The organism is Paenibacillus sp. MT124, from assembly GCF_058792755.1.
Window position 1 is genome coordinate 3,282,648 of sequence record NZ_CM179500.1, and the last position, 115,343, is coordinate 3,397,990.

Consider the following 115,343-nt stretch of genomic DNA (forward strand, 5'->3'; position numbering starts at 1 on the left):
GAGATGGCGGGCTTGCGATGTTAATGGGGGACCTGCTGACGCTCAAACAGCATAATCTCCCGGTCAAAGTGGTCGTGTTCAACAACAGTGCGCTGAGCTTTGTGGAGTTGGAGATGAAAGCGGCAGGATTCCTAGAATCTGGCACCGAACTCGTGAATCCCAACTTCGCCATGGTTGCACAAGCGATGGGCATCGAAGGTATTCGGGTAGAAGACCCCGCAGAACTGGAGGGAGCGGTGGAACGTGCACTTCAACATGATGGACCTGTCCTGATCGATGCTGTCGTGAATCGTCAGGAGCTGTCCTTACCTCCGAAGATTAATATCAAACAGGCAGAAGGTTTCACGTTGTGGATGATGAAGGCGGTGCTCAACGGGCGTGGCGATGAATTGATCGAGCTTGCCAAAACCAACTTGCTCAGATGATGTGCGTGTAATGCGTAATCTACTTGCACAATAGTACATCTCACATGAATGGAGAGCGTAAATTCACCGAATAGTGAATCCTCTCCTTCCTGAGATGGCAAGGTTGTGATCCAAATCATAGTATGTACTCATATGATATGGTTTGTTTTTACGTCGTAAGTCCATTAAAATAGATAAAGTCAGGCAGGATTTATGTCAGATTTAACCTACATATGTCGCAAATTGTTGAATTACATTTTTATCGCAATGAGCCGATCCGATGACAAGATGACTAACACAACTGGAGGAGATCAGAATGAGTCACACAGGTAAAGTAGCCATTATTACCGGAGCAGGAAGTGGATTGGGTCAAGCAGCTGCACTGAAGCTGGCAGAAAAGGGCGCATCCATTGTGGTTGTTGATCTCGTCGAGGAGACTGGTCTAGCAACAGTGAAGCAGATTGAGAAGCTTGGTGCCAAAGCCATTTTCGTACAGGCCGATGTTAGCAAGGCGAGTGACGTTGAGAATTATGTCAAAAAAACCGTTGAAGAGTTCGGACGAATCGATATGTTCTTTAACAACGCAGGGATCGCAGGGCCTGGTATTAAGCTCATCGAACACACGATTGAGCAGTTCGACCAGATTATCGATATTAACCTTAGAAGCGTATTTTATGGACTGAAATATGTCATCACCGAAATGCTGAAAACGGGTGGCGGTGCCATTCTGAACACGGCTTCAACGGCAGGTATTGTCGGTGTTCCGGCAGTTGCTCCTTACGCGGCTACCAAACACGGTGTAGTTGGTCTGACTCGTACAGCCGCCATTGAGTACGGCAAAGACAATATTCGTGTCAATGCGATTGCACCAGGAACAATCGAGACGCCAATGGTCATTCAATTCGGCAAGGACAACCCGGAAGTATTCAAAGCAACCGTGGACAGCATTCCGTCCGGACGTCTTGGTAAGCCGGAAGAGATCGCTAATCTCGTTGCCTTCCTGCTTGGTGATGAAGCTCCTTATATTAATGGTGCTGTGTATCCAATTGACGGCGCAGTAACTGCACAATAATATTGCATAAAGTGAAAGAGGTCCTGTCGTAGACAGGGCCTCTTTTTTGTCTTTACTCTCCAATTTTATATTTGTCACCACGTTGCGGATGCTACGTTAGCAGCATCGGTTTCAAGAGTTAACAAGCAAGCAGATCAGGATGAAGCACGATCTAATGCGTCTACATAATCTTTGGCATCTTTAAGAGAAAGGTTTCTGGCTTCACGAAGCTTTTTAATGGCCTTGATCTTATTGCCTTGTTGAATCATTAGGGTCAATTCCTGATCCAGCTCTGACAACTCAGTTGGGTGTCCGGACGAAGATGACTGGGTGGATGATGAAACAGGATAATCCACTGAGGAACGCGGCGTTCGTTGCGTTATGCCAGCACCATTCTCAATGCGTTCCACATCCCGTTTAAGTTCATTCAGTTGGCTTTGCAGACTAATTACTCTGATAAGTAGTATTACAATTAGAAGTAATACAACAATTAAAAAAATGGTGTTGATCTCCATGATGTAGAATGCCTCTCTTTCATTACGTGTGAATCATTTTATCATTTGAGTTGAACCGGGAGTTCCTTCAGTCCCCGAACAATCATGCCGGGTCTCCACTCCAGTTCGGTAACATCCGTCTGTAGCTGTATCTTAGGATAACGGGCTAGCAATGTACTGATGGCAATTTCGCCTTCCAGACGTGCCAGAGGCGCTCCAAGACAGAGATGAATGCCTTTACCAAAAGCGAGATGCTGGCTTTTCTCCCTTGTTATGTCGAAGATATTGGCATCCTTGAATTTCTCCGTATCCCGATTGGCAGAATCAAGCGCCACAATCACAAGCTCACCTTTGGCAATGTTCTGTCCACGGAATTCAACATCCTCCAGCGCCCAGCGTGACGTACTGTATTCAACAGGGCCATTGTACCGCAGCATCTCTTCAACTGCATTATGGATAAGCTCCGGCTTCTGAATCAGCAGATCTCGCTGCTCAGGGTGTTCTAGAAGGGCCAATACACCATTGCCAATCAAATTAACCGTGGTTTCGTGGCCAGCAATAATAAGCAGGGAGACAACACCGAGTAATTCATTTTCAGTGAGTTGTTGTCCGGATTCCTCTGCGATCACAAGCTGGCTTATCAGGTCTTTACCTGGATTCTCGCGTACTTTGGCAAACCAGTCGGTCAGGTACTCGGTAAACTCCTTTGCATGCTGTTCAAACATCTCCGCGTGATCCGAACTTGATGCATCAATGATCGAATTGGACCATATGCGGAACTTGTCCTGATCCTCAACAGGTACACCCAGAATCTCACTAATGACAATAATCGGAAGCGGAAAGGCATACTCATCAATCAAATTTATTTTATCTCTGGAGCCTATTTTGTTCAGCAGATCATCGGCGATGTCCTGAATGTGGCCTCTCATATCCGCAACCAGTTTGGGGGTGAACGCTTTCTGTACAAGTCCTCTCAGGCGCCGGTGATCCGGCGGGTCGGAGAATAGCATGTTATTCACAAAAACCGTTTGATTTTCGGGTCCATATCGTTTGGCTACATCCTTACTGAAGCGTTGATCCTTGAGTACTTCGACCGCATCCTCATACCGGGTTATAATCCATCCGAACTCACCATGAGGAAACATGACCTTGAAAACAGGGTCTGTCTCTCTCAACTTTTCGTACACGGGGTAGGGGTTTTGAGTGAATTCCTTGGTAAAGAATGCCGTTTGTGACGTTTCATTCGTATTCAATTCAATTCTCTCCTCTCATCCAAGAGCTCAAATATGAAGTCCTTTGCTAAAAGGATCATATGTCTGCTTCTGCGGCTTGATACCTAATGCCTGCACCCTCTATATATTCAATATGAAGAGCGTAGAAACCTTGTTTTCGTTGAAATCGGTTTTCCTGAAGAAGAGTCGAGAAGAAGACATATCCATGGATAGGAAGATTTTATTGGAAGGAGAAGGAAAATTCAGACTGAAGAGAGAAGCAGTAGTGAATCAGTACTAGTGAAAATTTCTAAGTTAGGAGCAATCTATCATGAATGAATCACGGCTTCCTCTGAATCGTCACCAGATTCCAGCGAGTCCGCTTGTATTAGGCTGTATGCGATTTGGAGGCGAGTGGGACGGACTTCCGATCACCGATGATCTTGTACATGAAGGGCACCAAGCCGTTGAGGCTGCTCTTGAGATCGGCATTAATCATTATGACCTGGCTGATATCTATACACGTGGCAAAGCAGAGCATGTATTTGGACGAATCCTGTCCGAGAGAAAAGGATTGCGTGATCAAATCATCATTCAATCCAAATGCGGCATACGTCTTGCCCTGGAAGACGAGGGTCCGCAGCGTTACGATACATCTGGGGCGCATATTCAAGCGAGTGTTGACGGTATTTTATCCCGGCTCGGCGTGGAGTACCTGGACATTCTGTTACTTCATCGTCCTGACCCTCTCGCGCACCCTCAGGAGATTGGTGAAGCACTGGCGAAACTTCATCAATCCGGAAAAGTCAGACATTTTGGTGTATCCAACATGGGTTCGGAACAGATTCGTCTGCTGCAGCTCAATAGTTCGGTGCCACTTATCGTGAACCAGCTCGAGATGAGTTTGGACAAAATCGGATTCGTGGAAGCGGGGGTTACCGTGAACCGTCCACAAGCCAAGGACCAAGTCTTTCCTTATGGTACGATGGAGTATTGTCAGGCCGAGAATATCCAGCTGCAGGCTTGGGGGCCACTTGCGCAAGGGAGATTTACGGGCAGGGTAGTCGAAGATCAGAGACCCGAGATTGAACATACCGTCCAGGTCGTGAATAAGATTGCCAGGGAACGGGGCGTAACCGCTGAATCCATTGTACTCGCTTGGTTAATGAAACATCCAGCGGGCATTCAACCTGTGATTGGTTCAATTCGTCCGGAACGTATCCGAGCCTGCCGTGATGCTACCCGGATTGAACTAACACGACATGAATGGTATGAGCTATATTCAGCGTCCTGTGGAAGAAGAATGTAAGCAGGAAACATATGGATTTCCCATAAGCGGGAACATCTTCTTTTAAATGAGAACGAAACACAGGCCGGCGGTCTGTGTTTTTTATTTGTCTTTGTATTGATAGATTCAATACGGGTATTGTCGTCTAATGAATACATAAATGCGCTATATTCCATGTCCATAGACTTAGTTTAGAGTTCTGATAAGAGGGACGTTTCAACCATTTTTCCCGGTTTCTAAGGTGGTTCAAGAACCACTGTGATAAAATAAGAGGAATAAGAACATACGATCTGTTTTGTGGAAGGAGATTAAGGATAACGATGGAAATGCTTAAGCCGCCGGCTGAGACATTATATGAGACTGAATTACGCGCACTTCGGGAGGAAGACAAGGGAAAACGGCCCCCCAACTGGTTATTATCCCCCGCATATGTGCGAGATTTCATTATTGGCAGGGACAAACCCGCCATGTTGGATGGAGAAGAAATTCCGATTACTCGTAAATTTTATGGAAATGACGTCTTAATTGAACGTGCGGTAGTAACGCTGGCGGGCAATCGCGGCTTAATGCTGGTGGGAGAACCGGGAACTGCGAAGACGATGCTCAGCGAGCTGCTGACAGCTGCGATCTCGGGAACCAGTCTGAACACCATTCAGGGTACGGCAGGCACAACGGAGGACATGATCAAGTATTCTTGGAACTATGCGGTGCTGCTTGATAAAGGTCCATCGGAAGAGGCTCTTGTTCCAGCTCCGTTATACAGCGGCATGAAGAAAGGCATCATCACCCGTTTCGAAGAGATTACACGTTGTCCCGCTGAAGCACAGGATAGTCTGATCAGTATTCTAAGCGACAAAGTCATGAGTATTCCTGAGCTCGATGGTGGTGTGCTGTTTGCCAAGCCGGGTTTTAACGTAATTGCTACAGCAAATATTCGTGATAAGGGTGTTAACGAGATGAGTGGTGCGCTGAAACGCCGTTTCAACTTCGAAACGATCAAGCCGATCAGCAGTGTGAAGATGGAAGCGAAAATTATTGAATCCCAGGCACGAAGCCTTTTATTACATAGCGATATTGATATTGAAATTAATCCGGATGTGGTCGAGCTTCTTGCTACGACATTCATGGAGCTGCGCACCGGCATGAGCCGCGAGGGATACAAGCTAGACACGCCCCAAGCTTCCATGAGTACTGCAGAAGCCGTTTCCGTATACGTACAGAGTGCAATGACTTCATATTATTACGAGGATAAGGGAGTTGGATTGGATCGTCTGGTTCAGAACATGCTTGGAACCATTGCCAAGGAAAATGACAAGGATCTGTCCGTTCTGAAAGCCTACTTCTCCAAGGTTGTGAAGGAGCGCTCCAAAGAGGAGGGAATTTGGAAGGATTATTACGAGGAGAAAAAATGGATCGGGTAGCGCCACAAGTGGAGCCGGATGTTACCCAGTTACAATCCCTCTTTGAGTCTCAGGTGTATAACCTGAAGAATGGTACGGTTTATTTTCCAATAAGGCACCATAGCCCGGTTTGCTCTTATCATTTGTTGCAATTGATTGAGGAATACAAGCCGGACAGTATTCTGATCGAAGGACCCGAGAGCGGGAATCCATTTCTCTCCGTGTTGGCTGATGAAGCAACGATCCCTCCGGTCAGCTTGTATTATACCTATGAGAGCGAGGATGACCGCGCGGCGTGTTATTATCCGATGCTGCGTTATTCCCCAGAATATGTAGCGTTACGGGAGGCATCGAGGCTTGGCATTCCTGCACAGTTCATTGATCTCGATTACTATCATTTCTCCAACAAGGAGCAAGCGGAACAGCATGAAATATCTGTTCAGGATGAAACGCTGCTGGCCAGTTCGGACTTTATCAACCGTTTGTGTCAAAAAATGAACTGCCGCAGCTTCGACGAGCTATGGGAGAAAGTGTTTGAGATCGGCGGCTTGGAGAAATCCACACAGGAATTTGTACAGGATGTGTTCACTTATTGTACGTTATCTCGTATGTGTTACACAGCTGATCGGTTATACCGTTCCGGTGACCTTGCGAGAGAAGAACACATGCGAAGCTGCATACGTGAGGCTTCCCTGAAATATGATCGCGTGCTCGTCATTACAGGTGGATTCCATACGTACGGGCTACTGGGCTTGGAAACAGACTCGGCTTCGCAGAAGTCTTCAGACAAGCCTGGGAAGAAGAATATAAGCTCTGAATCCAGGAATTCGGTGCATCAGCAGATGTATCCCATGGTGTACACCTTTGCAGAAGCGGACCGTCTGAATGGTTACGCGAGTGGAATGCCATATGTGAATTACTACGACATGATATGGAGCGAGCTGCTCCGCAAGAAAAGTACCGCATACAACGTAACGGCAGTAAATCTGCTGTCCAAACTTACACGTGCACTCCGTAAGGGCCATGAGCACGTATCGACCAGTGACGCGATTGAGGCATACAGCATGGTTCAGGGGCTTGCAGCGCTACGGGATAAAAAAGAAGGCGGAGTCTATGAACTGATGGACGCGGCAACGTCTTCCTTTGTCAAAGGTGAGCTTACACTGGCTACAGAAAAACCGCTGCAAGAGCTCCAGCTTCTTCTGACCGGAGATGCCATAGGAAGTGTGGCCCCCAATTCCTTCAACATTCCGATTGTTGAAGATTTCAAAGCCCGCTGTGCGGTATCGAAGCTGCAGATTCGTACGACTGGTCAGCACAAGAAGGTCCTTGATCTATATGCCAAACCAGGACATCGGCAGCTTAGTCAATTGTTCCAATGCATTACCTATCTGGTTCCCGAATTCGCGAAACGCCAATCCGGACCAGACTGGATTGCCCAGCGAGATATGAATTTGGTCAGGGAAACCTGGGTCTATACCTATTCATCAAGGATAGAAGCAAGATTAATCGAAAATTCACTCTATGGTGGTACCATTAAGGAAGCGGCAACGCGAAAAATGGCAGAACACATGCAGGATATTCCGGATCATCATAGCGGTGAGCTTGCTAGATCCATGCTCCAGGCTCTGCTTATGGGTTTACAGGATACGGCAGCTCAATTGTATGATCAGGTCCGCTCTGCACTGAGGAAAGATGGAAATTTCCTTTCCCTATGCGGGAGTCTGCACATTCTGGACCGAATTCATCAGCACCGAAGATTACTTGGATTATCGGATGACAGCCATCTTCCCGAGTTGGTTGCCGAAGCCTACAATAACGCAGTGGATAAATTGCTTCAGCTCGCGAGAGCGAATCCTGATGAGCATCAGCCTGTTATACAGGGGCTGAAGCTGCTCGCGATGCTGGCGGAATCTTCCGAAGAACGTTACCGCGATGAAACCTTCAGAGCTCATCTGAATGAGCTGCTGGCAGATCACAACCTTCCGGCTCAACTCGAAGGTGTATGCCTGGCCATTTCCTCGGGACTTGGTGATCGGTCAAGGGAAGAGATCGTTGATCGTGCTCGGGGATACATTCGCGGAACACCGGATCAAATGCGGCAGACAGCGCTGTATTTACAGGGCGTGTTTTCCGTGGCACGAGACGCATTTTTATATGAAGATCAGCTGTTATCTGAGCTGAATTACATGATAGAGCAGCTGGATCATGATGAATTTATGTTGATGATCCCGGAACTAAGGCTTGCATTCACCTACTTTACACCTATGGAGACAACACTGATTGCGGATCGGGTTGCGAAGCTGCATCAGGTTCAACCTGAAGAGATGGCGATACCGGGGATCGACGAACACACACTGATTCAGGTGAAATCCTGGGATGAAGCCATCAGGAAGGAGTTTGAGACATGGAAGTTGATCTGAACAGAGGGGCGAGAACTCCTGATCCATTGAAGTCCCTTCCTGATTCCAATCAGGCTGAAACGCTGAACCGATGGCGATTGATCTTGGGAGATTCTGCTGAAGAAGGGTTATCGAATACGGATGCATATGACGCGGAGCATTTCAAGTATACCGAAATCGATGAAATTCTGGGTTACCTCTACAATCGGGAATATGGCGAAGGACAGGGATACCGAAAAGAAGGAGGACGCGGCTCCTCTAATCTTACGGTTCCAAACTGGTTGCATAAGGTCAGGGAATTATTCCCCAAGCCAACCGTGGAGCTGCTGGAGAAACAGGCACTGGATCGTTATGGTCTAACGGAGCTGTTAACTGACAAAAAACTGCTTGAGTCTCTCGAACCCAACATGAACCTGCTGAAAAACATCATGCAATTCAAAGGACGAATGAAAGGGGACGTCCTGCGGAGTGCGAAGGAGATCGTACGGACTGTAGTTGAGGACCTTCAGCGTAAACTGGAGTCCCAGACCAGAGCCAGCATCATGGGAAAACGCAGCCGTTACACACCAAGTTCCGTAAAGTCCCTGCGTAATCTTAATTTCAAACGAACCATTACCAAGAATCTGAAAAATGTTGATCGAACCAACCGCAGATTGGTGATTGATCGTCTTTATTTCGACGGTAATATCCAGCCGCATAATAAATGGAACGTCATCATTGCTGTTGACGAAAGCGGCAGCATGATGGACTCGGTCATTTATAGCTCAGTAATGGCTAGTATCTTCTATCGGCTGAATGTGCTGCGCACCCACTTGTTTATATTTGATACCCAGGTTGTCGATCTCAGTGACAGGTTGGATGATCCGGTTGACGTGCTCATGAGTGTACAGCTCGGCGGAGGAACTCATATTACCAAGGCTCTGCGTTATGGTGAGACGTTAATTGATAATCCTGGCAAAACGATCTACATCCTTGTAAGTGATCTGGAAGAGGGATATCCGATCCAACAAATGTATACAGCGTGTAAGGATATTATAGATGCCGGTTGCAAACTGCTTGTGCTCACTGCACTCGATTTTAATGGGGATACCGTCTATAACAAACATGCCGCACAAATTTTAACCAATATGGGAGCGCATGTCGCTGCAATTACCCCTAACGAGCTCGCAGACTGGATCGGCGAGATTATTACGTAATGACTTTATAACAAGGTTTTTCACTCAAAATTTAAGGAGGAATGTGTAATGCTTACTACGGATCGCGCTGTTGAGGCGTTAGTTGAGAAGTTTGCTGAGATGTGCTCGAAGGATTACTCCCTAAAAACAGATCGGAGTCAGGAAATCATTGATTATGTGCTGGGAAACACAGACAAATTCCCTGAAATGATAGGGAATTCCAGCCATTATGTCTACTACACAATTGATGCACTCATGAAGCTTGCCAAGAAAGATGATGGAGATATATTTTTCCGAGCGGGGGCTATTGTCATTCACTTGGAATCCCACTACTCCAGACGCAATTCGTGGGCTACGGATGGCTTCACCATATGTCTCGGCAATGACTCTGAAGCCTACGGCTTGAGTGGAAAGAGCAAAAGCCCAGATCGGATCGGTGGTCTGCTGTCCCGATTGGAGAAAATACGTCAGTTTGCCGGAGAAAAAGAAATTGTAGATGAACTCAAAAGCAGGCTAAGCCGTGTTCAGGTATTTGTTGAGTCCAAAAAAGGCAATGGATATGGTAACCATGAGCGGGAAATTATCGACGCCTTGCTTCTACTGAAACTGTATTCCAAGCTGAACGCTGTTCCCTCACAGGCAGCACAGTTGCAATTATTAAGCAATCACCTGCCTGAGTTACTGCAACTGGTCGTTGCTGATGATGCAGGGCAGCTCCGCCCGGCGTTACATAAGCTTATTGAGCCACTGGTTGTGTGCTCCATGCAGAGCCGATCTAATCGGTCTGTGCATGATCTGAAACCGGAATTTCTTCAGCAAAAACGAAACCGCCTGATGGAGGAGCTCTACCCGAACACTTCATTGAATAAAAAAGAACAATTGTCTCAGAATGTGTTCCATCAGACCATGATCTTGATAAGCAGCTCGTTGTTGTATCTGATCAATGTCCATGGCGGGAAGGACCGGTTCCTCGAAAACAAAGGCGAAACAGGTCAAGCTCTATTGGAGGCAATTACTCAGCTGCATGAAATCTATCCGTTTGAGACGCGCATGTATCTGATGAGCATGGATTCCAGAGTCAAAAATGCCGACGGGCTGCTTGCTGGTCTGCTTCCTCTGGATGAACCATACCAACTGATCGAGCTTATGAATAACGAATTGAATATGTATACGATATCATGGCAGTCGATTCAGTCGGCCATTATGAGTGATCCGGAACAATCCATACGAGCTTATCATATACTCAAAACCCCATACCTCAAGTTGGTTATCCAAAAGATTTTGGAAGATCACGGTAGAGAAATCCCTGATGCGGACGGTACGCTTGAACAAGCCGTTTATGCAGTACTCCGGGAGCCATTGGATGGTGGTCGCAGTGGTCTTGCCATCACACGGTATCTGGAAGGTCAGACATCATTTGAAGATTACTGGAAAGACTCAAACAGCCGCAGTCTGTTTAACAATCTGAATCGTGACAAAAAACGTATTCAGACTCTGATTGCCATCAGCTTCCTGCCAGTGGATTCAGAGGCAATGCGCCGGTTTGTAATTCTGGCTACCTATCCGGAGTGGACGCTGGATATCGTCTCAGATATGTATCGTTCCTACGCTTTCAGCGGAGAGAAGCTGCTGCAGCGTTATGGGCAAGATCCGGAGGTACAGCAGGATAAGCTGTTGACCAGTTTGATCTCGCTAAACGGTATGACGGATTACAGGTACAAAGCAATGCCTCAGGATGAGTACCGCCGGATTATTCAGCAAAACCTCGACTATGCTCTGGGACAGTATAAAAAGCTCCCAACGGACACACGTATTTTAATTTTGGAGATTACCTTCGAGCAACGAAGTGAACTCAAGACGGAGAAACTTGCCGAGGCGATTCGCGCGGGACTGCAGGATTCATCCAAAAAAGCCAACAGTCTCGCATTATCCGAATTCAATCGTGTACCTGATCCGGAACTGTTTACAACAATCTATCGTTCAGAGAAAAAAGCAAGCGTGAAAGAAATGGCGCTTAGCGCCATTCGCAGCCTGGATCATAATAAAGAGCTATATCGTGAGCTTCTGGAGGGTGAGAAGTCGGCGGAATGGAAGAACTTGATTCAAATTCTGCTGGATACCGCAGATCAAAGCCCGGAATATGCGCATGCTGCACTTGCTGATCAGGCGGATGCCAAAAAGCTGGCTAGATTTAGTTGGTTATCCCTGAAGGACTTGCCTTCTCTTATTCGTTCCGAAGACAATCAACCTTTGGATGAGCGAATCAAGCAATATATTCTGGTCCAATCGGTAGATCATACATCTGCACCGAACGAAAGGCTGAATGAACTGCGGGAGTATGTAGACGAAGAATCGTTATCTCGATTCGCGACTGAGCTGCTCCAGTTATGGATTCAGGACGGTGCACCTGCGAAGGAGAAATGGGTGATGTATATCTCGGCGCTCTTTGGCAGTGTGCAAATCGTTCACATTCTGACGCCTCAGATTAAGGAATGGACCGAAAACAGCCGTGGAGCTATTGCGGCAGATGCTGTGAAAGTACTCGCTTACCTGAAAGAGCCATCTGCTCTCATGGCCATTGATAAAATTAAACGCAGCGTCAAGAACCGTCAGGTGAAAGGCGCGGCAGAAGAAGCGCTGCAGCTTGCGGCCGACAACTTGGGACTTACACCGGAACAGTTAGAAGACCGGCTTGTAACTACGCTTGGTTTTGACGAGTCAGGAACGATGAGGCTGAGTTACGGTGAGCGTTCATTCCTCATTAAAGTGAATGGGGATTTGCAGGTCGTCGTTCTGAACGAAGAAACGGGTAAAACAGTGAAAAGCTTGCCCGCACCAGCACAGAAGGATGATGCAGAGCTCGCTGCGCAATCCAAAGCACGTTTTACGCAGCTGAAGAAAGATCTCAAAACCATGGTGGGCATTCAGGCACAGCGCCTGGAGGAATCATTGTCCAAGCAGCGTCTGTGGTCCGCTGAAGAGTGGAAAGCACTCTTTGTTGAAAATGTGATCATGCAAAAATTCGCTGTAGGTCTGATCTGGGGGACATATGAAGATGGTCAGCTGAATAGCACATTCCGCTATATGGAAGATGGCACCTTTAATACGGTGGATGAAGATGAATATGAACTGCCTCTGAATACACAGGTGGGACTCGTACACCCTCTTGAACTTGAAGCATCCACCCTGGACGGCTGGAAAACACAGCTTGAGGACTACGAAGTGAAGCAGCCTTTCGAGCAGCTTAACCGAGAAATTCACCTGCCTGAGGAAGAAGACACCAAGCTTGAGGAGTACTCCCGACTTCCGGAATCGGAATTTTCACCGACCGCTTTCCCGAAAGCACTGGAGAAATTCGGTTGGATCAAAGGGCCGGCCATGGACGGCGGCTGGTATCATGAATTTTACAAGGAGTACGATGAATACGTAGCTGAACTGCGTTTCAGTGGTACCAGTATTACGTATTATGAGGGGATGGACGATATTACGCTTGAATCTCTCCATTTCTTCAGACCGGAGAACAAGAGAAGTTATTACTACAGCAATAACAAAAGCATTGCTCTGGGTCAGATTCCGGGACGCGTCTTCAGTGAAACGCTCTACGATATCCTAAGAGCGTCGGGGCGTTGATTGCGTGAGTGAATTCGAACATAAATTCAGGGCATTTTCCAAATTGTGCACAGAAGACTACCTCATAAGGTATGCAAATAAGGGATTGTACAAGAGGTCTTTGAAAGACATAGATAACGGTGTAAGTGTGAAATACTCGTGGAATGAATCTTCAGTCAGCTGTCAGCTGAGTGATGGAACTCTCTGTACGCTGGAAAGTACGCTCGATCACTGGGATTGCTCCTGTCCGTCAGATCACATCTGCAAACATGTTCTAATCTCGATTCTGTATTATCAGCGTGAATATCAGACGGATGAAAATGCTGCGGGGCAAGATATTCAGGCCGAGACAGTTCCATTAACTGAAGCGACTGACAATAAATCAAATTCCAGTTCGATTGCTATCGATGCAGAGGAGTTAACACCGGGTAATGTCTCCCGTTTCCACTGGATAACTGAGTCTGACCTGTCAACGTTAATCCAATCGTATAGCTCCTCGATGATCGAAGAGGTTTGGTTCCGGCTGAAGTATCCCGAGCAGATCGAAATTCTGGAGGATTCTCTTCTTACCGTGCGGCTTGTAAGACAAAACATCGAGGTTTCATTCACTCAGGAACCCAGTCTCGCAAAGGCACTGTGTAAGGTTAAACAAACGGCTGGAAATATGGCGAAGCTGGAAGCCTTGCTCCGATATCGCAGACAACAACATGTGGACGATGAGAATGTCTTGAGTGGACGAATATATGATACCAAGTTCTCCATTCAAACCGTCCGTGAATGCCGGAGCATGCTTGCCGATCTGTTAAAAACGGGGCTTGCCAGGCTGCCACAGTCCTATATGGCCCAGCTGGAGACACTCGCTGTAGCTGCGCATAGTGGTAACCTCCCTGATGTTGAACGAAGTTTACGGGGAATTCAGGGTGAATTAGAGCTATTTTTCAATCGACATATTCGTTTCTCCATGCAAACCATGCTTGATCGGGTGACCAAGCTGTATCTCGCATTGCAGGTTTTGGAGCAAGAGCGTACTTCAGCTTATATGCAGAGCCAGCTTATTGGCAGTTTTCGCAGTAAGTATTACACAGTTCCGCAGCTACATCTGTATGGTTTAGGAGCAGATGCATGGGAAACCAGATCCGGTTACCGGGGCATTACGTATTATTTCTACTGTTTTGAAGACGAAGAAATATACACGTACAGTGATGTGCGAGCTGTTTACTATGACGACAATTCATTTTCCTACGCAGAGCATTATGGGGCGTTTACCCCTTGGCACACCAACGTGACCTTCCGTCAATTTGCCGGGGAAGAGCTGCAGTTCCAAACGGTAAAAGTGAACAACGACCGCAGGCTCTCTTCAGGGGAGGGTGCGAAGCTGGAACTTATGACGCGAACCAAAGTGGAAGATGTGAACCTGGGTAAGTACATGCAGGATGTTCCTTCTCTACTTCTTGAGGATTCAAGGACATTTGAGCTATTTACCAACCCGAAGGAGCATCTTGCCATCCTTCGGGTTGCCCGGATCGTAGATCACAGCTTTGACAAACGAACTCAACAACTTATACTTACCATTGAAACGGAAGAAGGGGAGCTTCTTCAGCTAACGCTTCCTTACTCCATGGACTGGCACATGATGATCCACCGTCTTGAGTCAGGATACGGAGCCGCCTCGCTCGAACACTTTTATGCTTTTGTTCGAGTTGAACAGAGCAAATTTTACCCGATCAGCTTTTTGAAGGGACAACGGGTAATCAGCCTGAAATTGGATATAGGCTATGGAAGGACGGGTAGACTTGGAAGACTATAATCAGTTCATGCAGCAGATCGGCGGCTGGGCAGAAGAATTGCTGCTGCGCGGAATATCCCAATTTACCATGAAGGATGTAGGCGTGTTAGAACAGTTTCTAGTGGAGATCAAACGGATTCAACTGACATTCCTTGAGGAAATTGTAAGGCTATTGATTGCGGAAGGACGCAGCCTGGCTCTTGGTAATGGCAACGAGGAGCTTCTGCTGAACCATTATTGCCGCTTAACCCAATACGTACAACTAAGCATTCAGGAAACATCCTGAAGCATTGCGAAAGATTTGCAGAAGCGAGTGCCTCTGCAAATCTTTTTTATGGAGAGAGCATTACTTGGTTACTTCACTGGATTTATACAACTCCGTATACCATACACCTTGTTGCTCACGATTCAGTAGTAATATTCGCTTAGATGTCATATCCCGGTTTATGATGCATACCATTAGGCGAATGCGGTCATAAGGGAGGAAACAGACATGTCGATGAGCGAGCCACTGTTAACTCAAATCGTAAAACAACAACTTCCGGCCGGCGCTAATGTCGTCACTATACTTAAACCTGTCGAACATCCAGCCATCTATGCGGCAGATCTCACCGGAGACGGGATGCCGGAGATCGCTGCGGTTTATAAACTGGATGGAGAATTAACCTTGTTGATTTTGAAATTTGTGCAAGGACAATGGACGAAGATGTCGGTCACCAAAGGATTGGGGTATAACGCAACCTTGCTGACGGCTGCACCCGTAACATCCACGGCAAGAAACAATCTTATTGTCGGATGGCAGCTCGGTTCCATCTGGTCCAAACTTGCTGTATATGAATGGACAGAAGCAGGGTTAACGGACGTAGCACCAGCTGATCTATATTTCAGTCATGCTGAGATTATTGATATGCCCGGTCAGCATGGAAGAGATGGGAAAGTGGAGATAGCCCTTTGGACACATGATACCGGGGAGGCTTATCAGGTTGATATTATCCGGTGGCAACATGGGAAATGGGTACCTGCCACAGACGTATACATGTATTACTTTCCCAAGGTTGTGCAGTACTACGAACAATTAACTCAGCATTATCCGGACTACACCTTTTACTGGTATTATCTTGCCGACGCGCAGTATCGCGCCGGGTTATTACCGGCTGCTCTGATTTCAGTTCAAAAAGCGCTAAGTTTCAACGAGCCTTACCCATCGCGGGAAGCGCTGCTTGAATTGGAGAAGCAGATTAAACAAAGTATGGGAGGTAGTCATGTACGTGAAATCACCTGGTTATTCCCCATTTCGGTAAGAACGATCCAGGGAACCCGGTGGGGCTATATGGATGCACAAGGTCGGATCCGGCTGGAACCCGTACTTGATGACGCTCGTGATTTTCAGCCGAATGGCCTGGCTGTAGTTGTGAAGGATGGCAAGGCTGGTGTGATTAATCTGAATGGCCAGTATGTTGTTCAGCCTGTATATGATTCCATTAATTCATTCGAAGAAGATCGGGCAATTGTGATTGACGCTCAAGGCTTTAAAATGATCGACGAACAAGGTCATGTGCTCACGAAACGGGCTTATCCCTTTATCGCAAATATGAAGGATGGGCGAGCGCTTTTCTATGATACTTCCGGAGGTCAGGCAGGTGGAGATGTCAGTCGTTACGGCTACCTGGACGCTGCTGGCAATGAGGTGATCCGAGCACAATTCGTCTCAGCCTATGATTTCAGCAACGGAAAAGCCGTTGTTCAGATCAAAGACAATGAGTTCGCACTCATAGATCGTAATGGAAACCGACTGGCGACTTACCCTTACGCGTATGTGGGACCGCTAGGAGACGGTTTACTTGCTTTCCAGAAGGAGACACCCGGAAAATACGGATATATCGATGAACGAGGTCAGGTCCGAATTGAACCTAAATTTACTACAGCACTTCCTTTCAGTGGTGGGCACGCGATTGTGAATACAGCAGAGGACTATAAATCCACTTATGGTGTCATTAACACGCAAGGAGCTTTTGTCATTCAACCGGCTTACAATGATATCCGAGATTTAGGGGAGCAGCGTTTTGCGTTGGGGCAGGCAATCGATCCGGAGCAGCCTTTCATTGGCTCATTGTATGCGATTGCAGATGCTAATGGCAGGAGACTTACAGAGTTTATTTACCGGGATGTAGGCGACTACAAAGGGGGGCTCGCTTCTGCATCGGATGGAAGACAGACGGTTCTGCTTGACCTGAGCGGACGCCCAGCACCAGGATATCCCCGTGTAGAAGGTTCCGGTACACTTGAAGTAGTAGCGCCCGATTTGATCAAAGCAAACGTTGATCAGCGTCTTTTGTATGTCAATCGAGCCGGACAGATCATCTGGCGGCAAAATACGATCGTTCCCCTTCAGCCACCTTACCGTGTTCGTGAAGAGAAGTATAAACCCAATATCGATTATCTGGTTTATTATCCGCAGGTGGAAGGTTTAACCGACCAGGCCGCACAACTGGCACTTAATTTGAAATTGAGGAACTTGTCTCAGGTCAAACCGATTCCTGCTGACCAAAAGCTGGATTACAGCTACACAGGGGATTTTGATATTACATTTTATCAGCAACAGCTGCTTCAGCTGCAGCTTACGGGATATAACTATCCATTTGGTGCTGCACACGGTATGCCTACGATGATCTATGCCATTATTAATCTAAGCAGCGGGCAACTGTATGAATTAAAGGACTTGTTTAAGCCGAATAGTGACTACGTGAAAGTATTAAGCCAGATCGTTGGAGATCAGATCAAAAATGATCCTCAGTATTCATATGTATTTCCGGATACCTATGAAGGAATTAGTCCGGATCAGCCATTTTTTGTGACGGCAGACGCGCTGCATCTGTATTTCAATCCTTATGAGATCGCTCCCTACGCAGCTGGATTTCCGACGTTTACAATTCCTTTTGTGCAGATTAGGGATATCATCAATACCGAGGGTTCGTTCTGGAAAGCGTTTCATATGTAATTTTAAATTCATAGCGTATATATGTGAGGCCATAATGCTAATTATGGCTTCTTTTTTATTTCATGATATGGAAAGTGTGCAAAATGGTTTTTTATACGTCTATGCAGTATGTATCTTGAAGTAGGTGGCTGTCTGTTAAGTGCAATCCCAACCCACTGATAATTAATGGACGCTTGTTTTGACAACATTACCTCAGACGAACACTACACTAGCCTTGATGATTTAATGGAGCGTTTATTTATACTATCTGAAGATTTACGCACATAGATTGAATTAATGTCCTGGTAAAGGAGTTTTTTCAATTTTAACTAGTTTGGAGGAAACATCTTGTATAAAGCTGGTTTTTGGATAAGGCTAGGTGCAAGTATTTTAGATGGTATTATTATTGCGCTGCCTTTGATGGTTATCGCAGGGCTCATTACAGGAAACTTTGACAGTGATGAACCTATAGCGCAAATATTAAGTGCATTATATTCCATTGTATTGCCGGTATTCTGGTATGGGAGAACCTTAGGAAAACGCATCTGCGGTATTCGAATTCAAAGATACGATACACATGAGCCCCCTGGAATTGGAACCATGGTGATGAGAGTAGTTGTTGCTGGACTTGTATATGGAATAACTTTTGGCATTGGTTTTATTGCAAGTGTCATCATGGTTGCTGTTCGTGAAGACAAACGTGCCTTACACGATTTTATCGCAGGTACCGAAGTCGTTTGGGACTGAAAACCAGAATTCGAGCTCTTGCGGAATATATTCGTTATAAGTCAACATGAGGTTCAGAGCATAAAGCGTATCAAAATTTTCATTTGAGGCTTAAATCCTTCTTAGTGAATGGTTAAACTGTAGGGGGATGCTGTTCACAGGTATGGTCATACGATACCATATGGTACAACCGAAACACCGATCCTCTCTGCAAAACCAATTAAAGGATTCGAAGGATTAGCCGAGTAAAGCAGTACCGGTCTGAAGAGTCGCAGGTAAAACGGCCAGCGCAGGCGGAAGCGGGGAGTACGGCAAGTGTAAATGAATGGAATCTGCCGATTCACATGATCGACCTGTTCCAGATGGTCTGCAGATGAAAAGAGGAAATCCTTGCAGTTGGAGCTTGAGAAACAGACCGAGTGGGGCAGGTAAGCATTTTTCAATGTCTATAATGGACATACTCGACTTATTTTGATTTGGAAATTAATTAATGTTAATGTTTACCAATAGATATAAATTAATTTGGTCAGTCATAAACAATACGCTAAATTCGAATTTACACCGGCTATGGTCAAGGAAACGATCAATTCCTGGAACAGCATTATTAAATGTTAGGCAGACGAAAATTAAAAACAGATCAAATATTAATCCATATAAAATTAAAAATTTCTCGGGGGTCATAAATTTAAAAAGGCACATTTATCCATGTGAATGAATGGTTGTATGCCTGAAAGATTTGAAAGCAATTTTTAAAAGCCAGTAAAAAAAACAGACAGATAAAAGAAAAGACAGATTAAGAACAATAGTGAATTAGAATAATTGGTCGTTCCAAAACTTTTAATACTACTGTTTCACAAAACTCGTATTTTGTACATATGTATAGGAACATGATTCCAATGCCAATGCCATTATCTGTCTGTTCTGTCTGAGGACAAAAACATTGTTCCTTAAAGGACAAGAACATTGTGTCTCCTCTTTCTTACAACAAAATAACCGTTAAATCATCATACCACAAGATTTAACGGTTTTAATAATTTAATTTCTTCACATATGCTTTAATTGATTTTTGGAGTATCTTTTTATCCTCATCAGGTGTTCTGCCTCTGAGCATTAGCGCAACTGCTTGCTTGGTATATAAGAACTCATTTTTTTATGTTGAGTCGAATATTTACATTTTGATATATGCATTCCTATTTGTTAAACAGTGTCGTCTCAATATTTTCAACATGATGGTACTCGACGTAAGTTCTTAACTCATCAGTACTACATTTGAGAGCAATTTTCGGAAACGCCCGATCTCTCATTTTAATGACTTCTTTCCAAGAAGGAACACTGATCTCTTCACATCCCTTCCCTGCTATATCAAATCATGCACCGAAGAAATTTTCACTGAATTGGGTGACTAATTTCTCAAGAACCCTTTTATTAATACTATTGTGCATCTTTATTTGATAATTTATAAGTTGTGTTGTAAAGTGCTCTAAATGCTCTTCAATTAATAAAGGTACTTTAGTAGAAATCAATTCATTATTGTAAGGATTAAATCCATAAAAACTCTCCTCCATCAATAATGATTTTCTCCTAAAAACATAGGCATATAGCGACTTCAATGGGACCATGTTCTTGTCCCTCGACACTTTACGTTAAATCTACTGAATGCCCGAAAATATTTGATTTACGTGCTTTCTTAAGACCTGGTTTTTTACGCTCATAAAGAAGCACAGGCCATTATCAGCCTGTGCTCTATATTACTTCTATTAAGATAATCGTTTATCTACACCATATTGATAGGGCACACCAAGATTTTCTCTTAATGTCTCTCCATCATAATCTTCATGGAATACACCACGTTCCTGTAAGATAGGGACCACTTCTTCTACAAAACGTTTTAAGTCGGTTTCATAAGCATCTGGTAGTATCCAAAAGCCATCTGCTGCGCCACTTTCAAACATTTCAGTTAGGTAATCCGCAGTTTCTTTTGCATCACCTAATGTTGCAGGATGGTAATCAATCACAGAATGATAAATGATATCGCGTAATGTCCAACCTTCACGCGCCACCTTTAAAACATTCTCAGCACGAGGATCAGAGTAACGGCCGATTTTTACCTTATCTAAAAGTTCTGGTGCGATTGGGCGTTCTAAATCTTCAGGAGTGAAGCTGATTCCTAATATCATTCCGATATGAAATGCACGTTGTTGTACTATATTTTCATCCATAAAACTTGCGTGACGATCTATTGCTTCACGTTTAGAATTAGCAACAACCGGCATGAGTCCTGCGATAAATTTAATCTCATCTGGATTTCGACCCGCGTCTATCGCAGCCTGGCGTAGTGCATTCCTTGTAGCAATACCTTGTTCTATCGTCCACACTTCACCAATCATTGCACTCGCATAGCGTCCTGCAAACGCAATACTATTTGGAGATCCACCAGAGTGAAAGATGACCGGTTGTCCTTGTGGTGAAGGTGGAATTGGCAAGGCTCCATTTGCCTGTATATGTTCACCAGATATATAAACAGGTTTTACTTGGCTATAATCCGCAAATACACCGGTTTCTTTATCAGCTTTTAGAGCATCTTCTCCCCATGTTGCCCATAAGTGCTGTACAGTTTCTACGAACTCATAATGACGTTCATAACGTGATCTACTATCCATTAGTTTTACACCAAAGTTTTCCGCTACCTTTGGACTTGATCCCGTAACAGCATTCCAAGCAATACGTCCACCACTCATTAAATCTATCCCTTTAAATTGACGTGCTAAAGTAAAAGGATTATTCCACTGAGTATGCACAGTTGACGCCACACCAATGTGTTTTGTTTGTTGTAATATTGCAGTGGCAGTAATGATAGGTTCAAGCGTCATCGATGGCACCTCCCTGTTATCATCGGGTATTGCTCCAGGGAAATCACCTACAAATATAAATTGAAATTTACCTTTTTCAGCAAGTTGAGCATAGCGAATATCTGCATTAATATCTGGATAAGTAATCGCATTGACACCCTCACTTTTCCAAGCTTTAGCATTTGCACCGTATGCCCCTGTAAATCCTAAACCAAGCAACATTTTTTTTTCAGACATAAATAAATCCTCCTAATTTGTTTTCATATCGTATCTCCTTGCTAATATGACTCAAAAATAAATAGACAATAACGAGTCAAACGTTCTATAACTATCTACAATCTTTAATCTTATATTTCCTAATCATTTAATCTGATCTGATTCATTTAAAATACGTGGGTCAACGCCTAGCTGATAATCTAGATTCATATTTTCTCGGAGTGTGTTACCCATGTAGTTTTCTGGACGCAAGCCACGTTCTTGTAAAACAGGAATAACTTGATTTACAAAGTCGGATAAAGCATCACTAAGTCGATCGGGAACTATAACAAAACTATCGGCTGCGCCTGCTTCAAACCATTCTTGTAAATAATCTGCTACATCTTCAGCAGTCCCCACCACACCAGGCGTATTATCTAGAACACCGTGAGCAATAATATCTAGCGGTGAATAACCCTTTTTAGCGAGTCGAATCGCTTGAGTTGATTTATTAACGTGGGGATTCTGTTGTAGCGCGCGGAGTTGATTAGACTTTAATGGTTCGTCTACAGCTGATTCAGAAAGTGGGACACCTAAGAGCATTGAGAGATGTCTCAATCGTTCTGGTAAATCTTCTGGATTTTCCATTGCACGTCTCCGGTCTAGTGCCTCCCGGCGCGTCTTTCCTAGTCCAAATGTGAAAAAGGTCATAAATTTAATTTCATCCGCATTTCTCCCCGCATCTTGCGCTGCTGAACGAAAAATTTCTCGTAAACGAACAGACTCTTCAATAGTATTTGGCATTCCAATGATTGCATCGGCATACATACCAGCTGGCTGAATTCCTGAATTACTAGCTGCTGGCATTACCAAAATCGGTTGCCCTTGTGGTGAAGGAGGTGCCTGCAAAGGACCACGAGCCCCTACATATTTCCCTTGTAAATTAATTGGCTGGATATACTCATGATTTAAGAACACGCCAGTCTCCTGATTAGGCTCACCTGCTTCTTTCTTCCAACTTCCCCATAATGCTTGTGTAATCTGAACCACCTCATGAAGACGTTGATATTTATCTCTACTATTAGGTACACTTTGGCCATAATTGGCAAATGCATCAGGTTCAAAACTAGGAATGACTTGCCATCCCACTCTCCCTTTGCTGATTAGATCTAATGCACGAAGCTGTCGAGCTATCGTGTAAGGTTCATTAAAGGAAGTAGATAATGTTGGAATCAATCCGATATGTTTTGTGTGAGCAGCAATTGCCGATAATTGGACAATAGGATCGATCGGAAAATTAACAATACCGGTAAAACCAAGATGTAAAAAAACTCTGTCCGGCATAAAAATATAGTCAAGTCCCCCATTTTCAGCAATTTTTGCATATTTAATTTGTTCATCAATATTAATGTAAGTTAATGGGTCTGTTTTCTCAGAACGCCATGCATTTGGATGATTTCCATAGAAATCTGACATAGCAACTCCGATAGTCATGTGTTTTGTTTTCATAATAATCTCCCTTCAAATATCGCAATCATATTAATTCTCTAACATATCGTTAAATATCGATATGTTAGAGAAGTGAAAAACAACATGTCTTCCTCCTGTAAAATCAATAAAATTATTTTATAGTTTCTTTAATAGTTAAAAATTCACCGTAAGATTCTTGGATAGATTTTAACATTACGACCATTGATTCCAACAAAAGCTGTACCTGCTCAAAAGTTTTTGGCTCAATTCGTTCAGGTATGTCTACTTTCAAAAAGCCTTCATAAAAGCATACCCGTACGAAGACCGCCGTGTTATATTAAGGATTGTGTGTCTAGAGCTATTATGCTTTCATCAATTCAGCGAATAATGTGTATCCTTTTAATCGCGTAAGCTGATCTGCATAAAAATCCGCGACCATAATCTCGTCGATGAGTGCTGTACGTTCAAGTTCTTGAATTTGTGTTTTAACTTGCTCGGGATTCCCAATAATAAAGCGCTCTTTATTTTGTTCACGGATGGCTAGTTCAAGCGGAGTAAATTCATAGTTAGCAGCTTCTTCCACCGATAATAATTGCAGTTCTTCTGTTTTTGAACCCTTATACATTCTCATCCAGCTAATTTCAGCGGGTAATGCCGCTAGCTTTGCCTCTTCCTCAGTGTCAGCCACGAAAATAAATTTCGATAAAATGCTATATGGCTTTTCTTCATGACCTTGCGCTTCAAAGTGATGTTTATATTGCTTTAATAATTGAACGTCTTGACGAGGGTTTAATTGACCTGCAAAAGCGAATTTCAAACCAAATTTTGCCGCTAAGCTTAAGCCACCATCGGATGAGCCTAGCATAAACATATTTGGCTTATACGGTGCACCAGGAATGTTTAGCTCTTGTAATGGATGACCTACTGGGAAGGATTTCGTTAAATGATAGATGATCTCTTGAATCTGATCAGCTGTATTTACCTCAATCATTTTCTCCCTCGTCATTTGGAGTGCAATTTTTGCTAAAAGGTCTGTACCAGATGCACGTCCCATGCCTAAATCCACACGATTTGGAAACGCTGCTTCTAATATTGCAAAGTTTTCCGCCACTTTATAAGGGCTATAATTAGGCAACATAATGCCTCCTGCCCCGATGTTCATATTTTTCGTTAATGTACCTGCGAGCATCATTAATAAATCTGGTGCCATACTAAAAATTGTCGTTGCGTTGTGATGCTCTGTAAACCAGTAGCGTTTATAGTCTAAAGAATCTGCTAATTCCAATGTTTCTTTTGTATTTTCTAGTGCTTGTTGCGGGGTTTCTCCCTTAAAAATATGCACGTAATCAAGTATTGAATAATTCATATTGTCATCTCCAGTTTAACGGCCTTTAGTTAATTTAATTGCTTGGCTAGTTTTCTTAATTTTTTTCTGCATAATGTTACGGTATAAAAGTTAAATCTAAATTTCCTCTTAACGTATCTGCCTGATAATCAATTTTAATTCGGATTGATTTAAATTATTTAGCCTGCTAAATAAATGAGTTTAGTTAGCATACTAAATATGATCATAGGAGAAAACTTAGACTAAGTTACTCTCCATTTGCTTCAAAAGCCGCCTTAATAATAAGCGATCTTCCGGTGAAATTGACTGCAGTAATTTTTCTTGCTGCTCTCTCCATTTGGATTCAACCGGTTTCTCTAATTCTCTGCCTTTGTCTGTTAGAAAAATCCGCATAACCCTTGCATCATGTTCATCACGTTTACGGTATATAAACCCATTTTGCTCTAGTGATTTAACCATATTGGTTACCGTAGGTGGTTCGCATTTTAAATGTTCACAGAGTTGCATTTGTGTTACCCCATCGCCTAACCACAAACGAGAAAGCAAATTATCTTGACCTACATAAAGGTTAAGTTCCCTCAATGATTCGCTATAATCTCGACGCATTTGGGAAGAAACTCTATCTAACGACTGACGAATATCACAGTCCACTGTATCTGTCATTAATACATCTCCTCAGCCAGTCAACCAGAAATAGTTAGCCCACTAAATATAACACGGTGATATTTTTGTGTCAACAGGGGGCAATTACCTTAATTCAACAAGGGATCTGATGCCATCATCGTGATATAATAATTATCTGTTGCATCGTAGGCAGATATTCACATGGCTACAACGTTCCCCCTTCTTTTTCACCACCCACGTTATCCTGCCCGTTAGCTTAATTAAACAAATAAAATATTCTAATCGATATTGATACCATGTTCCCAATTTTTTCAGCAATGGAACTGAGTTCTTGCCTTCAGAAAGCGAATTGTGCTTTTAGCTCGTCACATTAGTTCTGTCATGATAGCATTTAGATAACAATCTAATCCAAAATGACACAATGTTCTTGTCCTTTTCGGCAAAGGAACCAAGTTCTTGTCCTTAGCTTGGGACAAGAACTTGGTTCCTTAAATCAAAAAAGCCGCTATATAAGCGACTTTGAATGGAACATTGTTTTTGTCCCGCGACACCTTCCGTATACGCCTAATCGGCTATCGGTACAAGTTCTTGTCCTTGGCTCGGGACAAGAACTTGCTATTGTTTCCAGTTAATTTAGTGAATTATTACATAAGCCTGCCTCCACAAGCTTCTCGTCCAGTCTTGCCTTTTGGCACAAATGATGCCTGCTGTGCATGCCAATCATCTCAAACCAATCACACGCGTTAAACCAGCCAAACCAGCCATGACGCACCTTGCAAGCCTGATTCGTTCCGCGAACGTGTTCCTCCCAGTACCTCATTTTTATTAACACCTGCTCTAGACCGGTTATGATCTCTTCCTTACTATTGGGGTTACGGGTCCTGTTGACTGGTTCCTCAAGTTTCACACGGACATCGGGCCACACTTTTTCGATAAACGCCTTCGTTCCGAATTCAGTCTTGCCTCCATGTTTTTCTTGAGTCTCCATCGTACAAGTTTGAATATGATCGATATACTCTTCTGCCACATCGATCACGTGAATATACATTTGTCCAATCGACCAAACGTCTTCCTGGAATTTATACCGCAACTGGTCTATCGTATATCCAGCCAGATTTCGCTTATATTGCTCGATAATAGCCACGGAATCATTTTTTAACATAAGGTTTTCACCCCATCAAATCATAGTCGTTAAAGCACCTCCGCTATCTCCCAAATATGCCCGTCAGGATCGGCAAAACAAGCCGTTCGCCGCCCCCAAGGACGCGTTAATGGCCCATTTAACAATGTAACGCCCCGTATTTCCAACTCGTTGCATACCCGGTCAACGTCGGGCACTTGGATTGTAAACAGGAACCTTGCACCATCCTCGACACGACCAAACTGAGCCGGATTAATCAATTCTCGTGCATTTGATTGACTTAAGAGGTTTATGCATGTATTTCCGTAATCAAATACAGCACAGTTTTCGTCTTCGTATTGGATTAATAGTTGAAACGACTCTTGGTAAAACGACTTCGACCGCTGCAGATCTTCCACAAATAATGTGATTTCGGTAATTTTATTCACCCAGCCAGTTATCCCCACCTACATCCGCTCCTATCATTTATTAGTAAACTCTCGAATCAGTTCGTTCCTTCTACTCTACATCCAGAAACTCAATTTCGCTTGGTTGGAACTTTCTGTATGTAATAAGTGTTTCGACGTTCTTATTCAACTAACCTGCCCGTTAGTTGAACAAAAGCAGCTGATCACATTGACCAGCTGCTTTGTTTATTTTATAACGCAATCGTTTCCCTTTAGCTTAATGAATGTGTGCGAAAACCAATTAGATATATGACTAATCGGTAATCTGACTATGTTCTTCTTGTCTTTCCGCATTATACACGCTGTTTGTTGTTAACTACTTTTTATTTAAAACGATGGGCATCATCAATTTATCGACAATTCTTTCTATATACTGAGCATTATTAGACTGATTCCTGGAGTAAAGATTATTATACATGACTAACGCAGGTCCAATATCGGAGATTAGCTCTATATCGTCGTCAGTAAGTTGATATTCTTTTACATAAGGTTGGAGAATGGATGTGATCATATTTCTGTAACTCCAGTAAAAAGCATCACGCATTCCTTGATCTAATTGTTCATTTAGAGCGTTACAGATCGCATTCATCGCTTTTTGGTATTTTTTATTATCCTGCATGAATAGCAGAGAAAGCAGATCAATCAATTGTCCACGCAAGTCCTGATTTGTATTTAATTTATTTATGGACACCTCAAGGGGATTCGTCAACATGGCAGCGTCAATGACAAGTTCCATTTTAGAAGACCAACGTCTGTATATTGTCCCTTTACCGACTTTTGCTTTGATAGCAACTGCATCTATGGTTAATAAGTCATAGCCTTTTTCTGCTAACAATTCTAACGTTGTCTCAAGAATGACCTTATTACGTGACAAATCGAGAGGACGCCCTCTTTTTTCTTCTGTAGGGTATTTTTTTTCATTTTCATGTGACATAAACCTTTGCCACCTTTCCTATAGGTAAAGCTTTGTATTTTAAAAATTAAGTATACCATTTTCTTTCCATAATACGATACTATTGCGTTCTGTAAATAACTTTGCTATGATCCTTTTACGGAACTGATCAGTTCTATATATAAACAATTTGGAGGAATATGATATGACAACACCAAGAGTATTGCTTATCGGAGCATCTGGCAAAGTCGGTTCAAAAGTTGTTAAAGAATTTGATAAAAACGATAAAGGCGTCATCTTGCGTCTGGCGACAAGTCGCCAAGAAACTGTTGAAATGTGGCAAACTGAGGGTCGTGAAGCCGTAGTCCTTGACCTTAATGAGCCAACAACCTTCGCTGCAGCTCTAGCGAATGTCGATCGGGTATTTTTATTGACTGGTTACACATCGGATATGTTAATACAAAGTAAACATCTAGTCGACGCAGCGGTCGATGCAGGCGTCAGTCACATCGTTCATCTGGGAGTCTTCACCTCCCGTCGTGATCTTATTCCTCACTTTAACTGGCACGACCTTATAGAAACCTATATCGAAGCCAGTGGAATTGCTTGGACACATCTGCATCCGAATGTCATCACTGATAGTATCTTCACACTTCCTGCTTTACAGGAAACGGGTTCATTTTCAGTCTTATGGAAGGAAGCGCAACAAGGCTGGGTATTCGCAGAAGATATTGCCGCTGTGGCTGCTACGGTGTTGCGAGAGGGTCCGGAGAAACATGCCAGTGTTAATTACTATCTGAGCACGGAAGTATTAACCGGTCCAGAAGTTGCTAACATTCTAACTGAGACTTCAGGAAAAAAAATCAATTGTTATACACTCGATCCATCTGTGCTGGAAGCGGAGGTTTCTCAAGTATTTGATGTTGGCGAACGTGCCTACATGGAGAGTGCCGTGATTACAATGAAATTAGCTGTTGCTGGTCAAATGACTGCTCAGATTGTTGTCCGTGACGACGTCTTGTCAGTGCTAGGACGTCCTGGAATTACCATGGCGGAATGGGCGCGTCAGAACTTAAATTGACGATTTGCAAACGGAATATGAGATAGTTGATCTGGGCCAGCCTAGTGGGAATAGCCCAGTTACATCTCTCATAACGATGTAGCCCTGTATTTCGCAATGTTTGCATGATATATTTTTTTTAAAGCGTTCTATTAAGAGTTCTCTGTTCAGCCGGGCAGGTTGTCCTGTGACATTACAAAGATAAAACTTTAGCTGAGACCGTTTCCCGGTATTCAACCGGGGAACGGTTGTTTAAGCGTTTAGTTTTTTAGGGGGAACGAATTGAAACTGACCTGCCCGTTAGTTGAACAAAAGCAGCCGATCACAATGTTCGGCTGCTTTCTTGTTGTCATTATACGCTAACGTTTCTCGTTAGCTTCACCACCTGCGAGTTTCCTGAACAAACGGGGTGGGAAGATCATGCGATAAAGTAAGGACGGAAGCCGGGTTGTACGTGCAGCTTCCGTCCCGATCTTCCTGGCGTCTAACTCAAGTACCGATTTCGAATGATCCCCATGTGATGAAGTTCGTGTCCCGCGCAGACATACGCAAGGGCACGCGCCGTAATGCTTAAGTTGCTGGCTTTGCCCCTGCGGGACCACGCCTCCGCCGGCAGCCCGCGCAGCAGCGTGATCGACGATTGACGTACAGCCCGGTAGTCTTCGGTCAATTGCGCAATTGTCCAGCTTCCGAAAGGAGGCATGAATAACTCCTGGTCAAAGCTGGGCAGAGTTGTCTGGTCCCCTCTTGAGAATCTGAGCAGGCGGTAGGTCATGATGCGTTCTACGTCCGTGATGTGGCCCACGACTTCTTTCAACGTCCATTTTCCTTCCGCATACCGATACGCGCCCTGGCTTTCGGTCAACGATGCCAGCAACTCTGTCATTTGCTTTTCCTGAATTAGCAGAATATCGATAATGTTACCTTCCGGCACCAACCGGATATACTCGCCGAAGTCCCCGGAGTATTCTTCTTCAGATGGTCTTTGATTCATACGTGGTCCCCTCTCTATGTAGATATAAAAAATCATAGTACCCGTCTTAATTATATGATATCGTCCCTTTAATTTGGCCTCCTTTTAAATGTCTCTTCTGAGTAAGTAGTTAAACTAACCTGCCCGTTAGTTTAAGGATTAACGGGCAAAATAACGATTAGATCTACGCCTATTCGGCAATAGGAACATGTTCTTGTTCAACACGGTAATCGGTACAGGTTCTTGTCCTTGGCTTGGGACAAGAACTTGTACCGATAAAATAAAAAAAAGCCGCTTAAATAGCGACTTCAATGAGAGTATCTTCTTGTCCCATGTCCCATTTCGATCGTCGTCAGCGGCTTGCTCGTCGTATCGTAGAAGACGTAAACATTCGGTGAACTGGCAAACGTTAAACACGTCACATCGAAAGCTCCGAATGAAAACTCGCTATTCAACACAAAGCAGTGAGTGACTTTAGAGTGCCCAAAATCCAACTTATTTTTCTATATTATATGTCATTCCATTAAATGTCCTCTACCAATACACTAAATAACAAGCAATTTTAGCACCCCTTAGAATGTACAGCGAGCAAAAAGCCAACGATAATAACCATGAACGGTGGACTTGTGTCGCCTTCGGAGGTGTATCTCAATACTCCGTACTCCTCTTTGGCAGTGAGACTCTCAACCTCGTGTAACGTTGAACTTACAATTTGGTAAATGATAAGGCCCGTGGTTACTAGCCAGGCAGCAATATGTGTGATAATGTGTTTTGTAAATTTGACGCTTGTCACCTTTCTATATACATTTTGGAGAGATAAATTATATTACGAGAGTAGTCAATAACCTTGTTAATTATTCTATATTCTTTTCCGCACCTAGTATTATTGGAAGCTTCGGCGGTACAGACTACAAAGTCCCTTGTCCATTCCTTCTTTGTGACGTTCCTAAAGTTTTCCAGGGCGGATATAATGCGTGATTTCTTTCTTATGCTCAGTCAAAAGTCTATTACCCACAATCACAGTTAGAAAAAGCGGTTCAGGATCTGTTCGATCTCATTTGGCTCTGTGATCTCAGGACCGAAAGCAGCTTTAGGTTGTTTATTGTTATTCCAAGGCTCCAACGTAGAAGCATCATGAACATTTGCTATTTTCCAGGCCAGTGCATTGGCAAAGGTTGTACCTGTGTTCTGTCCATGAATATGATTAATCCATATTGGTTCGTTGATATGAATGAATTCCCTGGGAACCTTAAATGCATCGCGCCAGGTATAACGGGCCGCTTGTCCTCTCAAATACTCATCCACTTTGATAATAGTTACACCGTAGCTGGGAAGCCAGAAAAAAAATTTTCCCAACCGCTTTTGTACCGAGTCGTAGATGTAACCGTATTGCGGTATTAAGGCAACCGTATCTTTGTGAGGTTTATAGGCGTGCAGCTTTTTGATGAAATCTTGGTGATACATATCGTCACTGGACAGATACACGCGGTACAAATACTTGAACTTTTCAATATCTCGGATAATATGAGACTGGTAATCTTTAGGTGTTACAAAGCAGATATTGGACGGCAGGGAAGGATACTTTTTAAGTATCTCATTTATAAGCTTCTCTGACTTCGGGTCATACAGCACATAGCAGGTAAAATCCTGAGAAGATTGCAGGAGTAGGCTTTTGAGTGCATATTTCATGAATAAATCTATTCTGTATTCTATCCATCGCATAGTCAGTCGATCCGCTGTCGCTCCCCAGTTATTAAAGAGCATTTCAACAATGAGTTTTTTTTCCTTAGACACGCGCTTAGCCCTCCTTTGATGTTCAGGGTGATCTAGGATGTGGAGAGCGGATATTTCCGCTCTCTTAGAATTCAAATCAAGTACACCTTTGGTCAGACCATGAATTCCCGTAATACCTGTTCTATCTCGCCTCCATTCAACCGATCTTTAAGTGGAACCTTTTTTACCGAGGTATTGCTGGAATGAACGACATTGATATAATTGCGTGGAGCCAGCAACTCATGTGGCAGATCGATGACATTCCCATGAGTGCCTCTGCCCGGTAACTTGATGCGGTATCCTGAGGCATATTGCTCCGTTTTATACAGATACACATAGAACTGTGGTGAACGATGGAACGTCGGTGCCATCTCATTATTGACGCTGTCCCACAGATATCCGTTCTGATTAATTAGTGCTATCGTCTCTGGCTTTGGCTGCACGCTATAAAGCTGCTGGACAAACGTTCTGTGGTACAGGTCATCCGAATCCAGTCTGGCAATATAGATATCTTCATGTCCTTCAGCAAAGGAGAGTATGGTGCGAACACTCTCGATATGCGTACCGAAACGGATATTGGCCGGCAATGGTTCCTGCTCTGCCAAAATTTCCTGCATCAACTCTCCTGATTCCTTCGAGAGCTTTACTACGGTCAGGAAATCCTGATTCGTCTGTGCCTTGAGACAGTTCAACGTATATCTGCGAAAAATGTCCATTCTCCGCTCCAACCATTCCCTCGTCAGACGCTGCGGGTCAAAACCGTAGTTGTTGAAGTTAATCTCAATCACGACTTTTCTTGTCATATTTCCGCCTCCTCTTAAAATCTTGTAACCCTTCCTGTCTAAACGAACTTACTGTCTTCATCCAATCCTATCACTCTATAAGTTATGAAAAACTAAACAAGACGAAACGGACACTTGAACTGATCTTGATGAAGGTATGGGGTGAATACCCCACAAGTTTAGACCGAGTGTAGAAAATTGCATGAAAGCTTCCAATTTTACAGCACTAAAATCGAAATGGGTCACCATATGCACCTACTTTCCAATCGGCTCTCTCTTTCTGTACATGTTAGGAAGATTCTCCTATCCGATGTAACAACATGGTAATTAAATCACAGTACATGAAAAACTTTTGCATAAGCTCCTACTGTTTGGTGCAATGTAGTGATACAGAGATTATAAAGATCTTATTACAACCATGGAGGGATCGTTTTGGCTAAGAGCAAACAGCAACAAGAGGCGCATGGAATCGGACAGATCGAACAGCAGCTGAATCATCAGATGGAGGCGGCTGCAGAAATTCAAGGACAATCGAAACTCGACCAAGAAATTAAAAAAGCGACGCACCGTCATCTTGATCAATCGAACAAGCTTTCAGAATAAGGAGAACTCTCATGAACAGACAAAGAGCGATCGAAATTTCGGAATCGGCCATTATGAAAAATGTAACTTACCAGGATGCCCCTATCGTAATCCAGCATGTGAATGAGGATGAAACGGCTCGAATCTATCCGATCGGAAACTCGGAGCAGGAAATGACCGTTCCTTTGTCCAGTCTGACTGAGAATCCTTAGAATGCTACGGATTAGGAACGCTATCACCTTTTCAACACACCCTTAAAACTTATTGGTGTACAATAAAACCGGAGCGTTTAAGCTCCGGTTTACAAAACATCTGATAAATTTATTTCATCATTAAAATGAATGTGAAGGCATCGATTTTTAAATTGTGCTATTCATAGTCTATTTTAAGAAGAACATACTCTTTCTTTGCCAGCTTAAACTGATTGAACAGCATACAGCCGTGCTCGGCGCGAATTTCCCTTCTGCAACAAGCGCTTTTCCCCATCCCCTGTGTAGCCTAATTCGCTTTCTCAATCCATTACTGTTTCATCTCTTAAACGATCTGACGAAGTTGGACGTTATAACCGGACGTATAGCTCAAGCGATAGCTATTGCCCAACAAAACGATGAAACGGCTAATCATTATCCGATCATGTAAATGTTTTCGTTTCTGCACACAAATGTATCAATGGTAATCCACTATACAGTCGATTTTCATTACACAATTGTATAATCATTAATCGGAACCAAATTCTTGTCCTCGGCTAGGGACAAGAATTTGGTTCCAAAACAAAAAAGTCGCCAAAATGGCGACTTCTTCAGGATAACTGTTTCTCTGGGCGAATTCTGAAAAACCTATGCTAAGTAAAGCTTTGAACTTTAGTAAAAGTATCGATATCCCCCTTGATAAAATCCTAAATGAGCGATTAGTTAGACAATAGTTAATTTAACTCAATTTGTATTTTTATCGTTCTTTACTAAATCCATGGTCACTGCAATTTTGATTTGATATATTTTACTGAGTCCCTTATATAAGCAATAACGAATATAAGGGATTTTGTACACCAAAAAAGCTACTGCATCACGATTCGGATCCAGTAGCTCTACATTCTTGATTATCCGCAGCAGGAATTTGATCCTACCTTTTCGTTTTTGAAGGAGAGCAGCAATTTGTAGTGGCTTCTTTCACTTGAACCGGTTCACAGCAGCTGTCCGTGCTACTAGCGCCTTGACTGCAAACCCCCGTCTCCGGCAGTTCCAGTTCTACTTTTTGTGCTGACTCCATATCTCCCACTAGTGCTGCTACAATGGATCTGACTTGCTCATATCCCGTTGCCATTAAAAAAGTTGGCGCTCTTCCATAACTCTTGGCACCTGCGATATAAAAATCCTTTTCAGGTTGGCGCAGTTCTTTTTCGCCATGTGGTCGAACTGTACCGCAGCTGTGCACATTGGGATCAATTAATGGCGCAAGCTCATAAACACATTCTAAGCTTGGGTCCGTTAATACCCGCACTTCTCGCACCATCGATAAATCAGGGCGAGAACCTGTGTTACCTACAATTTCATCGATCTGATCAATAACCACTTGTTCATCTTTAATGGTTCCGGAAACCTGGATCTGTTCACCTTGTTTTTGAAGCTTTTCAATATGAAATGCTGTCAGGACCTTTACAGCACCGGATTCAACCAATTTTTGAATCCGAGTACCCAGTTCACCTCTTGCCTGTAGCCCATCTAATTCTCGCCCGCCATAAACATCCTCGATATTTGATTTGCGAATAGCCCAAATAATCTCAGTCCCCGACTCCTCATTTTGAAGCTCGGCAAGTTCAAGCAACGTGTTAATCGCAGAATGTCCGCTTCCTACAACAAGCACCTTCTTGCCGCTATATCGATTTCCCTCTTTTCCTAATACTGCAGGAATACCGTATGAAATGTGGCTATGAAGCGCTTTTTCCTCTTCTGTAAATATACCGTCTGATCGAAGCGGGTTAGGATTGGACCATGTCCCAGAGGCATCGATAACAGCCCGCGCTTCATAAATAAACGAAGATCCGTTTTGTTCAGCATGGATCACAAACGGCAGTTTCTCACGTCCACTTGTTTTCACTTTGCTTAACCCTTTGCGGCTGATCGCAGTAACTTTCGTATTCAAATGCACATTTGGACTTAATTCAGGCAGCGCAGCCAAAGGTTTTAGATAATGCTCAACAATGTCCTTACCCGTTGGGATCTTTTCGTTTTGTGGAGCAACCCAATTCACCGATAGCAGTAACTCTTTAGCAGCTTTATCGATGTTATACTCCCATGGCGAGAACAGTCGTACATGTTCCCATTTTCGAATGTTTGCCCCAACCTCATCTCCAGCTTCAAACAACATAAATGGCTCACCTTTTGAAATGAGTTGTGCTGCTGCCGCAAGACCAATCGGTCCAGCTCCAATGATCGCAACAGGTAAGTTGCCCTTCTCTTGTACTGGTGCTTCGCAGCAGTTCACATGGTTCACAGGAATATTTTTAATCATTTTTAGTTTCCTCCTCTTAATTATTTGCATTTTGCAAATAATATATTAAATAAAGGGGATAATTATTTATTATCCCAGTGGTGTACAGCATACGCTGGATTTTGCCATACTTTCGTTTAGCAGTTTGACGGCGTTGATGACCATATCCCGTTCAAATTCAGACATATGCGAAAAGACTTCTTTTAAATAATCATTCATCTGCTCATCAATGACCGTAGCAACAAACTTACCTTGTGTAGTCAAGGATAATATGTAAATCCGTCGATCTTCAGGTAAGGGTGTTTTTTGAACCAAACCCAACTTTACGAGACTTTGAACCTGGCGGCTAAACGTCGTGATGTCAATGGAAAGTGCATCTGCCACTTGCTGAATGGATGGATTATGTTTACGATCAATTTCATAAATGATATGACTCTGAACAAGTGAAATATCTAGCCCTCCTGCAGTGCAACAGTTTTTATCCAATAATCCAAAACGCCGTGTCATGATCTGAAACATCTCTCTTACGTTGCTTTCCAATTACCTCACCTCTTGTTATAGTTATACCTTCATTATTTGCAGATTGCAAATTTTTTTTTTATTATTAGTCTTCTTTCCATTTCAAGTTACATTGTGATATATAAAAATATACAAAAGTAAAACGAAGGAGTGATCAACATGGTAATTCTGCGGCAAGCTACCGAAGTGGATCTGGGAAGCATTCTGACTATTTATAACCAAGGTATTGAAGACCGCATTGCCACGCTAGAAACAGCAATCAAAGATGAAGCTTACATGTCTGAATGGTTTAACAAGCACCATGGGCGTTACTCGGTACTTATAGCCGAAGAGAATGATCAAGTGGTCGGATGGGCTTCTATCAATCCATATAATGCTAGAAGCGCGTATGATGGTGTCGGTGACCTCTCCATTTATATTCGTCGTGATCATCGCGGTAAAGGAGTCGGAAAACAGTTACTTCAGAAATTAGAGGAAATCGGTAAACAGAATAACTTTTATAAGTTTGTTCTTTTCACCTTTCCATTTAATACGCTTGGTCAGAGCCTATATCATAAAGCTGGATACCGGGAAGTAGGTGTATTTCAGAATCAAGGCTTTCTGGAAGGAAAATTTGTAGATGTGATGGCTATGGAAAAATTATTATAAGTAGCCGATGGTTCACGAATTACTCGAATACGATACATTAAACTAACTTGCACGTTAGTTTAATGAATTGAAGGGCAAGATGACGATTAGATACACGCCTAATCGGCATTCGGACTATATTTTTGTTCATTCCAGCTATAGTACAAGTTCTTATCCTTGACTTGGGACAAGAACTTGTACCGATAAAGTAAAAAAGCCGCTAAAATAGCGACTTCTGATGTTCTTATCCCTCGACATGATCAATTAATGGTATGATTATAATATCCTATTTTTGATTTTTTTTATTTTGCCGACCGGTCGATAATTTTCAGTGAGGTCCAGCTATGGAGCCTGTTATTCGAGAACTTAAAACCCGTTTTGAAAGTCTGAATCCCTTTGAAATAGAGCAATCTGAATACCTGTGGTCCAGCGGCGAATTGAATCTGGCAGCGATCCGCAACAAGCGGCCGAAGCCCTGGAAACAGAGTTCAGACGGTATGATTCTCAAGCCATGGCGAACGACGACTTCTTTTGGCCGATGCGTTTATACGAGCTTTCCGACGACCTGTTTCCGCTCAATAATTTGCGTATAAACTTTTACCAATCAATCCTTGACTAAACGAAATGAGTACGTACCAGTTCCGTAAATCGCTCTCCATGAATGTTGCTAAAATGTCGTATTTTTCGTTTTTGTTTATTGTAAATAATCTTCTCAAAAACGAAAGCAGCGGCCATTTATTACTTATTCCTTAATACCTAATAGTTCTTTACTTTTGGAGATGATTTCATCATTTTCTTTATTTTCTTTTTTTAACATGTTGTATTTATACATCAATTCTTCCCTTAGTGGACTATCTTGTCTAGTATGCAAAACATCTTCGTTTCGCCATATATCAAACCAAGGAATGGCCTCATTCTCTACAAATAACAATATTTGATTTGCACATCTAAGGATAGAATCCTCATCTTTATGATATCTAAAGTTATAATGTATTGAATATTCATTTTTATATCCATTTGCTTGAATTCCATTTAAAGCTACGTAGTCCAGATCATCTAATAGAAATCGTATCCCCGTATGTACTCTATAGAAAGGACCAGATGTCAATTTATGCAGATGTATAAACTCAATTCTATCCTCGTATAGTCTTGTATAAAAGCTAGGCTTCGTTCTAAAAAAGCCATGAGGCAGTAATAATTCTCTTAGTTTCATTTTTACGAGTTCCCCATGCTTTTTCTCAAGCGACTTATCTTTCATTGTGAATTTCCCCTTCTTAAGTGACTCGTCTTTTCTTATTTATGATTACCTTTAGAAAGAGTATCCTCCAGCATTTAAGTACTCCTGGTTCCATTCGTGTACAGGAACCGGAGCAATGCAATTCATGTAATACTCCTTATACTTATCCAACCCGAAATTAACAGAGTATGACCAGTAAAGCCTATGCATCAGATCTTTAGCTGTATGTAATGCGGTTAGTTCATAACGCTCTAAACGTTCAAGTGAATTCAAGGGATAGATATCCGTTTCCACGATGGGATTGCCCATCCCCGTATCGCCAATTTTGGGATCTATGGACACCAGATTGAATCGACGATTCCCAAAATCCTGGCTAATATAATGTTTGGGTAGTTCCACATCTGTTTTAGGGATCATTGCTGTATCCTTCAATTTTTGCTTTGCTACCAACTTAACAGCTGACTTCAATACACGAATAACCCGAATTTCTTGAATATCCTGTAATTCAACCTTATCCCATACTGAGATTGAATTCTCCAAAAAAATATTAAACATGACAATATAAGGCTTTTGGAGTAATTGAACAACTGTTGAAACTGATTCTGTCACAGGTACAAAATAAATATCATTTTCTTTCCAGCTGAATCGATTTAACATAATGTCTCACGCCCCCTTTGATCCATTTTTGTAATGTAGAAGAGATCCTTTTCTACTAGTACATCATCTTCGGAAAGTTGAAGACATGCCTAGTCTTGTGCACCACTTGTAGATTTTCGAAGTTTATTTTAGCCTATATGATTTTTTAAATGTAATAGCCACATGGACTTCATTCGCTTGTTTTCAGCAATATTCTCATAGAGGATATGCTCCTTTCCTGCTTGATTAAACCAGTTGCGTAATGCTGCAATCCTTCCTTTATTAAAATCAATAAACCGAAAATCCAATTGTTGTAAGTACTTCATTTCAACTAAAGCCTCTAAATCCTTGGCTTTAATACTTGTGGAAATTTGCCTTAGTTCTAACATTTCAAGAAGTTGTGCTGACCACAAATGATCTATATGTTTTAACGCTTTCATATTATCCAGTTCCAGCTGTCTAAGGTTATGCATTTTAGAGAAATCACATAAAGCTTCCACCTTAGACAAAGATAATCGTAAATAAGTAAGATTATGCATTGAAGCTATATCATCCAAATTCGTTAAGTTACGTATATTAGCTAAGCTAAGCATTTTAATAGTAGAATTCGCAAGTACTGCAAGGGAACCTTTCAAGGTACAATCATGTATAAATAGACACTCCAATTGGGTTAATCGAAGAACAAAATCAACTTCATGAATAGTAGTACTCAAAATGAGTGTATCAAGTTCAGTTGCATCGCCTATCGGCGTTAAGTCTGCAAATTTTCCATTTAACGAGAGATATTGAAGATTTCTAAAGTTTGAAATAAAGTTAATGTTTACCGGCATGGTACTTGTAATTGATAAAAACTGCAATCGCTCTAGTTTACCAAGCATACTCAGATCAATATGGTGAAGAAGATTTAATTGTAAAGCTGTTATATGCTTTAAATCAGCTATAATCTGTAATAATTCTTCTGTGTAACATCCTTTCATATCAATTTGACGAACAGATAATACTAAATCCGGACGTTTAGCAAATACATGCTTATCTAACTCTTCTAAATCTTCGAGCTTATCTATATCAATTGCAAATGAAATAAGCGCCCGATGTCCCAGTTGCTTAATCGCTTTATTCATTTTCCCTTTAGTCCAAGGTGCACCATGCATAGAACTTGTCCATACATCTCCCATATTGATTCCCCCAATCCTTTTTTGCTACCCATAGTCTATCTAAAAATGATTGTTAATCAAGCTATCAGAATCTCTATCTGGGATAGTTTTAATTTTACTGCATTTTACAGGGAATCAATATGGTGAGCAAGTTCATGATTTTATTAGTTCTTTAACATCCTACAAGGTTCATATTTAGATCGTAAGCACAGCTTTGCCTGTAAAACGGCGATGGATTAATTGACGTGCCACGGAATCAATCTGCTCCCAGGATTCTTGGACCGCGATACCCGTCTGCAATTTCCCTGCTCCAACCAACCGAGTGAGCATGGCAAGATCTTGCGAAGGCGCATGGTGGTTCATTTCTTCACCGAGAAAAAAGCTATACAACGTCCTTCCGCCTAAACCGACCATGTGCAAAGTAGAGGTATCTGAAGAAGAATGACCCAGGGATACGCAGACGCCTTGTGGGATCAACTGTGGGAAAAGAGCCGCGAGTGTATCTCCGCCAACGGAATCGATGATAAAATCATACGGGCCATTCGTTGCGATGGCTTTCGTCACGTCTTCCCCAACAAGGACTTCATTTGCGCCAAAAGCCATAGCTTGCTTGGCCTTGGACTCGGAACGTGCAACGCCGATTGTATAAGCTCCAGATAAGGCACTCAATTGATGAGCGAATGCACCGACCCCTCCGGTTGAACCTGTAATTAACACTCGCTTGCCTAGCAAGAGTCCTCCTTTACGCAAGGCGTACAGAGCAGAGAGGCCTGCAACTGGTAAGGCAGCAGCTTGTTCGAAGGTGATCTCATCTGGAATTTCAGCAAGAGTCAGGGCAGGTACCGCGATTTGCTCCGCCCAGGCTCCCGTTAGCAATAAACCGACTACACGGCTTCCTTTCTTCGGGCCGACCCCGTTTAAGGCCTCCTGGCGTACAACACCGGAGAAATCCCAGCCGGGCCTGCTCGTTTCCTGGCGCTGGATGGCATCGACGACTTCGCCGCGATTAAGCGAGAAGGCTTTAACTTCCACGATGGTCTCCCAAGGTTGTGCTTGCGGTGTTTCTACTTCCTGAATAGTGAATGGATTCTTGTTGTGCGGGTTGACAAAAATCGCACGTATCATCATAATTCCCCCTTTTTTCAACACATGGTGAATTGGTATACTTTGTAGTATATCCGCAGGAATTTCATTTCCCAAGTGCAGAACTACACCTGTTTTTTGAAAGGGGAGAACAACATGCCGACATCAAGTCAAGATAGTAGTGCTGCTGAATTAAAGCGTGTACTAGACATGATTGAACGGCTTCGGATACAGCGGCAACAGAACCCGGGTAAGATTGCCTCCCGGATCCAGAACATGAAGCGATATACCCAACAGGAATTGAATGATGAGGCTTGCGGCACATACAAAAACTTGCTGACAGGACGTTCACAGCGCTTGCCTGATCGTCAAACCCTTATGGACATCGCGAATTATTTGGATTGCACAGGCGAAGAACGGAATGATCTGCTTCTATCCGCAGGTTATGTACCGATTCCCCTTCCCTTATCTGGCCGACAATTGGACCGGGTTCTGGACCAAGCCAGATCCATGCTGCATCAGTTGCCTTATCCGGGGATGATCGTGACCGATGTGCTGGATATCGTCGGATTTAATGAGGCTTTCTGTAATTTGTTTGGTCTGTCCAATTTTGCATCCAATCCGCCTAATATGATTGATCTTCACTTTAATGAGGCTATGCCTATCCGAAAGGCTTCTTCCTTTGACGAGAAGTCACAGGCCCGCTGGGAATCCCATGGAATTGTTGGCATTCAAGCCTTTAAGAGCCACCACCCAGCTCTATTTATTGACCCTAAATATGCGCGTTTTCATAGGATGATGGATAAATACGCAGAGCTGCGCGAATTTTGGAATAGAGAGGCATGGACGATTGAGCAGGATTTAAATACGGCGAAACACTTCCTCGCAAGGCAGCCGTGCTCAGCAGAACGTAAACCTATTCAGTATAACCAATTACACCTTGCTGTGACCTATCAAGCTTACCCGCGAATCGAATTCTTTGTACCGGCGGATGAATCCGCACGGCAAGTGTTTGCTGCTTGGGGTTGTGCTACTGATTGCTCATTTAAAAGTTGGCGCTAAGTATGATATAAATGGCGATTTGAACATGTGAAACAGTTTGTAGCTTGGGAAGGCCAGGTATGAAAGAGGGAGAAGGAACGTACGCATTAGCTCAAGAAAAGAATAGATGCAATTCCTAATATATTGAAGGACACAAATAGCAAGCCGTGCAAGAAATGCCGACAGCTTGTTATCTTCTACCCCACACCCAATCAACTAACTTGGCAAACTTGAAAATCGATGATTAGAGTTATAAATGTTTACGAACAGTAGCTGGTGAGATAGAACAGAAAGGAGCCCTCGAATGATGGTTCCTTTCTGTTACAACACTTTTCAAAAAAAATTATATTGTGCTTTTGAAGACTAAATAAAACCTCCGCTCTTCACTTTACCACTAATTGTGATACGGTTCACCGCGAATGATCTTCTACTATCCTGCCGTTAGCTTAATGAATTAAAGGGCAAATTACGATGAGATATATATCTATTCCTGCGTTTCTCTCATTCCTAGTTTACAATTCCCTCTAATCACCATAAACTGGCTGCAAAAATCACAGTATCTTTACTTGTTTCATCTATCTTCTGCATTACGGCATAGCCATGGAGAGGTTGACGTAATGCATGATTTCAGACAAAGGTAATAATTTTTGCTACATATCCGCACCCTCTATTCAGTACGACTATAGCTATACTGAATAGTCAACCACAAGGAATTCACATTTGTCAGATAAAGCAATCTGATATGTTGAGAGAATAACTGAGTACCCACACTAATATGAACTTGCACTTATAAACCGATCGGTTTATACTAACACAAACAGTATAGAAAGCGAGGAAAATGTAATGAATAATTTAACTCCCCCATTCACTCGTGAAACAGCAATCCAAAAAACGCGTATGGCTGAAGACAGCTGGAATAGCCGAGACCCTCAGCGTGTCTCACTTGTGTATACTGAGGATTGTTATTGGAGAAATCGGAGCGAATTTATAACAGGCCGCCAAGAAATTGTCTCTTTACTAACTAGAAAATGGGCAAAAGAACTGGACTACCGCCTGATCAAGGAGCTTTGGTCATTTACGGATAACCGTATTGCCGTTCGATTCGCATATGAATGGCATGATGATAGCGGCAATTGGTTCAGATCGTATGGAAACGAGAATTGGGAATTCGCTGATGACGGCTTGATGAAGCGTAGATTTGCTTCGATAAATGACATGCCGATTAAGGAAGAGGAACGAAAATTTCATTGGCCTCTCGGCGCGCGCCCTGCTGGACACCCAAGCCTAAGTGAGTTAAACCTATGACTCGCACTGTTTTTGAAAAATCTGATGTCATCCCTCTCATTACTGAGGTATTTCGTGAATTAGGCTATGAGGGGGCATCTTTGAGTAAAATTACGGCCCGGACGCGTCTATCTAAAGGAAGCTTATATTATTTCTTTCCGGGTGGAAAAGATGAGATGGCTGCTGAAATTCTTGCTCATATTGATCAATGGTTTATCAAGAACATTTTTGAACCGCTCGAACAGAATGAACCCCGGGCAGCCATTGATCGTATGTGGCAAGAGGTCGATACTTATTATCAATCTGGTCAGCGTATATGCCTTATTGGTGCATTCGCTTTGGACGAAACAAGAGATCGATTCGCTGCTGTAATTCGGCAATATTTTATACGATGGATTCAAGCCTTAAGCGCGGCACTAGTTCAAACAGGTATCTCCAAAGAGACGGCTGAACAAATTTCAGAGGAAACAATTGCTAGTATCCAAGGGGCATTAATTCTAAGTAGAGCACTTCATGATGAATCCTATTTTGAACGTGCTTTGGCAAATTTATCACAACGAGTCTCAACTTCTATTTCTAAAAGCAACGCTGGTCACTGACGTAAAAGTGTTTTTAGTAAAACTGGTTGAATTTCTTCACCCAAAAAACAAGTGATTTTTTCTTAACGATTCCTTAGAGACTTTATAGGGGGGTAATACCATGAGCAATGTTATCGCAGATCAATTGGGATTTGTTCGCCGTCAGGCAGTTGAATATGTGAGGACTATAAATGACTCTGCCTCGGAAATCATTCCACCAGGTTTAAAAAACAATATAAAATGGAATCTAGGCCACATGTATGTTATACATGAGAAGTTCGCTTTCCAACTTGCAGGGGAAGAAACCAATTATCCTGCTAATTTTAGCAAGTGGTTTGATCCAGGAACGCAACCGTCTGACTGGAATATAGAGCCTCCATCGTTGTCTCAAATAATCGATTTGTTAACTGAACAAATTGAAAGGGTTGAATCGGTACTTTCAAGCAAATTGAAAGAAGAAATCAAACCTCATTACAAGTCTTCTACAGGACTTATCTTTTCAAACGTAGAAGAATTACTGGCTTTTCTGATTTACCATGAAGCAATGCACTTTGCAACAATTAAAAATATCAAGAGCATAATTGACAGTTTGGATTCGTAAAGAATCTGTTAAAAACGAATGTCTCACTATGAGATACTGAGTTATCTTATTACATTATTAATTAGTGTCATTGCATTAAACGAACAAACCGACCTTAAATTCGACTAAAAATCGGATTAAGGTCGGTTTTTATAACTTCACCTTTCTAATCAGAATGGGAACATGTTTTTCCATTCAGGCAATCTATTTACACGTTTTGCACTGCCAATTCATAATAACTTTAAGCCTTGCGAAGCATTTGTCTCTCGCTTAGCTGCGAAAGCATATCCTTCGTCATGGCCTTCAAGTCGTAGCGGGCATGAAATCCCCATTCTGTTTTCGCTGCCGTCGCATCAATGGAATGCGGCCAACTATCGGCAATTGCCTGTCTTTTCGGATCAACCTCATAATCGAGGACAAAGCCGGGTAACTCTTCTCGAATTGCTGCAGCGATTGCTTCCGGATCCACGCTCATTGCAGTAACATTAAATGAGTTTCGGTGCGTCAACCGGGATGAATCCGCTTCCATTAAATCGATGATCGCATTCAGGGCATCGGGCATATACATCATGTCCATGTTTGAGTCCTTGGCAATATAGGATGTATACCGGCCAGTCGTTACGGCTGCATAATAGATTTCCACCGCATAGTCTGTCGTTCCTCCGCCGGGAGGCGTCATATAAGATATCAAACCTGGGAAGCGCAGCCCTCTGGTATCCAGGCCGTATTTGTGAAAATAATAATCACAAAGCAGTTCACCGGACACCTTGTTTACGCCGTACATCGTATTGGGCCTCTGGATCGTATCTTGCGGGGTATTGTCTTTTGGAGTCGAAGGACCAAAAGATCCTATGGAGCTTGGAGTGAACAATTGGCAGCCGAGCTCTCTGGATATTTCAAGTGCATTCATCAATCCGCCCATATTCAAATTCCAGGCAAGCAGCGGTTTCTCCTCTGCGGTAGCCGACAGCAGCGCTGCCAGATGGATGACAGTATCCACTTCGTACCGCTTGGCGATTTCGAACATCGCCTTATCATTCGTCACGTCCAGCAGCTCGAATGGTCCGGATCGGGTAATTTCGTGGGCTGATGGCCTGAGGTCCGTAGCAACGACGTGGTCCGCACCATAAATCTCACGTAATTTCATAACTAACTCAGAACCAATTTGGCCTAGTGCTCCAGTCACCAAAATCTTCTCCATAAGGCATTCCTCCCGAAATAGATTTCCGCGAATGCATCTAAATCAGTTTCATTTCCTTGCCAACTTTCTCATAAACAGAGATCACCTGGTCAAGCATCTCCCTAGTATGGGCAGCCGTCGGCATGTTCCGTATTCTCCCGGTCCCTTTCGGGACTGTCGGAAATACGATTGCCTTGGCGTACACGCCTTCTTCATAGAGCCGTTTGCTGAACTGTTGAGTAGTTACTTCATCGCCAATGATACAAGGTGTGATCGGTGTTTCGCTTTGGCCTACATCATATCCAAGCCGTCTCAAGCCATTTTTCAGATCATGACTGTTCTCCCAAAGCTTCTCGATTAGCTCCTTGTCATTCATCAAAATATCAACAGAAGCGCTACAAGCAGCGATTGCAGCTGGAGGTAGCGCTGTCGAGAACAGAAACGGACGACTTCTCTGCTTCAACCATTCGATTAGTTTTTTCTTCCCCGCCACATAACCGCCAACAACGCCGATCGCCTTGGAAAGAGTACCAATTTGAAAGTCAATGCGGTCGGACAATCCAAAATGTTTCACGGTTCCTGCTCCTGCTCCCAGAACGCCCGAACCGTGTGCATCATCGACATAAGTAATCAGATCGAATTCTTCTGCTATTTCCACGATTTCGGGAAGCTTTGCTATATCACCATCCATGGAGAATACGCCGTCGGTAATGACCATAATTTTCTGGTACTGACCGGATGCCTTAGCAGCTTTCGCCTGCTCTCTTAAATCGTTCATATCTGAATGCTTAAATCGAATGACCCTGGCTTTCGACAGGCGGCAGCCATCAATAATCGAAGCGTGGTTCAGCTCATCGGATATAATCGCATCATGCTGGTCCATCACCGCGGATATAGCAGCCATATTGCAGTTAAATCCCGATTGATATACGATAACGGCTTCTGTTTTTTTGAAACTTGCCAGCTTCTCTTCAAGTTCATTATGCAAATTCATCGTGCCATTAATTGTTCTCACAGCCCCTGCGCCTGCGCCGAATGTCTGCGACGCTTTAACTGAAGCATCAATCAGGCGAGGGTCTGTTGCCAATCCCAAATAGTTATTGGAAGACAAATTGATTAGAGACTTTCCATCGATAATAATTACCGGACCATTTGCACCCTGGAGCGTATCAATGACGTTATATAGACCTTTATTCTTTAGATCTTCGATGTTCGAACTTAAAAATTGGTCCAATACTTGACTTGACATTCGATTCCCTCCTCGATATACGTTCGTCCTCATACAGGAGACATTTTATTCTTCGAAAACCTTGTTATAAAGGGGTTTAGACTGATTTCAATGTAGCATCTTTTTTATTCATTGTACACATATGGAGGACAAAAATCACAAAAATACGCAAATATACATAGTGATTATCCCCCCATCCCCAAAAGCAATCGCTATTAAAATTTTAAGCGCTTGCCGAGGTTAGGCTCCCTTGACCACTTAGATAGTTATCTAATCGGTAATCGGACTATGTTCTTGTCCATTCCGGCAATCGATACAAGTTCTTGTACTTGACTCGGGACACGAACTTGTACCGATAAAATAAAAAAGCCGCTAAAATAGCGGCATTAATGGGAACATGTTCTTGTCCCTCGACATATTAAAAAGCATATAAACAAACGTAAAACTTCTCAAGATCAACCCATTCTTCTGATATTACATGTGTAAACTTTAACTCTGGAACTTTCAAATGTCCATCTTCCTTTTCCATTTAATTCGTACTGCTTTAAAATAACCTGCACGTTAGTTGAACCAAAGCAGCTAATCATATTGATCAGCTGCTTCCTTGTTATTTATTGAGCTATCGTTAGCGTTTGTTTCAAACGCATTTACTGTGTAAAAAATCAGGCCCCCATCCACATCGGACGGATCCCAACTTCATTTTATAACTCCTTGGCAGGCCTTTAATCTTCTCAAAGTACGGGGTCAACTTAAAAACGCCGCATAAGTCTGTGAGTCAATAGCAGGGTTCCGTCCCAGCTTTTCTCTATAACTCAATCTATCTCCATTAGGCATCAAACCGTTTTAACTTCAATCGTCATCACGCCATATTCTTTCGTTAAAAATCCCCAAGTTTATTTATGAACTTTACGGATAAAATGACGCTTGCCACACCCAATACACTGAAAATGACATATAGAAAGTCCGGACTCAAAGTAATCCGCAGCAGCCCGAGAAAATTAGGAAACTGCATCAGGAAAACTGCACAAATGACTGTCGGGATGACCGCCCTCTTCCAAATTCCGAACAAAAATAACGGAATTAATGAGGCAAGCGCTGCGGCGATGGAGTGTATAATCATTCGGATCGCATAGTTCGCCAGGTCAGCTGCTGTTGGCGTTCCCGGAATAACATCCATAACCTGGTTGAGCGCAAAGGTCACAATACCGCTAACTCCAAAGGACACCAGGGTACCGATGAAAACCGCCAACACAATAAACAGCACCTTGGCCAAAACAAGTCTTTTTCGGCTGAGTGGATATCCGAATGAAAGAGCTATCGTCTTATTCTTGTATTCTTCAATAAAAACATGATTGATCAGGGACGCTCCGAACAAAATAATCCCCATCTGAATGGCTATCATCAGGTCCAAAGCCGCAGCATAACTCTCTCCAAAACGAACGTTTGGCATATCGGTAAAAACGACCTTGAGAAAAAATACCGGCAAGAACATGAGTATAAGCCAGTACGTTATCGCTTCACCAATCACTTTCTTACGCTCCAGCTTCCTCCATTCCAGCTCGATTAATTTCAGCATATCGGATTCATTCCTTTCCCTGAATTTGATGATAGAAATAGTCTTCCAATGTACTGTTAACTTTTTGGATCTCCTCGATTTCAATCTCATGCGCAATCAGCAGCTTTGTAATTTGACTGGTCGATACGTCCGTATCATACACTCGGATTCGCTGATCTTGGACGATTTTGATATTGGATATTCGAAGCTCATGTTCAAGTAAAAAGGCGGATTTCTGCACGTTCGAGGTTAAAAGTTCAACATAGCCGGTACGCTGCCTTCGAATATCGGATAATGTGACTTCGTCGACCAATTGACCGCGTTGAATAACGCCGATTCTATCGGCCACCTGCTCAATTTCCCCTAGGATATGGCTCGACAGGACAAACGTAATCCCATATTCCTGGTTCAGCGTTCGAATCAAATCCCTCATGTTTTTAATACCGATCGGGTCCAGCCCGTTCGTGGGTTCATCCAGCACGATCAATTCCGGTCTGGTGATTGTGGCCCTGGCAATGCCAAGACGCTGCTTCATGCCAAGCGAGAAATCCTTCACTTTTTTATCTTCAATCCCTTCCAATTTCACCAGATCCAAGGCTTTACGTATTGCTCTCTTATCGTAATAACCTAAGTATTCGCAATGAATTTGGAGATTCTCCATGGCCGTCATGTGCTCAAAAAATATTGGATATTCAATAATGCTCCCGACCCTCTTGAGGCCCTCTTTCGAGGTTTCTGAAAATTTCTTACCAAACAGCATAATCGCACCGGATGTCGGAAGAATGAGTCCCGTCAGCATTTTCATGATGGTTGTTTTACCTGCGCCGTTAGGACCCAACAAACCATAAATCTCGCCCTTTCTTACATTTAGATTGACACGTGATACAATGGATTTCCCTTTTACGGTTTTGCTCAAATCCGTAGTTTGAATAATGAAATTCATGAGGACCACCACCTGTGTTGACAATTTGATTTCTTTTGTTATTTATCTCCATCTTAGACCAGAGAATGGACTTATTCCTTTCCCATTCCTTACATGTTTCTTAAGAATGAAGTGAAAAGAGGGCGGCTGAAATAAAAAAGAGACGTTGAACAAAAGAACAACATCTCTTGGATGAATCGCTAGAAGGGTAATTGCTTGAATTTGCAAGTGAAAATGGTCTTTTGGTACGGCTCCGAGCTGCTTAGACTAATCCACCCGTTCATTTCTTCCGTTAGGCGCTTGGAAATACTGAGTCCCAGGCCGCTTCCTTGAAATTGCGGATTCCGTGCATCGTCCAAGGTATAGAGTCTTTCGAATACACGTTCCTGATGGATCTCTGCAATCCCTTTGCCCTGGTCCCACACGTCTACGACCACGTACTTCCCTTCTTCACGAACCGTTAACCCGAACACACCGCCGTCGCTTCCATACCGAATGGAATTTGATATTAGATTGCTTAGTATTCGATGCAGCGCATCCTTGTTACCATGAAAATAAAAGGGTAGCTCCGGTATGTCTATCTCAACCCGAAGATTTCTGGAAACCAGCAGATCGTAAAACTCAAGAACGCTGTTCCGGCAAACCTCGCTCAATGATATTTTGCTAAGCGGAATATCATAATCCTCCGACTCGATTTTGACAAGATCGAAAAATTGGTTAAGCAAGGTGATCAGACTGTTTACTTTTGTATTCAACCGTTGAATGACTTGCTCTTCTTCTTGTGCGGTTAATGCATTTTTATCATTCAGTTTTTCCGTGTACCCGAGAATCACCGTTAGCGGCGTCTTCAAATCATGAGACATGTTCGAGATCATTTTTTTTTGGCTGTCCTTCGTTCTTGCATAGTCCGCAAATACCTTTTGTTTGTTATCCAGCAGACGGTTAATTTGTGTGAGCAGCTGCCTAACGGCATGGTCGCCTGTGGGTACTAACACTTTCTCGGCCGTATTCTGGTCCAAAATATCGGATATTTTATTCGTAATCTCCAGGATGCTTAGATTTCGCTTTTTTTCTCTATAAAATAGCACTCCAATAATTCCAACCAATACGGCAATAATGACGGATAAAAGAAGGACCACGTACTAATCCCCCATTCTATATCCGATTCCCCAAATCGTCCGAATGTATTGCGGAGCTGATGGGTCCTCTTCGATTTTCTCCCGGAGTCTCCGGATATGTACATTAATTACGTTCTCATTCCCGTAATAATCTTCTTCCCAGATAAGTTGATAAATTTGCTCCTTGGTGAACACCCTGCTCTGATGGGTTAGGAACAGTTTTAAAATATGGAACTCCTTGGCAGTGAGCGGCATGCTTTTTCCTTTTACCTTTACGGAGAACGAATGCAAGTCCAGAATGAGATCCTTAAACGTAATAACGAGGGGCTCGCCAGGTTTGTTTTCCGTTTCCGCGTATAACGTTGCCCTCCGAATGGCCGCCTGAACCCTGGCTGTCAATTCGATCATGGAGAAAGGCTTGCTTATATAATCATCCGCGCCAAACCCAAGGCCCATGGCCTTGTCTAGGTCGCTGCCTTTCGCAGAAATAATCAAGACAGGAACTTTGCTGGTCTCTCGGATATGTTTGAGTAGTTCCATGCCGTTTACCTTGGGGAGCATCAAATCGAGCAAGATCAGATCGAATTTCTCTTTTTGAAAAAGCGCGAGTGCTTCCTCGCCATCGCGTGCCGATGCTACGCTATAATGATCCTGTTTTAGCTGTTCTTCAATCAACAGATGGATGTCGTTGTCATCTTCAACGAGCAGAATGCGTTTTTCCATATCCTAAGACCTCCTGATCATGCTCTGATCCATTTCACTTCACGGTTCAATTGCGGTCCCAAAACCAACAGCCTGCTTTCGATTTTAGCACAAATTGGCATATTCTAGTAATCAATGTGGATTAAGAAATTGCAAAAAAACTCCCTTATCATGCCGTGGCTTAATTGGTGAAACAAATAAATCCGCGGATTTTTAATACCATGTATTTTGACGAATTTGCTACTGTTTTTGTTATTTCCACCTTGCAGCAACGTGATCAGATTTCAGAGAATATTTCGAAGGAGGTATGTTTTCTTTAGAACCATAGTTAGTTGAGGTTTGGTAAAACATATAATATAAAATATTTATTTATTCAAAATTAACTCTTGTCCGTTTCTATTTTTCCATAGAATCATAGTATTTATTTCGTAGAGTATATATTTACAAAAGTGAGTGGTTCTCATGAATAAAAGGAAAAAAAATGATTTCAGCCTTATTTAATGGATCAGCCTTTAGAGCATTAGCTTAGTATCAATCAATCGATATTATCGTGGTCTAGAACTAAAATTCAATTTGCGAACGAACAATTTGATATAAATAATGAATAGACTCCAAGTTCAAGTATGTTTGTTCCAAAACAAACGCAGCTTCATGCTTGGATTAAATTGTTCTTGATTCACTTACATTTATACCTTTGTCCAAGCAGTTAGAATAACTTGGAATAAGATGAGGGTATGTAGAAAGTGAGGTGAACAGTTTGCCTATTCAATTTCTAGATTCACGTATGTCTCTTAATAATACCTTTAGTTTGGGAACTGCAATTTTAACGTCAATTCCTACATTACTGGGGGATATCGGTCTTCAAACTGTCGCTGCAATAGGGACCCCTAATGAGAGTGATGTGCGTATCTTACTATGGGGAACAGTTGGCGTTTCTAGATCTTCAATAAACTTAGTCAACATCTATGTTGAAAGAGGTGGTACTGGCATATTCGGTTCAGGCGAGTTGATCTTTAACTCAACAATTGATTTAACCTCGGGTCCCGGTACCAGGCTCTTTACTTTTACTGCTGGAGATTTTCCACCAGTAAGTAACGTTATAACAGGTCAGATTCGTTATACCATGTATGTTGCAAGTGCTGCTGAGACTCCTGTAACTATCGTTGGTCCTGTGTCCTTTAATGGTTCGGCTCAAGCAGGAACATCATAATCATTTTAGTAGTTAACTATAATTAGAAAATAACTTACAACTCACTATTTAGTGTTTATGACATTGTGTTTTTTCACGTTTAGGTTACCATCGGAAGAATTTTTATTAGATACCGTTCCATGAATATCTAGTCATTGCAAACGTCACATCATACGCAGATTCTCGCCAATCCCACCAACATCCACCTTGTACTTATGCTGCATTTTATCAAGGACCTGCTTTACTTGTTGTTTAGCAAGTTTCCCGAAATCGTTCTCCAATTTGTGAAGATATTCTTCGTTCCCAGTTACTTCGGGAACGGTCCAATCTTCCATGAACCACCCTTCTGATTCCACCTTAACAAGAAACGAAATATAGTAATCACGGACTGTAGGATTAATTTTGCCTTTGGAACGCTTAATCTCATAGATTACTTCCGGTTTGACTTTCATATGTTTTTATTACACCTCCCTTAGGTCTCTCCTGAATCCAAGATAGTCCTTCGGATCAGTTTGACTAAACGTTCCAACAAGACGTTTGCTTCGAGTGAAATATTCCTGCACTTGAAAATTGATGTTCTCCCTTATATCTAATGACATTTTAAAGGAGAAAGCTCTGGCCTGACTCCATGGTAGCATCCAGCTTGACTAACGATTCGGCAGGCATACTTCATACTTTGTTGGACAAATATGAATTGTCTACAAGACCTGTTAGGTAAATGCCGGGATTTCACTAGGGTCATTGGAGTGCAGTGCATCCTCCGAATTTATTAAATACAAGTGCTTTCAAATGAGCTGCCTCTTCTTATATATTTTTTCAAGAACACACTTATTTATGATATGATTCTCCGGGTTAGCTGAAGCGGCAAATTTTAAGGCAACTTACCACTACTTGTGTTACGGTTCAGCGTATTATCTGTACTGCGAAATTAAAGGCACCCATTAGGGTGCCTTCGATGTTCTTACTGTCTCTCTTTTTTGTGACACTCGTTCACTGTACAGAACGTGCAAGTGCTGCAACAGAGCCGCAGAAATCGGGTCTGCCGTCATCCGTCCACAAAAGCTCCGTCACAAATGTATGGCGATTCGGATCGTACAGCGGATCTCCTATAATATTCTTGTACGTCCTTGCGTGAAACACAAATAGCGTCTTTTCGTCGTCCTCTGACACCGTGAAGGAATTATGACCGGGACCATACATCGAGATGCTCTCATCTGTCGACAAAACCGCTGCTTGCGACTTGCGCCATGAAGCGGCATCGAGCAAATCAGCATCCGCATCGGCTTCAAGCAGGCCCATGCAATAATTGAAATCGGTGGCGCTAGCCGAGTAAGTGAGGAATACCCGATTACCCTTGCGAAGAAATGCCGCGCCTTCGTTCACTTTATAACCAATGATCTCCCAGTCATATTCCGGCATCGAAATCATCGTTTGCGGACCAGTCAGCGTCCACGGATTGCTCATTTTAGATATATACAGATTAGAGTTACCTTCGATATTCGGATCCTTTTGTGCCCATACGTAATAACGGCTGCCATTATGCTCAAAGGTAGTGGCATCGAGGGCGAAGCTTTCCCACGCGGTACGAACCTGTCCTCTTTCCGTCCAACTGCCTTCGAGCGGATTGGCATTGTCATTCTCTAGCACATACATCCGATGGTCGAACAAGCCTTCATTCGTATCCGTCGTGTGTGCGGCAGCGAAATACACGTACCATTTGTCATCAATAAAATGCAGTTCAGGCGCCCAAATGTTGGCACTAAGGATACCTGTCTCGCGTTTTCTCCAGATCACCACAGGAGTTGATGTAACAAGCCCCTCAAGGTTCTCAGCTCTACGGATTTCAATCCGATCATACTCCGGAACGGATGCTACGAAGTAATAATAACCGTCCGAATGTCGGTACATAAAAGGATCTGCTCTCTGCTCAATTAATGGTTGAATGTCGTGCAATGCTCTTTGTTGGATTTTCATCTTATCACCTACTTCATCATAATATTTGCTACCCTTTAACAGCACCTGCAGTCATACCGTCTATAAAATATTTCTGGAAAGCAATAAACAGTATGAAAATTGGAATGATGGAGAAGAAGGAGCCTACGATCAATAGGTCATAGTTATTGCCATAAGGAGTTAACAACGTTTTCAAACCGATTGGAAGTGTATATTTACTCTGATCTCCTAATACCATGAATGGCCACAACAGATTATTCCAGCTATTCATACCATTAAGAATGGCCATTGCTGCAAAGGATGGCTTCATAATCGGCATAATGAGCCTGAAATAAATTGCATACTCGTTTGCGCCATCAACCCGCCCAGATTGAATAATCTCTTTGGGTATGCTTCTTAGATATTGCCTGAAGAAAAATATGGTCGCGGCATTGGCCACACCTGGCAGAATAATTGCCGAATAGCTATTCACCATTCCCAAATCATTAATTAGGCTGTACAAAGGAACCAGCAGTATTTCGAAAGGCACCATCATAATGAGCAAAACACATATAAAGAGGAAGTTCTTCCCTTTAAAATCATATGCTGCGAAACCATATCCAACAAATGCGCTTACAAAAAGTGTTAAAACCACTTGAACGATGGTTAAAGTCATACTGTTCCAAAACCATACAAAATAATCATGTTCTCCAGTAAACAGATAGATGAAATTGTCAAAACTCATAATACTAAAATCCAAACTTAGGTTAAGACCATATCTAATTAAGGATTCACCTGGTTTAAAGGAAGATAGGGCCACTGCATAGAATGGAATCATAATTATCACGAATAGTATAATGAACAAACAAATAATAACTATTCTGGAAATAAAATTATTCCTCGTCTGACTTTTGCCCACTTTAATCCTCCTCCTTTTTGAACATTCCACTTAATTTCAACTGCGTTAAATTGATAACCATAGCAATGACTAACAGAATGATACCAACTGCAGCTGCGTAACCCAGCTTATTCTTCTCAATCCCTTGTCTATACAGAAATCCAACAATGGTTAAGCCAATATTTTTGGGTGAATTGTTACCGTTAAACATCATCAGGCTCTCGGTAAACATAGCTAAACCTGCATAAACACTAATTGTCGTAACATATACCGTGGTCGGCTTCAATAATGGCATTGTGATCGTTCTAAACTTCTGCCAAGCCGATGCCCCGTCAATTGAAGCAGCCTCATAATATTCATTGTCAATGCTTTTCAAACCGGATAGATAGTAAAGCATATTAACACCTGTCCATCTCCAACATGCGAGGATTAACAGTGCTGCCATACTCCATTCTCCGTCTTTCAGGAATTTAATAGGCTCTACACCAAAAAGACCTAGGAAACTGTTCATTAATGAACCTTCCATTTCACCAAATGTAAGGCGGAAAATGGTGCCCGCAACTGCGACAGATGTCAATGCAGGGAGAAAGAACGAAGATTTAAAAAACTCTCTTCCCAGCATTAACTTACTGTTGATCATAACGGCGAATAACATGGGAAAGGGAATTAACAGCACTAAGGTTCCTAACATGTACACAACGCTATTTTTAATAGCCGTCAAAAACACTTTATCTGTAAGTAATTTCGAATAATTCGCTTCACCAACCCATTTAGGATCCTGTCCCAACATCTTATCTTGAAAGCTCATTACGAATGAATTTACAAGCGGATAGAACCAGAATAACAAAAATATGAGTATAAATGGCAATACAAAAACATAAGGTGCAACCTTTTGAGAGTATACAAATTTCTTTATCATATTCTCAATCTCCCTTGACTATGGTTAAACCTGCCGACTACTATACCTGCCGACAGGTTTAATTAAATCATTTACTTATTGAATTTATTTCAATTCTTGTTCAATTGCTTCTTGTGCTTCATCCAGCGCTTCCTTCACTTCTTGGCCATCTTCAAAGATAGCATTCAACGTAACCGTATTGAATATATTGCCGATGGTCGGTGAAGCTTTAACGGACTTGATTGCTCTAATTTCGTCCTTGATTTCATTCAAAGTATCAAATGCATTTGTTTTGAAGTATTGGACGTATTCATTATCAGGGTTTTTCGTTACTGCATCATCTTGCCATACTTCCATGTTGATTGGGTCAAATCCAAGTGTATTCCAGATTTCAGTCGTAGCTTCTTTCGAAAGCTTGGCAAAGGCTACAAATTCTTTGGCCAACTGAACGTCTTTACCATTCTTAGTAACAACTGTGCCAGTACCGCCCAAGCCAACGGAACGAGGATTACCTTCTTCAAATACAGGCAATGGAGCAATTGCATACTTCCCTTTAAGGTCCTTCATTTCGTTTACAAAGCGGGACATGTACCATTCAGGCATCAATGCGCTTGCGTAGTTGCCTTTGTTGTATTCGCCTTTTGCTTCTTCTGTGTCGGGTTGTCCGCCAGGGATCGTATGAATAACATTGTTCTTCTGCAGATCGACTAACATTTCATACGCTTTAATCATTTCAGGCGAGTTCACTTTTGGATTACCATTTTCATCTGTAAAATCAGCGTTTTGCTGAGCTAGCAGCAGCGATGCTTGCCACGTAGCTGATGTATCAGCAGTACCTAAGTACTTGCCTGTCTTTTCATAAACCTGGATACCTGCTTGTTTGTAATCTTCCCACGTTTTGATTGTCTTGTAGTCAACGCCTGCTTGTTCTAAAATTTCAGTGTTGTAGAAAGCAAGCGTAGCACCTACGTGATAATCAAAGCCATAAACCTGGTCGGCTTTGGAGTAAATCTCGACACGTGAAGGAACAACAACGTCTTTGTATGGTGCAAATACATCATTCAAAGATTCCAGTGGAACGTTGTCACCTTCCAAGAATTTAGGGAATTGACCAAGCTCGATATCCGCGATATCAGGAGCACCTTTTCCGCTTGTAACTGCCAATAAGAGCTTGTTGTGCATATCATCGTAAGGCATAACCGTTACATTCAACTTAATCTGTTTGTCTGGGTTCTGTTGGTTCCATAACCCCAGCATTTTGTCCAAATGCTTGCCGTGCAAATCTACGAATGTCCAAAATGACAATTCTGTTGCATTCTCTCCGGCATTAGCGCCTAATTGCTGTGTTTCCGTTTTTGTTTCAGAAGGAGTACCACAAGCTGTAAAAACAAGTGACATAATAAGGACTGTAACGATGGAGATTATAGTACTGCGTTTTTTCATTTGTTCGTCATCCTCTCTTTTTTTGTTAATGCATTTGAAAAGTCGGCTGACTAGTTAGTTCTGTTAATTTAAGCGGGTTCAATCCACCTTGGCACCACCATCCTTAACATAAAATCTAACCGTTCAAAGAAAAGACCCCTTCGCAACAAATTCTCAGATTCCATATTGTAAGCGCTTTACATGCCGTATTATAATATACATGAAATATGCTTTTATATAACCAATTGATTATAAAATCATAAAGTTTATGGGGAGATGCAACTTTTTGAAAAAGCTGGCGCTCTACAAACAAATTCGAGAAGATATTCTTCAGAAAATTAAATCAGGACAGCTTCGGCCGACAGACCGTATTCCTTCTGAGCAAGAACTAATGGACGAATTCAGAGTAAGTAAAATAACCGTCAGGAATGCCCTAACCCTACTAGCTGACGAAGGATTAATTATCCGAGTACAAGGCAAAGGCTCATTCGTCTCTTCTAGTCTTGTTGTTTCTAGCATCAATTCTCTGCCATCCTCATGCAGCGCGTCCTCCATGCCGCTCATCGGCTTCATCATTCCAACGATGAGGACCCGTGTCATTCAGAAGCTCGTTGACTACACGGAACAGTTCCTTCAAGAAGCCGGCCTCAGCATGATACTAAGCATCACGCGCGAGTCCTCCTCTATCGAAACAAACGTCATTCGTACACTAACGGAGCTCGGTGTGAAGGGGCTGATCGTTTTTCCGACAGAAGATGAGAAGTATAACGAATCATTGCTGCGTCTGTCGCTCGATAAATTCCCGTGTGTGTTCATCGACCGCTATCTGCGCAACATTGAGACGTACACCATTACATCCGACAATTACGGCGGTGCGTACAAGGCTGTCTCCCATTTGCTATCCAAGAGTCATCAGCAGATTGCGCTCATCTCACCTGAAAATGCCAATACAGCCATCGAGGATCGCACGCTCGGCTTCGAGCAGGCGTACACAGATCAAGGCATCTCGATTGACAAGAGCTTGTGGTGTCACATCCCTCTCGACATTCTACGCGGCGATCAAGCATTGGACTATGTAAGCGACTTCTTGCAGGACCACAGTGGAATTTCGGCAGCCTTCTCCCTGACTGCAGAAACCGCACGCCTTACATCGGCCGCTATCAGTCGTCTGAACGATCACGCAAATATCGAATTGCTTTCTTTCGATAATCCACATCTCTCAGGCGTAGCTTATGTGCAGCAGGATGAACAGGATATGGCACGAACTGCCGTAAAGCTGTTACGTGAACAAATGGAATATATTTATTCTCCTAAGAAAGCCGTCATTCCCGTTCAACTCATCTTCCCTTGACACGACAAAAGTTATAGCCAGGCGATCGAAGAACTGGGGATATTGATTGGTTTTACCGGCGATGTTGATCATGATTGTCTGCCCAGTTATTTTAAAACACGACAAGATTTGGACGTACTTCACCTTGCAAAAGCACTTCCAACGGCGCTGGGAGACCAAGAATAGCGAAAAAGCGAAAGTGCCGCCAAAAGCACGTTCGCTGCCAGCATCGACACTCCTGACACTTTTCTTTCCCAGTCTCGGGGAGTCTCCTCCATTCACGAAGTCCTTTTCCCTCCGCGGGATGTGACGAGGATGCTCCACTCAAAAAGCGATAGCCCTAAGCACAAAGTACAGTTTGACCACAAAATATACAGTAGTGTATAGACAAAAACCACTCCCGATTTTTAAGGAGTGGTTTCTTTGCTTAGAACTTCTCTACTGTTGCGAGTTAGATACACGCTTAATCAGCAATAGGACTATGTTCTTGTCCAATATGGTAATCGGTACAAGTTCTTGTCCCTCGACAACTTTGCACCATTTGTTTTCTAGAAATGATTTGTACTGTGTTAGATGAAGATAATTGAATTCAATACTAGCGATCACATCATTGAACTCACCAATTATTATTCCTTTACTATCCTCTTTCAAGCTTATCTTTAGTCTGTTAATTATATCTTCTAAAAGATTGTTCATCTTAAGTAGTACTCCATATGTACCTCTTATTAACAGACAATGAATTTTTCTGAAATATATCCATTAAGCAACTTAAACATTTCAAGAGAGATCTTATTTTTTCAAACTAACCTGCCCGTTAGCCGTCCATGCCCCTCTCGGGGCACCACAGCGTAATAAAATTTTGATGCGGCGTTTTATACTATTCTTACGGCTGGTGAGGAAGGTTGTTAAGCACTCTTAAATGTTCTAATTTCTCATACATCCTGAGAAGCACCGTTTTTAAAAACCACTAAAGCTGGGCTTAGTTTCATGCTGCCATTTCTGGATTTCTGCTAAGAGTAATTTTAGGGATAAATTCACTTTTTTCGCAAAATTCTATGACGACAAGACGGCTGCCAAGTAAGGTTATCTCTCTATCGTTATGATTAACAGAGAAACGTTATTTTGTTTTTTTAGCAGCATGGCGGAAATATTTTATGACCCTTCTATACATTGTCTTGTCCTTTAATTGGTTGAAAATATAAGGGTCCGGTTTGACGTTCACCTCAATAATCCAGGGTTTCAAACTCCGGTCCAGTCCAATATCAACGCCGATTTGCTTAAGGTACGGGTATTTTTTCTTCATGTGGCGTGCAATACGTAATCCAAGCTCATTCATCTCCTGGATGAGTTCATTTCTGCGTTTCAGGGATGCATGAGATTCCAGCAGTCTGTGAACATCCATTGGTTTACCACCGCTGTGATAATTGGTCACGATTTTTTTCGGATGACCGAGCCGGCCGATGATTCCCGTAGCCTCCCACTGATTGTCGGGACTTAACTGTATCATGACTCTGATATCAAAACGCCTCTTGTTGTGCTTAAGCAGATCGATTCCTCTCTGAATGAGATAGCTTCTTTTGTGCACCAGACGTACAAGACTTGCATGGAACGAGTCAAAGTTATCAAACGACAGTCGTTTTTGTTCAATCTGATAGGCGAAATTCTGATGACTCAGCATCTCAGCCTTTATGACACCCATTCCATAAGTGCCAATCTCGGGTTTAATATAAACCATACCGTATCTGCTGATCATGGACCACAGGCTGGCTTTGTTAAATCGCTGCGTATCAGGTATAAATGGTTGGATAGAACCATTATTGAGGATCACTTTTGTTTTCAACCATTTGCTTCTTAACGGCTTCAATTTATCAACCCCCATATAACACTTCTCCCTTCAACAAATGAACCAAACCCTGATGTTTCATCAAGATCATGCATTATATGTAGTACCGATAAAACAACCCTAAACAAATGCCCTTGTTCGTAAAAATGGTATATTCGCACATGCCCTGACCAAACCAATTTTGCACACATATCATGAAAACAAGATGTAACCATTTGTCCAGGGAGTTGAGAAGATGCCAGTTCAGCATGGAAAACAGTTAAATCGTGGGCCTATGATCGATGTTCTTATACCTGCGATCGAAAAAGATTTGAGCACCCTTCCTCAGGTTATCGATAGTATTCGCCGTTATGTGCGGCACCCGATTGGACAGATTTATATTGTTTCCCCGACCAGCAACAAAATCAGAAACCTTTGTTCCCGCAAACACTGCATTTTTGTTAACGAGCGGTCAGTCCTGCCTATCACCAAAAACGATATACACTATCAATCATCCCGCTGGGACCGCTCAGGCTGGTTATATCAACAACTGCTTAAAATGAACGGGGATCACATTGTGAGAGCGAAACACTTTCTGGTGATGGATGCGGATACGGTGCTCATTAAACCTCATTCATTTATTGTTGAAAATAAGACGGTATTTTACTGTCGCGACTGGAGTCAGCCAGAATATTTCAACACCTATCGCAAGCTGTTAAACATGAAAGCGCCGCGCCCACGCTCTTTTGTCACCCATTACATGCTGTTCGAAAAATCGAAACTCTCTGCTTTGAAAAAGAAAATTGAAACGATCCATCAGCTGCCATGGTACAAAGCGATTATCTCGAATATCAATAAGAAGAAGCAGTTTGGGTTCTCTGAGTATGAAACCTATGCCAATTTTATGTATTCGAACAACCCGGCCAGCATGATCCTAAAGAGTTCCATGAATAAAAGTCTGAACATGAACGCTTCTTCGTTAAAAGAACAACAAATTCGCAAATTTGCGCTTAAATACCGATCTCTTTCCTTTCACAAACGTAAAATTTATAGCAAAACTCCCCGAGCTTAGGAGGAAGCCAATGCATATCGTACTGCTATGTGGCGGCGCAGGTAAAAGGCTTTGGCCGCTGTCCAATGAGCTTCGATCCAAGCTGTTTGTGGATATACTTCCGTCACCTGCAGGCGGAAGGGAATCCATGATCAGCAGAGTATGCCGCCAGCTTGACAGCTCAGGCCTACTGGACTCAACCCTCATCATTTCACATCAGAATCAGACCGACATTACAGCCCGTCATACCAAAGGCAAGATACCCGTCATTGGAGAACCTTTTAAGCGTGGAACTTTTACTGCAGCTGCCTTGGCGACCTTGTATCTGAAATCCTCCGGAGCGACTGAGCCTGACGATATGATTTGTATCGCGCCAGCGGATGTGTTCGCAGATGAGGACTTTTTCAGGAGCTTCAAATTACTTCCGGATATATTGAAACAGACTCAGGCCGATATCATTTTAATTGGGACAAGGCCCACATACGCTTCAGAACAATATGGTTACATCCTGCCAGGAAAAAAAGAACCTAATGGTTATGCACCGGTTACACAATTCATAGAGAAACCTGAATTGGATGTCGCTGAAACCCTGCTACAGCATGGCGCATTGTGGAACTGCGGGGTGTATGCCTTCTCTCTTGCGTTTATGTTGTCCCATATTGAAAAAAATGGACTTCCGGTTCATTACGATCAATTGTTAACCCTGTATGAACAGTTGCCTGAACGCAGTTTTGACAAACAAGTTGCTGAACAATCGCAACGGGCTGTTGTACTGCCATATGAGGGTGTATGGCAGGATATCGGGAGCTGGGATGCTCTGTGTGATCAGTTGGATTCCAATGTATTGGGACACGGCAGAATATCCGAATCCTCCCCGAATTCCTACATCGTTAACGAGCTCCCCTACCCGATCCACGTCATCGGAGTCCCAGGTATTATCACTGTCGCAAGTCCGGACGGAATTCTCATAGCCAACAAAAAAGATTCAAATGAAATTAAAGAGCAATTGGGCAGTATTCCACTGCAACCGATGTACGTCGAGGCAACTTGGGGCAGCTATCACGTCATGGAGAGATCGGTAGAAGACGAAAATACAACCGTAACCACATTGAATATGACGCTTTTGCCTGGCAAACATATCGGATTACGCCAGCATCGATTAGGGTGCCGGGCATGGACTGTCATTTCAGGCAGTGGGCAGGTGCTTATTAACGGCCAGATCAGGCAGGTGACCACAGGCAATCAGTTTGCGATTACCTTGAATAGCCTCTTTTCTATTCTGGCCGAAACCAGGATGGTAATTCTTGAGGTCCAGCTTGGCGTACCGGAGAATGAGGACAGCATGCCTTATGAAGCAGAGGATTGGAAGGTCATGATTGATCGTGCAGGTTCTTATAAATCACCGGATTAATACAAGATGAAGAAAAAAGCAGCCCATATTGCGACTCCTTAGCTTTCTAGACAAAGGTAAGCCTTACGGTAAACTAGAACCAGGCATATGAATCTTGAATGGACCTCGGCGAATCATAATAAACAATGAAATCATCCATTTAGACAAAGACATTCCCTCCATTTTTTTGGGTAATATCATCCCCTGTTAAATTCAACGATCCTGCCCGCTAGTTCAATGAATTGAAGGGCAAGATTAAGATTAGATATACGCCTAACCGGCAATCGGTACAAATTCTTGTCCTTGGCTCGGGACAAGAACTTGTACCGATAAAAATAAAAAAGCCGCTAAAATAGCGACTTCAATGGGACCATGTTATTGTCCCTCGACATTATGGCCTTCAGCTTGTTGTTTACGACATTATGTTCTACCTTTGGCTCCACCACAGTAAAAGGCAACTTTCTTGCCGGCTATATACGCTCCGACAACCTCATGAATGGCATGATCCATTTTACTTACCTTCTTTCAAAAACTGCTCGATTCGAGCTTTAATTGAATCACGAACCTCAGCGAAAGTAGCTGTGATTTCTTCCTCTGTACCTGTTGCCTTGGCTGGATCATCGAAACCCCAGTGCCATCTTTCCGCTTTGTCATTACGTACAACTGGACAATTATCGTTGGCATGACCACAAAGCGTGATGATGTAGTCTGCTTGTTTTAAAATCTCAGGATCAATCACATCTGATGTATGACTCGAAATATCGATTCCAGCTTCTTTCATCGTTTGTACAGCACGAGGATTTAAGCCATGGGCTTCTAATCCAGCACTTCTCACCTCATATTTATCACTACCAAGTGCTTTCAAAAATCCATCGGCAATTTGGCTTCTGCAAGAGTTTCCTGTACACAAAAAGTAAACAAGTGGTTTGTTGTTCATAATTATTGATCTCCTTCATCTTTGGTTTGTCTTACTTGTATTTTTGCTTCGCCCATTTTCGGATTAATCAACGCTTTGGTGATCGCAACAATAACAATTAATACCACGGTTATTACGGCAATCATTAACCAAACGTTTATGTTTGTTGAATGAATCAAGTGCAGCCACAAATACAGGCCTGTTAACGTGATAAAGAGCGTTGGGACGGTGAGCACAATCCCAATTTTGAAATAACTTCCCCAAGTGATTTTTACATCTTTTCGGGACAATACATGTAGCCACAAGAGTGTTGCGAGCGATCCAATTGGTGTAATCTTTGGACCCAAGTCACTACCGATAATATTGGCATAAATCAGCGATTCCCGAATGGCACCATGCGTATTGGTTCCATCAATAGCTAGCGCATCAATCATCACTGTTGGCATATTGTTCATAACCGAAGACAATATTGCAGCTAGAAAGCCCATACCAAGTGTGGAAATGTAGAGACCCTTGTCGGCAATAGCTTGAATGACCTTCCCAAGTTCATCCGTCAGTCCCACATTTCGTAGCCCATAAACGACGACGTACATACCAATGGAGAAAATCACGACTGCCCATGGGGCTCCTTTAATGAGCTTCCATGTTTGGATAGCCTGACTCCGTCTTGCAGCTAATATAAACAAAATGGCTATAACCCCAGCAATAACAGACACCGGAACTTGAATGAACTCGCTCATCAAGTATGCAACCAGTAACACGGCTAAGATTACCCAAGATATGTTGAACAGTTTCTTGTCCTTGATCGCTTCAGATGGCTTTTTGAGCTGACTGACTTCATAGTTCCCTGGAATGCTCTTTCTAAAGAACAAGAACAGGACCAGAAGACTCACTAATATGGAAAAGAAATTGGGAATAATCATACGACTTGCATACTCTACAAAGCCAATGCCAAAGTAATCCGCAGAAACGATATTGACGAGGTTGCTCACGACGAGCGGAAGAGAAGTTGTATCTGCAATAAAACCACTTGCAATGATAAAAGGTAAAATCATCTTTTGATCAAATTTGAGCGCTCGGACCATGGCAAGCACAATAGGCGTTAAGATCAGTGCGGCACCGTCATTTGCAAAGAATGCTGCAACCCCTGCCCCAAGCAGCACAACATAAACGAACATCAGCTTGCCATTACCTCTTGCGAGCCTTGCCATGTGTAGAGCAGCCCATTCAAAAAATCCAATTTCATCTAAAATCAGTGAAATTAAGATAATGGCTACGAAAGCAAGCGTGGCGTTCCATACGATTTCTGTGACCGTACCTACATTGGATAGACTGACGACCCCAAAGAGGAGAGCAAGGACAGCTCCAGCTGACGCTGACCATCCAATATTAAGCCCCTTAGGTTGCCAAATCACAAAAGTCAGTGTCAGCAAAAAGATTAAAATCGCAATGATGGTCATGCTTCCTCCTGAGGACCGCAGCAGTTCTTCAATCCTGCTATTTTACCTTTCATGGATGGCAGAAACGGATACACACACCGAACATATGCTTCTGCATCTGGATTAAGAGAGTAGTACACCCACTGCCCTTTTTTCTTTTCGTTAAGGAGACCGGCTGCCTTTAGTTTTCGAAGATGCTGACTGGCGTTTGGTTGTGACATGCCAATAATGTCAGTGATATCACATACACAAAGTTCTTGTTCCTGAAGTAGCGCAATAATCGTCAAACGTGTTTTATCAGCTAATAACTTATACGCCTCAGCCATCGCCTGAATGTTTTGTTCCATATGTACACCCCCTGTGATTAGTCTTGTCGGCTTCCTTTAATGATATAATCATATAATAAATCACTTATATAAGTAAAGACGAATATAAGGAGGTTTAGATCACCGAAAAAGTCAACAATAAATATTACCAACTTTACTCTCGAACTAAAAATTCACATTCTGACTTAATAAAATAATGATGGTCTTTCATCTTAACTATATCTTTCGTTTGATAATCAATGACTCCACCTTAGATCTAATAATTCATCATTGGTGTATATTGGTTTTATTCATTTCAAATATGATTACAGTTCCAGTGGAAATACTTCCTAGTGTTGAAGCTGGTCTCTTGATGAAATCCAAGCTGTGGTCTGTTAATGTCGCTCGAAAAAGACTCATTGCTACAGATAGATATCCATCTACTTGGAAATGGGACCATGTTCTTGTCCATCGTCATTTTTTTCATATTAATAATGTCAGAACCCCCATTAATTATTGTTTACAGAGGTTATATCCTCAACTCTTCATCTATAGGATATTCCCATAGTCCCAGTTTTCCCTTCACTGGAATATAGGGCTTCAGCAGACGGAAACCCGCTATTTCCCACGCAAAATAACCTGGACTGTAATCGCCTAACAGGATGTCCTCACCCGACACAACCTTCCCGCAATCCAGAATGGCTGACGTATGATTAGCGTCGATGACTTGATAACAATTTAAAAGCTCGCAAGTTGCAAGGATAACCCCCGTAGGGAGGTTTTGTTCCGTATAGCTATTCTTGGCGAGTAAAGAACGCACGGGTTCATATTTGCAGGCCTGCTTATCGACTTTCCGGCTTGCATGAATGGCCAACGGACCGCGATACCGGGTCTTCCAGGATCTTGTTTCATAGAGAGTCTCGCCTTGGACAAGCAGAGTCGCCCATGGTTGAATCATAGATAATACTTTCATTCCTCTACGCTCCATTTCTGTTCATAATGAATTACTATTCCCCAAACATTCTCGAGACTTTCCATTCCCGCATGATGCGACTCTAGATATAAACTGAGATCCTACCTGCTTAAATAACATCAATTCAAATTAACAACAAAAAAACCGTTGATCCTCATTATTCAGATCAACGGCTTGTTAATTGTGCAAACAGCGGTTTTATTTCTGTTCCTTATACACGCGTACATAATCCACTTGCATCGTCGCCGGGATATCAGAGGCGTTCGGAATACGGCCACCGTCAAAGTTTCCGCCGATTGCCAAGTTCATAATGAGGTAAAACGGCTCATCGAAAGGTGCATTCGGATTATTCGGTGCAGCTGCGGAATACCACTGCTCGTTAGTAACTTTATAGAAAAACTTGCCGTCTACATACCATTTAATGTTGTCCTCTTCCCAGACTACCGAGTATACATGATAATCATTTGAGGTTACGGTAGTTCCCGCTGCCTGAACCTTTGAAGCCGGCAGTATGCCAATACTGGCCAGCATCACAACCACCAGGAACATAGCAAGTACCTTTTTCGTAAACCGTTCTCCTTAAAGTGAGATGGATTCATAATTGCCCTCCTTTAATAGAATAATAGCTTCTCCCAATCCATGCGCATTAAGGAAATCGCTTACATGGGGGCTATCTTTATTCTATCGAATAGGTTAATTTGCTGAAAATAAAGCTTTTGTAGCTTTCATAGCCAACCATAGCAGCCACCTCAACAATTTTATGATCAGTTTCAGCGAGGAGCCGCCGCGCTTTATCCAGACGCACATCTCGTAGGTACTCAGCAAAACCTTTACCCGTATTCTTCTTAAACAGATTTGAAATATAAGCATAATTAAGCGATACATGATTGGATACCATCGCGAGGTCCAGCGGTTTGTGGAAATTCTCGTGGATAAAACGAATGGCTTCATTCAGATCCTGCGTATGGCGATAGCTGCACTTATAGTCATAATAGAACTGATTCAGCCGAAGCAGCTGCTGCTGCAGTGCTTGTATATAATCACGCATCCCTTGATAACCAAAGAGATTACGCAATGATTCAAGGTCCAGCTTTTCTTCCCCCATGTAAGGGAGGATAACTCGTTCGTATTCCTCCATCATCTGAACGGTGCCTAAGCGAACAATTGGAAATATAAAAAAAATACGTAAGGTATGCATCATTTCATAAAACTAACCTGCCCGTTAGTTGAACAAAAGCAGCCGATCATATTGATCAGCTGCTTTCTTTGTTTTATAACGATATCGTTTCCCGTTAGTTTAACGACGTTTAGTCCTTAACTACTCCTTAGCTCTTTTGTGCTTCTAATTCTTTTAAGGTAGGATAGTCCGTGTATCCTTTTCTTCCTGCCGCGAAGAAGGTTTTAGGATCTGCCTCATTTAATGGAGCCCCTATTTTAAGTCGCTCCACTAAATCCGGATTAGCTATGACCATGCACCAACTGGTACGATATCAGCTATGCCGTGATCAAGATCGTTACTCAGATCTTCCAGAGCACGTCCTGCCCGGTTGACTAATAGTGGATTGGTCCAAATGGAGCGAACGTCCTGCAGCAGCTTTTCATTTCCAAGATGCATCACATGAAGGTAAGCCAAATTCAGCTTCGCTAATTCTTGGACCAGGTAGAGATAAAGTTCAGGACCTTGTTCTCCATCCTCAATTCCTCCAAGAGGTGTCCCCGGTGAAATACGGAAGCCTGTTCTTGAAGCGCCAATTTCTTCTACAACGGCTTTGGTCACTTCAATTGCGAAGCGGGCCCGGTTTTCGATCGATCCTCCATATTCATCCGTCCGTGTATTCGAGTTTTCACCAATAAATTGATTAATGAGATACCCATTAGCTCCGTGAATTTCAACGCCGTCTGCTCCGGCTTCAATAGCCGCTGCTGCTGCTTTGCGGAAATCTGCAATGGTCGTCTGAATATCCTCTTTGGTTAACTCGCGTGGAACAGGGATGTCCTGCATGCCTGTAGCGGTAAACATCTGAACACCAGGAGCAATCGCTGATGGCGCAACGGGCTGACGGTGATGGGGTGTATTGTCGGGATGAGACATCCGGCCAGCATGCATTAACTGGATAAACATAAATCCGCCTGCTGCATGAACGGCATCTGTAACATTTTTCCATCCTTCAATATGTTGTTCCGTATAGATCCCCGGCGACCACAGGTAACCTTGACCATCATCGGATGGTTGTGCCCCTTCCGTTATGAGAAGCCCCATCGAAGCTCTTTGTGCATAATACAGGGAGGTTAATTCACCCGGCGTACCGTCTTCTTCTGCTCTGCTGCGTGTCATCGGTGCCATAGCTAAACGATGCGGCAATTTCAGATTACCGACTTTGGTTTCACTCCACAATTTGTTCATTTTGAACACTCCTCTTTAATTTTAGTCCAAACCGTAATAGTAATTAAGAAAGATGCGGGTATAGAGTAGCAACGCCACCGGCAAGTCCAGCTTGAATCATTCGACTGTTATCATCGGCAAGAATCTCAAAGCTGCCGCTTTCGATGCCATCAATAGCCATTCTCGCAACATCTGAAGGGTTTGATTTGGGAGCATCAAGACCGGCTGTCATGTCTGTTTCCATAAATCCTACATGTAAGCCTGCAACTCTAATCTGACGAGGGTACAAATTCAAACGCAGATCGTTCGTCAATGCCCAAGCTGCAGCCTTCGCAGCAGTATAAGCACCCGCAGTTCCGCCACTGAACCAAGATAATGCGGAGAGAATATTCAGAACCGTACCTCCACCGTTGTTTTCAATGACCGGGGCAAAAGCGCGAACCATGGATAACGTACCGAAGAAATGCGTATCCATTTCCAGCTGGATTTTTGCCAAATCCCCTTCCAGGAGAGAAGCACCTGTAGATGATCCTGCATTATTGATGAGAAGGGTAACGTCCTTAGCAAGGCTGGCAGCAGCTGCTACCTCTTGAGGATTGGTTACATCAAGTTTTACAGGTATAACCCCGGGGATATCGATGGTCTCTGGATTTCTTGCCCCTGCGTATACCTTAGCCCCTCTAGAAAGAAGTTCAAGTGTAAGCTGGCGGCCAAGCCCCCTGTTTGCTCCAGTAACCAATGCGACTTGTTTAGAAATGTTCATTGTATTAACTCCTTTTTTTTTTGTTTGTTTTGAATTGTAATTATTCATAATAAAATCAGGGTCCAAAGGCTGAATGTTTGAGAACGATCATTCTAATAATGCTTGAATAAAGCACCATTTAGTAAGATTATTTAAATGAAGGATAGATCATTAATTCAAGAACGAACATACTAGAAAGTGCATAGGGAATGATGCAACCATACTTTCTTAGTCGGATCTTCAATCATTATTTAGTTAGCAGTTGAATCGATGTATCGGCTGTAAGTCAAGAAACCTTCATCAAAATTGTCTGTGAGATTGGTTTCCGAAATGAGCAGGCACTGAACATATCAGAATGGTTCTACCTTTCAATTTCATGATCATCACCCCCTTCCCTTAAAATCGGATAATGACTTTTCCTTTAGGATGACCTGTTCCAACAAGGATTAGAGCTTCATTGATATCTTCAATGCGAAACTCTGTAGGATCCACCGCGGGAACAATTCCGTTCTTTTCAATAATCTTAGTCATTCTCCGCAATTGCTCTCCATCGCTGCGAACAAAAACGAAATGATATTCAATCTTCTTTTTCTTTGCCTTGTGATCATACTTGGCTCCGGCAATGCTAAATAGCTTTTGTTTCCACCACGGTAAGCCCATTGCTTTAGCAAAACGTTTATTAGGGCCTGTCCTTAGCGAAAGAAGATGACCACCTGGTTTAATGACGGAGAGTTCATGATCGAATTCACTGGGTCCCAAGGTATCGATCACATAATCAAGATCACTAAGTTGTTCCCAATAGTTCTCTGTCGTGTAGTCAATGTATTGATTCGCTCCAGCGGCCATTGTACGTTCGCGTGCTGTTGGACTTCCACTAACGATGACCTTCAGCCCCATGCTTTTAGCGATAGGAATAGCCATTTGGCCAAATGAACCAGAGCCGCCGGGAATGAACAAGCTTTCGCCAGCTTTTGCAGCTAGCTCTTCATGCAAACTTTGATAGGCTGTTAATCCTGTTAAAGGCGCAGCCGCACCGGTTACAAAGTCCAGATTACCCGGTAAGTGAGCGATGGCATCCGCATGAATCGCCGCGTATTCGGCAAACGCACCGATTTTTTGCAGCGGGAGCCGTGTATAAATCGCATCGCCAACTTTGAAACCAGTGACGTTCTTGCCAATCTTCTCGACAATACCAGTGAGCTCATTACCGAGTGTCAGCGGGAACGCATAGTCCTGGATTAACTTCACGCTTCCGGTTGCGATAAGCAGTTCCAGGTGGTTGACCGCCGCAGCTTTCACCTTCACCAAAACTTCGTGATCCGTTATTTCCGGGACTAGGATATCGCGTACTTCAACTTTAAACTGTTTTGAATATTGGGTAATCTGTGCTGCTTTCATAAAATTATCCTCCTGTATGCAGTTCACCAAGTAACATTTATTTAATTTTGTAACTTACACAGCAAGCATAATCTTATTGGTTACAAAAGTCAACGTTTGTTACTCCATATTTTATATGCTAAAATAAATGGAAGGTATGATTACGGGTGGTAAAGACTAATCAACGAAAGAAGGGTTGGGCGTAACGGTGTGAGACTGGGGTATAGCAGTAACTGGTCGCTTCAAAGAGCCCCATATTCACCTGCCATAACAAATGGCTAAAATCACGCAGCAGCTTATTATTGAAACTGCCGAGGCATTAATGGAGCGCACGGAGAAATCTGAAGTGACGCTCTCACAAATAGCGGATGAACTGAATATTACCCATGCAGCACTCTATAAGCATTTTAAAAATAAACAAGAACTCTGGGCAGCTGTAGCTAAAAACTGGTTCAATCGGATGATTTCAGAACAAATCAGTATAAACATGGCGCATTTGGCCTCTTCCCAGGAAATGCTCCACGACTGGCTTTGGGCATTTGTGAATGCCAAAAAACGCGCTTATAATGAGAATCCCAAAATGTTCGCATTGAATACACAGTATGTGGACAGTAATCCTTTGGTATTACGGGATGTTCTCTGGGATTCATATCAAATTATTGATGGGTTTATGGGTTATAACGATCCTCACTTTGAACGGGCTGAGGCAATACTATCTGCTTTTGCGGTGTTTAGTCTCCCCTCTTTTAAGGAATCCTGGAATTCACCTGACTACCAAGATCGGTTTGAACGCATCTGGAGTTTAATCAAACCGGGTGTTTGAAAGGATATCCTATATTACAAGGAGCGGTGTTGCCTGCCTAAGGTACCTGCTCCTGATTCATTGCTGCACTTAATTTCTTATCTAAGTGGGAACTTGTTCTTGCACATGAGAGCCTGGGACTGGGGAGTTCTTTTCCGTCTTTTCCCCAAAAGAATATTCGCCTTTGTTCTAGTTCAGAGCAATTAATATTCAACTAAACTGTCCTATAGTTGAACAAAAGCAGCCGATCCCATAGATCAGCTGCTTTCTTAGTATATTAAATTAGCGTTTCCCGTTAGCGTAATATTCTGTACTTCTACCTATGATACGGATCATTGTAATGCGCTCCTTGTAATTCACTTTAGTTGATGCTGGAATTAACTTTTGTAACGGTATTCATTTTATTTAGGATGACCAATGCAAATATTGCAATCGCAATCCCTGCAGCACCAATCCATGTAATCGACGTGAGAGAGATCGTTTCAATAGCTATCCCTCCCACACCCGCACCTGCTGCCATAGCAAGCTGCATCATGGACTGATTAAGACCAAGCATAACTCCTGATGCTTCAGGTTCAATTGTCGTTAAATGATATTGCTGCGTTGGACCGGATGACCATGCTGAGAAGGACCACAACAAAAGTACGATCATTACACCAAGTAATGTATGGGTCACAACGGACAACAGGATCAGCATTACAATGTGGAGTGCCAATCCAACGGATAATGTTCGATGAACGCCCCAACGGTCCGTACTGAAGCCACCGATTTTGGAGCCAATCATGCTGGCTATACCAAATATAAGCAATGCGCCGCTGAGATATTTATCACCTAGTCCCGATACTTCAAGCAAATAGGGAGAGAGGTACGTATAAGCGATGGAGTATCCTCCAAGCCAAAAGAAGGTAATCGATAATCCTAATGCAACTTTTGGCTTTTTCAATAAACTTAACTGCTGTCTTAACGGAATGGGCGCGTCCCCCTTAATACGCGGAATGGCGAAAGAAAGAATGATCATTGCGATAATCCCCAAAAGTGCAATCCCCCCAAACACTGATTTCCAACCAAGTGTGTCGGCTGTGATTCGTCCAAGAGGTACACCAACGATTAATGATGCCGTGAAACCCATGACCACTGTGGCAATAGCACTTGCTTGTTTACCTGCTGGTGCAATTTTAGCTGCAATATTTAAAGCAGTGACCACAACGATTCCTGCACCAATCGCCATAATGATACGAGCAACTACAAACAGTCCATATCCTGGTAGGGTAAATGCGAGGATATTAGAAATCACAAATATTGCCAGGCCAATAATGATTAATTTTCGTCTGTCCATACTTGCGGTTACCGCCATTAGAATTGGAGTGAATAAAGCATAGACCAGAGAAAAAATGGTAATTAACTGACCCGCTGCAGCCAGTGAGACATCAAAAGACCCGGCTACCTTATCTAAAATGCCAGATAAAATATACTCAGAAGTCCCAACCAAAAAACTAACGATAGCTAAAATATAGACTTTCAAACTCGATGACATATGTAATACAACTCCTTTAATAAAGTATAATAAATTACATATTGCGAAATGTAGATATGTATAATCACAAATAAACATATAACGAATTGTCGAAATGATCAGCGAAGAAAAAACTGAATTCTTGGTAAGAACTCAGTAATAACTTACATATCATTCATCATATAACGAGCCAATTGCTTTATGGCTTCCTCGTCTCTCTGATAATACGTAAATTTGCCTATCCGTTTTGTTGTAATCAACCCTGCCCGCTGCAATATCGTAAGATATTGAGAAGCCGTTGACTGTGTCATGTTAAGCTTGTCGGTTATTTGACTTACACAAACCCCTACTTCCTTCATATCCACTCCTTCATGGGGTTTGAAATACACGTATGGTTCTTTGAGCCATTGTAAGATCTGTAACCTGGATTCATTCGAAATGGCTTTAAATACTTCAATTGGATTCATAACCCTTATTATATCGATCATTTGCGATATGTCAATTTAAATTTCCTATAACATATAGATCATGGAAAGTACCGATAATATAACTGCGGTATTAAGTATTTTGAGCTAAAATTCAAATTTTTAGATAGGATAAACTTTGTTACAGACAGAAAAGAATCGTTACAGGACATGTAACGCTGCTACATTTCAACATAAACGATCGAAACCTATGAAAAGTAGGTTCCGATCGTTTTGTTTTTTTCAATCTTATTCAGATACCGGATAAACATGTCCGGAAAGATCAATAACAGAACGAGGCTGCTATACAAACCATATGTATAACTACTCGCATAGGCCAAGCCGAAGACTTCACTGAACATAAACGTGATTAAATGAACCAACATATTCGTAAAACAGAAAGCATAACTTCGGATCATGTAATTCCGGTGTTTTACGATTCGTTTCTTTTTAATCTGCACAATCGCCATAACTGTCACTAGTGGCCAAATGATGTTGATTATGTTAAACGCGATGCTGTTGATCTTGCCTCCAGTGGAATATGGAGCCATGTAGCCGGATGTCAGCACAACCGTCATTACAGAAACGACATAGACATACCCGTTGATCCGATGAATTTTCCGGTGTTTCTCCAGTATGAAGCTTGAAAAATTGACTAACCCTGCTGCCATCGCTAAACATGCAAATGCAACATGAATGTACATAACTTTTAGCCATACCGGAAGATTCAATTCACGCTTCAGCCCGGTTTTGTGACTGAGAAATGCGGTTGCTTCCGGATCGAATACGTAATGCCTAACTAGCGAATACAGAATGAAAATGATGCTGACCCCGACCAAAACGCGGTAGGCCATGTTTGTTTTTTTCATGATTGAACCTTTCCGTTTCTAATATCATCTGTCGTTACACTGAATCTCAATCAAACTAAGCGATGACCTGTCAGTTTCGATGCTGGCAAGAAACCAGCCTTGGCAGTTCCATTCATCACATCCCCTTGTACGTTTACCTCAAAATGAAGCTGTAATTTCATCGGTTTGCTCACCCGAAGATCCCAGACTAATTTATCACCCTGATCCCGAGGATGGATGAGTTCCACAGTCTCACCGTCTTGCGTAGCTGTGCCCCGAATGCTGCCGTTATCTGTATGAATCACGAGACTAGTTTCAAGTTTACCAATTGGTGTTGAGATGACTACTTCCCATTTCCCTTCGTAAAGTGACGCAGAGGCATGCACCTTCTCTAGGATAGCCGGCGCGAATTTTATTTCCTCTTCTTTTCCTGTCGCGTCCATGTCATCCGCCCGCACCATTCCTTCTGCTTTCCATACCGTTCCCCGCCGCTCAAATTCAAATAGCTGTTCCACGGCATGTGCAATACGAGGGCCTAGTGTACGTTCCACTAAATATAACGCAATATCAAGCCCAGAAGTCACACCACCTGCACTCACCAAATTGCCGTCATCCACAATGCGTGCCTGAATAGGAAATACTCCGGTAGCGCCCAAAACTCCCATGCCCATATGATGCGTAACTGCATGTCTGCCTTCAAGCAAATCAGCCATGGCAAGCAGAAGTGAACCACCGCACACCGTAGCAACTAGAACGTCTTCTCGTTCCAATGCTTGTCTAATTTGTACAGAAATTTCTGTAGCAGCAGCACGGTTCAGAATGATTGGAATTGAATCAGGCTCCTCTCCGGAGACTTTACCGGATGCGCCCGGTACAAGGATTATGCCCCCACATTCAGGATCCAGTTTCCCAGTCGCCTCGATCTCCAGCCCTTGAATACCACTTGTGACGTGCCGTGGCCCTTCCGCGGTCACTAGTTCTACCCTCAGGGCTTCTTCAGTATACATTGATGCCGCAATAAACACTTCATAAGGCGCAATTGCATCCAAGAGATCAAAGCCATCAAACAACACAATTTGAACATGCAGCATAAATATGTCCTCCCTATGATTTCGATCTTGATGCAGGGGATTCTCCCTGTTCCTTTGATAAGGATACCAACAAAACCTCTCAAAAGAAGGTCCATACTCGCCACAAAACCATCAACAAAATATCACAAAATTATAAACATCCATTGGTTTTCAATACGACCATGTTACACTAGGTTTTGAAGGTGGGATACGTATGAACGATTCAATTACTGTGCTTATTGTTGACGACGACCTTAGCATTGTCGAATTATTAAAAGACTTTTTGGAACACGAACAATTTCGCGTCATCACGGCTTGCAACGCTACTGAGGCTTGGGATGCGCTCCAGCATTATGCCATTCAATGTATCGTTCTGGATATCATGATGCCTGGACAGAACGGCTTCGATTTGTGCCGCCAGATTCGCAAAGAAAATCCTGTGCCGATTTTGTTCTTAAGCGCCAAAAGTGATGACGTGGATAAAATTAGAGGGCTTTCGCTGGGTGGAGATGACTACATTGTGAAAACGGCTTCTCCTGGCGAAATTGTCGCTAGAGTAAAGGCCGTATTAAGACGTACCTCTTCTTCCCCACCTCAGACCTCGGTAGAATCTTTGCTGGAAAACGGTCATTTGCAATTAAACCTCATATCCAGAGAGGTATACGTAGAAGGCAACAAAGTCATGTTTACCCCCAAGGAATATGAATTGTTGCTGCTGTTTACCCAGCACCCCAAGCACGTATTTACATATGATCAATTACTGGACAAGTATTGGGCAGGCATTGGCGACAGACATACGGTTCGTGTGCATGTAAGCCGCCTGCGCGAGAAGATCGAAATCGATCCGGCTAATCCGCAATATCTGGTGAATGTTTGGGGCGTGGGATATCGCTACGAAGGAGGTTCACGTGAGAACGTTAAGGATTCGTAAACTCATGTTGCTTTTTCTGGTGTTCATCCTGCTGTTGCCTTGGCTCCTCTTTTTGACCGCTCATTATATCGAAACCGGAACCTTACGATTTTCCGCAGCTGCACTGCTGAATGAAGAACAACAAATGCAGCAGAATGAGATTATTGGGCAGATCGAAGCGAATATGGACCGCTGGAGTGTACCCGAATGGCAGGTGCAGTTGAAAGGCCTGTTGGATGATACAAACATGAATGTTTCCCTGGTCTCCGCTGCCGGACAGGAGATTTATCGTACTAATGCGGACCATATCAATAGATATACAACTGTTGAGCGATATACATTGCTCGCAGATGGTCAAATAAAAGGGAAAATCGAACTTTACATTCCTAAATCAAACCAGCTCCAAGTGTTCTCAATCTTTATCGGATTTTTGCTTGCCTTGTTTGTCATCAGCATGGCGATGCGGCATTTTTTGATCAAACCGCTTGAGAGTCTTAGTACGTCTGTGCGCTTGCTTGCTTCCGGGGATTGGAACGTGCCTATTCCTGCTTCACACATCAAGGAAATTGCCGATGTCCGGGATGCTTTTGACGAGATGGTGCAAGGATTGCAAACGTCTCACTTGAAACAAACGAGCCTCGAAGAGGAACGTCGTTTCGTCATTGCCGCTGTGGCACACGATCTTCGAACCCCGCTCTTTGCACTGCGTGGATACCTCGAAGGACTTGAACTGGGGATAGCCCAATCCCAAGAAAAAACAGCGAAGTACGTCGCCGTATGCAAAGAAAAAGCATTACAGCTGCACCGTTTGGTTGAGGATCTATTTACGTTTTCCAAAATGGATTATAGCGAATTTATGCTTATCGAAGAAGTCGTAAACCTGCACACTGTTCTGCAGCAATCGGTAGAAAGTGTGGCGCCCTCGGCTCAGCAAAAGAATATCTCAATAAATTTGCATTTAACAGGAGCATGCATTGTTCGCGGCGACGCTCATCTGCTAGAACGCGCGATCAGCAATTTATTGGATAATGCCGTCAGATACACCCCTGATTCCGGAAAAATTATCATAGAGTGCAACAGATTTACCGATCAAATCAGGTTTACAATCCGAGATACGGGTTCAGGATTTGCAAAGAATGAACTGAAGCGAGTATTCGAACCCTTATTTCGAGGTGAGATGTCCCGTAACCGTTCTACTGGAGGCAGCGGTCTGGGCATGGCTATATCCGAACGCATCATCCGGCGACATGGAGGCGAACTTTTGGCTGACAACGATACCCGCGGCGGAGCGCTCTTGTCGGGATGGCTTCCATCCTTGAAATAATCATGTAAGAGGCTCCCAATGGATTGATAGAGACCAGTCCATTAGTAAAAAAATAGCAGCCGATCATATAGATCAGCTGCTTTCTTAGTTTTATTAAGCTATCGTTTCTTCGTTAGTTTGATGACACTCTCTCTCCAATTAGTGAGACTGAGTATCTCTTGTCCAAAAGATCAATAATCTAACTCTGCTATTATACGATGCAAGATAGTTTTGCTATCTTCATCCTTGGGTCGAGGTTCTCTACCGATTTGTTTGTAAACCTCCTTTTCCTCTAAAAGTTGTCTCGGGTGTAAAACATGAGCTGATATTCCGTTTAACATATTGCTTTGTGATAACAACGAATCGGGGCGCCATACCCACTCCGGTAAACCATTCATAGTAATACTTCCATCATCTGTATTCGTTATGTAGGCAAATGTAATATCTACCCCATCTTTACTAAAATCAGACTGCCTCCCACGAAACTGCTCTTTCACAGAAGTCTGTTCATAACCCGCCTTCGCAAGAGCGCGTTCTAACTCTTCTCTGTTTTGTATCCATGCTATCAGGTCTATGTCGTCATGTGAACGGGTAACCTTGCCGAGCAAAAAATCTATTGCCCATCCACCACGCAACCAGAATCTGCATCCAATTGCTGTACAAATAATGCTTATTTCACTTAACAACTTTAATTGTGACTCTGTTTGTTTACCAAACGCTGGATCTACCATGATTATCCCCTTTCACAAATGTAACCCATACCTATTACACAAATAATACGATATGCTGAGCTACTGTGTTCTAATGTTATCGTTTGTATTAAAGTTTAATTCACTCATGTTAGTAACAGTGGGACACACCATTAATGAAACCTTTTTTAAAATTTTAACGTCTTATGTAATACGTATCGAACTCTTGATTGAGGTGAGCCAGATGAACCGAATCACCAATTATATCTTTTTAGCAATTTCCGTTTTCCTATCTTATGGCATCGGAGCCTGGCTTTATCAAAAGGGAAGTCAAGTATTATTCAATCAAACCATTCATCCTAGTGAATATAGTGGTATCGTTATTACATCATTCTTCCTCTATTTGATGATTATTGTACCGATAATAATATTGAGCATGTATGTGATTAACCAAACATCATTAAACACTGCATTAAAATGGTTACTTGCTCTCAGTATTTCCGTGGGTGCAGGACTCATCTTCCCATTTTTAGCCTCAGGTGGACAACTAGCTTCCCCTGAGGGGCAATTGTTATTATTATTATTCATTCCATCAGCAATTGTGTTGGGAATCATCTCTAATATCTTTTTCTTCAATAAAAAAGTTAAAAATTAGTATAAATTTCATTCTCAAATTGGTATTGAGCCTTAAGTTTAAAAATATTTTGACGCTTCCAGTAATCAATTCGATAAATCATATAGAATGGCTAGCGTCTCTTCAATTTCTTTAATTTAACAATATCAGCGGACCATGAGGGTCAACTGCTTCCCTAGTTTCCATGAATTAACTTTTCCCGTTAACCTAATAAACAGATTAGAGACTGTCGGATAATTAAATTGTCTATTTGGATATCGTCCGGAAATATTCTATAACTACCTCACGGAATTCGTGAGCCGCTCGCGAAATGTACCGACTCCTCTGCCATAACAAAGCGATCTCCCTTACCAATTCATGATTTTCTACTTTGAGATATTTGATATGTGCCCCAGAATACCTCGCCGTACTTGGTATAAAGGCTATGCCAATCCCAGCTTCCACTAGAGAACTTAGCCTTGCAGGTTCATCACCTTCATACACATATGTAGGTATAAATCCAGCCGATTTGCATATAGAATCCACCAGATCGCGAGTACCGTAGCCTCTTTTTACACCAACAAAACATTCATCCCTTAGCTCAGTCAAAGATATGTTGTTTCGGTCAGCAAGCCGATGCCCTTTGGGAACAGCTACAAGAATCGGGTCGACAAACATGATTTGACATACGATGTCTTCCCCTCGTATAGGAGGTGAGGACAAGCAAAAATCAACCTCTCCTCTATGAAGAAGCGTAACCATTTCCTGCGTGGTGAGCATTTGCACATGAAATTGGATATCAGGTCGCTTGTTCCGAAACTCTCGAAGGATCTGAGGCAATGTGCTTGCGGTAGTCACCGCCAATTCGAGTGTGCCATGTTCTGGGCTGGACAAATCGCTAATCTCCTGCTTCCCCTGTTCCAATTCAAACAACGCCCTTTCTGCACGGAGATAGAATCTGCTACCAAACTCATTCAATCGCAGTTTCCTCCCTACTCGATCGAATAACGGGACTCCCAAATCCTCCTCCAAGCGCCCAATCGTTTTGCTTAGTGATGATTGGGTGACGTGCAGACTTCGTGCTGCTTCGGTCATATGTTCCAAACGAGCTACCTCTAGAAAATATTTCAGTTGAAGAAGTTCCATTTTACACCCTCCACTCATTCTCTTGAGTCAATGAAATCATAACATAAAATGCATTGGAATAAATAAATGATTTCAAGTACGATGATGACACTAAGATACAGAGTGGGGGATTAAAATGAGTATTCGCAGTAGGTGGTTGATGATTTCCGTTGGACTAGGGATTCTATTGAACCCTTTGAATTCTTCAATGGTTTCAGTTGCTATTCCAAGGCTGCAAAATGTGTTCCATCTCGACTTTACAGTGGTCTCCTGGATTATTTTTTCGTTCTACATTGCGAGTGCTATCGCTCAACCGATTATGGGAAAAGCCAGCGATTTATTCGGTAGAAGGAGGATATTTCTTAGCGGACTTGTTGTATCCTTCGCTGCATCATTATTAGCTCCACTATCCCCAAACTTTGGATGGCTCATCGTGTTCCGCATTGTGCAATCCATCGGAACAAGCATGATGGTTGCGGTTGGAATGGCCATTGTGCGAATTCATATTACGGAGAAACAAGCAACTGCACTGTCAATGTTGTCCATATTTCTGTCCGGAGCGGCAGCGATTGGCCCCTTTATTGGCGGGGTCATCATTCACTGGTGGGGCTGGCCTGCTATCTTTTGGGTTAATATTCCTTTCGTCGTGACAAGCTTTTTATTAGCATGGAGGCATATTCCTAAGGATGATCCGTCTACCACATCAGTTGCTCGCAACATGTCCTTTCGCAAATGGTTTGATTTGATTGATGCATCAGGAGTTCTGCTATTTACCGTGGGTCTCGTAGCTCTGCTCGTTGGACTATTGTCCGCAAAATCATCTGGTCAGATTTCTTTTTACAACGTTATTGTCGGGCTGATTGGCTTCGTTGGACTGGGAGCTTTCGTGCGACATGAGCTAAAAGCGAAGGCACCCTTTATTCCTTTACGCACATTCGCTAAATATCCTGCAATGACTTGGATCAATGTCGAATTCATGGTCGTTAACTTGCTTTTTTACTCTCTCTTTTTTGGGCTTCCATCCTACTTGCAAATCGTACGTCATGTCAGCGAGTTCCATACAGGGATGCTCATGCTAAGCTTAGGCTTGTGCTCGCTCGTTGCTTCCCCAATGGCAGGACGATGGATCGATAAATCAGGACCCGGGCCAGCATTGCTTATGTCCGGAATACTAATGACATCTGGGTCCGTGTGGATCGTGACACTGGATCAGACTTCACCGGTTATCAGTGTATGTCTTGCTTTAGCTGCATTCGGTATTAGCAACGGGTTGAACAGTGTAGCTATGCAAGCGGCCTTATTCAAAAGCTCACCAAAAGAAATTATTGGTGTAGCATCTGGAATATTCAATACCTCAAGATACCTGGGAACCATTCTCTCTTCTTTACTGATTAGCATTGTAATGGGAGATCACTTCAGCTTCGAAGGATTTCGAGTACTTGGGATGATCCTCACGTTAATTGCATTGTCATTGGTATTCATAAATTGGCGGCACAAGGAGACAGGGCAGTTGCATGAGTCCTAGTTATCTCACAGATGTAAATTATCCTTTGTTACTCAACAGAAAGCGGCAGCTGATCGTGAAAATCAGCTACCGTAATTTCTTGTTGAATTAACGTTTCTCGTTGGTATAATGACGGCAGCGGCAGGGTAATCTTATCATCTGTTCATCTATTCTTAAGTTCCGAAAAAATAGGCGGTTCATATGACCGACCGACTCCTACACCACATTGAAGTAAAGTTCTCCCGTTAGTTGAATGAATTGAAGGGCAAGATACGATTAGATATACGCCTAACTGGCAATGGGACCATGTTCTAGTCTCTCGATATCCGCTGTCTATTCTTCAATGGAGATTTTTCAATACCACGACAATATTACAACAAAAAACCGTTAATATTAAACTTAACGGTTTTAAAAAATTCGATATGTTTTCATATGAATCAACTATTTTTTGAGATTTCAGTCGATGTAATTTATTTGCTTATTGATAACTATACTTGAGAGCTATTTTGGAAACGATTGATATCTCATCTCAATGATTTTCTTTAAGAGAGGAACACTGATCTCCTCACTTCTCTTCCCTGCTATTTTCCATAAGCGCAAAGAAAGACGCGTACGCCTTCTGTGATGATACGTTTGGTTTGCTCCTCCTCCAAATCGCTTGCTTTTATCGGTTGATCAAATACCAACAAAAACGTTAAGGCAGCAAAGTGCTTTGTAGCCATTACAGGATCTGGCACAGCGAGCAGTCCGGCTTGTCCAAACTCGGTAAACCTCCTGATAATCCCCTCTTCCGTTGCGTTATCCAGCTTTTCTAAAAACGAGCCTGGCAGGTTGGCGGCTTCCATAGTAACCAGACGGATCAAAGCGCTGTAATCGGACGAACCGTTCGCAGAAGCTACGAATTGTTCGCAGAATAAGATGAGGGCCTGCTCCAGATCCTCGAATTCCAAGAGGTAGTCTGATATCCCTTGCTTGATCATGTCCAGAACCGCCTCACTGGTTTCTTCCACAACAGCAAGCAGCAAGTTCTGTTTGTCCCCATAATAATCATAAACGGTCCGTTTGGAAACTCCCGCTTTAGCTGCGACTGCATCGACGCTGGAGCGATCAAAACCATCTGAAAGAAACAGGTCTCGTGCTGCCGCAATAATTTTGGCTCGTTTGTATAAGGAGCCTTTGCGGATTTTTTTGTTTACCGTATTATCCATCCTTATGTTTCCCCCCTATAGGTATACTATCAAAAATGAGTTCCACTTTACAAACTACACTGCACGGTGTAGTATAATCAATGCATCATATCAATATTAATGATCAAGGAGGAATTTATCCATGAAAACCGCTCAATCTTTTGTTGATGTTCTCATTGTCGGGGCCGGACCAACAGGGCTTACACTTGCCTGCGACCTTGCCCGTCGAAACGTCGACCATCGTATTATTGAACGAAGCGCCTTATATAACGTAGCGTCTCGCGCCAAAGCAATCCAGCCCCGCTCGCTTGAGGTTGTTGATGATTTGGAGGCCGTTAATTACATTATGGACACAGGTGTTGTGGATTTGCCTGTTCGTTACTATACCGCAGATGGCAGGAGTGTCGACAAGCCTGCTATTACCGTTGCAGCCAGCGCCGAACTGGAGACACCCTATCGTGATCCGGTCTGGATTGCTCAGTATGATGTGGAAAAAGCATTGCGCGACCGCTATGCGGCGCTTGGCGGTCAAGTCGAGTTGGGCGTGGAAGCTGTAGGGCTTGAACAGGATTTGGATGGTGTGACGGTAACCTTGAATACACCGCAAGGAGAAGAGCAAATTCGCGCTCGTTATGTCGTCGGCGCTGACGGGGGGAAAAGCAATATCCGCAAGTTTATTCACTTACCGCTGGTTGGGAAAACACACGATCAGGAGCGATGGTATCTTGGCGATGTACGATTGGAAGGGTTGGATCGCGATCATATTCATATCTGGACATCTTCGGAGGGGATGGTCGGGGTGACACCACTGCCGAAATCCGATATTTGGCAGCTGCAAGCTACAATTCCGGCAGATATCGAAGAACCAGAGCAGCCGTCACTCGAGGCGTATCAAGCCATGTTTGACCGCCGGGCCGGGGCAGGAGTTGTTCGGCTCACGGATGCTTCCTGGCTTTCTATCTACCGGGTCAACGTCCGTATGGTTGAATGTTACCGCAACGGCCGGGTCTTCCTTGCCGGCGATGCTGCTCATGTTCATTCGCCGGCCGGCGGTCAAGGCATGAATACGGGGATGCAGGACGCGTACAACCTCGGCTGGAAGCTGGCGGCTGTCATACGCGGAGCAGACACCGACCTGCTCGACACATACGATGAGGAGCGCCGCCCAGTTGCTCAAGCCGTGCTTGAGGACAGCACGAAGAAGATGCAAGGGGTCATAGGAACGGCGACTGAAGGCGGAGGGTTGTCCCAATCGTTGAGCACCATATCCGACGATCTGACAAGTGGGCTTCTCATTTCCTATCGATCAAGTTCTCTTACCCGCCCGTCTGCTCGCAGGAATGTTACCCGTTCATTGGCCGGGGACCGTGCTCCTAATGCCGAGGGTCTGCAAGGTATAGGATTTGCAGGAAGTGTATTTGACTTATTGCGCGGCCCACACTGGACTCTTTTGGCTTTTGTAAACCGCACAGATCTTCTTTCTTTGAAAAACTTCGCCTACGACGAACTCCATGTGCATTGCATCCTTCCATCGCATGTGGAAAAAGTGGAAGGTATAACGGATACCGGAGGGAATGCCTATCGGATTTACGATATAAAAAGTAATGAACTCGTATTGATTCGTCCTGACGGTTACATCGCACTGCGGGCCTACATTCATGATACCGCATCGATTTCGAATTACTTGAATTCCATTTATCGCGCAAATTGATTTGGTCAAGGCCAGTGGAATTCTTTTCAACATCTCATATGGCTATCGGCTCTTATATTCTTTAAATTTAGGTTATGGAAGGACTGTTACTATGGAAGATATTATTCGAACCGTTAACTTGACCAAGCAGTACGGGAATAAAGTCATTGTAGATCGCGTTTCGATTTCCGTTAAGAAGGGAGAAATCTATGGATTCCTGGGGTTGAACGGTGCAGGGAAAACGACAACCATCCGGGCTCTTCTCGGAATGAGTAAGCCTTCTTCCGGAGAAGTGTATTTGTTTGGTCAGCGCTGGGCGAATGGGAATCCTGATTTGTCAAGACGAGTAGGTTATATGGTGGAAGTTCCTTATGCCTACCCTACCTTTACGGTTAGGGAAAACTTGAGTTTAATGGCTAGATTGCGAGGATTATCGGTTCCGAGGGCAGTTAACGAAATTATGGAGCAATTGAATTTGACCCAATATACGCATAGTAAGGCAAGAGATTTGTCACTTGGTAACGCGCAGAAACTTGGATTGGCCAAAGCGTTAATTCATAAGCCTGACGTCCTGATTCTTGATGAGCCAACCAATGCGCTTGATCCAGCCGGAATTGTCGAGATAAGGGAGCTGCTGAAAGCTCTAGCTTCTCAACAAGGGGTTACCGTGTTTATATCGAGCCATATCCTTGAGGAAATATCCAAAATGGCTTCTCGAATCGGCATTATTCACAAAGGCGTATTGCTTGAAGAACTGACAACAAAAGACTTTGAAACCATACGCCGAAAGCAGTTGATAATCGGGACAAAAGATGATCGAAAGGCTCAAGCTATTCTTACAGAGTCCGGGTATGCGGTACATTCGACTTCGAACGGCTTTGCGCTACCGGACGATCATGCCGTTAAACATCCCGAACATATCGCGAGATTGCTTGCTCATCATGAAGTACCGCTTACCATGCTTAACATTGAAGAAGAGAATTTGGAGCATTATTTTCTCAATGTAATCGGAGCCGAGGAGGAAAAACGGATTGAGACCATTGTTGACAGCCTGTAGTGTTGAAGTTTACAAATTGCGTCGTTCCTATGTTTTATGGGGCACGCTTCTGTTTATATTGTTTGTCACCACATTGTTCTTAGGACAGCCCAATTGGCGTTCATTTTTTGAACGGACTGCATTTTTGTATGCATCTGTGTTTGGGCTGCTGGGGTTTGGATTGGTAACAAGTTGGACATTTGGCCGAGAGTATTCCGATCGGACGCTCAAGGATTTGCTCGTTTTGCCTGTATCACGTGGTAAAATCGCGATTGCCAAGTATGTTGCAATTATATTCTGGTGTTTAGTAATGATGTTGATCAGCTTTGCTTATGCCTTAATACTTGGTTTTGCAATCAGACTTCCTGGCTTTTCGTTTGCAATTGTTCAACATTATTTGTTCTTAATACTTATAATTGGTGCTCTCCACCTATTATTAAGTGCTCCTCTTGCCCTATTGGCTTGTATATCACGCGGTTATCTGGTACCGATCGGCTTTGCATTTACAACTTTAATGTTGGCATTAGTGTTCGGCCCAACCGCCCTTGGAGCTTATCTGCCATGGTCTGTACCTGCTTTGCATTTGCAGGAAAGCGGAGTATCTTTATTTCCCTTGTTGGGTACCAGTTATTTACTTGTTTTCTTAGTCGGAATCCTAGGTCTCATTGGAACGGTTAAATGGTTACAAAACAGGGAGCAGTGATGATTTTACAAGGAAGACTTCTGCGTAAAATCCATTTGGAAGAAGATGATGCACGAACAAAGTAATATAGCCTTTACGCAGAATCTTCTTTCCGGACGCTGGAAGTATTTTATATTATGGTATCTAAAAAATGAAACACGTCGTTATTCGGACATCAAAAAATTTCTTGGCGATCTCTCTCAGGGCTCGCTTACCAAGCAACTTAAGGAATTAGAGAATGATGGCGTTATTCAACGTGATGTTTATCCGGAAGTTCCTCCACGAGTCGAGTACTCTTTGACAGAAAAGGGAATGAAGTTACTTCCAATCCTTGAAAAGATGGAGGACTTCGGTAAAGAATTCGGTGAAAACAGGTAATTTGAATGGACGTTCCCTCAATTACTACGCTAAACTGCCCGTTACCTGAACAAAAGCAGCTGGTCGCTTTGATCAACTGCTTTCTTTATATCATTGAGTTATCGTTTCCCATTAGCTTAACGTGCTATAGTAATTCTTTAAATACATATCAACCTGAGGTGACTTTCTAGTTTTTATCATCGTACAACGAACGTAAGCAAATCAAAAAAAAACCGCCAGTAAAGCTGGCGGGAAAACTAAGAAGTGAACTCTTAAACTAAGAAAGCCTTGGAGATAATGACCAATAAAATAAACAGTACGAGTATTGCACCGATGGACGTAAAGCCACCATATCCTCCACTTACTCCTCCTACATTATCATTACCATATCCAACTTCACTCATGCTTCCATCCCCCTCTTTGTGGTATGGGATAGATTATTCAGGTATATCCATTTTGACAAGGCTTTATTAAAAAAAAGGCCACCAACCAACAGGCAAGTCTGCTTCAATCAACTATGAATGGGAGTCTTCTTAATCATAGCTGCAAACATAGTAGATTGTTCTTCAAGCTGACCATCCCTTCCGATCACTCTGCAGTTATTTGCTGGCAAACACCCTTCATCCTTCAGCATGTATCTGAGCTCTGTAGCATTGGAAGGCTCAACCATATGGTCGACAGGTCCTCCCTCCATTCAATTTCAGCGTCTGCGTCAGCATTTGGTCAGCTAAAAGGATATCGAAACAGCGGCATTGTAGGACACAAGGCCCTAGAATGCCGCTGTACGTTCCCCGTTCGTATATCAATACATCATCTCTGCAGCACAGAGGTGTTAATGTACAATGAGAACTGGGCAAATGGATAGCTGTGAAACCTTGTGGCTGACACTTCCAAGCATTATTTCTTTTATCCCGCTTAGTCCTCGGCTTCCAATAATAATGAGTTGCTGCTCAGTATCCCTTGCATATTTTAATATTTCATGTGCAGGGTTTCCCTTAAGATGAACTGTTTTCGGATTAATCCCCGCAAATTCTAATTTGGATTTGGCTTGTTGTAATTGTTCCAAGCTCGCCTTCTCCATTTCGTTCAATATTTCTTCCAAGAAATTCTCTGGTACATATGTCATGCCATTCGATACATATTCCTGGCTGACATTAATCAAGGTAACTTGAGTTGATTTGTTTCGGGCTATTTCAACGGGTTACCTACAAAACGATTTCTTGCTGCTCCTATACCAACTAAAAAGAGTAAAACCGAAGCACCAAGTAGAATGATAAGTGGCAGTTTCCAGCTATTTGTCGCATCATGCAGATATCCTATAAGGGCAGGACCGACTGCGGCAAGAAGATATCCGATCGATTGCGCCATGCCTGACAGTTCAGCTGCTTGATGTGCATTTTCGGTACGTAATCCAAAAAACATCATGGACAAACTAAAGGCGAAGCCTCCCCCAATTCCAAGTATTATGATCCACAACAATATGATATCGGAACTCCCATAAAGAAGTCCGAGCGTTCCCGTCAAAAGCAAAGTGGTTGTGATGACCACTAACAAACGTTGGCTAGACATTCGCCCAGCAATAACGGGAACAACAAATGTAAATGGAAGCATGGCTAACTGTATGATCGAGAGGTACCATCCTGATTGGTTGGAGTCAATTCCTTGTTGCTTTAAAATTTCGGGTAACCATGCGATCAACACATAGAAAACCATAGATTGTATACCCATAAATAAGGTTACTTGCCAGGCAAGAGGGGAACGCCAAACATTCACATCCTTGCTGTACCTGTGTTGGCTCGTCGTGGCTGTTTGCCTCGTTTGATTTTTTAATTGCGGTAACCAACAAAGGATCGATACGAAACTTAGAATCCCCCATATTCCTAGCGCTCCCTGCCATTTTAGACCTGCGTTCACGGCTAGCGGTACACTTATTCCTGATGCGATTGCTCCACTTAAACTCATTGAAATAGAGTAAAGACCTGTCATGGAACCCATTTTATTTGGGAAATCCCTTTTGATAATACTGGGCAATAATACATTACATACGGCAATTGCCAACCCAAGTATTGCAGTCCCAATATACAGATTAGCTGCGCCAGATAAAGAACGTATTACAATACCAACAGTCAGAAATATGAGTGCAATCAAAATAATGCGTTCAACCCCATACTTTCGTGCTAATTTGGGTACTAGAGGCGATAATAAAGCAAAGGCAAGTAAGGGTAGCGTTGTTATGAGGCCGGCTAATGTATTTGAAATTTGAACGTCATCCCTTATAAGACTCACCAAAGGCCCGACTGAGGTTAAAGGAGTACGTAAATTAGCTGCAATCACAATAATGCCGAGAATGATAAACCCTATAGAAGATGGTACGGCTTTTTTATTTTGTTGGTTCGGCATTCTTCAATTCTCCTTTCTGAATTCATACGTATGGTTTGTTTCCTGCTAATTGAAAAAAGAGGCAATAACATCCGCGCGGACACAAAAAGTATATTATAATGTATTAATATTTACAATAAGTATTATATAATTTATTTTAAATTGTTTAAAAACAAAAATACAACTCTGAATTCCCGTCATGGAATTCGGAGTTGTATAATAAGTAGAATTTTGATTTTTAGAAACCATACTTTAAGGAGATATGGAGCACTGTTTCGCTATTCGTATGATTGGTATAAGCGTGAGGACAATCTGCACGAAAACTGATCGTATCATATTGATTCAATGTGTGAATCTCTTCATTGACTTGAATTTCAATGGAACCCGTCATTACTGTTGCAATTTCAGTTGTGTTCACATGATGACCTTCAGGGTGATACGAGCTATTCGGCTGCAAGTAAGCCCGACACATTTCAATACCGTTGCTTTTAAAGACGGGTTCAATGATCCAATTTTTTTGATCATTAGAAAATCGCAGTCCTTCGCCTGCTCGATACAAACTAACAGGGTCTTCTGATTTGAACAAAGCCAATAGCGGTAAAGATATGCCTTTTGATATTTTCCATATAATCGCCAACGTTGGATTGGTCTCGCCACGTTCGATATTCCCCAGTGTAAGTTTGCTTACGCCCGTTAATTCCGCCAAGTCATCCAAGCTCATATTTTTTTCTTTTCTGTACTTCTTCAAGGCACTGCCCAATTGTAATACCATTTGTTTTGATTCATTGACTTCATCCATTAAATATTCACCTCAACAATAAAACTGTTATAGCTAGTATATTGTTTATCTGAATTCTTTTCCATACGATTAGTATTTATTCCGTCACTGGCTTCTGCTAATCATTGTGTAAGGAAAGCCTCCCTCCTCAATATATAGAAATAACTATATAGTTCAGAATTATTTGAGATTTACAACATTTTACTTTATGTTTTAAAAGAGACGAGGGATCAAATCCTTTTCACTGGAGAGTTCTCGTCCTGATCATTCACCTATCTAACGGGTTTTATTCGAAGAGTGGTATTATTTATGAAAGGTGGTTTAGCAATGAAGATTCTTATCGTTGGCTTTTTTAGCGAGACCTCAAAATCAAATATAGCCAGGTATTTTCCGCAAGACTGGAACGTTGTTATTGTCCCACCCGGACAAGAGATGTTGCATCATCTTGAAGATTGCCATGTACTCGTCCCTGAGCATATTAAAGTGGATCACAGCCTGCTATCTGCCGCAAAAAAATTAAAATTGGTACAGACGGGTGCAGGATTTGATAATGTAGATGTTCCTGCCTGTACTGAGCTCGGCATTTGGGTCGCTAATGCTGCAGGGGTGAATGCACAGGCAGTGGCCGAGCACGTAATGGCAATGGTATTGTCTTATTATAAAAACATACCGTTTCTTGATTCGTTCATGAAAAACAAGATGGATGAAAATCAATTGGACTATACAGGAAGTGAATTAAAGGGAAAAACAATTGGGATTATCGGTTTGGGCGCGATCGGAAAAAAGGTAGCTGCGTTTAGCAGGGTTTTTGATATGAATGTGCTGGCTTATGCGAGAAATGCCAATGTACAATCGGATGATTTTGTGAAAATGACGGATTTCGATACGCTTGTAAGCACATCGGACATCGTCAGTGTACATATTCCTTTTAATCAGCAAACCAAACAACTGATTAACAAGGCAGTATTCAAGAAAATGAAAAATACCACACTGTTTATCAATACAGCCCGCGGCGGGATAGTCAACGAAAGAGACATGATTGATGCTTTAAAAAACGGGGATATTGCAGGCGCATGTCTGGATGTTTTTGAATCTGAACCACTTCCTATGGACAGTGAGCTCCGGAATCTCGGTAATGTGATACTTACCCCCCACACAGCAGGAATGCCTGATGGTCGGAAGTTTCATAAGAAAAGATATGAATTCTTTATAAAGAATATACAACGTGTAGAGAATGGTGAAGAGCCTGAAAGCAAGCTCAATCAGATATTGTAGTTTTGGTGTAATAAAAATGGGCTGCCGGATTGTCATAACCGTACTTCAACGCGACATCAATGACTTTACAATCCGTTCCCGCTAACTGCTGCGCCGTAATATACCACTCTTTAGACGCTACGCTAACCTGTTTATTAATGTTAGATTAAAAAAGCGCCCTACATAGGCGCTTTTTCGCTTTTTGTTCTTAGTCGATTCCATTATAAAAGTTCAAGCATCGTTTTAATTTTGGAGTTTAACTTTAAAGTGTTAAGGATAAGTTGCAATGCTTCCGCTCTGGAGGCTGTACCTTTAGCATTGAGGTCCCCATTTCCATTCCCTTGAATAACACCGGCTTGAGCTACCAAATGAATCGGATTGGAGTTATCAATCTTGTTTTGGGTTACCCCCTGGAAATCAACGATCTTGGATAGAATCACGGCCATCTCTTCACGTGTAATTGCCTTGTTTGGTTTGAATGTTCCATTTCCGTTTCCACTAATAATACCTGCTTGTGTAAACTGTACAATGGCCTCTTCTGCCCAATGACCTTTTATATCTTTTAAAGTAACCTGCTTTGTCCCACCAACATCGAAAATACGTGATAATATCCCTACGAACTCACCACGAGACATAGCTTGATTAGGTCTAATCGTCTTGTCTTCATAACCTTTAATAATGTTCAACTTAGTGAAAATATCAATGGTCTGTTCGGCCCAATGGTTTTTTATATCAACCGGCTTAAATGAGTTGCCTTGATTTTTAAGGGCATTATTAATTTTTGATTCTAGAAGCTGTGTTGCACTAGTTCCAGGTTTAAATATATCTTTTTTATAACCACCATCGGTTGCTATTGGTGCCGGCGTTGGTTCCGGTGCTGGTGTCGGAGACGGCACTGGTGTTGGCGTCGGTGACGGCACTGGTGTTGGCATCGGTGACGGCACTGGTGTTGGCATCGGTGACGGCACTGGTGTTGGCGTCGGTGATGGCGCTGGTGTTGGCGTCGGTGATGGCGCTGGTGTTGGCGCTGGTGATGGCGCTGGTGTTGGCGTCGGTGACGGCGCTGGTGTTGGTGTTGGTGTTGGTGTTGGTGACGGCGTTGGTTCTGGTGTTGGTGACGGCGTTGGTTCTGGTGTTGTAGATTCGCCTGTAAATACCAACTTGTAGTGTACAGGATTCAGCAATTCATCTGTGGCAGTAACACTGTAATTTTTAATGAAGAACGGATATATTTTGTATACTCCACTAGTCATCATAATACCATTATCGAGAACCTGTAATGCTTTTGCAGTATACGTAACAATCATAGATTGGTCAGATGCACCCCGAGGTATATCGAACGTGATTGTCTTTTTATCTTCATCGATAACTCCAACATGGTCATCCAGCGAGAAAGAAGTAATGATTTTATCTCTATTTATATATCTAACGTTAACGAAGAAATCACGAGTTTCAAACACACCTTCCACATACACTCTTGCAGTCAATTTAACTTCATGATCCATATCATCTAGCGTCCGATACACTCTACCATCCGAACTAATGATGGAAGGGTCGCTTGATACCCAGGATATGGATGAGCCATATTTTCCTCCAATCGGTAATCCTACCTCCGAACTTCTAACCCCATCGACCGTATCCCCATTCTCATAACTGATCTGCAACTCGTCTAATGCTTCACGAAGCTTATCCTCTGGTGTGGGCTCGGCTTTCACAACGTTAAGGATAAACTCCTTCGTTACTGGAGCTTCACTTCCGGCTCGAAGTGTTGCCGTAAGCGTTACCTGCTTATCTCCACCTACATATGGAGGACGTTTGACGACACCCTTGTTAGTGATAATTGTTGGATCAGAAGAAGACCATGACACAAATACTTCATTTTCAATTTGAATAGGTAAATCAATGCTCCACGTTACATGGCCCTCAGTTTGACCACCGTTGAATGGTAATTGTAATGAATTCTTGGCATCTTGTAATTTATGGTATGTTGCCCAAGTTACTGTGACCGGGAATGTACTTGAGACTTTTCCATCACGTGATGCAGTAATATTTGCTGTACCCTCCGTTATACCCGTCACGATTCCTCCTGGAGATACAGTTGCAACAGCTTCGTTGTCAGAATTCCAAGTAGCTGTTGAACTAATATCTGTAATCGTGCCATTGTTCATCATACCATTTGCGGTCAGTTGTATCTCATAATTAGGCGAAAATTCAAATGGTCCTACAATATAGATTGAATTAGCCTGTGGTTCAGCAGCAAAGGCAATGTTACCGGCTCCATAAAAATCCTGGATACTAGCCGGAGGCAATACCAATGGTGATAACAGAAGAACCGAAAGAAATAATGACGCTTTTTTGTGCAGTTTCAAGCAGAAGACCTCCATAAGATGTTATATAATGACTCAGAAAAATGAAATAAATTCGCTTTAGTATAGCAAGGCTCACTGAACAAATTCTGAACATTATAAGAGGTTGAATACGAAAAATATATAAACGCTTTGAATGCTGCTTAGCAATGATTTAGCAGAAACCCTACAATTCCTAATGTCATACAGCGGAATGCGGCGTCCCTCTGCTTCTCTATGTTATGCTGGGCCATGGCTTCCTCTTTTATATTCCCAATTACTTATCAAGTTCATTTTCTTATTCAGCACAAAAAAAGAGCAAGCCACCTTTTGGATGACCTGCTCTTTTTCTTCATTTATGGCCCTCTTCTTAATGACATTGCCAAAGAGGGATCTTGATGTTATTAGTATTGGTTCGATTGTCCACCATCAATAGGAATGACAGCACCATTAATAAATTCGGATTCGCCGGATAGCAGGAAGGCAACAAGACGGCCTACTTCTTCAGGTTTACCAAAACGTCTCTTAGGGTTTACGCTAACAAATTCTTTGCCGGCTTCTTCCCATCCTTCTTCGCCACCGATTTGTTTAAGGGAACCGACAACCATCGCAGTCATAATCGCCCCTGGAGCGATAGCGTTGATGCTCAGGTTATATTGTCCGTACTCGATTGCTGCATTTTTCGTCATACCCGATACAGCATGTTTACTTGCGACATACGCCGCCTGATTCAGAACTCCACGAATCCCGCCAACAGAGGCAACATTGACAATGGAACCGGATTGTTGCTCTTTCATCACGGGAAGAACGTATTTCATGCCATAAAAGACACCTTTAAGGTTAATGTCAATGACTTTGTCAAACACTTTACTGTTATATTCAGCTGTAGGAGCCTGAGTACCTTCGATCCCCGCATTGTTGTAGAATCCATCGATGCGACCGAACTTTTGAACCGTATCATCTACATATTTTTGAACAGCTTGCTCATCAGATACATCAGCAGTAAGAAGAAGAACTTCTGCCTCAGGTGCAACTTCAAGAATCAATTTCTTCGTCTCTTCAAGTGCAGGTTGATTAAGGTCAACGAGAGAAAGCTTGGCACCTTCTTTTGCGATTTCAAATGCCGCTGATTGTCCAAGACCTGAGCCTGCTCCAGTAATTAAAATAACTTTTGATTCAAAACGTTTACTCATGATCCATACTCCTTTATTAAGTAAATTAACGAAATGTTCGTCTATTTTAGATGAGAATAGAATTCTCAATTAAAAACCTTACATTGGCAATAATAAATCACAAAAAATTCACTTGCAATAATCAAACTCCATCCCATGTGTCCGCTAAACAACGTTTTATATTCATATGTTCACCCAAGTAAGCAAAAATAAACATTTGTCATCGATTATGTTGAAACTGTCTCTGGATCCGCGCGAGCGCTCATCAAAAAAAGTCACTCAGGAACAAATCCTGAGTGACTTTCGGCTATTCTGGCAACCACAATGCAAGGACTTCGGAAGGAGTCCAAGTGTATATTGATGTATGAGCTTGACGGCAAATATAGATGACCTCTTTGTAAAGGACACGATCCCCGATGTGGTATGACGTATTCTCAGCCCAAGCTTCAGGTGCATCCGGTTCTACAACTGGCGGAGATGACTCAAATGTAGTAACTGTAATGACGTTACTCGCTACAGATACATTTCCAGCAGAATCCTTGGCTTTGATTGAAAATGTATATGTCGAGCTTGATTTCAGACCGGTTACCTCATAACTTGTCACGGTTCCATTGACAGTAGCGATCCGCTCTGATCCTTGGTAAATGTCGTAGCTGCTAACAGCCACATTATCCGTTGAACTGGACCACATCAGACTTACTGATGCTGCACTCACGGTATGTGCGTGAAGATTACTTGGAGCCGTTGGAGCTAAAGGGTCAGGTATGGTTGCAGAAGTTGTCTGCACTGTAATCTCCGAACTGAGAAGGGATCCATGACCTGCAGCATCAATCGCTTTTAACGCATAGACATAAGTTGTTCCTTGACTTAATCCAGTTACATCATAGGATACAGATGTTCCTGGAATAGTCGCAATCTTATGCCCATTTTGATAAAGTTCATAACTCATTACACTCACATTATCAGTCGAAGGATGCCAGCTAAGTGTAAATGATTTTGTCGTGATATTACTTGCTTTTAGATCTGTTGGAGCTGTTGGAGCTGTTACATCGGTGTTTGATCCACTTCCACTACCCGATTTCATTAGATTTACGTCAAGCGCTTGATAAAAGGCATTACCAGTATCAGCGATTTCCCATACGCCAAGAATAACATGATAACCGGTACGGTCTGCTGGTATTTCACATTGATGTGAGACCGATTTTTCTGGCAATTTCCCTCCATCACTGTAGGTACAAAACAGTTCTAAATCCTTACGCTCAATCGGAGCATTAGGGTTCCAGTCTTTCTTGGTTATGTAATATTTCCACTCTTTTGTTGCATGTGCTGCTGTCAATTTCCAGGTAAAGGTTTGGCTTCCTGTTTGCATGTCAAGCTTCGTCCAACGTTGTGCCGTTTGAGTATATAACTCCGGAAAAATACCTCCACCTGTAATTTCCCCATCGGACGGGCCTCCCACCGGAAAGTTCCCTTTTGCTTCCACACTCTGTGGTTCATATTGAACCTGACCGCAGTTACTATTGAGATTCTGTTGGCATAAGTATGCACGACTGGCTGGTGACTCTAGGTAACCATGAGCTGAGATGACATTTGCATACATTAGCAAAAACAATATACCCGTTGCAAATACCAGGATCGTTTTCGGTATCAAGGATATTTTCCTAACACCTGAGAGCGAGAGATAAGTTGACATAATAATCCTCCTGTAAAGTCTGATGATGTGAATAAGAAAATTTTATAAAATTTTACATGGAGCTGTAAGAGAACAAAGTTCTAATTTCTTTTGGATAAAAAACCCTTGTATTGATATTTGTTTTGTTGAAAAACAGGAGAAAAGTCATATTTGCTCTTGGTTTGAACATGTGATAACTGAGCCGATTAATGAGATTAAATGCTGGAGATAAAAGGAATATCCCTGTTATTAATTAGACGCGGCCCCAATGAACAAGCCGCTCCTCTCTTAGTAGATAGAACAAAAAGCCGCTAAAAGCGACTTTTCTGGTTGAATATACGTTATTTTAATTTGTCTCTTCGAATATGCACCTTGCACCTCACCTGAAGGATAAGAAAACTCGGCGATAATTATAGGAATACCTACCTGTTTGTTAATGGCAGTCACGATTTTTTATACATAACCATTTTAGTTTGTTCATTTATAATGAAGTCTTCCTTTATAGCTTATCTTGGCTAGTGATCTGATTAGGGTTTTGAGTATCAAATCGTTTCATACCTTGCTTCGTTGACAAATAGAATTGCAATTGTTAGCATAACCTGAGTTACAGAGACAAGGAGGTTATCCCTATTCAACCCCGACAACGCCAGGAGAATGAGCGAAGCGAGCTGAGAGAGAAACGCCGTTTAAGCATCATTGAAGCTGCCATTTCTATTTTCACACAGCAAGGATTCGAAAAGGCTACCATGCAGGAAATTGCCACGGCTGCAAGCCTCGGGGTAGCTACTGTATTCCGCTATTTTCCCAAGAAAGAGCATTTGATTGTTGCTGTTGCTTCATATATTGTTCAGTCCGAAGTGGTTATCTTTGAAAAGATTGTGCATGGAGAAGGAACATGTTACGAGAAATTAAACGAAATATTTGACACCCTGATTTTCTTTCAGCAAGCTGAGCATCAACAAAACTCCAAGTTGATTGAAGCCTTTGAATGTTACGTTGCGCTCTCCAAAGAGCCTGTAGAGCATATGGAATTGTATCAAACGGAATATAACAAAATTATTGCTCTGTTTACCGAACTGGCAGCACTGGGAGAACAGGATCGTTCGGTCCGTGCCAGTTCAAATTCCGTCAACATTCTACTTACAATGATGAATGTATTCGGAACATTTTCCAAGAAAATGTCCATGCTGGAAGGTATCGATGCATTCAACACTCGTGTTGACCCGTCCGAGCAATTCAACTTACTGAAAGGTCTTTTCCTAGAGTCTTTGAAACCTTGACTTCAATGACGTTTGAATGCTGCTAACTGATTCCTGAAATCCGACGGAGAAGGCGCTGCAGTTGTAGGCAGCCCTCTCATCCTCTGCCTTTTTACATCTGTTGAGTAGACGTAACTTAGCCATGTTTTTCACCAGAGACCGTCTTTCTAATGATGGTTTGATCAAAACCACTGGCGGCTTTATGGTTTTCTCTCATAACGGATTCACCTTCTACATCGATGTTAGGCAACAAGCGATCAAGCCATGCAGGAATATACCAGGCACTTTTTCCAAGAATGGTCATTACCGCTGGCACAAGTGTCATACGCACGATGAATGCATCGACAAGTATGCCAAATGCCAGGGCTAATCCCATGGATTTGATAATGGTATCTTCGGCAAAAATAAAGCTGGCAAACACGGCAATCATAATCAAGCCTGCAGCAGTAACGACTGGTCCACTATGGTTTATCCCGCTTTTTACCGATTGTCGTGCATCTCCAGTATGGGTGAAGTCTTCACGCATTCGGCTGACAAGGAACACCTCATAGTCCATGGCAAGTCCAAACAGAATTCCAGTGACGAGAATTGGAAGGAAACTAAGCACCGGCCCAGGTTCAGGAATACCGAACAAATTGGCCAGATAACCATCTTGAATGACCCAGACAATAAAACCGAGTGTTGAACCCAATGTAAACAGAAAACCAAGTACAGCCTTAATCGGTACAAGCAAAGATCGAAAAACGAGCATGAGCAGTACAAAAGCCAGACCAACAATCAATAAAGCGAACTTAGGTAATGCCTGTTGCAATTTCTCTGAAATATCAATGTTAACCGCAGTCCCACCGGTAACCATAATCTCGACCTGTTTATTGTTTTGTTGATCGGCTTTTTTACGTATAGTCTCCACCAGTTCAGTCGTACGAATGTCGTGCGGGCCTGTCTTAGGTAACACTGTAATGAAGGCTGCATTTCCCGATGGACTCGGTATTGCAGGTGTTGCACTAGAGACATTCGGTAGATCGCTGATGTAAGCCGTTGCTTGAGCGATTGCTGATTGAGGGTCCTCACTATTATTAGCTTTAGCTACAATAACGAGTGGGCCATTGAACCCTTCACCGAATCCCTCAGCCATTAGATCATATCCACGACGCTCAGTCGTTTCTGTCGATTTCAGGCCATTGTCCGGCAAGCCCAGCTGCATATGCAGAAAAGGCAAGGTACACATGATTAAGACGGCAATACATAGAATGGTAGTAAGCCAAGGCTTTCTAGTGACAACTCGACTCCAAGCGTTTCCGTTTGTTTTCTCCTTTTTGCTCCCAGACCATTTTCTCAGCCAACGATTTTCGCGAGACGGACTAATGCTGTCTCCTGCTGCAGCTAATATGGCTGGTACGAGAATGATCGCAATGAGGACAGCTACAAATACGCTAATAGCAGCCGCTAGTCCCATCATCGTAATGAAAGGGATTTGTACGACGGACAAACCCACTAGCGCGATAATTACCGTCAGTCCTGCAAATACAACCGAGCCTCCTGCTGTTGCATTAGCCTGAGCGATGGCTGTTTCCCTGTCAAATCCTTCTGCCAACTGCTGACGGTATCGTGACATGATAAATAGTGCATAATCAATACCGACTGCTAAAGCAAGCATGACTGCTAACGTAATGGAGAATGATGACATTGATACGAAATTTGAACCAATAATTATAGTCATTAGACCAATTCCGAGTCCAATGACTGCTGTTAGTATGGGAAGTCCTGCTGCTAGAAACGAAGTAAACGTAAACGCTAAAATCATGAAGGCAATAAGGATACCAATGACTTCTGATATGCCCCCGACTTCTATTTCAGAAAAAGCAACGCTGCCTCCAATTTCGGTTTGAATCCCTTCCTTATCGAGCCGCTCTGCAATGTTCAACACATGCTCCTTCGAGCTCTCATCCACTTCACTAGCGGGTTTAGAATACGTTATGTCTGCATAACCAATCTTTTTATCCGCGCTTAGAGTCATTGATTCAAATGGGCTCGCTACAGATTTGACTGACAAATCCGTTTTTACATCTTTCAGGGCTTGCCGAATGTAATTTTTGTTTGCTTCGGAAGTCAATGAATCATTCTTCGCTTTGAAAATGAGCCTGATCTGACCACCGTCATCTGATGATGGAAACTCTGAATTTAGTACTTTCGCTGCCTGATCCGACTTCGTTCCTGGTATAGTCATTTCACCCGTAAACGAAGTACCCATACCAAGTCCTAAAGATGCAAGCACGATAAGAAGTGTTAATCCCATCGTAATGACCATTTTCCGTTTTCTCGTCGACCAAGCCCCGAGACGATATAACCATTTTGCCATAGCTTTATTTCTTCCCCTTTCACTTCCACAAAAATCCTAGAGCTATCTAAGGAAAAGCTCTGTACCCCCATAGTAACGAAATAAAAACAAAAAAAAATCGTACGAAAGGGCAAGCCTTTCATGTACGATGGGGCATAGAAGGGATAGGACATAACGGGCAAACCATTTTTTTAACTTTGATTACGAAAGAGTACCTTACAAGTTACAAGTGTAAAATCCCCTTTTCGACGGCTACTGCAACTGCTTCTGATCGCGAATTCACTCCAAGTTTATTGTAAATGTTGGTGAGATAAGATTTTACTGTTCTCTCGGCAATACCCATATCAAAAGCAATATCTCTGCTCCGTAAACCACGAGCCACGGCTTGTAAAACGAGTAATTCTCTCTCACTAATCAGGGTTGACTCTTTGTCAATTAATAGTTGTGGTTGTGTTTTGGATTCTTGAGAAGACTTCGCATGAAACGCAAAGACTCTTGACGTTATTTCAGGTTGAAGCAGTGTCTCTCCACGAATGGCAGAATCCAGCGTACGAAATAATTGTTCTCGGCTTGTATCCTTGAGTAAGTACCCTTTGGCTCCAAGAGAAAGTCCCTCAATCATCAGCTCATCTTCGTTGTATGTCGTCAGAATAATAACCGGTATACTAATGTGTTGCTCGTTCATTCGTTTCAAGGTATCCAAGCCACTGAGCCCCCCCGGCATATTTAAGTCCAGTAGAATGACATCTGGCTGTTTGTCTAACATAATTCGGATAGCTTCTTCCCCTTCCTCAGCTTCTCCGACAATCAGATAGTTTTCACTGGTCTCCAATATTAATTTAAGTCCTTCACGCACCACCCAATGATCATCTACGATGAGTATGTTATATTTCATTCAGACTTCTCCTTTTCCAAGTGGAACGCGAAACAAAATAGTCGTTCCTTGTTTTCCGCTCTCAATTTCAATGCTGCCACCTATCAACCTGGCCCGTTCATTCATCCCGATCAAGCCATAGTGCCCGGCTTGTTTTCCGATTCGGTCTACGCTAAAGCCCCTTCCGTTATCTCGTATAATAAGATGGAAATCTTCATTTTCTATAGCCATATGAATGGTTGCGCTCGTTGCCTTGGCATGCCTGGCTATGTTCATTAGCGATTCACTTAAAATGTGCAATACGTGCTCCATTCCTACTTTGGATATGGAACTAGGAGCATTCCCGTCCAAAAGGACTTCGATTCCAGTCGCCTGTTGGAAACGTTGAATTTGTTCCTGTATTGCCTCTCCAAAGGTAATAGCCGGCGTTGCCTTGGTACGAAGATCATCAATGGCTTTGCGTGCATCAGCCAATGTTTTGCGTGCTTGGCCCATTGAACTGCGGATAATCTCGTGGGCGCGCGGAAAACCTCCTCGATTCATGTGCTCATCGACGGCCTCCAGCTGCATTATAATACCGGCGAGTCCTTGAGCTAATGTATCATGCAGATCTCTTGCCATACGTTGTCTCTCGCTTGTTAGTGTCAATTCCTCTACTTTTTGATGAGCCTGCTCCAGCTCATGCAGAAACGTTAATGTCCTAACACGGGCATTGACCTGACGATAGAAAAGCACCGCATAGGATACTACGACAACGATCATCATTAACAGTAATAGAATTAACAAGACGACATCCATACCAGATCGTGTAAACAGGGTTACCGTGCAGAATAATAAATATAATACAAACGCAAATAGTACAATTTTTGCCGTCTCATAGTATATGGCAAGGGTCTGTCCAATCAACACCGGAATCAAACCAATCAATACAGCAGGCATACCGTCTGGCATTAACATGGCACTACCGAAAATCAACCCTGATTGAAGAAGTATGTAGAGTAATTTGGATCGTTGTATAAGTTTGTTAACTTCCCAGTACACCATGGTATGAATTAACATTGCAGCTACAAAGATAATACTGGGTACTAATATAGGGGTTGACATCGTTTGCAGGATCATAGTAGCCATGGCAACAAGCCAAAGCCAGATGATTATGGGAATACGTGAAGACGCAATCGGGTCCGTTTCTTCATTTATTCCGGCCGGATTCGTCTTCTTCCGTACTATTTTCATGGGATCACCTCTTGTATAAGTCATTATAGTCCAAATCACGACCAAAAAGATGTACGATCGTGCATGCCCTTTCGTACATACCCTTTTGTAATGAAAAATCGTCCACAAGTTAGACTTATGGACGATAATTTCAAATAATTATGCGAAACTTCACAATGGGATCTCCCTCCGGACAGTTCCTATTGTTGTAGCGTTTCAGAATGTGAATTTGAACAAATAATTAGAGTGTGATGCCACCATCTGCGAGGATGATTGATCCTGTCATGTAACTGGAATAATCAGATGCAAGAAACGCAACGATCTGGGCGAGTTCTTCTGGCTCTGCATAACGCCCGATCCGCATATTCGGAAACTCTTCAGGCACGTAGCCGCTCTCCTGCAGCGATTGGGGAACCGCAGCCGTCAATGTTGTAGCTACACCTCCTGGACAGATGGCATTGATGCGAATACCTTTGCGTACATATTCAATGGCCGCCGCTTTGGTCAAACCCGCAACCGCATGTTTGCTTGCGGTGTATGCACCCAGACTGTGTTCAGCACGAATGGCCGTAGTGGACGCAGTATTGATGATATGGCCGTATCCCTGTTTATCCATAATCTGCAAGGCATATTTCATACCTAAAAAGATCCCTTTCACATTCACATCCATGATCCGTGTAAATTCTTCCTCGGAGATATCCTGGAAACGTTGGAATTTCTGGAGTATACCCGCGTTGTTGAATGCCACGTCAATTTTTCCATAGACTTCTACTGCTTTTTGAATATAGTTTTGCACATCGCTCTCTTTGGATACGTCAGCTTGTACAAAAGTAGCTTCACCGCCATTTTCGCGAACCAATGCTAACGTTTCTTCCCCTGTCTGCTCATTGAAATCAACCAGTACAAGCTTCGCTCCGCGAGAACCCATAATCACGGCGCTGGCTCTTCCGATTCCACTTCCAGCTCCCGTAACAACGATCACTTTACCTTCCAGAGAAATCCCTTCTTTATTTCCTTTCGGTGCACCATTTTCTTGCTTCTGGGCTGTTGCTCCTAATTCAATGGCTGCCAGTTCCTGCTTCAAAGTCTGAAGTGTAGACAAAGGAATGTCTACCTGAGGCAATGCAGCTAGTTGATCCAACGTAAAGTTAGTGGCCATCTTGAACGTTGGTTCCTTCACGAATTCCGGCAAATGCTTTTCCAGTACAGCAAACGATTCTGCGTTGTTCAACAATTCACCAATTCGGATATTCTCGTCATAACTCATTAGGTTCATCTCTCCAATATATTAATAATTTAGGTTCAAACTATTATTTCGATTAGTATACGACTGGAAAAGCTTTGAGTCCCCGGATGATCATACCTGGCCTCCACTCCAGCAGTTCCGCATCCGTATTTAACCGGATCTCCGGCAGCCGGTGAAGTAAAGCGTTGATCGCAATTTCGCCTTCAAGTCTCGCAAGTGGAGCGCCAAGACAATAATGAATTCCTTTACCAAATGCAATGTGATCATTGACTTTGCGAGTAATGTCAAACGTATCGGGGTTTTCATATTGACTGGAATCCCGATTCGCTGAGGATAATGCGACCAGCATCATATCTCCTTGGCGAATTTGTATTCCCTGAAACTCCACATTTTCCGCAGCCCATCGAACATTGCTAATTTCAGCCGGCCCATTAAATCGCAGCACTTCCTCAACCGCCGCTTGAATCAGATCCGGTTGATCCATAAGGAGTTGCTTTTGCTGCGGATGTTCCAGCAGCGCCAGCATGCCGTTCCCAATCAGATTCACTGTTGTTTCATGCCCTGCTATGATGAGTACGAACACAAGTGCATATAATTCCTGCTCCGTTAGTTTGTCACCTTCTTCCTCTATGCTGATGAGATCGCTGATGAGGTCCTGTTGAATATTATTGCGCCGCTCCGTGATCAGTTCTTGTAAGTAATCTACAAAAGCCTTCATCACTTCATCGCTCTCCTGGTTCATCTGCGGATTGCTGACACTCTCCATAATGGTGTTGGACCAGGCTCTGAATTTGTCTTGATCCTTCAGCGGAACACCTAGCATTTCACAAATAACGATAATGGGCAGCGGGAAGGCATAGTCCTCGATCAAATCAAACTCCCGAGTGTTTCCTGCCTGAATCTTGTCCAGCAATTCATCGCTTATTTCCACAATTCGTCCCCGCAGCCTCTCAATCATGCGGGGAGTGAATGCCTTCTGAATCAAGCGCCGCAGTCGACGATGATCTTCTGGACCAACACTGATGAGATTCCGTGAAATAATCGCCTGATGCGGAGGAATGGACTTCTCAGATTCATCGTTCCTGTTATCGAGAACACCGGTTACAAAGCGACCATCCTGCAAAATGTTGACGGCATCCTCATATCGGGTAACCATCCACGCAGCATGCCCACTGGGCAGTAATAGTCGATGGACAGGCTCTTCGGCACGCAGCTTTTCGTAGACTGGGAAAGGCTGCTGAATGAAAGAATGATCCAAGAAATCAACTTTGGACTTGGAACGACCTTGATTTTCATTGGTAAACATCGCGTCACCCCTCAAAATGATAGTTATAATATCACTACAATATAGAGACTATCACATTTCTCGATTTACTTTCAATTAAGTTCATTTAATCCCAGTAATACGCGATAACCGGTATCTTCCTAAGGATTCACTCGTTCTTCCAGTTCTTTTACAATTTGAGGATACTTCTCATCCAAGTCGTACTTGCGCAAGCAGATATACGTAAGAACGAATATCACTAAAGGAAGATATACTGTCAGAACCAGGATGCTGGTAATCGCAGAATCCGCCTGTGTTACTAACGCTCCGTCGTAGCTTCCTATGGCAAGAATCCAGCCGATCATCGCGGCAGCGAGGCCCGAACCAATTTTAACGCCAAAGCTGTTTGCGCTATTGACCATCCCAACTAAGCGTTTACCTGTCTTCCATTCACCGTATTCCACAGTGTTGTTCACCAACACTCCGCCTACAGCCATCATTGGAATGGTTGCCAGTGTTGCGATACCGCCAAGTACTATAGCTGCAATAAAGTTATATGGCATGAAGCAACGAATAAGTGATGAAACGATGCCAAGAAGCATGCCTATCCGTGCAGTTCTAGTAAGTCCGAATTTCTTAATCATGGGTCCCACCATAACAAATCCCAAAAAAACCGGGACTAATCCAACTGCCCCCATGATTCCGATCAGGTTCTCATTCCCGAGGATATACTTGGTGTAATAGATTCCTGTTGAACCATTAAGCGTATACAGCATGTTGATCAATAACTGAGCAAATAGCATGATGACCCAGTATTTGTTCTGGAATAGAAGCCTGATGCTTTCCCAGAAGGGAATGTTATCGCTTTCAACAATACTTGTACCAGCGTTGTTTTCTTTCGATGCTAAGAAGGTCAGGATTAAGGAAATGAAAGATACAATACCCAATACAACCGCAACGATAATCCATGCTTTTTGATCCCCACCAAGCATATTGGTTATTGGAATTAATGTGATAGCGATAATCATCCCAATAATATATCCAAAGATGGTTCGGGTAAGGCCCATCTTACCGCGTTCTTCTACACTTCTGGTACGGATCGCCATCAAGCTTCCGAAAGGAATCGCAATTCCCGTATACACAATGGCTGAAGCAAACGCTACTGTAGCTAACGCATAGAAGGTTTTTACCGTTGATGATGCCTCTGCCGGCACTGTGAACAGTAATATGATGGATGCCAGGGTGGGTAGAGCCATCCAAAGAATCCAAGGTCTAGCCTTTCCATATTTGGATTTGGTCGCATCAACGATTCTACCCATCAGCAAGTCTGCTATTGCATTGATAAATTTGGTGATGAGCATGATCGTACCCACTGTGGCAGCTGCAATCCCTACCTTATCTGTATAAAAATAAGTTAACATCCCGATCAGTCCGTTGATGGAGTTTAAAGCTACTTGGGCTGCTCCGTCGCCTAAGTAATGGTAAGGGCGCATTGTTTTCTGAATTCCTTGGGCATCAAGGCCTAATGCCCTGGACTTTTTACTTCCCTTTCCAACTGGTGGATTAAAAATATCCCGTTCTGCTATCATTACTGTTCCCCCTTATTCTTTCGCTTCATGGTACCGCTTTCAAACATTATTTTAGTCCTCCACAAAGCATAAATATGGTAACCTCATTATATTTTTAGTAATTTTATGTTGGAGCTTCGCTTTTTTTATGCGCTATAATTTCGTTATTCAAAAACGAATTTCTGTAATCCAAAAAGGCGCTGCTTGTTTCCTGCAGCGCCTTTTATATTCTATTCTTTCCCCTTTACACCTAGGAGGCATTGAGCATTTGAATGACTCTTCTAAATAACTGTTCGGTCTCCTCTGGCGTATTGGCGAGCAATTCGCTTACAGATAAATCATAAGCATATTGGATCATCGGGTGATCCAGCATACCGGGAGCGTGCTCGTTTAACATTCGAACTGCTGTGGGCTCTTCCACAATCTCTTTGAGTGTCGAATCCATGGTAAACCGTTCTCTTTCGAGACTGGTTTGCGTCGCATATTCGAAGCTGTAAGATCCGGAACCAACCTCCACAGGCACAGGTTTCTCAGGCAGTACAATAATTGCGGTTGTATTTGCTGGTATCGTTACATTTACAATAATGTTACCCGCCCTGCATGACCAAGAGCTTTTTATCTCTCCGTAGACCGAATCAAAAGCAGCATCTACCGAACTGATTCCTCGGATGAATTGAGGTTTTATTAGAATCTTCTTATATCCTGCTTCAATTGAATTAATTCCCGCGAGTTTTCTATACATCCATTCCCCAATGGATCCATAGGCGTAATGATTCAAGGAATTCATACCTGATGTATCGAAATCACCATTTGGCAGAATGGAATTCCACCGTTCCCATATCGTGGTAGCCCCTTTTTTTACGGCGTACAACCAAGATGGGAAATCCTCTTTCAGAAACAAGGTACCAGCAAGGTCATGCAGGTCATTGTCCGATAAGGCATGGCACAGATATGGAGTACCAACAAATCCTGTCGTGAGATGGTTTTTATGTTTCGCTATATTGTTTTCAAGCGTCTTGCGAATCCGATCCTTGTATCTCTCCTCGGCAAGGTTGAAGTGTAGCGCTAACACGCAGGCCGTTTGAGTTTCGCTGACCAGTCTGCCAGTTGAAGAGATATATTCTGCATTGAAAGCCTGTTTGATCTGGCTATGCAATTCTTCGTAACGGACGGCATCTTCGGTTTTGTCCAGAAGCTTGGCTGTCTTTGCAACCAGTTCGGTCGAATATGCATAATAAGCGTTTGCTACCAGATAAACATCTGTAGCCCCTGTTCTATCGTTACTAATCTCCTCTTTGTCCAACCCTAACCAGTCCCCATATTGATAACCAGTCTGCCATAATCCATTCGCTCCACAACGTGCAGTAATATATTCAATCCACCCCTTCATGCTGTCATATTGTTCTCGCAGCAATCGAAGATCTCCATAGGTTTGGTACATGACCCAAGGGACAATAACAGCGGCATCGCTCCAGGCAGCAGCACCTTCTTGATTTCCAAGAATGTTAGGAATGACATGGGGAACCCCATATTCCTCCGTCTGCTCAGAGGCAAGGTCGCGCAGCCATTTCTTGAAGAAGGAGGCAACATTCATATTGAACGCAGCGGTCCCGGCAAATACTTGTGCATCTCCTGTCCACCCTAGACGCTCGTCTCTTTGAGGGCAGTCCGTCGGTATATCCAGAAAGTTACCTCTTTGGCTCCACTGAATGTTGCTTTGCAGCTGGTTCACCATGGCATTGGAGGTCACGAAACGGCCTGTTTCCTCCAGACTTGAATGCAGCACGCAAGCTGTGAATTGATCGAGCTGGATCTCATCTACCCCTTCAATGGCGATATACCGAAATCCATGGAAAGTGAAATGAGGACGGAAAATTTGATCTTTACCGTTACAGATCAATTGATCAATGGATACTGCCTGTCTTAACGTATCCGGATAGAAATTTCCTTCCTTATCAAGAACCTCAGCATGCCGTATGGTTATCGTTTGACCTTTCCGCCCTTTGGTTCGAAGCTCTACAAACCCAGTAAGGATTTGCCCGAAATCAATGACACATTCTCCTTTTGGGGTTGTAATCAACTGAAGTGCAGGGAGCCTTTTTGTGATTTTGACAGGTTCACTTTCCTGAGCAACAAGGCGATTTTTATCGAAAGAGGCTGTTTCCACATAGAAGGACTGACTTTCATGAAAACATGAATCATAAGTCTCGCCCATGTAAATTTCACTTGAACGGATGGGTCCGGTAGTCACCTGCCAGGTTTTGTCGGTTGCAATGATCTCTTTTGTTCCATCCGTATAGACAATATGGATTTCAGCAAGTGCAGCAACTCTATCCCCGTAATGGTTCGGAGTGCAAGTAAAACCAAATATGCCTTTATACCAGCCATTCCCCACCGTAATCTCTATTTTATTCTGGCTCTCCAGCATCCCGTCCAAACGGTAAGTCTGATACTGCAATCGCTCGTTGTAATTCGTCCATCCAGGTGCAAAGTAGTCTTCTCCTACTCTTGTCCCATTGATCGCAATTTCATAAACACCGTGGGAAGTGGTATAGATTCGGGCTTGCTGAATTTCCTTTTCGACAGAGAATTCTTTGTAGAAAACGGGTGGAGCACTTTCTTCGCTCGGGAATGGATGTGTAATCCACTCTGCCTGAAAGTTGCTGCCATTCAGCAACCCGGTCTCAAAATGTCCTTCCATGACTGCGTGATTACCTTTGTTATCCCAAACTTCGACTTGAACCTGATACAAAGTCGTGGCCTGCAAACGAGGACCAGCATATTCCACTAAAACGGAGACGTCTTCATCCCTCTTTTCAGAATCCCAGATTTTCTGCAAATCTTGTGTGACACTTATTTGGTAAGCGGATTGCATTACGTCCTGTTCAGTAGAATCTAATTTCCATGAGAATCTTGGGTTTACTGTGTCCAGTCCAATCGGATTATGCATGTATTCAATCCGGAAATCTTTTAATTCCATGAGATGACCACCCTTCAACATAGATCTCACACACCTAAATGTTAACGCTTACTAAAATATCATAAAGAATTTTCCTCATACAATATGGTAATATCATTGTAATTTTATAATTTTGATGTGATAAAATGATTAAAAAAAGGAGTCACACACAAAATGGACCTAAAACGTCAATGTAAACTTATTGCAGAACTTTTTGATATGTCCATCTTCTTTGTAAGCTCCACCGGAGAGGTTCAATTCGAACTGATGGGTAATCGAATACTTAATCCGCTGTATAAAAATGATAAACAATTCTTTTTTTCAGTGTTGGGGTTTGATCCATCCGTGTGTAAAGAAGATCCTTCAGTTGTAAGAACGATGTTTTTTGAGAACTACATTTTAATTCGTATTGGTAACGATCTGAACGATGAAGGAACCATCATTTTAGGACCTTCCCTTCCATTTAGCTTGATTGAACATAAAATAAATGGGCTCATTAATGACACACATCTCTTTGCGAACCGGGAACAAGTATATCATTATTATCAGTCTGTTCCTGTGATAACCCATGAGAGGCTAATCAACATCACGATCTTGGTTAATCAAATGTTTAATCACGAATTGATCGAAGCTGAGGATGTAGTACAGGACTATTTGCGCGGTATTCATATCAAGGAAAAAGAAATACAAAGTTCCATAAATTCATCAAAAGGCTATGATGAGATGCTCCATCACAACCCGCTAAATGAAAAGAAATTGTTAACGATTGTTAAGGACGGTAAATTGGATATGCTCAAACACTTTACACAACTTGGTCATGAAAATACAGGAGTCCTGTCCAAATCAAGTCATATCCGTTCTAAAAAGAATCTTGGCATCATCGGTATAGCTCTTGCAGCCAGAGCTGCAATTGACGGGGGTCTCTATTCGGAGATTGCTTTTTCGGTAAGTGATGTTTACATACAGCGCCTCGAGGATCTACGGACCGATAAAGAAATCGATCAATGCTGCTTGGAAGCATTTTTTTCGTTGACCGAGAAAGTCTCTCAGGTTAAAGCATCACAGCATTCTAAAATCGTTACACTTTGCAAAAATTATATATATAACCACCGTTATTCCAAAATTACACACGAGGAAATTGCTGAACATGCCGGTATCAGCCCAAACTATCTGTCTGTATTATTTAAAAAAGAAGTTGGGGTTCCCGTGAATGAATATATTCAACAGATCAAAATTGAGGAAGCTAAACATATGATTCAATTTACGAGCACTCCTCTTTCTGAAATCGGGTCTCTTTTGAGTTTTACGGATCAGAGTTATTTCACTAAAATCTTCAAAAAACATTCAGGCAGAACCCCTAAGAAGTATCAACAAACACATCATATGATAGAGGAATAAGCCCGGGCTGCGCCGGGCTTATTCTAATGATGCATGCATTCAACGGTTAATAGCGGATAAGATGCTCTGCAGTGTTTCTTCTGTGAACTGACCGTTGCTCATAAGTGCTGCATTGTGCAATGTGGTACCCATGATTAAATCCTGCATTCCCTCACCCAGTCCTGCTTCATTCCCGTCATATTGCCCCATCGCACCCATAATTTCAGCACCAACGGGATGCTGCAGTAATTCACCGAATGTGGAATGCCTGGTAATGGGTTTGGTAACAATAACGCTCGATTCTACCTCGATCGTTTCAACGAGTTCAATCTCTCTTGAAGATTTTCCGACCATAATGTCGAATTTACCCGTCTCCACATGCCAGTCTTTCAGCTTAACATCGTAGTAAGCAAACGCTCTTTTGTCCAGTTCAAAATGTACGGTGGTCTCTTCACCAGGCTGAAGTGAAACTTTGGTGTACCCCTTCAATTCCTGAAGTGGACGTGGGACCGTTGATTCCACATCACGTACATATAGCTGAACGGCCTCTTTGCCCGCTGTTTCACCCGTGTTTTTAACTTTTGCTGTAACCTTTACACTGCCGGTATCTTTGATCTGTTTATGACTAACCTGTAGATCACTATACTCAAATTGGGTGTAGCTCAAACCGAAGCCAAATGGAAACAAAGGCTCCACATCTCTTGTATCGTAATGACGGTAGCCCGTAAAAATACCTTCTCGATATTCGGCAGTCTCGCCGTCTCCGGGGAAATTCAAGTACGACGGATTGTGGATCAGTTTTTTAGGAAATGTCTCAGCCAGTTTTCCGCTTGGATTTACGCTTCCAAAGAGAATATCAACGATCGCACCGCCCAAAGCCTGTCCTCCAAGGTACGCCTCCAATACAGCCTTAACTTTATCCAGCCAAGGCATTTCAATGGGACCTCCGTTGCTCAATACAACAACAATATTCTCTTGAACCTCTGCGACTGCTTCAATTAAAGTTCTGTGACTTTCAGGCAATTGAAGGTGTTTCCGGTCGAAACCTTCAGACTCATAACGTTCAGGCAGCCCGGCAAAAATCACTGCAACCTGTGCATTCTTTGCGGTAGCTACTGCTTCATGAATCAGTTCTTCGTTTACAACATCTTCGTCTAACGTATAACCTGCCGCATACGAGATGCTTGCACTGTCAGTAGCTGTTTTAAGGATTTCTTCATAGATGTTATCCAGCTTCGTCGGCATAATATGTGAACTACCGCCGCCCTGGTAGCGCGGTTGCTGCGCAAAGGCTCCGATAACCGCGATGGTATCTTCCGTGTCTAGAGGGAGAATGCTCTCCTCATTCTTAAGCAGGACCATGCATTCACTTGCAATCTTTCTGGCCAACTGGTGCTGAGCCTCTACATCAACCGATACTGACTTCCGCTGGCGATCTACAGCTTTGAATACAAGTGACAACAATCTCTCAACAGACTGATCCAGCACCTCTTCGCTTAGCTTTCCCGATTGAACAGCTTCAATCATTTTCTTGCATCCCGCACCGCTGCTGGAAGGCATCTCCAGATCCAGACCGGCAGCTATTCCCTGATCCCGTTCATTGACAGCTCCCCAATCCGACACCACTACGCCTGCAAATCCCCATTCTTCCCGGAGAATTTCAGTCAGTAACCGGCTGTTTTCCGAACAAAAAGCACCATTTACTCTGTTATAAGCGGCCATGACGGTCCACGGCTCTCCCTCTTTCACTGCATATTCAAAGCTAGCCAGATAAATTTCCCGTAAAGTCCGTTCATCTACCACCGCATCGACAGACATTCGCTTATATTCCTGGTTGTTTACAGCAAAATGTTTGATGGAAGTACCCACGCCTTGACTTTGTACGCCTTGTATATAACTAGCTGCCAAAGTTCCCGATAAATAAGGGTCTTCAGAAAAATATTCAAAATTTCGGCCACACAGCGGGGAACGCTTAATATTCACACCAGGCCCCAAAACAATGGAAATATCCGCTGCCGCTGCTTCTTGTCCGATTGCTTTCCCCATCGTATGGGCAAGTTCACGATTCCACGATGAGGCCACTCCACTTCCGGATGGGTAGCAGGTAGCTGGTACACTTTTGTTTAAGCCTAAGTGGTCCGAGCTTCCCTCTTGTTTTCTAAGTCCGTGAGGGCCATCTGTCATCATAATAGAGGGAACCCCAAGGCGGTCGATGGATATGGTATTCCAGAAATCTTTACCTGAGCAGAGTTCTGCTTTTTCTTCCAATGTCATTTGACTGATCATTTCTTTCAAATTAGGATTCATTCGCTCTCCTCCGTTGGTAAACGTTAATAATGTAATCGGTTACTTCATAAGAGTAGAGCAAATGACCCTGAATATATGGTAAGATCGTTTTCTTTTTGGAAAAATAATATCTTATTTATAATGTGTGAACTCCGTAAGTGCTAACCTTATTTCTGCTTCATAAACCAATTCATGATTACTCCAAAGATTAAACGAATAGAGTGAGTCCATATTACAATTTGACAAAAAAACTGCACCTCCAATCTGTTAGATGGTGTCTAACAATTGGGTGCAGTTCACACATTGGTCAGCTTGCTTTCTTATTTGTATTCAGTTAACGTTCTCGTCGTCTAACTTATGCAATAGGAGTACCGTTAGGGATTTCAGTATCCGGCGTTAATAGAATAACATCTCCTTTTGCCGGGACTCCGCCCAAAACTAATACCTCCGATTTGAATCCAGCAATGCGCCGAGGAGGAAAATTGACGATTCCTACAATTTGTCTTCCTATAATGTCCTCAGCCTTGTAACGCTTCGTTAATTGTGCACTTGAGGATTTCATCCCGATCTCCGGTCCAAAATCAATCTTAAGCTTAATCGCAGGGATCTTTGCTTCTTCAAAAAAGTCCGCTTCCTTAATCGTCCCCACACGAATATCTAGTGCTGCAAACTCATCGATCGTTGCCAATGCTTGACCTCCCCAGTGTTGTAGTTTAATGCGCTGGACGAAACGGTTTCAGGAGTCGAATCCCTTCCTCAATGGATCCCTCCATCAGTTCTAAGAGCTGAGGCACCAGTTCCTGCATCCGCGGGGCGTTCAGGTGTCGATCGAGAGCATCCCGGTTTTCCCAGCGCTCGTAGATGATAAATGTACCAGGCAGGCCTTCTACCTCGTGAGCTTCATAGTCAATGTTACCCTGGTCGTTCCGTGACGGGGTGACAGCTGCAGTCATAAACGCCCTCATCTCAGCTTCTCTCCCTGCCTTGGCTCTCGCCTCCCAGAGTACAGTAACGTAACGGTTATTGGTATCGTTCATGTTGATTCCTCCTAAGTTATTAATAATGCATGTTCAAACGGTTGTTGTGACATCAGTCATACTCCCGTTACTGCAGCTTCATCTGGCTGCGGAGCATCCGGTCGAGAAGTTTATCCGGGAGAATACGAACCAGTCGGGTCAGCAGAGCCGAATCTCGGCCAGCCGTATAGCGGGTGCGCGGATTACTTGCGTGGATGGCTCGTGAAACCACTTCTGCCACTTTCTTAGGAGGAATACCGCTCGTTGCCCACGATTCAGCCTGCGCCTTCACGGCGTCAAAAAGACGATCATGGCGTCTGTGCTGATCGGGAGTCATCAACTTGGACAGCCGATTGGCTGTCGTAACCCCTTTCTCCGACAGGCTGGTGCTGACACCGCCCGGAGTAATCATGATAACTTTGAGTCCGAACGAGGACATCTCTCTGCGGAGGCTGTCATTGATCGCTTCCATCGCGTATTTTGCAGCTGAATAAATTCCGAAACCGGGCATGGAGATTTTGCCGCCAACGGATCCGATATTCACTACGCGTCCGCTGCTCTTCAGCAAGGCGGGAGTAAGCGCCTGAATAACCGCAACTTGCCCGATCACGCTGACTTCGATCTGACGGCGTAATTCATCCAGCGGAACCATCTCAAGAGGTGCATTAACGGCAATGCCGGCATTGTTGACCACTGCGCGGAGCGGGCGATCAAGCGGATCTTGCTCCACTCGTTCGGCCAGCGCCCTTAGTGTGTCGATAGCGGTAATATCGAGAATCACCGGTTCGATATTTTTTTGTTTGATTTTGTCGGCATCTTCCTGACGGCGAACCCCGGCTAAAACGTGAAATCCTTCAGCGGCGAGCTGCTCCGCGGTAGCCCTGCCGATTCCACTTGAAGTACCTGTGACGACAACCATTTCTTGAGTTTTATATGGCATTGTAAACCTCCTGAGTTTAATAAGTTATGAATCACTGTATAGCACTGTTATACGGACATTATAGCACCGCTATACAGAGCTGTCTATAGCGGTGCTATATATTTTTTTATATTGTGATCCTCCTGCGACCTGAACATCATTAATGACGGGCGCAGCGTGAGTTACTTCGATGCTTACGAGATACCGTGGCGTGAGGAAAGAGATCATCGAATCCCTCTGAATTGAAAAAGATCGCCATCCTGCTTGGATAGGCGATCTCTTATGTGCCTCTATTTGTGGTCCTTCATCATTTACCATGAAACAAAACAAAGCCCACATTGGGGCTTTGTCTGGAGTCTCCAGGCTCTGTCATCGATCCCTCATTTTGAACCGGAGTCCGGCATTGGGATCAAGATGATCTGCATCACACTTTCTCGAATGAGATCAACGACGTGAGGCTGGGGTGGGGGTGCCTTGCGTATTTGGGACGTCACATACAGCCAAGAGGCCGTATTGGCTGAAGCCCAGACCAGATCTGCTGCAGCTTCGTCTGAAACAGCCAGTTTTCCTGCGGCAGCAACTCTTTGAACATTTTGCACCAGTGCTTGGTATGACTGATCTGCCGCTTCGATATGGGCGCCCTCAAGCAGCCGCCCCATCATTGCCGCATATATCCGAGGACGGGCTGCCGCGAAGCGGACATAGTCATCCCACCCCTGACGAAGCGCCATCTCTGGAATTGGGGACTCCACTGCGGCAATTTTGCTTTCGAATAACTGTTTGAACGCTTCCACTATAGCTGCACTCAGGAGTCCATCTGCATTACCGAAATGGTGGTAGAGTGTAGGTGCCGTAACCTGCGCGATCGAAGTGACAGCTCGCGTCGAAAATTGGGCTCCGCCCTCTTCTTCGAGTACCTTAAGAGCAGCTGCTAATATTTTGTCATATGTGTTCATAACCTCTATTATAGCAGTGCTAT

General features: G+C 43.0%; 100 protein-coding genes and 2 pseudogenes (2 of these 102 cut by a window edge). 35 read left to right on the plus strand and 67 right to left on the minus strand.

The window, feature by feature from the left end:
* Window positions 1-425 carry the 3' end of a ubiquinone-dependent pyruvate dehydrogenase gene (poxB, locus tag AC3RCI_RS14990; RefSeq protein WP_492525179.1) on the plus strand. 1,303 nt of this gene lie to the left of the window's left edge, so only the last 425 of its 1,728 coding nucleotides appear in the window; its start codon lies off the left edge, out of view; its stop codon occupies window positions 423-425.
* Window positions 426-720: 295 nt separating this feature from the next.
* Entirely contained in the window at window positions 721-1,476 is a 756-nt protein-coding gene (locus AC3RCI_RS14995; RefSeq protein ID WP_127540066.1) for an SDR family NAD(P)-dependent oxidoreductase, read from the plus strand.
* Window positions 1,477-1,610: 134 nt separating this feature from the next.
* On the opposite strand, the gene AC3RCI_RS15000 is transcribed toward AC3RCI_RS14995, so the two are convergent.
* On the minus strand, window positions 1,611-1,970 hold the full coding sequence (locus tag AC3RCI_RS15000) for a ribosomal protein L7/L12 (RefSeq protein ID WP_492525180.1): 360 nt from the start codon (window positions 1,968-1,970) through the stop codon (window positions 1,611-1,613).
* Window positions 1,971-2,011: 41 nt separating this feature from the next.
* On the minus strand, window positions 2,012-3,202 hold the full coding sequence (locus AC3RCI_RS15005; protein WP_492525182.1) for a cytochrome P450 family protein: 1,191 nt from the start codon (window positions 3,200-3,202) through the stop codon (window positions 2,012-2,014).
* A gap of 289 nt (window positions 3,203-3,491) precedes the next feature.
* Here AC3RCI_RS15005 and AC3RCI_RS15010 point away from each other — a divergent pair, with 289 nt between their 5' ends.
* The 9 genes from AC3RCI_RS15010 to AC3RCI_RS15050 all read left to right on the plus strand — a co-directional run bounded on the left by AC3RCI_RS15010 (window position 3,492) and on the right by AC3RCI_RS15050 (window position 18,544).
* Complete coding sequence (locus tag AC3RCI_RS15010; protein ID WP_492525184.1) at window positions 3,492-4,469, plus strand: aldo/keto reductase; 978 nt, start codon at window positions 3,492-3,494, stop codon at window positions 4,467-4,469.
* Between the two features lie 299 nt (window positions 4,470-4,768).
* Window positions 4,769-5,869, plus strand: a complete 1,101-nt coding sequence (locus AC3RCI_RS15015) for an ATP-binding protein (protein WP_492525186.1) — start codon at window positions 4,769-4,771, stop codon at window positions 5,867-5,869.
* Entirely contained in the window at window positions 5,830-8,271 is a 2,442-nt protein-coding gene (locus AC3RCI_RS15020; RefSeq protein ID WP_492525188.1) for a DUF5682 family protein, read from the plus strand. The genes AC3RCI_RS15015 and AC3RCI_RS15020 overlap by 40 nt, the downstream gene beginning before the upstream one ends.
* On the plus strand, window positions 8,256-9,446 hold the full coding sequence (locus AC3RCI_RS15025; protein ID WP_492525190.1) for a VWA domain-containing protein: 1,191 nt from the start codon (window positions 8,256-8,258) through the stop codon (window positions 9,444-9,446). Before AC3RCI_RS15020 ends, AC3RCI_RS15025 begins: the two co-directional genes overlap by 16 nt.
* 48 nt (window positions 9,447-9,494) lie before the next feature.
* The gene (locus tag AC3RCI_RS15030) at window positions 9,495-13,055 is read left to right on the plus strand and encodes a DUF4132 domain-containing protein (RefSeq protein WP_492525192.1); all 3,561 of its coding nucleotides are present in this window, start codon (window positions 9,495-9,497) and stop codon (window positions 13,053-13,055) included.
* A 100-nt stretch (window positions 13,056-13,155) separates the two neighbouring features.
* Window positions 13,156-14,841 carry a hypothetical protein gene (locus AC3RCI_RS15035; protein ID WP_492525194.1) on the plus strand — a complete coding sequence of 562 codons (1,686 nt, stop codon included), beginning with the start codon at window positions 13,156-13,158 and terminating at the stop codon, window positions 14,839-14,841.
* Window positions 14,828-15,106, plus strand: a complete 279-nt coding sequence (locus AC3RCI_RS15040) for a hypothetical protein (RefSeq protein WP_492525196.1) — start codon at window positions 14,828-14,830, stop codon at window positions 15,104-15,106. The genes AC3RCI_RS15035 and AC3RCI_RS15040 overlap by 14 nt, the downstream gene beginning before the upstream one ends.
* A gap of 207 nt (window positions 15,107-15,313) precedes the next feature.
* On the plus strand, window positions 15,314-17,818 hold the full coding sequence (locus AC3RCI_RS15045; RefSeq protein WP_492525198.1) for a WG repeat-containing protein: 2,505 nt from the start codon (window positions 15,314-15,316) through the stop codon (window positions 17,816-17,818).
* Window positions 17,819-18,145: 327 nt separating this feature from the next.
* On the plus strand, window positions 18,146-18,544 hold the full coding sequence (locus tag AC3RCI_RS15050; protein ID WP_492525199.1) for an RDD family protein: 399 nt from the start codon (window positions 18,146-18,148) through the stop codon (window positions 18,542-18,544).
* A gap of 1,346 nt (window positions 18,545-19,890) precedes the next feature.
* Here the strand turns inward: AC3RCI_RS15050 and AC3RCI_RS15055 are convergent.
* The 8 genes from AC3RCI_RS15055 to AC3RCI_RS15090 form a co-directional block, all read right to left on the minus strand.
* Window positions 19,891-20,091: a hypothetical protein gene (locus AC3RCI_RS15055; protein WP_492525201.1), complete on the minus strand. Its 201-nt coding sequence runs from the start codon at window positions 20,089-20,091 to the stop codon at window positions 19,891-19,893.
* A gap of 189 nt (window positions 20,092-20,280) precedes the next feature.
* Window positions 20,281-21,609 (minus strand): NtaA/DmoA family FMN-dependent monooxygenase, encoded by a 1,329-nt coding sequence (locus AC3RCI_RS15060; RefSeq protein WP_492525203.1) that lies wholly within the window; start codon window positions 21,607-21,609, stop codon window positions 20,281-20,283.
* Between the two features lie 123 nt (window positions 21,610-21,732).
* A complete protein-coding gene (locus tag AC3RCI_RS15065) occupies window positions 21,733-23,076 on the minus strand; it encodes an NtaA/DmoA family FMN-dependent monooxygenase (RefSeq protein WP_492525205.1) in 1,344 nt (447 codons plus the stop codon).
* A gap of 322 nt (window positions 23,077-23,398) precedes the next feature.
* Window positions 23,399-24,403: an MsnO8 family LLM class oxidoreductase gene (locus AC3RCI_RS15070; protein WP_492525207.1), complete on the minus strand. Its 1,005-nt coding sequence runs from the start codon at window positions 24,401-24,403 to the stop codon at window positions 23,399-23,401.
* 216 nt (window positions 24,404-24,619) lie between these two features.
* On the minus strand, window positions 24,620-25,045 hold the full coding sequence (locus tag AC3RCI_RS15075) for a MarR family winged helix-turn-helix transcriptional regulator (protein ID WP_336781546.1): 426 nt from the start codon (window positions 25,043-25,045) through the stop codon (window positions 24,620-24,622).
* A gap of 589 nt (window positions 25,046-25,634) precedes the next feature.
* A complete protein-coding gene (locus AC3RCI_RS15080; protein WP_492525208.1) occupies window positions 25,635-26,168 on the minus strand; it encodes a DinB family protein in 534 nt (177 codons plus the stop codon).
* 29 nt (window positions 26,169-26,197) lie between these two features.
* Entirely contained in the window at window positions 26,198-26,593 is a 396-nt protein-coding gene (locus AC3RCI_RS15085) for a VOC family protein (RefSeq protein WP_492525210.1), read from the minus strand.
* Between the two features lie 316 nt (window positions 26,594-26,909).
* The gene (locus tag AC3RCI_RS15090; RefSeq protein ID WP_336781549.1) at window positions 26,910-27,527 is read right to left on the minus strand and encodes a TetR/AcrR family transcriptional regulator; all 618 of its coding nucleotides are present in this window, start codon (window positions 27,525-27,527) and stop codon (window positions 26,910-26,912) included.
* 163 nt (window positions 27,528-27,690) lie between these two features.
* On the opposite strand from AC3RCI_RS15090, the gene AC3RCI_RS15095 reads away from it, so the two are divergent.
* Complete coding sequence (locus tag AC3RCI_RS15095; RefSeq protein WP_492525211.1) at window positions 27,691-28,566, plus strand: NmrA family NAD(P)-binding protein; 876 nt, start codon at window positions 27,691-27,693, stop codon at window positions 28,564-28,566.
* A gap of 463 nt (window positions 28,567-29,029) precedes the next feature.
* Here AC3RCI_RS15095 and AC3RCI_RS15100 read toward each other — a convergent pair whose 3' ends face one another.
* From AC3RCI_RS15100 to AC3RCI_RS15110, 3 genes are all read right to left on the minus strand, one after another.
* Window positions 29,030-29,539: a DinB family protein gene (locus AC3RCI_RS15100; protein WP_492474287.1), complete on the minus strand. Its 510-nt coding sequence runs from the start codon at window positions 29,537-29,539 to the stop codon at window positions 29,030-29,032.
* Between the two features lie 1,002 nt (window positions 29,540-30,541).
* Window positions 30,542-31,312 (minus strand): glycosyltransferase, encoded by a 771-nt coding sequence (locus tag AC3RCI_RS15105; RefSeq protein ID WP_492525212.1) that lies wholly within the window; start codon window positions 31,310-31,312, stop codon window positions 30,542-30,544.
* Between the two features lie 92 nt (window positions 31,313-31,404).
* Entirely contained in the window at window positions 31,405-32,094 is a 690-nt protein-coding gene (locus AC3RCI_RS15110; RefSeq protein WP_492525214.1) for a glycosyltransferase, read from the minus strand.
* A gap of 411 nt (window positions 32,095-32,505) precedes the next feature.
* On the opposite strand from AC3RCI_RS15110, the gene AC3RCI_RS15115 reads away from it, so the two are divergent.
* Together AC3RCI_RS15115 and AC3RCI_RS15120 are read left to right on the plus strand one after the other, a co-directional pair.
* Window positions 32,506-32,676 (plus strand): hypothetical protein, encoded by a 171-nt coding sequence (locus AC3RCI_RS15115; RefSeq protein WP_186812010.1) that lies wholly within the window; start codon window positions 32,506-32,508, stop codon window positions 32,674-32,676.
* Between the two features lie 11 nt (window positions 32,677-32,687).
* Window positions 32,688-32,867: an H-type small acid-soluble spore protein gene (locus tag AC3RCI_RS15120; protein ID WP_336781560.1), complete on the plus strand. Its 180-nt coding sequence runs from the start codon at window positions 32,688-32,690 to the stop codon at window positions 32,865-32,867.
* A 907-nt stretch (window positions 32,868-33,774) separates the two neighbouring features.
* On the opposite strand, the gene AC3RCI_RS15125 is transcribed toward AC3RCI_RS15120, so the two are convergent.
* A complete protein-coding gene (locus AC3RCI_RS15125; RefSeq protein WP_492474291.1) occupies window positions 33,775-35,163 on the minus strand; it encodes an NAD(P)-binding domain-containing protein in 1,389 nt (462 codons plus the stop codon).
* Window positions 35,164-35,232: 69 nt separating this feature from the next.
* On the minus strand, window positions 35,233-35,661 hold the full coding sequence (locus tag AC3RCI_RS15130; protein WP_029881702.1) for a MarR family winged helix-turn-helix transcriptional regulator: 429 nt from the start codon (window positions 35,659-35,661) through the stop codon (window positions 35,233-35,235).
* Window positions 35,662-35,820: 159 nt separating this feature from the next.
* Here AC3RCI_RS15130 and AC3RCI_RS15135 point away from each other — a divergent pair, with 159 nt between their 5' ends.
* The gene (locus tag AC3RCI_RS15135) at window positions 35,821-36,309 is read left to right on the plus strand and encodes an arsinothricin resistance N-acetyltransferase ArsN1 family A (RefSeq protein ID WP_492474292.1); all 489 of its coding nucleotides are present in this window, start codon (window positions 35,821-35,823) and stop codon (window positions 36,307-36,309) included.
* 721 nt (window positions 36,310-37,030) lie between these two features.
* Here the strand turns inward: AC3RCI_RS15135 and AC3RCI_RS15140 are convergent.
* The 4 genes from AC3RCI_RS15140 to AC3RCI_RS15155 all read right to left on the minus strand — a co-directional run bounded on the left by AC3RCI_RS15140 (window position 37,031) and on the right by AC3RCI_RS15155 (window position 40,443).
* Window positions 37,031-37,546 carry a hypothetical protein gene (locus AC3RCI_RS15140; protein WP_492474293.1) on the minus strand — a complete coding sequence of 172 codons (516 nt, stop codon included), beginning with the start codon at window positions 37,544-37,546 and terminating at the stop codon, window positions 37,031-37,033.
* A 51-nt stretch (window positions 37,547-37,597) separates the two neighbouring features.
* The gene (locus AC3RCI_RS15145; protein ID WP_492525216.1) at window positions 37,598-38,182 is read right to left on the minus strand and encodes a hypothetical protein; all 585 of its coding nucleotides are present in this window, start codon (window positions 38,180-38,182) and stop codon (window positions 37,598-37,600) included.
* Window positions 38,183-38,310: 128 nt separating this feature from the next.
* Entirely contained in the window at window positions 38,311-39,336 is a 1,026-nt protein-coding gene (locus tag AC3RCI_RS15150) for a leucine-rich repeat domain-containing protein (RefSeq protein ID WP_492525218.1), read from the minus strand.
* 174 nt (window positions 39,337-39,510) lie between these two features.
* Window positions 39,511-40,443 (minus strand): zinc-binding dehydrogenase, encoded by a 933-nt coding sequence (locus AC3RCI_RS15155; protein ID WP_336781569.1) that lies wholly within the window; start codon window positions 40,441-40,443, stop codon window positions 39,511-39,513.
* Window positions 40,444-40,554: 111 nt separating this feature from the next.
* Between AC3RCI_RS15155 and AC3RCI_RS15160 the strand changes: the two genes are divergently transcribed.
* Window positions 40,555-41,460: an MmyB family transcriptional regulator gene (locus AC3RCI_RS15160; RefSeq protein WP_336781570.1), complete on the plus strand. Its 906-nt coding sequence runs from the start codon at window positions 40,555-40,557 to the stop codon at window positions 41,458-41,460.
* Between the two features lie 519 nt (window positions 41,461-41,979).
* Here the strand turns inward: AC3RCI_RS15160 and AC3RCI_RS15165 are convergent.
* Window positions 41,980-42,062: pseudogene (locus AC3RCI_RS15165) on the minus strand (PadR family transcriptional regulator); the annotation flags it as partial.
* A gap of 220 nt (window positions 42,063-42,282) precedes the next feature.
* Between AC3RCI_RS15165 and AC3RCI_RS15170 the strand changes: the two are divergent.
* The 3 genes from AC3RCI_RS15170 (at window position 42,283) to AC3RCI_RS15180 (ending at window position 43,902) form a co-directional block, all read left to right on the plus strand.
* A complete protein-coding gene (locus AC3RCI_RS15170; protein ID WP_336781571.1) occupies window positions 42,283-42,744 on the plus strand; it encodes a nuclear transport factor 2 family protein in 462 nt (153 codons plus the stop codon).
* Window positions 42,741-43,322 carry a TetR/AcrR family transcriptional regulator gene (locus tag AC3RCI_RS15175; RefSeq protein ID WP_336781572.1) on the plus strand — a complete coding sequence of 194 codons (582 nt, stop codon included), beginning with the start codon at window positions 42,741-42,743 and terminating at the stop codon, window positions 43,320-43,322. Before AC3RCI_RS15170 ends, AC3RCI_RS15175 begins: the two co-directional genes overlap by 4 nt.
* 100 nt (window positions 43,323-43,422) lie before the next feature.
* Window positions 43,423-43,902, plus strand: a complete 480-nt coding sequence (locus AC3RCI_RS15180; RefSeq protein WP_336781573.1) for a DinB family protein — start codon at window positions 43,423-43,425, stop codon at window positions 43,900-43,902.
* Window positions 43,903-44,122: 220 nt separating this feature from the next.
* Here AC3RCI_RS15180 and AC3RCI_RS15185 read toward each other — a convergent pair whose 3' ends face one another.
* The 6 genes from AC3RCI_RS15185 to AC3RCI_RS15210 form a co-directional block, all read right to left on the minus strand.
* A complete protein-coding gene (locus AC3RCI_RS15185; RefSeq protein WP_336781574.1) occupies window positions 44,123-45,082 on the minus strand; it encodes an L-threonine 3-dehydrogenase in 960 nt (319 codons plus the stop codon).
* 37 nt (window positions 45,083-45,119) lie between these two features.
* Window positions 45,120-46,310, minus strand: a complete 1,191-nt coding sequence (locus AC3RCI_RS15190) for a glycine C-acetyltransferase (protein ID WP_492525220.1) — start codon at window positions 46,308-46,310, stop codon at window positions 45,120-45,122.
* Window positions 46,311-47,166: 856 nt separating this feature from the next.
* Window positions 47,167-47,865, minus strand: coding sequence for an ABC transporter permease (locus AC3RCI_RS15195; protein ID WP_492525222.1), 699 nt, complete (start codon window positions 47,863-47,865; stop codon window positions 47,167-47,169).
* A 7-nt stretch (window positions 47,866-47,872) separates the two neighbouring features.
* Window positions 47,873-48,787, minus strand: coding sequence for an ABC transporter ATP-binding protein (locus tag AC3RCI_RS15200; protein ID WP_492525224.1), 915 nt, complete (start codon window positions 48,785-48,787; stop codon window positions 47,873-47,875).
* 179 nt (window positions 48,788-48,966) lie between these two features.
* Window positions 48,967-49,905, minus strand: a complete 939-nt coding sequence (locus tag AC3RCI_RS15205; RefSeq protein WP_492474304.1) for a sensor histidine kinase — start codon at window positions 49,903-49,905, stop codon at window positions 48,967-48,969.
* A gap of 3 nt (window positions 49,906-49,908) precedes the next feature.
* A complete protein-coding gene (locus AC3RCI_RS15210; RefSeq protein WP_336781579.1) occupies window positions 49,909-50,607 on the minus strand; it encodes a response regulator transcription factor in 699 nt (232 codons plus the stop codon).
* Between the two features lie 736 nt (window positions 50,608-51,343).
* On the opposite strand from AC3RCI_RS15210, the gene AC3RCI_RS15215 reads away from it, so the two are divergent.
* The gene (locus AC3RCI_RS15215; RefSeq protein WP_492525226.1) at window positions 51,344-51,796 is read left to right on the plus strand and encodes a hypothetical protein; all 453 of its coding nucleotides are present in this window, start codon (window positions 51,344-51,346) and stop codon (window positions 51,794-51,796) included.
* A 143-nt stretch (window positions 51,797-51,939) separates the two neighbouring features.
* Here AC3RCI_RS15215 and AC3RCI_RS15220 read toward each other — a convergent pair whose 3' ends face one another.
* The 5 genes from AC3RCI_RS15220 to AC3RCI_RS15240 form a co-directional block, all read right to left on the minus strand.
* The gene (locus tag AC3RCI_RS15220) at window positions 51,940-52,227 is read right to left on the minus strand and encodes a Ger(x)C family spore germination C-terminal domain-containing protein (RefSeq protein ID WP_492525228.1); all 288 of its coding nucleotides are present in this window, start codon (window positions 52,225-52,227) and stop codon (window positions 51,940-51,942) included.
* 538 nt (window positions 52,228-52,765) lie between these two features.
* Complete coding sequence (locus AC3RCI_RS15225; protein ID WP_492525230.1) at window positions 52,766-53,749, minus strand: glycoside hydrolase family 43 protein; 984 nt, start codon at window positions 53,747-53,749, stop codon at window positions 52,766-52,768.
* A gap of 28 nt (window positions 53,750-53,777) precedes the next feature.
* Complete coding sequence (locus AC3RCI_RS15230; protein ID WP_419720031.1) at window positions 53,778-54,596, minus strand: carbohydrate ABC transporter permease; 819 nt, start codon at window positions 54,594-54,596, stop codon at window positions 53,778-53,780.
* 31 nt (window positions 54,597-54,627) lie between these two features.
* On the minus strand, window positions 54,628-55,524 hold the full coding sequence (locus AC3RCI_RS15235) for a carbohydrate ABC transporter permease (RefSeq protein ID WP_127537155.1): 897 nt from the start codon (window positions 55,522-55,524) through the stop codon (window positions 54,628-54,630).
* 84 nt (window positions 55,525-55,608) lie between these two features.
* Window positions 55,609-56,946: an ABC transporter substrate-binding protein gene (locus AC3RCI_RS15240; RefSeq protein ID WP_492525232.1), complete on the minus strand. Its 1,338-nt coding sequence runs from the start codon at window positions 56,944-56,946 to the stop codon at window positions 55,609-55,611.
* 265 nt (window positions 56,947-57,211) lie between these two features.
* On the opposite strand from AC3RCI_RS15240, the gene AC3RCI_RS15245 reads away from it, so the two are divergent.
* The gene (locus AC3RCI_RS15245) at window positions 57,212-58,276 is read left to right on the plus strand and encodes a GntR family transcriptional regulator (protein ID WP_492525234.1); all 1,065 of its coding nucleotides are present in this window, start codon (window positions 57,212-57,214) and stop codon (window positions 58,274-58,276) included.
* Window positions 58,277-59,372: 1,096 nt separating this feature from the next.
* Here the strand turns inward: AC3RCI_RS15245 and AC3RCI_RS15250 are convergent.
* A complete protein-coding gene (locus tag AC3RCI_RS15250; protein WP_336781585.1) occupies window positions 59,373-60,134 on the minus strand; it encodes a YheC/YheD family protein in 762 nt (253 codons plus the stop codon).
* 199 nt (window positions 60,135-60,333) lie between these two features.
* Between AC3RCI_RS15250 and AC3RCI_RS15255 the strand changes: the two genes are divergently transcribed.
* Both AC3RCI_RS15255 and AC3RCI_RS15260 read left to right on the plus strand, forming a co-directional pair.
* Window positions 60,334-61,149 (plus strand): DUF6492 family protein, encoded by an 816-nt coding sequence (locus AC3RCI_RS15255; protein ID WP_492525236.1) that lies wholly within the window; start codon window positions 60,334-60,336, stop codon window positions 61,147-61,149.
* A 10-nt stretch (window positions 61,150-61,159) separates the two neighbouring features.
* Window positions 61,160-62,539 carry a sugar phosphate nucleotidyltransferase gene (locus AC3RCI_RS15260; protein WP_492525238.1) on the plus strand — a complete coding sequence of 460 codons (1,380 nt, stop codon included), beginning with the start codon at window positions 61,160-61,162 and terminating at the stop codon, window positions 62,537-62,539.
* 490 nt (window positions 62,540-63,029) lie between these two features.
* On the opposite strand, the gene arsC is transcribed toward AC3RCI_RS15260, so the two are convergent.
* The 9 genes and pseudogenes from arsC to AC3RCI_RS15305 form a co-directional block, all read right to left on the minus strand.
* Window positions 63,030-63,455, minus strand: a complete 426-nt coding sequence (arsC, locus tag AC3RCI_RS15265; protein WP_176475961.1) for an arsenate reductase (thioredoxin) — start codon at window positions 63,453-63,455, stop codon at window positions 63,030-63,032.
* 2 nt (window positions 63,456-63,457) lie between these two features.
* Entirely contained in the window at window positions 63,458-64,894 is a 1,437-nt protein-coding gene (locus AC3RCI_RS15270) for an arsenic transporter (protein ID WP_492525240.1), read from the minus strand.
* Window positions 64,891-65,220: an ArsR/SmtB family transcription factor gene (locus AC3RCI_RS15275; protein ID WP_492525242.1), complete on the minus strand. Its 330-nt coding sequence runs from the start codon at window positions 65,218-65,220 to the stop codon at window positions 64,891-64,893. The genes AC3RCI_RS15270 and AC3RCI_RS15275 overlap by 4 nt, the downstream gene beginning before the upstream one ends.
* Before the next feature lie 487 nt (window positions 65,221-65,707).
* Window positions 65,708-66,151: an ASCH domain-containing protein gene (locus tag AC3RCI_RS15280; RefSeq protein ID WP_492474235.1), complete on the minus strand. Its 444-nt coding sequence runs from the start codon at window positions 66,149-66,151 to the stop codon at window positions 65,708-65,710.
* A 207-nt stretch (window positions 66,152-66,358) separates the two neighbouring features.
* Window positions 66,359-66,619: pseudogene (locus AC3RCI_RS15285) on the minus strand (glycoside hydrolase family 16 protein); the annotation flags it as partial.
* A 208-nt stretch (window positions 66,620-66,827) separates the two neighbouring features.
* Complete coding sequence (locus tag AC3RCI_RS15290) at window positions 66,828-67,256, minus strand: helix-turn-helix transcriptional regulator (RefSeq protein WP_492525244.1); 429 nt, start codon at window positions 67,254-67,256, stop codon at window positions 66,828-66,830.
* Between the two features lie 357 nt (window positions 67,257-67,613).
* Window positions 67,614-68,555, minus strand: a complete 942-nt coding sequence (locus tag AC3RCI_RS15295; RefSeq protein ID WP_492525246.1) for an alkene reductase — start codon at window positions 68,553-68,555, stop codon at window positions 67,614-67,616.
* Window positions 68,556-68,598: 43 nt separating this feature from the next.
* Window positions 68,599-69,297, minus strand: coding sequence for an SDR family oxidoreductase (locus AC3RCI_RS15300; RefSeq protein ID WP_154894191.1), 699 nt, complete (start codon window positions 69,295-69,297; stop codon window positions 68,599-68,601).
* A 375-nt stretch (window positions 69,298-69,672) separates the two neighbouring features.
* Window positions 69,673-70,674: an NADP-dependent oxidoreductase gene (locus AC3RCI_RS15305; protein WP_492525248.1), complete on the minus strand. Its 1,002-nt coding sequence runs from the start codon at window positions 70,672-70,674 to the stop codon at window positions 69,673-69,675.
* Between the two features lie 253 nt (window positions 70,675-70,927).
* Here AC3RCI_RS15305 and AC3RCI_RS15310 point away from each other — a divergent pair, with 253 nt between their 5' ends.
* Window positions 70,928-71,476 (plus strand): TetR/AcrR family transcriptional regulator, encoded by a 549-nt coding sequence (locus AC3RCI_RS15310; RefSeq protein WP_492525250.1) that lies wholly within the window; start codon window positions 70,928-70,930, stop codon window positions 71,474-71,476.
* A 340-nt stretch (window positions 71,477-71,816) separates the two neighbouring features.
* On the opposite strand, the gene AC3RCI_RS15315 is transcribed toward AC3RCI_RS15310, so the two are convergent.
* The 4 genes from AC3RCI_RS15315 to AC3RCI_RS15330 form a co-directional block, all read right to left on the minus strand.
* A complete protein-coding gene (locus AC3RCI_RS15315) occupies window positions 71,817-72,989 on the minus strand; it encodes an MFS transporter (RefSeq protein WP_492525252.1) in 1,173 nt (390 codons plus the stop codon).
* 143 nt (window positions 72,990-73,132) lie between these two features.
* Window positions 73,133-73,435: an ArsR/SmtB family transcription factor gene (locus AC3RCI_RS15320; protein WP_492525254.1), complete on the minus strand. Its 303-nt coding sequence runs from the start codon at window positions 73,433-73,435 to the stop codon at window positions 73,133-73,135.
* A 206-nt stretch (window positions 73,436-73,641) separates the two neighbouring features.
* Complete coding sequence (locus AC3RCI_RS15325; protein ID WP_492525256.1) at window positions 73,642-74,301, minus strand: DUF2306 domain-containing protein; 660 nt, start codon at window positions 74,299-74,301, stop codon at window positions 73,642-73,644.
* A 50-nt stretch (window positions 74,302-74,351) separates the two neighbouring features.
* A complete protein-coding gene (locus AC3RCI_RS15330) occupies window positions 74,352-75,371 on the minus strand; it encodes a DJ-1/PfpI family protein (protein ID WP_492525258.1) in 1,020 nt (339 codons plus the stop codon).
* A gap of 193 nt (window positions 75,372-75,564) precedes the next feature.
* Here AC3RCI_RS15330 and AC3RCI_RS15335 point away from each other — a divergent pair, with 193 nt between their 5' ends.
* Together AC3RCI_RS15335 and AC3RCI_RS15340 are read left to right on the plus strand one after the other, a co-directional pair.
* Complete coding sequence (locus AC3RCI_RS15335; RefSeq protein ID WP_154894185.1) at window positions 75,565-76,281, plus strand: response regulator transcription factor; 717 nt, start codon at window positions 75,565-75,567, stop codon at window positions 76,279-76,281.
* Window positions 76,259-77,584: a sensor histidine kinase gene (locus tag AC3RCI_RS15340; RefSeq protein ID WP_492525260.1), complete on the plus strand. Its 1,326-nt coding sequence runs from the start codon at window positions 76,259-76,261 to the stop codon at window positions 77,582-77,584. The genes AC3RCI_RS15335 and AC3RCI_RS15340 overlap by 23 nt, the downstream gene beginning before the upstream one ends.
* 170 nt (window positions 77,585-77,754) lie before the next feature.
* On the opposite strand, the gene AC3RCI_RS15345 is transcribed toward AC3RCI_RS15340, so the two are convergent.
* Window positions 77,755-78,294 (minus strand): nucleotidyltransferase domain-containing protein, encoded by a 540-nt coding sequence (locus AC3RCI_RS15345; protein ID WP_492525262.1) that lies wholly within the window; start codon window positions 78,292-78,294, stop codon window positions 77,755-77,757.
* Window positions 78,295-78,496: 202 nt separating this feature from the next.
* Here AC3RCI_RS15345 and AC3RCI_RS15350 point away from each other — a divergent pair, with 202 nt between their 5' ends.
* Window positions 78,497-78,907 (plus strand): hypothetical protein, encoded by a 411-nt coding sequence (locus AC3RCI_RS15350; RefSeq protein WP_492525264.1) that lies wholly within the window; start codon window positions 78,497-78,499, stop codon window positions 78,905-78,907.
* Window positions 78,908-79,132: 225 nt separating this feature from the next.
* Here the strand turns inward: AC3RCI_RS15350 and AC3RCI_RS15355 are convergent, their stop codons facing one another.
* Window positions 79,133-80,011: a LysR family transcriptional regulator gene (locus AC3RCI_RS15355; protein ID WP_492525266.1), complete on the minus strand. Its 879-nt coding sequence runs from the start codon at window positions 80,009-80,011 to the stop codon at window positions 79,133-79,135.
* A gap of 115 nt (window positions 80,012-80,126) precedes the next feature.
* On the opposite strand from AC3RCI_RS15355, the gene AC3RCI_RS15360 reads away from it, so the two are divergent.
* Complete coding sequence (locus AC3RCI_RS15360) at window positions 80,127-81,515, plus strand: MFS transporter (protein WP_492525268.1); 1,389 nt, start codon at window positions 80,127-80,129, stop codon at window positions 81,513-81,515.
* Window positions 81,516-82,075: 560 nt separating this feature from the next.
* Here the strand turns inward: AC3RCI_RS15360 and AC3RCI_RS15365 are convergent.
* On the minus strand, window positions 82,076-82,702 hold the full coding sequence (locus tag AC3RCI_RS15365) for a TetR/AcrR family transcriptional regulator (protein ID WP_492525270.1): 627 nt from the start codon (window positions 82,700-82,702) through the stop codon (window positions 82,076-82,078).
* 121 nt (window positions 82,703-82,823) lie between these two features.
* On the opposite strand from AC3RCI_RS15365, the gene AC3RCI_RS15370 reads away from it, so the two are divergent.
* The 4 genes from AC3RCI_RS15370 (at window position 82,824) to AC3RCI_RS15385 (ending at window position 86,467) form a co-directional block, all read left to right on the plus strand.
* Entirely contained in the window at window positions 82,824-84,392 is a 1,569-nt protein-coding gene (locus tag AC3RCI_RS15370) for an FAD-dependent monooxygenase (protein WP_492525272.1), read from the plus strand.
* A 91-nt stretch (window positions 84,393-84,483) separates the two neighbouring features.
* Window positions 84,484-85,428, plus strand: a complete 945-nt coding sequence (locus AC3RCI_RS15375; RefSeq protein WP_492525274.1) for an ABC transporter ATP-binding protein — start codon at window positions 84,484-84,486, stop codon at window positions 85,426-85,428.
* Window positions 85,403-86,110: an ABC transporter permease gene (locus tag AC3RCI_RS15380; protein WP_492474220.1), complete on the plus strand. Its 708-nt coding sequence runs from the start codon at window positions 85,403-85,405 to the stop codon at window positions 86,108-86,110. The genes AC3RCI_RS15375 and AC3RCI_RS15380 overlap by 26 nt, the downstream gene beginning before the upstream one ends.
* Window positions 86,111-86,155: 45 nt before the next feature.
* A complete protein-coding gene (locus AC3RCI_RS15385) occupies window positions 86,156-86,467 on the plus strand; it encodes a winged helix-turn-helix transcriptional regulator (protein ID WP_492525276.1) in 312 nt (103 codons plus the stop codon).
* Between the two features lie 251 nt (window positions 86,468-86,718).
* Here the strand turns inward: AC3RCI_RS15385 and AC3RCI_RS15390 are convergent, their stop codons facing one another.
* The 4 genes from AC3RCI_RS15390 to AC3RCI_RS15405 form a co-directional block, all read right to left on the minus strand.
* On the minus strand, window positions 86,719-86,850 hold the full coding sequence (locus AC3RCI_RS15390) for a sporulation protein YjcZ (RefSeq protein WP_127537104.1): 132 nt from the start codon (window positions 86,848-86,850) through the stop codon (window positions 86,719-86,721).
* Between the two features lie 428 nt (window positions 86,851-87,278).
* Window positions 87,279-87,608 (minus strand): universal stress protein, encoded by a 330-nt coding sequence (locus AC3RCI_RS15395; protein WP_492525278.1) that lies wholly within the window; start codon window positions 87,606-87,608, stop codon window positions 87,279-87,281.
* A 26-nt stretch (window positions 87,609-87,634) separates the two neighbouring features.
* The gene (locus AC3RCI_RS15400; RefSeq protein ID WP_492525280.1) at window positions 87,635-88,846 is read right to left on the minus strand and encodes a CynX/NimT family MFS transporter; all 1,212 of its coding nucleotides are present in this window, start codon (window positions 88,844-88,846) and stop codon (window positions 87,635-87,637) included.
* A 217-nt stretch (window positions 88,847-89,063) separates the two neighbouring features.
* Window positions 89,064-89,624: a helix-turn-helix domain-containing protein gene (locus AC3RCI_RS15405; RefSeq protein WP_492525282.1), complete on the minus strand. Its 561-nt coding sequence runs from the start codon at window positions 89,622-89,624 to the stop codon at window positions 89,064-89,066.
* 306 nt (window positions 89,625-89,930) lie between these two features.
* Between AC3RCI_RS15405 and AC3RCI_RS15410 the strand changes: the two genes are divergently transcribed.
* Entirely contained in the window at window positions 89,931-90,878 is a 948-nt protein-coding gene (locus tag AC3RCI_RS15410) for an NAD(P)-dependent oxidoreductase (protein ID WP_492525284.1), read from the plus strand.
* Window positions 90,879-91,078: 200 nt separating this feature from the next.
* Here the strand turns inward: AC3RCI_RS15410 and AC3RCI_RS15415 are convergent, their stop codons facing one another.
* The 3 genes from AC3RCI_RS15415 to AC3RCI_RS15425 form a co-directional block, all read right to left on the minus strand.
* The gene (locus tag AC3RCI_RS15415) at window positions 91,079-93,226 is read right to left on the minus strand and encodes an immunoglobulin-like domain-containing protein (protein WP_492525286.1); all 2,148 of its coding nucleotides are present in this window, start codon (window positions 93,224-93,226) and stop codon (window positions 91,079-91,081) included.
* Window positions 93,227-93,606: 380 nt separating this feature from the next.
* The gene (locus tag AC3RCI_RS15420; RefSeq protein ID WP_492525288.1) at window positions 93,607-94,395 is read right to left on the minus strand and encodes a glucose 1-dehydrogenase; all 789 of its coding nucleotides are present in this window, start codon (window positions 94,393-94,395) and stop codon (window positions 93,607-93,609) included.
* Window positions 94,396-94,681: 286 nt separating this feature from the next.
* Window positions 94,682-96,067, minus strand: a complete 1,386-nt coding sequence (locus AC3RCI_RS15425) for a lytic polysaccharide monooxygenase (protein WP_492525290.1) — start codon at window positions 96,065-96,067, stop codon at window positions 94,682-94,684.
* A gap of 674 nt (window positions 96,068-96,741) precedes the next feature.
* Here AC3RCI_RS15425 and AC3RCI_RS15430 point away from each other — a divergent pair.
* Window positions 96,742-97,326 (plus strand): TetR/AcrR family transcriptional regulator, encoded by a 585-nt coding sequence (locus AC3RCI_RS15430; RefSeq protein ID WP_261779968.1) that lies wholly within the window; start codon window positions 96,742-96,744, stop codon window positions 97,324-97,326.
* A 115-nt stretch (window positions 97,327-97,441) separates the two neighbouring features.
* Here AC3RCI_RS15430 and AC3RCI_RS15435 read toward each other — a convergent pair whose 3' ends face one another.
* The 7 genes from AC3RCI_RS15435 to AC3RCI_RS15465 all read right to left on the minus strand — a co-directional run bounded on the left by AC3RCI_RS15435 (window position 97,442) and on the right by AC3RCI_RS15465 (window position 108,787).
* Window positions 97,442-99,664: an MMPL family transporter gene (locus tag AC3RCI_RS15435; RefSeq protein ID WP_492525292.1), complete on the minus strand. Its 2,223-nt coding sequence runs from the start codon at window positions 99,662-99,664 to the stop codon at window positions 97,442-97,444.
* Between the two features lie 202 nt (window positions 99,665-99,866).
* Window positions 99,867-100,538, minus strand: coding sequence for a response regulator (locus AC3RCI_RS15440; RefSeq protein ID WP_492525294.1), 672 nt, complete (start codon window positions 100,536-100,538; stop codon window positions 99,867-99,869).
* A complete protein-coding gene (locus tag AC3RCI_RS15445) occupies window positions 100,539-101,750 on the minus strand; it encodes a sensor histidine kinase (RefSeq protein ID WP_492525296.1) in 1,212 nt (403 codons plus the stop codon).
* Window positions 101,751-101,970: 220 nt separating this feature from the next.
* The gene (locus tag AC3RCI_RS15450; RefSeq protein ID WP_492529917.1) at window positions 101,971-102,729 is read right to left on the minus strand and encodes an SDR family NAD(P)-dependent oxidoreductase; all 759 of its coding nucleotides are present in this window, start codon (window positions 102,727-102,729) and stop codon (window positions 101,971-101,973) included.
* 319 nt (window positions 102,730-103,048) lie between these two features.
* A complete protein-coding gene (locus tag AC3RCI_RS15455; RefSeq protein WP_492525298.1) occupies window positions 103,049-104,281 on the minus strand; it encodes a cytochrome P450 family protein in 1,233 nt (410 codons plus the stop codon).
* 119 nt (window positions 104,282-104,400) lie between these two features.
* The gene (locus AC3RCI_RS15460; RefSeq protein ID WP_492525300.1) at window positions 104,401-105,828 is read right to left on the minus strand and encodes an MFS transporter; all 1,428 of its coding nucleotides are present in this window, start codon (window positions 105,826-105,828) and stop codon (window positions 104,401-104,403) included.
* Window positions 105,829-106,057: 229 nt separating this feature from the next.
* Entirely contained in the window at window positions 106,058-108,787 is a 2,730-nt protein-coding gene (locus AC3RCI_RS15465; RefSeq protein WP_492525302.1) for a family 78 glycoside hydrolase catalytic domain, read from the minus strand.
* Window positions 108,788-108,940: 153 nt separating this feature from the next.
* Between AC3RCI_RS15465 and AC3RCI_RS15470 the strand changes: the two genes are divergently transcribed.
* Window positions 108,941-110,164 carry a helix-turn-helix domain-containing protein gene (locus AC3RCI_RS15470; protein WP_492525304.1) on the plus strand — a complete coding sequence of 408 codons (1,224 nt, stop codon included), beginning with the start codon at window positions 108,941-108,943 and terminating at the stop codon, window positions 110,162-110,164.
* Between the two features lie 39 nt (window positions 110,165-110,203).
* On the opposite strand, the gene AC3RCI_RS15475 is transcribed toward AC3RCI_RS15470, so the two are convergent.
* The 5 genes from AC3RCI_RS15475 to AC3RCI_RS15495 form a co-directional block, all read right to left on the minus strand.
* Window positions 110,204-112,450 carry a glycoside hydrolase family 3 C-terminal domain-containing protein gene (locus AC3RCI_RS15475; RefSeq protein WP_492525306.1) on the minus strand — a complete coding sequence of 749 codons (2,247 nt, stop codon included), beginning with the start codon at window positions 112,448-112,450 and terminating at the stop codon, window positions 110,204-110,206.
* Between the two features lie 334 nt (window positions 112,451-112,784).
* A complete protein-coding gene (gene csaA / locus AC3RCI_RS15480) occupies window positions 112,785-113,117 on the minus strand; it encodes a chaperone CsaA (protein WP_492525308.1) in 333 nt (110 codons plus the stop codon).
* Window positions 113,118-113,142: 25 nt separating this feature from the next.
* Window positions 113,143-113,466 (minus strand): putative quinol monooxygenase, encoded by a 324-nt coding sequence (locus AC3RCI_RS15485; RefSeq protein ID WP_430196627.1) that lies wholly within the window; start codon window positions 113,464-113,466, stop codon window positions 113,143-113,145.
* Window positions 113,467-113,533: 67 nt separating this feature from the next.
* Window positions 113,534-114,385, minus strand: coding sequence for an SDR family oxidoreductase (locus AC3RCI_RS15490; RefSeq protein ID WP_492525310.1), 852 nt, complete (start codon window positions 114,383-114,385; stop codon window positions 113,534-113,536).
* A 359-nt stretch (window positions 114,386-114,744) separates the two neighbouring features.
* Window positions 114,745-115,343, minus strand: the 3' portion of a protein-coding gene (locus tag AC3RCI_RS15495) for a TetR/AcrR family transcriptional regulator (protein ID WP_246058121.1). 19 nt of this gene lie beyond the right edge of the window; only the last 599 of its 618 coding nucleotides appear in the window; the start codon falls outside the window, past its right edge — the gene reads right to left on this strand; its stop codon occupies window positions 114,745-114,747.

Excerpts from the sequence above, each read along its gene's own strand:
- AC3RCI_RS14995 (WP_127540066.1), top strand. The coding sequence starts at position 721 with ATGAGTCACACAGGTAAAGTAGCCATTATTACCGGAGCAGGAAGTGGA.
- AC3RCI_RS15000 (WP_492525180.1), bottom strand. The coding sequence starts at position 1,970 with ATGGAGATCAACACCATTTTTTTAATTGTTGTATTACTTCTAATTGTA.
- AC3RCI_RS15010 (WP_492525184.1), top strand. The coding sequence starts at position 3,492 with ATGAATGAATCACGGCTTCCTCTGAATCGTCACCAGATTCCAGCGAGT.
- AC3RCI_RS15015 (WP_492525186.1), top strand. The coding sequence starts at position 4,769 with ATGGAAATGCTTAAGCCGCCGGCTGAGACATTATATGAGACTGAATTA.
- AC3RCI_RS15025 (WP_492525190.1), top strand. The coding sequence starts at position 8,256 with ATGGAAGTTGATCTGAACAGAGGGGCGAGAACTCCTGATCCATTGAAG.
- AC3RCI_RS15030 (WP_492525192.1), top strand. The coding sequence starts at position 9,495 with ATGCTTACTACGGATCGCGCTGTTGAGGCGTTAGTTGAGAAGTTTGCT.
- AC3RCI_RS15045 (WP_492525198.1), top strand. The coding sequence starts at position 15,314 with ATGTCGATGAGCGAGCCACTGTTAACTCAAATCGTAAAACAACAACTT.
- AC3RCI_RS15060 (WP_492525203.1), bottom strand. The coding sequence starts at position 21,609 with ATGTCTGAAAAAAAAATGTTGCTTGGTTTAGGATTTACAGGGGCATAC.
- AC3RCI_RS15065 (WP_492525205.1), bottom strand. The coding sequence starts at position 23,076 with ATGAAAACAAAACACATGACTATCGGAGTTGCTATGTCAGATTTCTAT.
- AC3RCI_RS15070 (WP_492525207.1), bottom strand. The coding sequence starts at position 24,403 with ATGAATTATTCAATACTTGATTACGTGCATATTTTTAAGGGAGAAACC.
- AC3RCI_RS15075 (WP_336781546.1), bottom strand. The coding sequence starts at position 25,045 with ATGACAGATACAGTGGACTGTGATATTCGTCAGTCGTTAGATAGAGTT.
- AC3RCI_RS15080 (WP_492525208.1), bottom strand. The coding sequence starts at position 26,168 with ATGTTAAAAAATGATTCCGTGGCTATTATCGAGCAATATAAGCGAAAT.
- AC3RCI_RS15090 (WP_336781549.1), bottom strand. The coding sequence starts at position 27,527 with ATGTCACATGAAAATGAAAAAAAATACCCTACAGAAGAAAAAAGAGGG.
- AC3RCI_RS15095 (WP_492525211.1), top strand. The coding sequence starts at position 27,691 with ATGACAACACCAAGAGTATTGCTTATCGGAGCATCTGGCAAAGTCGGT.
- AC3RCI_RS15100 (WP_492474287.1), bottom strand. The coding sequence starts at position 29,539 with ATGAATCAAAGACCATCTGAAGAAGAATACTCCGGGGACTTCGGCGAG.
- AC3RCI_RS15110 (WP_492525214.1), bottom strand. The coding sequence starts at position 32,094 with ATGACAAGAAAAGTCGTGATTGAGATTAACTTCAACAACTACGGTTTT.
- AC3RCI_RS15120 (WP_336781560.1), top strand. The coding sequence starts at position 32,688 with ATGAACAGACAAAGAGCGATCGAAATTTCGGAATCGGCCATTATGAAA.
- AC3RCI_RS15125 (WP_492474291.1), bottom strand. The coding sequence starts at position 35,163 with ATGATTAAAAATATTCCTGTGAACCATGTGAACTGCTGCGAAGCACCA.
- AC3RCI_RS15130 (WP_029881702.1), bottom strand. The coding sequence starts at position 35,661 with ATGTTTCAGATCATGACACGGCGTTTTGGATTATTGGATAAAAACTGT.
- AC3RCI_RS15135 (WP_492474292.1), top strand. The coding sequence starts at position 35,821 with ATGGTAATTCTGCGGCAAGCTACCGAAGTGGATCTGGGAAGCATTCTG.
- AC3RCI_RS15140 (WP_492474293.1), bottom strand. The coding sequence starts at position 37,546 with ATGAAAGATAAGTCGCTTGAGAAAAAGCATGGGGAACTCGTAAAAATG.
- AC3RCI_RS15145 (WP_492525216.1), bottom strand. The coding sequence starts at position 38,182 with ATGTTAAATCGATTCAGCTGGAAAGAAAATGATATTTATTTTGTACCT.
- AC3RCI_RS15150 (WP_492525218.1), bottom strand. The coding sequence starts at position 39,336 with ATGGGAGATGTATGGACAAGTTCTATGCATGGTGCACCTTGGACTAAA.
- AC3RCI_RS15155 (WP_336781569.1), bottom strand. The coding sequence starts at position 40,443 with ATGATGATACGTGCGATTTTTGTCAACCCGCACAACAAGAATCCATTC.
- AC3RCI_RS15160 (WP_336781570.1), top strand. The coding sequence starts at position 40,555 with ATGCCGACATCAAGTCAAGATAGTAGTGCTGCTGAATTAAAGCGTGTA.
- AC3RCI_RS15170 (WP_336781571.1), top strand. The coding sequence starts at position 42,283 with ATGAATAATTTAACTCCCCCATTCACTCGTGAAACAGCAATCCAAAAA.
- AC3RCI_RS15175 (WP_336781572.1), top strand. The coding sequence starts at position 42,741 with ATGACTCGCACTGTTTTTGAAAAATCTGATGTCATCCCTCTCATTACT.
- AC3RCI_RS15180 (WP_336781573.1), top strand. The coding sequence starts at position 43,423 with ATGAGCAATGTTATCGCAGATCAATTGGGATTTGTTCGCCGTCAGGCA.
- AC3RCI_RS15185 (WP_336781574.1), bottom strand. The coding sequence starts at position 45,082 with ATGGAGAAGATTTTGGTGACTGGAGCACTAGGCCAAATTGGTTCTGAG.
- AC3RCI_RS15190 (WP_492525220.1), bottom strand. The coding sequence starts at position 46,310 with ATGTCAAGTCAAGTATTGGACCAATTTTTAAGTTCGAACATCGAAGAT.
- AC3RCI_RS15195 (WP_492525222.1), bottom strand. The coding sequence starts at position 47,865 with ATGCTGAAATTAATCGAGCTGGAATGGAGGAAGCTGGAGCGTAAGAAA.
- AC3RCI_RS15200 (WP_492525224.1), bottom strand. The coding sequence starts at position 48,787 with ATGAATTTCATTATTCAAACTACGGATTTGAGCAAAACCGTAAAAGGG.
- AC3RCI_RS15210 (WP_336781579.1), bottom strand. The coding sequence starts at position 50,607 with ATGGAAAAACGCATTCTGCTCGTTGAAGATGACAACGACATCCATCTG.
- AC3RCI_RS15220 (WP_492525228.1), bottom strand. The coding sequence starts at position 52,227 with ATGAAAGTCAAACCGGAAGTAATCTATGAGATTAAGCGTTCCAAAGGC.
- AC3RCI_RS15225 (WP_492525230.1), bottom strand. The coding sequence starts at position 53,749 with ATGAAAATCCAACAAAGAGCATTGCACGACATTCAACCATTAATTGAG.
- AC3RCI_RS15235 (WP_127537155.1), bottom strand. The coding sequence starts at position 55,524 with ATGATAAAGAAATTTGTATACTCTCAAAAGGTTGCACCTTATGTTTTT.
- AC3RCI_RS15240 (WP_492525232.1), bottom strand. The coding sequence starts at position 56,946 with ATGAAAAAACGCAGTACTATAATCTCCATCGTTACAGTCCTTATTATG.
- AC3RCI_RS15250 (WP_336781585.1), bottom strand. The coding sequence starts at position 60,134 with ATGGGGGTTGATAAATTGAAGCCGTTAAGAAGCAAATGGTTGAAAACA.
- AC3RCI_RS15255 (WP_492525236.1), top strand. The coding sequence starts at position 60,334 with ATGCCAGTTCAGCATGGAAAACAGTTAAATCGTGGGCCTATGATCGAT.
- AC3RCI_RS15260 (WP_492525238.1), top strand. The coding sequence starts at position 61,160 with ATGCATATCGTACTGCTATGTGGCGGCGCAGGTAAAAGGCTTTGGCCG.
- arsC (WP_176475961.1), bottom strand. The coding sequence starts at position 63,455 with ATGAACAACAAACCACTTGTTTACTTTTTGTGTACAGGAAACTCTTGC.
- AC3RCI_RS15270 (WP_492525240.1), bottom strand. The coding sequence starts at position 64,894 with ATGACCATCATTGCGATTTTAATCTTTTTGCTGACACTGACTTTTGTG.
- AC3RCI_RS15275 (WP_492525242.1), bottom strand. The coding sequence starts at position 65,220 with ATGGAACAAAACATTCAGGCGATGGCTGAGGCGTATAAGTTATTAGCT.
- AC3RCI_RS15280 (WP_492474235.1), bottom strand. The coding sequence starts at position 66,151 with ATGAAAGTATTATCTATGATTCAACCATGGGCGACTCTGCTTGTCCAA.
- AC3RCI_RS15290 (WP_492525244.1), bottom strand. The coding sequence starts at position 67,256 with ATGGGGGAAGAAAAGCTGGACCTTGAATCATTGCGTAATCTCTTTGGT.
- AC3RCI_RS15295 (WP_492525246.1), bottom strand. The coding sequence starts at position 68,555 with ATGAACAAATTGTGGAGTGAAACCAAAGTCGGTAATCTGAAATTGCCG.
- AC3RCI_RS15300 (WP_154894191.1), bottom strand. The coding sequence starts at position 69,297 with ATGAACATTTCTAAACAAGTCGCATTGGTTACTGGAGCAAACAGGGGG.
- AC3RCI_RS15305 (WP_492525248.1), bottom strand. The coding sequence starts at position 70,674 with ATGAAAGCAGCACAGATTACCCAATATTCAAAACAGTTTAAAGTTGAA.
- AC3RCI_RS15310 (WP_492525250.1), top strand. The coding sequence starts at position 70,928 with ATGGCTAAAATCACGCAGCAGCTTATTATTGAAACTGCCGAGGCATTA.
- AC3RCI_RS15315 (WP_492525252.1), bottom strand. The coding sequence starts at position 72,989 with ATGTCATCGAGTTTGAAAGTCTATATTTTAGCTATCGTTAGTTTTTTG.
- AC3RCI_RS15320 (WP_492525254.1), bottom strand. The coding sequence starts at position 73,435 with ATGAATCCAATTGAAGTATTTAAAGCCATTTCGAATGAATCCAGGTTA.
- AC3RCI_RS15325 (WP_492525256.1), bottom strand. The coding sequence starts at position 74,301 with ATGAAAAAAACAAACATGGCCTACCGCGTTTTGGTCGGGGTCAGCATC.
- AC3RCI_RS15330 (WP_492525258.1), bottom strand. The coding sequence starts at position 75,371 with ATGCTGCATGTTCAAATTGTGTTGTTTGATGGCTTTGATCTCTTGGAT.
- AC3RCI_RS15335 (WP_154894185.1), top strand. The coding sequence starts at position 75,565 with ATGAACGATTCAATTACTGTGCTTATTGTTGACGACGACCTTAGCATT.
- AC3RCI_RS15345 (WP_492525262.1), bottom strand. The coding sequence starts at position 78,294 with ATGGTAGATCCAGCGTTTGGTAAACAAACAGAGTCACAATTAAAGTTG.
- AC3RCI_RS15350 (WP_492525264.1), top strand. The coding sequence starts at position 78,497 with ATGAACCGAATCACCAATTATATCTTTTTAGCAATTTCCGTTTTCCTA.
- AC3RCI_RS15355 (WP_492525266.1), bottom strand. The coding sequence starts at position 80,011 with ATGGAACTTCTTCAACTGAAATATTTTCTAGAGGTAGCTCGTTTGGAA.
- AC3RCI_RS15360 (WP_492525268.1), top strand. The coding sequence starts at position 80,127 with ATGAGTATTCGCAGTAGGTGGTTGATGATTTCCGTTGGACTAGGGATT.
- AC3RCI_RS15365 (WP_492525270.1), bottom strand. The coding sequence starts at position 82,702 with ATGGATAATACGGTAAACAAAAAAATCCGCAAAGGCTCCTTATACAAA.
- AC3RCI_RS15370 (WP_492525272.1), top strand. The coding sequence starts at position 82,824 with ATGAAAACCGCTCAATCTTTTGTTGATGTTCTCATTGTCGGGGCCGGA.
- AC3RCI_RS15375 (WP_492525274.1), top strand. The coding sequence starts at position 84,484 with ATGGAAGATATTATTCGAACCGTTAACTTGACCAAGCAGTACGGGAAT.
- AC3RCI_RS15385 (WP_492525276.1), top strand. The coding sequence starts at position 86,156 with ATGATGCACGAACAAAGTAATATAGCCTTTACGCAGAATCTTCTTTCC.
- AC3RCI_RS15390 (WP_127537104.1), bottom strand. The coding sequence starts at position 86,850 with ATGAGTGAAGTTGGATATGGTAATGATAATGTAGGAGGAGTAAGTGGA.
- AC3RCI_RS15400 (WP_492525280.1), bottom strand. The coding sequence starts at position 88,846 with ATGCCGAACCAACAAAATAAAAAAGCCGTACCATCTTCTATAGGGTTT.
- AC3RCI_RS15405 (WP_492525282.1), bottom strand. The coding sequence starts at position 89,624 with ATGGATGAAGTCAATGAATCAAAACAAATGGTATTACAATTGGGCAGT.
- AC3RCI_RS15410 (WP_492525284.1), top strand. The coding sequence starts at position 89,931 with ATGAAGATTCTTATCGTTGGCTTTTTTAGCGAGACCTCAAAATCAAAT.
- AC3RCI_RS15420 (WP_492525288.1), bottom strand. The coding sequence starts at position 94,395 with ATGAGTAAACGTTTTGAATCAAAAGTTATTTTAATTACTGGAGCAGGC.
- AC3RCI_RS15425 (WP_492525290.1), bottom strand. The coding sequence starts at position 96,067 with ATGTCAACTTATCTCTCGCTCTCAGGTGTTAGGAAAATATCCTTGATA.
- AC3RCI_RS15435 (WP_492525292.1), bottom strand. The coding sequence starts at position 99,664 with ATGGCAAAATGGTTATATCGTCTCGGGGCTTGGTCGACGAGAAAACGG.
- AC3RCI_RS15440 (WP_492525294.1), bottom strand. The coding sequence starts at position 100,538 with ATGAAATATAACATACTCATCGTAGATGATCATTGGGTGGTGCGTGAA.
- AC3RCI_RS15445 (WP_492525296.1), bottom strand. The coding sequence starts at position 101,750 with ATGAAAATAGTACGGAAGAAGACGAATCCGGCCGGAATAAATGAAGAA.
- AC3RCI_RS15455 (WP_492525298.1), bottom strand. The coding sequence starts at position 104,281 with ATGTTTACCAATGAAAATCAAGGTCGTTCCAAGTCCAAAGTTGATTTC.
- AC3RCI_RS15460 (WP_492525300.1), bottom strand. The coding sequence starts at position 105,828 with ATGATAGCAGAACGGGATATTTTTAATCCACCAGTTGGAAAGGGAAGT.
- AC3RCI_RS15465 (WP_492525302.1), bottom strand. The coding sequence starts at position 108,787 with ATGGAATTAAAAGATTTCCGGATTGAATACATGCATAATCCGATTGGA.
- AC3RCI_RS15470 (WP_492525304.1), top strand. The coding sequence starts at position 108,941 with ATGGACCTAAAACGTCAATGTAAACTTATTGCAGAACTTTTTGATATG.
- AC3RCI_RS15475 (WP_492525306.1), bottom strand. The coding sequence starts at position 112,450 with ATGAATCCTAATTTGAAAGAAATGATCAGTCAAATGACATTGGAAGAA.
- AC3RCI_RS15485 (WP_430196627.1), bottom strand. The coding sequence starts at position 113,466 with ATGAACGATACCAATAACCGTTACGTTACTGTACTCTGGGAGGCGAGA.
- AC3RCI_RS15490 (WP_492525310.1), bottom strand. The coding sequence starts at position 114,385 with ATGCCATATAAAACTCAAGAAATGGTTGTCGTCACAGGTACTTCAAGT.